This window comes from Citrobacter sp. VF227 (assembly GCF_052950715.1).
Genome location: NZ_JBRFVF010000006.1, coordinates 172117 through 254183 on the forward strand (window position 1 = coordinate 172117; position 82067 = coordinate 254183).

The window sequence follows — 82067 nt, forward strand, 5'->3', positions numbered from 1 at the left end:
AAAAACCGTTAAGTTTGCGATCGCGCGCCCATTCTGCTGGGGTAAAGGCCTTAATCGACACGGCATGAATGCGGTTGTCCGCAATGTACTCCATCAACGGGCCATAGACTGTTTGCTGCTTCTTGACCCGGCTCATGCCTTCAAACATCTCACCCACGGCAATAACCTGAAAGTGACTGCCGTCGCCAGAAACGTGGACTTCCTGGAGGGAGAGTGCATTCATCAGCACGCTCTGAATTTCATTATTTTCCATGGGCTCTTCATTCGTCAGATAGTGAAAACAGCCCAACATCTTAGAGCAAAGTGGCGCTGTCATAAATAAGCAAAAAGCCTCGCTGATAAATCAGACAAGGCTTTAGAGGCAGATCCCTCGCAGAGGGGTTACCGGATGACGGCACAAGCCCTTATCCGGCCTGAAAAAATTAACGCGGAAGAACGTCGTCAGGCAAATTGTAAAGCTGCGCCAGCGTGTACACTTTATCGTTAACGCCAGCGAGCGAAACACTGTTCCCCTGCTGCTTGCCCTGATTAATCAAGTGCAGCAGTAATGCCAGACCACCGGTATCGACCCGGGAAACCTGGTTCAGGTCGATGCAGGATACTCCCTTCATCGCCTCAACTCGTGCATCCCATAATGGATTTAATACGTCCTGATCCAGCTCGCCCACCAGCACCAGCTTGTCGCCTTCACGCGTCCAGGTGAGTGATTGCGTCATTATTTTTTCTCTTCCAGAGTAATTTTCTGCTGAGAAATTGATTTCAACTGAGCAGTCAGGCCATCAATACCTTTCGTACGCAGCAGGTCGCTCCACTCATTTTGTTTGGTGGTGATCATACTTACGCCTTCAGCAATCATGTCATACGCCTGCCAGTTACCGGTCTGAGAATTTTTACGCCACTGGAAATCCAGACGCACCGGAGGACGACCGTTTGGATCGATGATAGTTACGCGGATAGGAACGATAGTCGCATCGCCCAGCGGCTGCTCTGGGGCAATCTGATAGGTCTGGCCATGGTACATCGCCAGCGCCTGACCGTAAGCCTGCTTCAGATATTCACGGAATGCGGCGAAATAGGCGTCACGCTGAGCGGGAGTGGCATCTTTGTAGTAACGGCCCAGTACCAGCGCGCCAGCATATTTAACCTGCACATAAGGCAACAGTTCCTGATCGACAACCTGACGCAGGTAATCCGGGTTGGAACGAATTTTAGGTTGTTCGTTCTTCAGACGGTCAAACGTCTTCTGCGCGGCCTCATTCATCAGTTTATACGGATTCGTCTGGTCCGCTGCGGTTGCCGCGCTAAGTGGGGCAATGACAAGCATAGCCACCATCATCAATCGTTTAAACATACGTCGATTCTCCTGAGATTATTTCGTTGCGCCCGCAGGCGTAGTGGCTTCATTATTGCCTTCAGTTGCGGCTGGCGCATCGCCAGAATTCTTATTGTCGTCACCTTTACTGTTGCTGTTGTAAAGGAACTGACCAATCATATCCTCCAGTACCATCGCAGATTTCGTGTCCTGAATCGTACTGCCATCTTTGAGGATAGACGTTCCCAACTCAGGATCTTCAAAACCCACGTTCAGTGCCAGATACTGCTCGCCCAGCAGACCGGAAGTACGGATGCTCAGAGAACTGGTGTCAGGAATATGGTTAAAACGCGATTCGATTTCCAGCGTCACGCGCGGCAGGTACGTTTTCGGATCTAACGAGATGTCCGCTACGCGTCCAACGACGACCCCGCCAATCCGCACCGGAGAACGCTCTCTCAGGCCGCCGATGTTATCAAAAGTCGCATAAATCGTATAAGTCGGTTCAGTACGCATGGAGGTAACGTTCGCCGCCTTCAGGCAGACAAACAGCGCAGCCAACAGCGCCACCAGCAGGAATAACCCGACCCAAATTTCATTTTTTTTCGTTTGCATGAACTCAATTCCCAAACATCAGTGCGGTCAGCACAAAATCCAGCCCCAAAACGGCAAGAGAGGCGTGCACAACGGTGCGTGTCGTTGCCCGGCTAATCCCGGCAGAGGTCGGGATCGCATCATAACCATTGAACAATGCAATCCATGTGACCGTAATGGCGAACACCACGCTCTTAATCAGACAGTTGACCAGGTCCAGACGCCAGTCGACGGCATTTTGCATAGCCGACCAGAAAAAGCCGGCATCAATACCTTTCCAGCTTACGCCAACCAGTGAACCACCCCAGATCCCCACGGCGACAAATATAATCGTCAGCAGCGGCAATGAAATGACACCGGCCCAAAAACGTGGAGAGATCACCCGGCGCAGTGGATCGACGGCCATCATTTCCAGACTGGAAAGCTGCTCGGTCGCTCGCATCAGACCAATCTCTGCAGTTAAGGCCGAACCGGCCCGCCCAGCGAACAACAGTGCCGCAACCACCGGCCCCAGCTCACGTAGCAATGACAGCGCCACCAGCATACCGAGGCTGGTTTCCGCACTGTAGGTCGTCAGCACCAGGTATCCCTGCAATCCCAGCACCATACCGATGAACACGCCTGAAACAATAATGATCAGCATCGATAAGACGCCGACATTATAGAGCTGGCGTATCAGCAGCGGCGCATGTTTGCGAAACTCCGGTTTGCCGACAACCGCATTGAACAACATTAATCCGGCTCGCCCGAACGTCCTGAGGGTTTTTATTCCCCGATGTCCGAGTGATGCCAGCGCATTTAACAACATGGGTGGCTTAACTCCCTGTTTAGAGTAAATCGATATGGTAGTCACCCGCCGGGTAACGGAACGGAACCGGTCCATCGGCAATGCCGTCGAGGAACTGACGCACTCGCGGATCGGCATTTTCTTGCAGCGCCTGAGCACTACCGTAGGCCACAATTTTTTTGTCCGCCATTATATAGGCGTAATCCGCAATACTCAGCACCTCTGGCACATCATGAGAAACCACCACACAGGTGACGCCCAGTGCGCTGTTCAGTTCTGAAATCAGCTTCACCAGCACGCCCATGGTAATGGGATCCTGGCCAACGAACGGCTCATCAAACATAATGAGGTCAGGCTCCAGCGCGATAGCACGCGCTAACGCAGCGCGACGCGCCATCCCACCGGATAATTCAGAAGGCATTAATTTTGCCGCGCCCCGCAGCCCGACGGCCTCGAGTTTCATCATTACCGTGCTTTTCAACAGCGGCGCAGGTAGCGTTGTATGTTCGCGCAACGGATATGCGACGTTGTCAAACACGTTCATGTCGGTAAACAGCGCACCAGACTGAAACAGCATGCTCATACGCTTACGCACGGTAAATAAACGCGAACGGGACATGGCTGGGACGTTTTCGCCGTCAAACAGGATCTCGCCCTTATTCGGGGAGATTTGTCCGCCAATCAGACGCAGCAGCGTCGTTTTGCCGATGCCTGATGGCCCCATGATCGCCGTCACCTTACCACGCGGCACCGTCAGGGAAATATTATCAAAGATGCAGCGGTCACCTCGGGAAAAGCTGACATCGCGCATATCGACTAGATTCGCCACAGACTGACCCATTGATTCATCCTTTACTATTGCCTCGTTGATCGAAGAGTTTGGCGCTCAATTTAGCCCTGAACCCAACATATTTACAGATTATTGCCTGTCCTGGTTAGCGAAAGCTGGCATTTGTTTTACTTTTTAGCCGCATAAAGTCAAAATTAAGACTTCGTTACGGCTTCCAGAAACCCTTCAAGTGGACCGGCGAGTATACCTGAAGAAAGGACTTTAGATGCTTTTAGCGACGGCGCTGTTAATAATTGGTTTACTTCTGGTGGTCTACGGCGCCGACCGTCTGGTGTTTGCCGCATCCATTTTATGTCGAAACTTCGGTATTCCCCCCATCATTATCGGGATGACCGTGGTCAGCATTGGTACATCGTTACCCGAGATCATCGTCTCCGTTGCCGCGTCAATGAACGGGCAACTCGATTTAGCCGTCGGTACCGCCATTGGCTCTAACATCACCAACATCTTGCTTATTCTTGGCTTGTCGGCGCTGATTCATCCTTTTACCGTGCATTCTGATGTTCTGCGTCGCGAATTACCGCTAATGTTGCTGGTAAGTATTTTAGCCGCATCAGTTCTGTATGACGGGCAGTTGAGCCGCAGTGACGGTTTCTTTCTTCTGCTTCTGGCCGTGCTATGGCTGCTATTCATTGTTAAAATCGCCCGTCTGGCCGAACGACAAGGCAATGACAGCCTGACCCGCGAGCAGGTAGCTGAGCTTCCCCGCGAAGGCGGGCTACCCGTCGCATTTTTGTGGTTGGGTATTGCGCTGATTATTATGCCAATGGCCACGCGTATGGTAGTGGATAACGCTACTGTACTGGCGAACTACTTCGCCATGAGCGAACTCACCATTGGGCTGACGGTAGTCGCCATTGGTACCAGCCTGCCGGAACTGGCAACGGCGATTGCGGGTCTGCGTAAAGGTGAAAACGATATTGCCGTCGGCAACATTATCGGCGCGAACATTTTTAATATTGTTATCGTGCTCGGGCTGCCCGCCTTGATTACACCGGGCGAGGTCAATCCGATGGCCTTCGTCCGTGACTACAGCGTTATGCTGCTGGTGAGCGTTATATTTGCATTACTCTGCTGGCGACGTTCGCGCCAGATTGGTCGCGGTGCGGGTGCGCTGCTGACCAGCGGTTTTATCATATGGCTGGCGATGCTGTATTGGTTATCGCCAATTCTCGTTGGATAACTGGAAACGCATTATGTCGCACTTAGAGTTGCAACCGGGTTTTGACTTTCAGCAAGCAGGCAAGGAAGTCCTGGCAATTGAACGTGAAGGCCTGGCGGAGCTTGATCAGTACATCAACCAAAATTTTACCCTCGCCTGTGAAAAAATATTCAGTTGCCCGGGTAAGGTTGTGGTGATGGGGATGGGGAAATCCGGTCATATCGGGCGGAAAATGGCGGCCACGTTTGCCAGCACCGGCACGCCCTCTTTTTTCGTACACCCTGGCGAAGCCGCACATGGCGATCTGGGCATGGTCTCGCCGCAGGATGTGGTCATCGCCATCTCTAATTCCGGTGAATCCAATGAGATAGCGGCGTTGATCCCTGTGTTAAAACGTCTTCACGTACCGCTTATCTGCATGACCGGTCGTCCGGAAAGCAGCATGGCGCGTGCGGCAGATGTGCATCTGTGTGTTAAAGTGCCTAAAGAAGCCTGCCCGTTAGGTCTGGCACCGACCAGCAGCACGACCGCAACGCTGGTGATGGGCGATGCGCTTGCCGTGGCATTATTAAAAGCGCGTGGCTTTACTGCAGAAGATTTTGCGTTATCTCATCCCGGCGGCGCTCTGGGCCGTAAGCTTTTGCTGCGCGTTAACGATATTATGCATACGGGTGATGAGATCCCGCATGTAAATAAAAGCGCTAGCCTGCGTGACGCTCTGGTTGAAATCACGCGTAAAAATCTCGGCATGACCGTCATTTGCGATGATGCCATGAAGATTGACGGTATTTTTACCGATGGCGATTTACGTCGCGTCTTCGATATGGGCGTTGATGTCCGCCAGTTAGGCATTGCCGATGTGATGACCCCAGGAGGCATTCGCGTGCGTCCGGGCATTCTTGCCGTCGATGCCCTGAACTTAATGCAGTCCCGCCATATCACCTCGGTAATGGTTGCTGATGGCGACCAGTTACTCGGTGTGTTACATATGCATGATCTGCTGCGTGCAGGTGTAGTGTAAGAAACTCAAGGATAAACAAAATGAGTAAAGCAGGTGCGTCGCTTGCGACCTGTTATGGACCCGTCAGCGCAGACGTTATCACCCGGGCAGAAAACATCCGTTTGCTGATCCTGGATGTGGATGGCGTGCTGTCTGATGGTCTGATTTATATGGGTAATAACGGTGAAGAGCTGAAGGCATTTAACGTCCGCGATGGTTACGGCATTCGCTGTGCGCTCACTTCCGGTATTGAGGTTGCCATTATTACCGGACGAAAGGCTAAACTTGTAGAAGATCGCTGTACCACATTGGGGATCACGCACCTGTATCAGGGACAGTCAGATAAACTGGTCGCCTTTAGCGATCTACTGAACAAACTGGCGGTCGCGCCCGAAAATGTCGCCTACGTTGGCGACGATCTGATCGACTGGCCGGTGATGGCACAAGTGGGATTAAGCGTGGCGGTGGCGGATGCTCACCCTTTGCTGATCCCGCGGGCAGATTATGTCACCCGTATTGACGGGGGACGCGGCGCTGTGCGTGAAGTCTGCGATTTATTACTGCTGGCACAGGGCAAACTGGACGAGGCCAAAGGGCAATCGATATGAGCAAAACCAGACGTTGGGTTATCATTCTACTGTCGCTGGCTGTCCTTGTGATGATTGGTATTAATCTGGCAGACAAAGACGACACCACTCAGGCTGTCGTCAATAACAATGAGCCAACCTATAAGAGCGAACATACTGATACCCTCGTGTATAGCCCGGAAGGCGCGCTGAGCTATAACTTGATCGCGCAACACGTTGAATATTATTCAGAACAAGCGGTTTCCTGGTTTACTCAACCGGTATTAACCACGTTTGATAAGGATAAAGTACCGACCTGGTCGATCAAGGCAGATAAAGCCAAATTGACCAACGATCGCATGCTGTATCTGTACGGCCATGTTGAAGTCAACGCTCTGGTGCCTGACTCTCAACTACGCAGAATTACCACCGATAACGCGCAGATTAACCTGGTGACACAAGACGTCACTTCCGATGATCTTGTCACGTTATATGGCACAACATTTAACTCCAGCGGACTGAAGATGCGCGGTAACTTACGCAGCAAGAACGCCGAGCTGATTGAAAAGGTTAGAACCTCATATGAAATTCAAAACAAACAAACTCAGCCTTAACCTTATGCTTGCCAGCACACTTCTGGCCGCCAGCATTCCGGCATTTGCCGTCACCGGCGATACCGAGCAGCCGATCCATATTGAGTCTGACACGCAGTCGCTCGATATGCAGGGCAATGTTGTCACCTTTACTGGCAACGTGGTGATGACTCAGGGCACCATCAAAATTAACGCCGATAAAGTCGTTGTGACCCGCCCTGGTGGCGAACAGGGCAAAGAGATTATTGATGGCTACGGTAATCCCGCAACCTTCTACCAGATGCAGGACAACGGTAAACCGGTTAAAGGTCGCGCCTCACACATGCACTATGAACTGGCGAAGGATCTCGTCATCCTGACCGGTAACGCCTACCTGGAACAACTCGATAGCAACATTACCGGCGATAAGATCACCTATCTGGTAAAAGAGCAGAAAATGCAGGCCTTCAGCGAGAAAGGCAAGCGCGTCACCACTGTTCTGGTTCCGTCGCAGTTGCAGGACAAAAACAAGGCCAAGGCTCCGGCAGAGAAAAAAGGTAACTGATTCGTTATGGCAACATTAACTGCAAAGAACCTTGCAAAAGCCTATAAAGGCCGCCGCGTGGTGGAAGATGTCAGTCTGACCGTCAACTCCGGGGAGATAGTCGGTCTGCTCGGTCCTAACGGCGCGGGCAAGACGACGACCTTTTACATGGTGGTCGGCATTGTCCCGCGCGATGCGGGCAACATTATCATTGATGACGAAGATATCAGCCTGCTGCCTTTGCATGCGCGCGCACGTCGCGGCATTGGCTACTTACCGCAGGAAGCGTCAATTTTTCGCCGCTTGAGCGTGTTTGATAACCTGATGGCGGTGCTGCAGATTCGTGACGATCTGACCAGCGAGCAGCGGGAAGATCGCGCCAACGAACTGATGGAAGAATTCCACATCGAACACCTGCGTGACAGCATGGGACAGTCGCTATCCGGTGGCGAACGACGCCGCGTGGAGATCGCCCGCGCGTTGGCCGCTAATCCGAAATTTATCCTGCTGGATGAACCGTTTGCCGGTGTTGACCCGATTTCGGTTATTGATATCAAACGGATCATCGAACACCTGCGCGACAGCGGGCTTGGCGTGCTGATTACCGACCACAACGTCCGCGAAACGCTGGCAGTGTGTGAGCGCGCCTACATCGTGAGTCAGGGCCACCTGATCGCGCACGGTACGCCAACAGAAATACTGCAGGATGAGCACGTGAAGCGCGTATACCTTGGGGAAGACTTCAGACTCTGATAGGGTAGAAGACTTCACGTCACCGCAGGAGAGAAAAACTCTGAACATGAAGCAAGGTTTGCAACTCAGGCTTAGCCAACAACTGGCGATGACGCCTCAGCTACAACAGGCTATCCGTCTGTTGCAGCTGTCCACGCTGGAACTTCAGCAAGAACTTCAGCAAGCGCTGGAAAGTAACCCACTGCTCGAGCAAACCGATCTTCACGACGAAATTGATACCCAGGAAAAACAGGACAGCGAATCACTCGACACTGCAGATGCTCTTGAACAAAAAGAGATGCCAGAAGAGCTGCCGCTTGACGCCAGCTGGGATGAAATTTACACCGCCGGTACGCCTTCGGGTACCAGCGGGGATTACATCGACGACGAACTGCCTGTGTATCAGGGTGAGACCACGCAATCGCTGCAGGATTACCTGATGTGGCAAGTGGAGCTGACCCCGTTCTCAGATACCGATCGCGCTATTGCGACATCCATTGTTGATGCGGTAGACGAAACCGGTTATCTCACCGTAACTCTGGACGATATTCTCGAAAGCATGGGCGATGACGACATCGGTATGGATGAAATCGAAGCCGTGCTTAAACGCGTTCAGCGTTTTGATCCCGTGGGCGTAGCGGCCAAAGATCTCCGCGACTGCTTACTGATCCAACTTTCACAGTTTGATAAAGCCACGCCGTGGCTGGAAGAAGCGTCCCTGATCATCAGCGATCACCTCGATCTGCTAGCCAACCATGACTTCCGCACGCTAATGCGCGTGACCCGACTGAAAGAAGAGGTGCTGAAAGAGGCCGTTAACCTTATTCAGTCTCTGGACCCAAGACCCGGGCAGTCTATCCAGACCGGTGAGCCAGAGTACGTCATTCCAGATGTACTGGTGCGTAAGCATAACGATCGCTGGGTGGTCGAACTCAACGGTGACAGCATTCCACGGCTGCAGATTAACCAGCACTACGCCGCCATGTGCAACAGCGCGCGCAACGATGCCGACAGCCAGTTTATTCGTAGTAATCTGCAGGATGCGAAGTGGCTGATTAAAAGCCTGGAAAGCCGCAATGATACGCTGCTGCGCGTCAGCCGCTGCATCGTTGAACAGCAGCAAGCCTTCTTTGAGCAAGGCGAAGAGTTTATGAAACCGATGGTGCTGGCGGATATCGCCCAGGCCGTCGAGATGCACGAATCGACCATTTCCCGAGTGACCACGCAAAAGTATCTGCACAGTCCGCGCGGCATTTTTGAATTGAAGTATTTCTTTTCCAGTCACGTTAACACTGAAGGCGGAGGCGAAGCCTCATCCACGGCGATCCGTGCGCTGGTGAAGAAATTAATTGCTGCGGAAAACCCCGCGAAACCGCTGAGCGACAGCAAGTTAACCTCTATGTTGTCAGAACAGGGTATCATGGTGGCACGCCGCACCGTTGCGAAGTACCGAGAGTCTTTATCCATTCCGCCGTCTAACCAGCGCAAACAGCTGGTCTGACCCAACCGATAAGGAAGACACTATGCAGCTCAACATCACTGGAAACAACGTCGAAATCACGGAAGCCCTGCGCGATTTTGTTAATACAAAATTCGCCAAGCTCGAACAATATTTCGACCGGATTAATCAGGTCTATATTGTGTTGAAAGTGGAGAAGGTTACACATATCTCGGACGCAACACTGCATGTGAACGGTGGCGAAATTCATGCCAGTGCGGAAGGTCAGGATATGTACGCCGCCATTGACGGTTTAATTGATAAACTGGCTCGGCAATTAACAAAACATAAAGATAAACTGAAACAGCACTAACTTGTCCGGGCAGTTAGCGGGTGCAGGACGGCCTGTTGTGTAGCACAACAGGCCATTTGTACAGTTAGCGCTTAGGTGAAATTATGACAAATAACGATACGACTCTACAACTGAGCAATGTTCTTAACCAGGAATGTACACGCGCGGCAGTTCACTGCCAAAGCAAGAAACGCGCACTGGAAATCATCAGTGAACTGGCGGCAAAGCAGCTCAGCTTGCCTTCTCAGTTGGTATTTGAAGCTATTTTAACGCGTGAAAAAATGGGTAGTACCGGCATCGGGAATGGTATTGCTATCCCGCACGGAAAGCTCGAAGAAGACACGATGCGCGCAGTGGGCGTGTTTGTGCAACTTGAAACGCCTATCGCTTTTGACGCCATCGATAATCAACCCGTCGATCTGCTTTTCGCTCTGCTGGTACCGGCGGACCAAACCAAGACGCATTTGCATACGTTGTCACTGGTCGCCAAACGTCTGGCAGATAAAACAATCTGCCGTCGCCTGCGCGCCGCACAGAGTGACCAGGAGTTGTATCAAATCATCACGGACACCGAAGGTGGACAGGATGAAGCATAACAGCCCAATGGCATCCTTTTTTGTCGTTGTGAGGAGAAACAGTACATGGTACTGATGATCGTCAGCGGTCGTTCGGGGTCAGGCAAATCTGTCGCCTTGCGTGCGCTGGAAGATATGGGTTTTTACTGCGTGGATAACCTTCCCGTAGTGCTGTTGCCCGATCTGGCTCGTACTCTGGCCGATCGCCAGATTTCTGCAGCCGTCAGCATTGATGTGCGCAACATGCCTGAGTCCCCGGAGATTTTCGAGCAGGCAATGAACAATCTGCCTGAAGGCTTCTCACCACAGCTGCTGTTCCTTGACGCCGATCGGAACACCCTGATTCGTCGCTACAGCGACACGCGTCGCCTGCACCCACTCTCCAGCAAGAACTTATCTCTGGAAAGCGCTATCGATAAGGAAAGCGACCTGCTGGAGCCCTTGCGCTCTCGCGCTGACCTGATCGTTGATACCTCCGAAATGTCCGTGCACGAACTGGCGGAAATGTTGCGTACCCGACTGCTGGGCAAACGCGAACGCGAATTGACGATGGTATTCGAATCCTTTGGTTTCAAACACGGCATTCCCATTGACGCGGATTACGTGTTTGACGTGCGTTTCCTGCCTAACCCACACTGGGATCCGAAGCTGCGCCCGATGACCGGTCTTGACCGACCCGTCGCCGCCTTCCTCGACAGGCACACAGAAGTACACAATTTTATCTACCAGACGCGCAGCTATCTTGAGCTATGGTTACCCATGCTGGAAACCAACAACCGCAGCTACCTCACCGTAGCCATCGGCTGTACCGGCGGGAAACACCGTTCGGTGTATATTGCAGAGCAGCTGGCAGACTATTTCCGCTCACGCGGTAAAAACGTGCAGTCACGCCATCGTACGCTGGAAAAACGTAAATCATGACCGTGAAGCAAACTGTTGAAATCACGAACAAGCTGGGCATGCATGCCCGCCCAGCAATGAAACTGTTTGAACTGATGCAGGGCTTTGAAGCAGAAGTTTTGCTGCGTAATGATGAAGGAACGGAAGCCGAGGCAAACAGCGTTATCGCTCTGCTGATGCTGGATTCCGCTAAAGGGCGTCAGATTGAAGTCGAAGCCACGGGTCCACAGGAAGTTGAAGCCCTGGCAGCAGTAATTGCGCTATTTAATTCAGGGTTTGACGAAGATTAGTCGAGTGCAGAGTTACCGTTTCAGCACCTGGCCAATAGGCCGGATAAGGCGTTTAAGCCCTCTTCCGGCAATAACCCCGTTAATACAGCTTATTTTCCCGCATGAACGACTCACCGCCTAACTGGCGCATTTGGCGCATAATCCACGCCTGACGGCTACGCACATAACCAGAAGGCGCATTCGCCTTAAAACGCAAAGGATTGGGCAATACCGCCGCCAGCAAGGCCGCTTCAGACAGACTCAACCGACTGGCTGGCTTATGGAAATAGCGCTGCGCCGCCGCCTCCACGCCGAAAACCCCATCGCCAAACTCAGCAATGTTCAGGTAAACGGTCAGAATACGTTTCTTGCTCCAGACGGTTTCCATACCCAGCGTAAGCCCGGCTTCGAGGCCTTTACGCACCCAGCTACGCCCATCCCACAGAAAGAGGTTTTTTGCCGTCTGTTGCGATAAGGTCGACGCCCCGCGGATACGGTTTTCATTACGTTCGTTGTGCGCCAGCGCTTTCTCTATGGCGGAGACATCGAATCCCCAGTGCTCGGGAAACTTCTGGTCCTCTGCGGCAATGACAGCCAGTCCCATCCACACAGAGATCTCATCCATGCTCACCCAGTCCGAGTGCGCCACATAACCAAAATCACCGGACAGCCATGCGCCCAGTTGCCGTTCAACCATTACCGCAGAGAAAGGTACAGGCATCACGCTGAAAAGTGCGATGCCCCCGCCCCAGAATACGGCGAGGACAATGACCGCCCGCAGAAAGATACGTCGCAGAAAGGCGGTAACTCCTTTTTTCATTCAGCCAGTACCAGAACACGCGAGACCAGTTTCTCGATACCGCTCGCGGCTTGAGCGATGTCCTGTGCCAGCATATAGGCGGGCGTGGTGACAATTTTGTTGTCTTCATCGACGACAATGTCATCAACCGGACACGGAACATGTTCAGCGCCCATTTCTTCCAGCACCTCTGCCGTATCGATATCAGTACCGATGGTCAGACGCAGCGGGAAGTCAAAAATTTTAGGTAACATGGCGGGCGCAATACACATAAAACCCAGCGGCTTACCCGCCTGATGCATGGCCACCGCCAGCGCGGCTAAGTCGCTATCAACCCGGCAGTCGCTGCCCTGGCTGGCAAAATTGCTCAGATTTTTGGCCGCGCCAAACCCACCTGGCACTATCAACGCGTCCAGTTCCGTTGAGACTGCCTGAGCGAGAGGGCGGATATCACCACGTGTTATACGTGCGGCTTCAATCAGCACATTTCGCGTTTCCTGCATCGGCTCGCCGGTCAGATGATTAATCACATCCGCTTGTTGTTTATCCGGAGCAAAGCAGACGGCTTGTGCGCCGTTGCGGGCAATGGCCAGAAGCGTGAGAACAGTTTCATGGATCTCTGCACCGTCGTACACGCCGCATCCGCTGAGGACTACACCCACTTTTTTCATCGTGATACTCCTTTCTCAACTGGCTGAAACATATTAGTTATTATGATTTAAATGCTACGCTTCACACATTTAACTGATTCATGTAACAAATTATTTAAGATTTGCTATCTTAACTGCGTGCGGCCTGAGAATTAGGGCTGCGCCCTTGTAAACAATGATAATAATTTACGGCGCAGCCACGATTTCCCTGGTGTTGGCGCAGTATTCGCGCACCCCGGTCAAGCCGGGGTCATTTTTTTTCCACGCTCGCCACCCAGGCTTTTAATACTGCCACGTCGTGCTGCCACTCCTGCTTCATCTCTTCAATCCATTCAGCAACGTTATCTTCCCAAGCAGGGAGATCCGGCGACTGGATTTGCTGAGCTAACTGTTGCAAGTGGCGCAGTCCCACTGAACCTGTCGCACCTTTAATTTTATGGCCTTCCTCAACCACGCCTTTTTTGTCACGTGCGGTCAGATTGGATTCCAGCACGCTCAAATATCCCGGCATCATCTTCTCAAACACCGCCAGCCCGTCGGTAATTAACTTCGGTCCCACCAGCTCGAGGTATTGTTCCAACATAGGAATATCTAACAGCGCTTGCGATTTACTGCTCTCTTCAGATGTCACAGTGCTCTCCTCTTTGTTTCGGGTATCCCAGTATTTTTTGATCATGGCGGTTAACGCCGGAACCGACAGCGGCTTACTCAGCACGTCGTCCATTCCCGCGTCCAGATACTCTTTTTTATCTTTCAGGACGTTGGCGGTGAGCGCAACCAGCGGCGGCAGATCCTCACGTGGGTATTTTTGCGTCAGCTCGCGCGAGATATCCAGGCCGGTCATATCCGGTAGCTGAATATCCAGCAACACCAGGTCATATTCGCCCGGCGTGAACATTTCCAGCGCGGCTTTCCCGGTCATGGCGACATCGACACTGTTGCCCAGTTTTTCCAGCACAGAACGCGCGACAATAACGTTCAGTTCAATGTCTTCCACCAGCAGCACATTCAGGGCTGGCAGCGGCATGTCATCGTCTTCAAAGGCGTCTTCTATCTCTTCCGCTACCGCAGGCGCATGCACGGTCAGCGTAAAGATCGAGCCTTTGCCAGCCTGGCTGGAGACCGTAATATCACCGCCCATATTTTTCGCCAGACGCTTCGATACGGCCAGTCCAATCCCGGTTCCCGTTGCCGGTTTGCCACCGTTGCTGTCCTTCACCTGATAATACATGGCGAAGATTTTATCCTGCTCATCCTGCGGAATGCCGATCCCAGAATCTTCAACCTCGAAATGCAGCATATCGCCCTGGTCATAGCGCGCCCTTACGGTCACCTGCCCCTGCTGTGTAAACTTCACGGCGTTGCTTATCAGATTCCACAGAATCTGGCGCAAACGCGTGCCGTCGGTAATGACCTTATGCGGTAGCGGTAACGTTGGCTCAAGTACAAAACGCAGCCCTTTTTGCTGCGCCTGCAGGCCAGAGAGGTTTTCCAGATCCGCCATAAAACTGGTGAAGTCAACAGGTTGGTTATCGAGCTGGACTTTACGTCGTTCCATCTTGTCCATGTCAATGATATCGTTGAAAATATTTCCAAGCGTCACGGCAGAGACATGAATGGTTTTCAGGTATTTTTCCTGCTCAGCAGTCAGGTCCGTATCCAACAGGATCCGGCTTAAGCCGACAATACCGTTAAGCGGAGTGCGCAGCTCGTGGCTGATGGTGGAAATGAAGGTGGTCTTATCACGGCTGGCACGTTCAAGTGCGTCCTGATAACGCTTACGCTCGGTAATATCTCGCCCAAAGCCCATCAGGCCATGTCGCTTACCTACGCGGTCATAGTACGGCACTTTACGAATTTCAAAGCAGGCTTTGCGCCCGTCCGGGTAGTCCAGCCATTGTTCGTAGGTGAGCGAGACGTTATGACGGAATACCTTCTCGTCGGTTTCAATTACCTTTTCAGCCGCCTCAGGGGAGTAAACATCAGCCGGTTTTAAATGCACCAGTTGCTTTTCGCTCTTGCCGGTCAGCAGTTCCATGGCACGGTTACAGCCGGAAAATTCTTTATCTTCATTACGATAAAAAACCAGATCCGGCGAGGCATCAAGGAAAGAGCGTAGAAAGGAAGACTGTTGCTCGAGCTGGATCTGCGCTTCTTCGCGCTCTTTGATTTCAACCTTCAGTTGCTCGAACGTATCCTGGCGCTCCGCTTCGGCTTTTTCGCGCTCAACAATTTCCTGATTGAGCTGGGCAATATTATCTTTCAACTGCACATTGAGCTTGAGATCGCGCTCGCGCATCTCTTCCAGCTTTTGGACCAGTCGTGACAAGCGTTGTCGGGACTCTTCGAGTTGCTCCACCACCACTGACAGGAAGTAGACAGCCCAAGGGGTAATTAACAGACCAAAAAAGATAGAACGGATAACATCAATACTTTCTACCTGACCATGCAGCACCATGGTGACAGCCATCTGCACCACAATTGCCAACACGACCAGAGCCAGCGCTAATAGCAGCGAAAAGCGCACCAGACCCAACTTCATCATCAGGTCGACGTAATATTGCGCCAGCATACGGATTTGCTTCATAGAGGGTTCCTTCACGACAACTTGGCACAATAATACTCAATTCTTGGCGTGACGTTTGAGAATGTGCAAGAAATGCGGGGTTTCCCTCATCACGCTACGCTGTTGGCGGGCTCCAGGGTCGTCCGAGAGCAGATCCCTGGACGCCATGTACATTGAGATAACGATCCAGTTCAACCATCCCGGTCCAGCGATTTTCACACCACAGAGGTGCCAATAGTGTTGGGCGACGCGCGCTGGCGGAAATGCGATGATAAATCACCTCTGGCGGCGTATGGCGGATCATCTCCCCGGCGGTAACCGTATAGTCGTCCAGTTCAATGCCGCTCAGCCGTCCCGCTTCCCAGGCTTTCGCCATCGTACTGCCTTTCACGATATGCAGCGGATGCAGCTTAATACCGTCGACTCCCGTCTCCACCACACGCTCCATGGTTTGCAGACATTCTGCCAGCCCTTCTCCCGGCAGACCCACAATCAGGTGCGAGCACACCTTCAGTCCGCGCTCGCGTGCCAGCCGCGTGGTGTTCTGGTAGCAGGCAAAATCATGGCCGCGGTTAATACGGTGCAGAGTTTTATCATGCGCGGTTTGCAGACCGAGCTCCAGCCATACCTCATAGCCCAGGTCTTTATACTCACAAAGCAGATCGAGTACCGCATCCGGTACACAGTCGGGGCGCGTGCCAACACATAATCCGACGATGCTGGCCTGGCTGACGGCCTGTTGGTACATCGAACGCAGCACCTGTACTTCAGCAAAGGTGCTGGTATAGGCCTGGAAATAGGCCAGATAGCGTCTGGCGCGATTGACCAACTGCGCCTGATGCTCAAGCTGCTCGGCAATGGAATGATGCTGTTGAGCTTCATCAGCAAACGAGGCGACATTACAGAAAGTACATCCGCCACGTCCGATGGTGCCATCACGATTTGGACAGCTAAAGCCGCCGTGCAGCGTGAGTTTATGAACCTTTTGTCCATAACGGCGAGAAAGATCCCCACCAAACATATTGACTAATTTCTGTAACTGCATAATCTGGTAGACCGCGCCTTGAAAAGAGGCCAAAGCCTGCCATTTTTTGCCCCAGTCGGCGATGACCTGGATCAATCGCCCTGGCGAGCCTTTATTTATTGCATAACAAATCAAAATAATTGAAATTCCATTCACTAAAAATCTAATTACTTTTCCTTATATTCAGCGGTTTTTTTTATCTTCTTATACTCTCAGCGTAAAAACAGTATCTTTAAGACGCCGAAACTTTATAAACCAGCATAAAATGCCAGACATCTCGATAAATAAAGGGAGGACGAGGGATATCAGGCCTTTCTGACAGTGAGACAGATCACACTTCCAAGAGTATTCCCCTCGGGTTAAATCAATGTAAAAAAACCTTTTATTTCAACATTTTCATAAAGTTAATTGTCCTATAGCACATTTTTGCATAAATAAGATTGCCATTTGACCTGTGTGTGGATTCCCGATAACTTGGAAATCCGCTGGAAGCTTTCTGGATGAGCAGCCTGCTCATCATATTTATGCAGTTATTGAGATTCCCTCTGAAGCAAGTCCTCAAACTTGTTTGACCTGTGCGAAAAGGATAAAGAGGGCGAATGCGAGGTAAGCGTATGACACGCAAACCCCGTCGCCATACTCTTGGTGTGCCCGTGCGCAACGGTCCAGATGGGGATCCCGCAGAGCCTGGGGAGGTTCACTGATATGTTGTACGATAAATCCCTTGAGAGGGATAACTGTGGTTTCGGCCTGATCGCCCACATAGAAGGCGAACCTAGCCACAAGGTAGTGCGTACCGCCATACACGCACTGGCCCGTATGCAGCACCGTGGCGCAATTCTTGCCGATGGAAAAACCGGCGATGGTTGCGGCCTGCTGTTACAAAAACCTGACCGCTTTTTCCGCATCGTGGCGCAAGAGCGCGGCTGGCGTTTAGCCAAAAACTACGCCGTCGGCATGATCTTTTTAAATAAAGACCCTGAGCTGGCTGCGGCTTCTCGTCGCATTGTTGAAGAAGAATTACAGCAGGAAACCCTGTCGATTGTCGGCTGGCGCGACGTGCCGACCAACGAAGGTGTTCTCGGTGAAATTGCGCTCTCCTCCCTGCCTCGTATCGAGCAAATTTTTGTTAACGCCCCTGCGGGCTGGCGTCCGCGTGATATGGAGCGTCGCCTGTTCATTGCGCGTCGTCGTATCGAAAAACGCCTCCTGCAAGACAAAGACTTCTACGTCTGTAGCTTGTCGAATCTGGTCAATATCTATAAAGGTCTGTGTATGCCGGCGGATCTGCCGCGCTTCTACCTGGACCTCGCAGACCTGCGTCTGGAATCGGCCATCTGCCTGTTCCATCAGCGCTTCTCCACCAACACCGTACCGCGCTGGCCGCTGGCGCAGCCGTTCCGCTATCTGGCGCACAACGGTGAAATCAACACCATCACCGGCAACCGCCAGTGGGCTCGCGCGCGTACCTATAAGTTCCAGACCCCGTTGATCCCGGATTTGCACGACGCCGCGCCGTTTGTTAACGAAACCGGCTCAGACTCCAGTTCGATGGATAACATGCTGGAACTGCTGCTGGCAGGCGGGATGGACATCATCCGTGCCATGCGCTTACTGGTTCCACCGGCATGGCAGAATAATCCGGATATGGACCCGGAGCTGCGTGCGTTCTTTGACTTTAACTCCATGCACATGGAACCGTGGGATGGCCCGGCGGGCATCGTGATGTCCGACGGTCGCTTTGCCGCCTGTAACCTCGACCGTAACGGCCTGCGTCCGGCACGCTACGTCATCACCAAAGACAAGCTGATCACCTGTGCCTCTGAAGTCGGGATCTGGGATTATCAGCCGGATGAAGTGGTAGAGAAAGGCCGCGTCGGCCCCGGCGAACTAATGGTTATCGATACCCGCAGCGGGCGCATTCTGCACTCCGCCGAAACCGATGACGATCTGAAAAGCCGACATCCGTACAAAGAGTGGATGGAGAAAAACGTCCGCCGCCTGGTACCGTTCGAAGACCTGGCTGACGATCAGGTCGGCAGCCGTGAGCTGGACGACGATACGCTTGCCAGCTATCAGAAACAGTTTAACTACAGCGCTGAAGAGCTGGATTCCGTTATCCGCGTGCTCGGCGAAAATGGCCAGGAAGCGGTCGGTTCAATGGGTGACGATACCCCGTTTGCCGTGCTCTCCAGCCAGCCACGCATCATTTATGACTACTTCCGCCAGCAGTTCGCGCAGGTCACCAACCCGCCGATCGACCCGCTGCGTGAAGCGCACGTCATGTCGCTGGCCACCAGCATTGGTCGTGAGATGAACGTCTTCTGCGAAGCTGAAGGTCAGGCACACCGCCTGAGCTTTAAATCGCCGATCCTGCTGTACTCTGATTTCACCCAGCTCACCACCATGAAAGAGGAGCATTATCGCGCTGACCGCCTGGATATCACCTTCGACGTGACCGAAACTACGCTCGAAGAGACCGTCAAAGCATTGTGTGATAAGGCGGAACAGATGGTGCGCAACGGCACGGTACTGCTGGTACTCTCTGACCGCAACATCGCCAAAAACCGCCTGCCGGTTCCGGCGCCAATGGCCGTGGGCGCAGTGCAAACACGTCTGGTAGAACAAAACCTGCGCTGTGACGCTAACATCATCGTGGAAACCGCCAGTGCCCGTGACCCGCACCATTTTGCCGTCCTGCTCGGCTTTGGCGCGACGGCAATCTATCCGTACCTCGCGTATGAAACATTGGGACGTCTGATCGACACTCAGGCGATTGCCAAAGATTACCGGACCGTGATGCTGAACTACCGTAACGGCATCAATAAAGGTCTGTACAAAATCATGTCCAAAATGGGCATCTCGACCATTGCCTCTTATCGCTGCTCGAAGCTGTTTGAAGCCGTTGGTCTGCACGATGATGTGGTTGCGTTGTGCTTCCAGGGCGTGGTTAGCCGCATCAGCGGCGCAGGATTTACCGACTTCCAGCAGGATCTGCTGAACCTCTCCAAACATGCCTGGCTGGCGCGTAAGCCCATCAGCCAGGGAGGATTGCTGAAGTACGTCCACGGCGGCGAATACCACGCCTACAACCCGGACGTGGTGCGCACGCTACAACAGGCGGTGCAAAGCGGCGAGTACAGCGACTATCAGGAGTATGCAAAGCTGGTCAACGAGCGCCCTGCGGCCACGCTGCGCGATTTGCTGGCGATTACACCTGGCGATGAAGCCGTAAGTATTAACGACGTCGAACCTGCGACCGAACTGTTTAAGCGCTTTGATACCGCCGCCATGTCTATCGGCGCATTAAGCCCGGAAGCACACGAAGCGCTGGCCGAAGCGATGAACAGCATCGGCGGTAATTCCAACTCCGGCGAAGGCGGTGAAGACCCGGCGCGCTACGGCACCAACAAAGTGTCGCGGATTAAGCAGGTGGCTTCTGGTCGCTTTGGCGTAACCCCAGCGTACCTGGTCAACGCAGATGTCATTCAGATTAAAGTCGCTCAGGGCGCAAAGCCCGGCGAAGGCGGCCAGTTACCGGGCGACAAAGTCACTCCGTACATCGCCAAACTGCGTTATTCGGTACCGGGCGTGACGCTGATCTCCCCGCCGCCGCACCACGATATCTACTCTATCGAGGACTTAGCGCAGCTGATTTTCGACCTGAAACAGGTCAACCCGAAGGCGATGATCTCGGTGAAGCTGGTTTCCGAACCGGGCGTGGGCACTATTGCCACCGGCGTAGCGAAAGCCTATGCGGATCTGATCACCATCGCCGGCTACGATGGCGGTACCGGCGCAAGCCCGCTGTCATCGGTGAAATACGCCGGTTGCCCGTGGGAACTCGGTCTGGTGGAAACCCAGCAGGCACTGGTGGCTAACGGTCTGCGTCACAAGATTCGTCTGCAGGTCGATGGCGGTTTGAAAACCGGCGTCGATATCATTAAAGCGGCGATTCTGGGTGCAGAGAGCTTCGGTTTTGGTACCGGCCCAATGGTCGCGCTGGGCTGTAAATATCTGCGTATTTGCCATCTGAACAACTGTGCAACCGGCGTGGCAACTCAGGACGACAAACTACGTAAGAATCACTATCACGGCCTGCCGTTCAAAGTGACCAACTACTTTGAATTCATCGCCCGTGAAGTGCGTGAGCTGATGGCTGAACTGGGCGTAACCCGTCTCGTCGACCTGATTGGCCGCACTGATCTGCTCAAAGAGCTGGATGGATTTACCGCCAAACAGCAAAAGCTGGAGCTGTCTCGTCTGCTGGAAACCGCCGAGCCGCATCCGGGTAAAGCGTTGCATTGCACCGAGAACAACCCGCCGTTTGATAACGGCGTGCTGAACGCCCAGCTGTTGCAGCAGGCGAAGCCGTTCGTCGACGAGCGCCAGAGCAAAACCTTCTGGTTCGATATCCGCAACACCGACCGTTCCGTCGGCGCATCGCTGTCGGGCTATATCGCTCAGACGCATGGCGATCAGGGGCTGGCTTCTGATCCGATCAAAGCGCACTTCAGCGGTACTGCAGGCCAGAGCTTTGGCGTGTGGAACGCGGGCGGCGTGGAGCTGTATCTGACCGGCGATGCCAACGACTATGTCGGTAAAGGCATGGCGGGCGGCCTGCTGGCGGTGCGCCCTCCTGTTGGCTCTGCTTTCCGTAGCCATGAGGCGAGTATCATCGGTAACACCTGTCTGTATGGCGCCACCGGTGGCCGCCTGTTTGCTGCGGGTCGTGCGGGTGAGCGCTTTGCGGTGCGTAACTCCGGCGCTATCACCGTGGTTGAAGGTATTGGCGACAACGGCTGTGAATACATGACCGGCGGCATCGTCTGTATTCTCGGCAAAACCGGCGTTAACTTTGGCGCGGGCATGACCGGCGGATTCGCCTACGTGCTCGACGAAGACGGTGAATTCCGCAAACGCGTAAACCCGGAACTGGTCGAAGTGCTGAGCGTGGACTCGCTGGCGATCCACGAAGAGCACCTGCGCGGCCTGATTACCGAGCACGTACAGCATACCGGCTCTTCTCACGGCGAAGAGATCCTGGCGAACTGGCCAGCATTCTCGGCGAAATTCGCGCTGGTAAAACCAAAATCCAGTGATGTGAAAGCACTGTTGGGTCACCGTAGTCGTAGCGCAGCAGAGCTGCGTGTGCAGGCGCAGTAAGGGGTAGCAGCAATGAGTCAGAACGTATACCAATTTATCGACCTGCAGCGTGTTGATCCGCCGAAGAAGCCGCTGAAGATCCGTAAGATCGAATTTATCGAGATCTACGAGCCGTTTTCCGAAGGCCAGGCCAAAGCGCAGGCAGATCGCTGCCTGTCCTGCGGTAACCCGTACTGCGAGTGGAAGTGCCCGGTGCATAACTACATCCCGAACTGGCTGAAGTTGGCGAATGAGGGACGTATTTTTGAAGCGGCAGAATTGTCGCACCAGACCAACACCTTGCCGGAAGTCTGTGGCCGTGTATGCCCGCAGGATCGACTGTGTGAAGGATCCTGTACGCTGAACGATGAGTTTGGCGCAGTAACTATCGGCAATATCGAGCGCTATATCAATGATAAAGCCTTCGAGATGGGCTGGCGTCCGGATATGACCGGCGTTCGCCAGACGGACAAGCGCGTGGCAATTATCGGTGCGGGTCCGGCGGGCCTGGCCTGTGCTGATGTGCTAACCCGCAACGGCGTGAAGGCAGTGGTATTTGACCGTCACCCGGAAATCGGCGGCCTGCTGACCTTTGGTATCCCGGCCTTCAAGCTGGAAAAAGAGGTCATGACCCGGCGCCGTGAAATCTTCACCGGTATGGGCATTGAGTTCAAACTGAACGTGGAAGTGGGCCGCGACGTTCAGCTCAACGACTTGCTGAAGGATTACGACGCCGTGTTCCTTGGTGTCGGTACCTATCAGTCGATGCGCGGCGGGCTGGAAAACGAAGACGCTGATGGCGTGTTTGATGCCCTGCCGTTCCTGATTGCCAATACCAAACAGTTGATGGGCTTTGGCGAAAGCAGCAACGAGCCATACATCAGCATGGAAGGCAAACGTGTCGTCGTGCTCGGCGGTGGCGATACCGCGATGGACTGCGTGCGCACCTCCGTACGTCAGGAAGCATCGCACGTTATCTGCGCCTATCGTCGCGACGAAGAGAACATGCCGGGTTCCAAACGCGAAGTAAAAAATGCGCGTGAAGAAGGCGTCGAGTTCCAGTTCAACGTCCAGCCTTTAGGTGTGGAAGTGAATGCCAACGGGAAAGTGTGCGGCGTGAAAATGGCGCGCACTGAAATGGGCGAACCGGATGCGAAGGGGCGCCGCCGTGCGGAGATCGTCGCTGGATCCGAGCACGTTGTTCCGGCTGATGCGGTGGTCCTGGCGTTTGGTTTCCGCCCACACAGCATGGAGTGGCTGAAAGAGCACAGCGTCGAGCTGGATTCACAGGGCCGCATTATTGCCCCGGAACGTAGCGATAACGCTTTCCAGACCAGCAACCCGAAAATCTTCGCCGGTGGCGACATCGTGCGCGGTTCGGATCTGGTAGTCACCGCGATAGCCGAAGGTCGTAAAGCGGCAGACGGGATTCTGAACTACCTGGAAGTGTAATACTTTTGGCTCCCCTGACGCTGATAGCTGGGGAGCCAATATTCCTCCACTAAATACATGCGGTATCATTTTTCGAAAACCGCTCACAAATACAGCTGTATATTCAGTACATTGAAATTCCGCAGACAGTGTCTGCAGAATCTTACCATTTGGCGTAACACTTAATCTTTTCCACTACCCTGGTCGGCGTTTGTCCGCTTCTTATTGGTTAAAAATGTCGAGCCCAAAAATCAACGCAATCATCAACCTCATGAATAAAAACCATGTAAAGATTATACGTAATCGTTTGCTTTATTCTAAGAACTGTATATTATGCGGCGGATTTTTTGGGCAAAATTCATGGAGGCGTTGTGTCGCAGGACAACAATTATAGCCAGGGCCCCGTCCCTCTGGCGGCGCGGAAAGGCGTGGTTCCACTAACATTTGTCATGTTGGGTCTCACATTTTTTTCCGCCAGTATGTGGACCGGTGGCACACTCGGTACCGGTCTTTCTTATAATGATTTCTTCCTGGCAGTTCTCTTCGGTAATCTTCTCCTCGGTATTTACACTGCATTTCTCGGTTTTATCGGCGCAAAAACAGGGCTCTCAACCCACCTTCTGGCGCGTTACTCATTTGGTGTGAAAGGTTCATGGCTTCCCTCACTGCTGTTAGGCGGTACGCAGGTAGGCTGGTTTGGCGTGGGTGTGGCCATGTTTGCTATCCCGGTGGGCAAAGCGACGGGAATTGACGTCAATATCCTGATTGCAGTTTCCGGTCTGTTGATGACTATGACCATCTTTTTTGGCATCTCGGCGCTGACCGTTTTATCTATTATCGCCGTCCCCGCCATCGTCGTTCTTGGCAGCTACTCCGTCTGGCTGGCGGTGAGTGATGTCGGCGGTTTAGACCATTTAAAAGCGATAGTGCCGCAGACACCGCTGAATTTCTCCACCGCCCTGGCGCTGGTGGTCGGCTCGTTTGTCAGCGCAGGAACATTAACCGCCGACTTCGTTCGCTTTGGTCGCAACGCCAAAGGCGCGGTGCTGATTGCCATGGTGGCGTTTTTCCTTGGTAACTCTCTGATGTTTATCTTCGGCGCGGCGGGTGCCGCCGCTGTTGGACAGGCGGATATCTCCGACGTGATGATTGCCCAGGGACTGCTGCTGCCCGCGATTGTAGTGCTCGGCCTGAATATCTGGACTACCAACGACAATGCGCTGTACGCCTCAGGCCTGGGTTTTGCCAATATTACCGGCCTTTCCAGCCGTTCGCTGTCGGTGGCTAACGGTATTATCGGCACATTGTGCGCGCTATGGCTTTACAATAACTTTGTCGGCTGGCTGACCTTTCTGTCGGCAGCAATTCCTCCCATTGGCGGAGTGATCATCGCCGACTATCTGCTAAACCATCGCCGTTATGCAGACTTCAGCAAAGCGCAATTTATTTCCGTAAACTGGATAGCTATCCTGTCCGTTGCATTGGGCATTGCCGCAGGCCACTATATTCCCGGTATTGTGCCCGTCAACGCCGTACTTGGCGGCGTATTCAGTTATATCCTGCTGAATCCACTTTTTAATCGCAGCCTTGCTAAATCACCAGAGGTCAGCCATGCAGAATAATAACATCACCCTTTGTCAGGCACGTTTACAGGGACGCGAAGGATTGTGGCAGCTCACGATTGAAAACGGGCGCTTCAGCCGGATTGAGCCACAGGACACCGCCACATTGCCGCAGGGAGAAGTACTTGATGCCGAAGGTGGCTTAGCCATTCCACCGTTCGTTGAGCCACATATCCATCTGGACACCACGCAAACCGCAGGCGAGCCGAGCTGGAACCAGTCTGGTACGTTATTTGAAGGCATTGAACGCTGGGCCGAACGTAAGGCAATGCTCACGCACGAAGACGTCAAAGCGCGCGCCATGCAGACCCTGAAGTGGCAGATGGCCAACGGCATCCAGCATGTCCGCACGCACGTTGACGTTTCCGATCCGACGCTGACGGCGCTGAAAGCCATGCTGGAGGTGAAGCAAGAAGTCGCACCGTGGATAGAGCTGCAAATTGTCGCCTTCCCGCAAGAGGGCATTCTTTCTTACTCCAACGGTGAAGCGCTATTAGAGGAAGCCGTGCGTTTGGGTGCCGACGTCATTGGCGCGATCCCCCACTTTGAATTTACGCGTGAATATGGCGTTGAGTCGCTGCACAAAATTTTCGCTCTGGCGCAGAAATATGACCGACTTATCGATGTGCACTGCGACGAAATTGACGATGAGCAGTCACGCTTTGTTGAAACCGTTGCGGCACTGGCCCATCGCGACAATATGGGCGACCGCGTGGCCGCCAGCCATACCACGGCAATGCATTCCTATAACGGCGCCTATGCTTCCCGACTCTTTCGCCTGTTGAAAATGTCCGGCATTAACTTTGTCGCGAATCCACTGGTAAATATTCACCTGCAAGGGCGCTTTGATACGTATCCTAAACGTCGCGGTGTAACGCGCGTCAAAGAGATGCTGGAAGCGGAGATCAACGTCTGCTTCGGCCATGATGACGTCTTCGATCCGTGGTATCCGCTGGGCACCGCGAATATGCTGCAGGTACTGCATATGGGATTACACGTGTGTCAGCTGATGGGATACGGACAGATCAACGATGGTCTGAACCTGGTCACTACCCACAGTGCGAAAACCCTGCACCTGCAGGATTACGGTCTGAACGTGGGGAACTCCGGAAATCTGGTGATTTTAGCGGCAGAAAATGGGTTTGACGCGGTTCGTCGCCAGACGCCTGCACGTTATTCCATTCGTCACGGGCGAGTCATTGCTGAAACGGTGCCAAGCCAGACCACGCTGCATCTGACACAGCCGGAAGCGGTAACGTTTAAGCGCTAGGTTGTTCTATCCAGTGTCGGATGGCGCAAGCCTTGCCATCCGACACGGTCTGTCAGGCTTGTAATAAGCTGGCGTGTACCTTAATCACTACCTTTTTGATTTCCCCCGGCTCCCCCACCATACAGCCTGGTTTATGCGGTTCGCCCGGCATAAAAATCGCAAATCTTCCCGGCTTCAGTACGAGCGCCTGCTCATCGGCAATCTCGCTGCACAGCTGATAGTCATCCTCAACATGCATCTCATCGCACTGGCGAGCAGAATCGGTCATCCCGAACAGAATGCGTTCTTCACCGGACAATAGCACCTGAATATCAATGTACTGCTGATGCAGTTCCGCTTTCTTTTGTTCTGGGCTCTGCGTCGCAAACTGCATGACATTCATAAAAATAGTATCGCCCTGCAAGGCGTAGCTCCCTGGGGTCTTCTTCTGAGGATTCGCCGCAATGGCAAGCGTTAATGCCTGCTGCAAGACCGGATGTAATCCGGCAGAAGGCAGTGAACGCAACTCATCTGACATCATAATCAATCTCCCTGGGCCAACAGCGCGGCCCCCAGTAAACCAGCGTCATGACGGTAATGCGCTGCCAGTAATTCCACGTGATAGACCAAAGGCTCTTGTGCCAGATAATGTTCAACCAGCGCCAGATATCCTTCAGCCAGCCCAACGCTGCCACCAATCACCACAATCTGGCAATCGGTCGTAGCCTTCACATCGGCGACAAGCCTTGCCAAAGTACGCGCTGAACGATGGATCAAGTGTCTTGCCTGCTCATCTCCTTGCCCGGCGCGGCTAAAAATGGTTTTGGCATCGCATCCAGCAAGCGTACCTTCGGCTGCAGCCGCGATCCCTCGACCGGAAGCGATCGCCTCGACACAGCCCACGCGCCCGCAGCCGCATACTGGCCCATGCGGGTCAGCCAGCGTATGTCCGAGATGTCCTGCCAAACCGTTGATTCCGGTCAGCAGTTTTCCCTCGCTCACCACCCCGCCGCCCACGCCGGTGGAGACGGTAATAAACACCATATCGCCGTACTCGCCTCCAAGCGCATGATGTTCAGCCCAGGCCGCCGCTTGCGCATCATTAACCGCCATGGTCGGCAAACCGGTCAGCTCTTTTAAGGTTTGTACCAGCGGGAAGTGCATAAGCCCGCCAAGATTGAGCGGGTTTATCGCCAGTAGTGTGCCCTCGCGGATAATACCGGTGGAGGCAATCGCGACGTGGACAGCCTGCCCCTGTAGCGGCGCAACGAGTGCTTGCAGTGCAGCGCGCAGCGCCTCCGGCGTTTTGCTGGCGGGCGTCGGCAATTCACGCCGCTCGCGAATTTGCAGATTACTGTCTACCAGCGCGGCTGCCAGTTTGGTACCGCCGATATCAATCGCCAACGTAGTCATGACACCGCCTTCTGCATCGCGGTGATACGCTTTTTATCCCGTTGCTCAAATAACGACATACTTCTTCCTTTACGTTAATTGCCCGGTTCAACACCGGGCAATCGGATTAACTTTTGGATTTCATCATGGTGCTTTTGTCACCGCCGAACGGCACAGCCCCGCTAAACGGTCGACCATCAATGGCATCATGCGTACGTATCGCTTCAGGACGTAGCCAGCGCTGTACGCGGGACGGCATATCGAGACCAATCAGCAGGATAACCACAAATGTCAGGCCGAAAGAGAGCGATCCCAGCGCAGTGCCCAGATCCAGACGCTGCGCAATCAGCGCCCCGATGATCGGCGCCAAAGCCCCGCCCAGCGCACCCACGTTGTAGGTGAAGCCCAGACCAGCCGCACGCTGGTCGGTATCGAAATAGCCGCCAATCAGTTTTGGTAAGATCCCGGAGATCCCTTGACCAAGCATTTGCTGGAAAAACAGCAGCAAACCCAGCACCCAGACGTTTGAGCCGCCAATCGCAAATACCGGAATAATCAGCAACTGTGAAGCCAGCAGACTGCAAACGTAGGCCTTGCGCGTGCCCAGCCAGTCACCAAGAAAACCACCGACGCAACAACCGACCGCCGCGCCAAATCCGCTAAAGAACAGGACATTGGCAACCGTGTGCGGATCATAAGCCAGTTCGGTTTTCAGATAGGTTGGCAACAACGCCTGAATAGGCCATGAATAGAGGAAGGCGAACAGCACGACCACCATTAGCATGACGCCTGTCGGCCAGCGCTTCCCGCTGCTTTGCACCATAAAGCTAATGAAAATAAAAGCACATATCAGGCCAAGGACCGCTACGATAGCTGCATTTTGCAGGTTGCCTGCAAAGCAAAACCACAGCGCGGTCGCGGCGGCGAGGGTCATCAGAATATTGATAACCCGATGTTCGCCCCGGTAGAGTACGTCCACCATCGTGCGCACCGGCGCTTTGCCTTCGTGTTTCTCTTTCCAGTCTTCCGCTTCCGGGATATTTTTACGCAGCCAGAGGGCGAAGATAATTGGCAGAATGCCGATGAAGAACAGCGCGCGCCATCCCCAGACCGGAACCACCAGGCTGTAGACCTGCGCGGCGATCACCGCGCCAACGGAGAAACCGGAAATCAGGAAGCCACTGGCTTTATTTCGCAGATGCTTAGGCCAGCTTTCAATAACATAAGTCGCGCTGGAACCGTACTCGCCGGCCATTCCCATACCGATAACCAGGCGGGCGATAAACATAGTGGTGTAGCCCGGTGCGAAGCCACAGGCCAGCGTCCCCACTGAGAACAGAATGATGCTGGTGACCATCGCCAGGCGACGTCCGTAACGGTCACCCATCGCCCCCAGCATTAATCCGCCAAACCAGCGGGAGATAAAGGCGGCGGAGATCAGACTGGCCGCCTGCACCGTCGTCAGTCCGAATTCGCCTTGTACTTCTGTCAGTACAAGGGCGATTAATACAAAATCAAAACCATCAAGCAAATATCCCAGCCAGGCGGCGGAAAATGCCCGCCATTGAGCCCGATTGAGATGGCGATACCACGGGATGCTCTGGGTAGAAGTACTCATTTTACTCTCCCGACGATCTTTGTTGTTGAGCCGGATGGCGGCTTTGCCTTATCCGGCCACGGTCGAAATATTCAGGCCGGGCAAGCGAAGCGCCCCGGCGACCCGCGATTACGCCTTTTCCGCCAGCAGTTGGTTTGCCAGCGCTTTCAGTTCCGGCAAATATTGTTCATCTACCGGGGCAAATGGTTTACGGCACAGCGGAACAGAAACCACGTCCATATAGTGCAGTACCGTTTTCAGGCCGCGGAACACGCCAACTTTAATGAGCAGATCGATAACCTTATTGCACTCGGTTTGCAGCTTTTGTGCCGTCCGGATGTCGCCTTCTTTGAGCGCTTTCACAATTCCCTGGTAACGCCATCCCATGATGTTGTAGGTACTACCGATACCTCCATCTGCACCCGCCAACAGACCAGAAGCGAAGATCTCATCATAGCCGTTGTAAAGCACCAGATCGGGGTGAGCGCGGCGGATCTGTTCCATCTGATAGAGATCGCCTGAGGTTTGCTTCAGCGCACCAACGCCCGGCAACGTCACCAGCGTGTTGATCTGATCCAGCGTCAGTTTTACGCCGCTCAGTGCCGGGATGTTATAGACCACCATCGGTAAGCCATCGGCGGAATCAATAATTGCGCGGTAGTGATCGCAGTGCTCTTCAAAGCTGAACGGATAGTAAAATGGCGTGACAGCCGAAACCGCATCAAACCCGTAGCGATGCGCAGCGCTCGCCAGCTGCTGGCTCTCTTCGGTACTCACTGTGCCGACGTGGGCGATCAGCGTCACCTTGCCTTTTGCTTCTTCGGCAACAATTTCCAGTACCTGCTCTCTTTCAGCGCGGTTTTGGACAAAGGCCTCACCCGTTGAGCCACCGACATACAGCCCATCTATTCCCTGCCCAATATTGAAACGCACCAGACGGCGCAAGCTCTCGATGTCCAGTTTCTGTTGGTTATCGAATGGAGTTAACAACGCTGGCATTACGCCTTTTAAATTTCTTGCCATAACGACCTCTGAGGATGATTAGTGTTATCTGACTACATACCTTTATACCTGTTATACCAGATCAAATAAGCAGCAATACAATACAGAACGCTTATATTGCGATCTACCTCACTAAACACTTCATCCTTCGAGCCGCCTCTGCGTTGGCTGCGTTCGATCACCCCTGTCACATAGTTATCTATGCTCCAGGGTGCTCGCTCTCTTGCCGCATTGATGCAACTTGAATGATTTTGTGTTTAAACGATCGTCGGGATCGCGATCACTTACGCAATTTTTTGTTTTTACTGAGGGCGTGCCAGGTGGCAGAAACGCTGTTGAGATGTTCTTGTAATGCGCGGTCGGCTTCATCAGGATCATGCTGACGAATAGCCTCAACAATAGAAATATGTTGTTGATAACTCACACTATTATGCTCGTACAATTCCCGATCAGGGACGGTCGGACGTGCGGCAATCAGCCAATCCAGCAGCGCGACGTGGATCGCCATAAAGATGGGATTGCCCGGGATCTCCGCCAGTACGCGGTGAAAATCAACGTCCGAGCGAATGAACAACGCATTGTCATCGAGCGACTGACTGTTGATCTCCAGCGCCTTCGCCAGTTTGTCGATTTGCTCGTCCGTCGCATGTTCGGCGGCATATCGTACCAGGCTGGATTCAAAGAACAATCGCAGCTGTTCGAAGTGGGCAATGCCGCCGGGATGCGCGAGGAAATCTTTCGCCATACCAGAGAGCTCGCTGATAATAGTATCAGCAGAAGGACGCGAAACGCGGGCGCGCTCACCGTTGTTGATTTGTACCAGACCTTTGCGCTTTAACGCCGCCAGCGCTTCTCGTACAGAAGGACGGCCCACGTTAAAGAAGGTCATCAGCTCTCGCTCAGACGGCAACTGTTCGCCCTCGCCAAATTCCCGACGACGAATCATCTGCTCCAGTTCTTCTTCAACCATTTCAGACAGTTTTTTACGCGCCAGCGGGCGATTGCGTAAGCTACGGCCAATGGCGGATGGAGAGTCTTCAGCTTGCGAATCAAATGCGTTCATAGGGCCCATTCAGCTAAGTCGTGGTAACAAACAACAGCGGGTTTATCCTATCACAGGATCGAAAGCAGGGTGAAATGATGGTCATTCGGGCTGAACAGCTTATTGGTCATATCTGCAATAAATATATTTTATTCAGTTTAATCATTCTGCATATATTTAATTTAACGGCACTCTATTCACTTTTTGAAATTTATGAATATGAACATGACAAATTATCATAACCATCTATTTTATAACGATAAATAATTTAAAGATCGAATTAAAAACAAGATATCCACTCCATAAAAAACGCTCAAAAAAATATAACATCCGTTTACATAACAGCGTTATTACCGGATTTATCTTCTTCTCTGGCATGGAGTGAAACAATGTTCGGCATCATTATTTCTGTTATCGTTTTATTAACGATGGGTTACCTGATCCTCAAAAACTACAAACCGCAGGTCGTGCTGGCGGCCGCGGGGATATTCCTGATGATCTGCGGTGTCTGGCTGGGCTACGGCGCGCTGGTCGCTGACGACAAGAGCAGCGGCTATCTGCTGATCGATATTTACAACGAAATTCTGCGTATGCTCTCCAATCGGGCGGCCGGACTGGGGTTATCCATCATGGCAGTGGGCGGTTATGCCCGTTATATGGACAGAATGGGAGCCAGCAGAGCGATGGTTAGCCTGTTAAGCCGTCCGCTTAAGCTAATCCGCTCACCCTATGTTGTTCTTGCCGCCACTTATGTGATTGGTCAGATCATGGCGCAGTTCATTACCAGTGCATCCGGGTTAGGTATGCTGCTGATGGTGACGCTGTTCCCAACGCTGGTCAGCCTTGGCGTGAGCCGTTTGTCTGCGGTGGCCGTCATTGCTACCTCAATGTCCATTGAATGGGGCATTCTGGAAACCAACTCGATTTTTGCCGCGCAGGTCGCAGGTATGAAAATCGCCACCTACTTCTTTCATTATCAGTTACCCGTCGCATCGTGCGTCATCATCGCCGTCGCCATTGCGCATTTTTTCGTTCAGCGGCAATTTGATAAAAAAACAGTACCGGACTACAACGGATTCACTGAACAAAAAGCACTGGAAAACGTACCTCCACTCTATTACGCCATTTTACCCGTCATGCCGCTGATCCTGATGCTGGGCTCGCTTGCCCTGGCACAGATGGGGCTAATGAAAGCAGAGCTGAATCTGGTGGTGGTAATGCTGATGAGCATGACGCTCACGATGTTTGTTCAATTCCTGCATAAACATGATCTGCGCGAAACGATGGATGATGTGCAGGCTTTTTTTGACGGTATGGGGACGCAGTTCGCCAACGTTGTCACGCTGGTGGTTGCCGGGGAGATCTTTGCGAAAGGGTTAACGACAATCGGCACTGTCGACGCCGTGATAAAAGGTGCAGAGCATTCCGGCCTTGGCGGCATCGGCGTGATGATCATCATGGCCGTGGTCATCGCCGCCTGCGCGATCGTCATGGGATCAGGCAACGCGCCATTCATGTCTTTTGCCAGCCTGATTCCGGATATTGCCGCCGGGCTGCATATTCCTGCGGTAGTGATGATTATGCCGATGCATTTTGCTACTACGCTCGCCAGAGCGGTGTCACCCATTACCGCGGTCATTGTGGTGACGTCGGGTATTGCCGGCGTGTCGCCCTTTGAGGTGGTAAAACGTACAGCCATCCCAATGGCGGTGGGATTTGTGGTGAATATGATAGTCACCATCGCGCTGTTTTACTGATCCCGAAACCAGAAAACAGAACAGGCCCCAAAGGGCCTGTTTTTTTATTTCACTATTTATTTCACTACGCGCAGCGCTGGACGCCCACCGCGAGGTGGCGGCGGTGTGTCATCTGGTTCATTGTCGTCGCCATTGTCAGGCTTATCGCCATCAATGACCGACATGACCGTTTCACTCTCAAAACCAGACGCGTCGTTGTCGTCATCATTTAAGCTGGCGACATCTTCGTCGTAGGCGGCTTCCGGTTCGAACATCGTACCGGCGCCATTTTCACGAGCATAAATTGCCAGGACGGCAGCCAGCGGCACTGAAACCTGACGCGGCACACCACCAAAGCGCGCGTTAAAGCGCACTTCGTCGTTAGCCAACTCCAGATTGCCCACCGCACGCGGTGCAATGTTCAGAACAATTTGCCCGTCACGTGCATATTCCATCGGAACCTGCACGTCCTGGAGCGTCACATCCACCACCAGATGCGGCGTGAGCTGGTTGTCTAACAACCACTCATAGAATGCGCGCAGCAGATACGGACGGCGTGGTGTTAGCTGTGGCAAATCCATACAGGTTAACCCCGGCCCAGACGCATTTCACGTTCAGGCTCAGTCAGAGAAGCCAGGAAAGAGTCACGTTCAAAGACGCGAGTCATGTACCCTTTCAGTTCTTTCGAACCTGCACCGTTGAATTCAATACCCAGCTGCGGTAAACGCCACAGCAGCGGCGCCAGATAGCAATCTACCAGGCTGAACTCATCGCTCAGGAAGTAAGGTTTCTGACCAAATACCGGCGCAATTGCCAGCAGTTCTTCGCGCAGACGCTTACGCGCGACTTCGGCTTCAGAAGCAGACCCGTTCACGATGACGTTCATCAGCGTGTACCAGTCTTTTTCAATACGCTGCATGTACAGGCGGCTTTCACCACGCGCAACCGGGTAAACCGGCATCAGCGGTGGATGCGGGAAACGCTCATCCAGATATTCCATAATGATGCGAGATTCCCACAGGGTCAGCTCACGATCCACCAGTGTCGGTACGCTCTGATTCGGGTTGAGGTCGATCAGATCCTGAGGTGGATTGTCCTTCTCCACATGCTCAATCTCGAAACTAACACCTTTTTCAGCCAGCACAATGCGGACCTGATGGCTATAGATGTCAGTAGGACCAGAAAACAGCGTCATTACCGAACGTTTGTTGGCAGCGACAGCCATGAAAACCTCCAGGTATATTCAGAATTTTTACTGCTACCAGCCACTCAGTGGCCAGCCAGAAGTGATGTCACCCAGGCTCGGAAAGTCATTGCTGTTCAAAATACAAACAAAAAATGAGCGATACCGGACATTTGGGCAGAAAATTGGATGATAGTTTACCAGATTTTGTGACCGTTGTGGTGAGTCGATTCTTGAAATGGGGAAAAAGAGGTGGCAATTAGCGGATTGCCGTGGTTCTACGGCGAGAAATAACGATAAAAAAACCCGCCGAAGCGGGTTTTTTCGCAAATTGTCGTCTGCCGAAGCAGAATACAATTAACGTTTGGAGAACTGAGGACGACGACGTGCTTTACGCAGACCGACTTTCTTACGTTCAACCTGACGAGCATCACGGGTAACGAAGCCAGCTTTACGCAGTTCGCCACGCAGGGACTCGTCGTACTCCATCAGAGCGCGGGTGATACCGTGACGGATCGCACCAGCCTGACCAGAGATACCACCACCTTTAACAGTGATGTACAGATCCAGTTTCTCAACCATGTCGACCAGTTCCAGCGGCTGACGAACTACCATGCGGGCAGTTTCACGACCGAAGTACTGTTCCAGAGAACGTTGGTTGATTACGATTTTACCACTGCCCGGTTTGATGAAAACGCGAGCTGCGGAACTTTTGCGGCGACCAGTGCCGTAGTATTGATTTTCAGCCATTGCCTATAATCCCGATTAGATGTCAAGAACTTGCGGTTGCTGTGCCGCGTGGTTGTGCTCGTTGCCAGCGTAAACTTTCAGTTTACGGAACATAGCACGACCCAGCGGGCCTTTTGGCAGCATGCCTTTAACCGCGATTTCAAGCACACGCTCAGGACGGCGAGCAATCATCTCTTCAAAGGTCGCTTGTTTGATACCACCGATGTGGCCGGTGTGGTGATAGTACACTTTGTCAGTACGCTTGTTGCCGGTTACAGCAACTTTGTCAGCGTTCAGAACGATGATGTAATCACCGGTATCTACGTGCGGAGTGTATTCCGCTTTGTGCTTACCGCGCAGGCGCAGAGCCAGTTCGGAAGCCAGACGGCCCAGAGTTTTACCGGTCGCGTCAACAACATACCAGTCGCGTTTTACGGTTTCTGGTTTAGCTGTAAAAGTTTTCATTAAAAGCTTACCCAAATAAATAAGTTACACGTTGGTGAACACCCAAACGTTTTGTCAGTTGAGGTTCACACGACATTGTCCAGCAAACCTACCCCTTCGAATAGCCTATGCCGGCGCATAGAAAGTTTTGGGAAAAAAACTCTCTCGTAACGTGGGGTCGCAAGATTATAGAGAAGTCAGGGTCAAAGATCGACCCCTTTATGTGATTTGCGGCAGGTTTAACCGGCTAAATGTTCCCGCTTCAGATACTCTTCGCTTTGCATCTCCTGCAAGCGCGACAAACAGCGCTGAAATTCAAACTTCAGACGCTCGCCCTGATAAATTTCATAGAGTGGCGACGCCGCGCTGACCACCAGCTTGACGTGACGCTCATAGAACTCATCCACCAGCGCGATAAAACGCCGCGCCTCACTCTCCATCAGCGTCGTCATGACCGGTACATCAAACAACAGCACCGTATGAAACAGACGCGACAGCGCAATGTAGTCATGTTGGCTACGCGCATCGACACAGAGCGTAGTGAACGACACCGCCAGCGTTTGGTTTTCGACGGCCAGCGTCTGCATAGGGCGATGATTGATTTCCAGCGTCGGCGCATGCTCGCCTTTCGTTCCCGCCAATGCCAGCCAGAGCTTATCCATCTGCTGGCGGGTTTCCTCATTCAGTGGTGACAACCACAAATGCGCCTGGGTTAAGGTGCGCAGACGATAATCGACGCCAGCATCAACATTCATAATGTCACAATGCTGTTTGATAGCATCAATAGCAGGAAGAAAACGCGTGCGTTGCAAACCGTTGCGATACAGTTCATCTGGCGGAATATTGGAGGTCGCGACCAGCGTAATACCGCGGGCAAATAGTGCCTTCATCAGGCCGCCGAGCAGCATGGCATCGGTGATGTCAGAAACAAAAAATTCGTCAAAGCACAGCACGTCCGTTTCGGCCTTAAAACGGTCGGCAATGATTTCCAGCGGATCGCTCTGCCCCTGCAGGGCGGTAAGCTCCTCATGGACGCGCAACATAAAACGGTGAAAGTGCAAACGCTGTTTACGCCTGCCCGGCAGGCTATGGTAGAACAGATCCATCAGCCAGGTTTTTCCGCGCCCGACGCCGCCCCACATATACAGCCCACGCACCGGCGGGTTAGTCGGCGACTCGCGCTTACCCAGCAATTTGCCAAAACGCGCCATCAGTCCACTCTCCTGTGGCACAGGACGCGCCGGCGTCGAAAGCGCCTGGAAAATGGTTTCCAATCGATTCACGGCTTCTTGTTGTACGTTGTCGGGCTGATGACTGCCATCTTTGAGGGCTTGCTGGTAACGCGATGTCGGAGAAAGGCTTTGCATGATGTTATTGTTATTCCTTGAGAATCGATGTGCCGTCGCTCACGGTTGACGAAAAAAAGGCCGTTCTACATTACGTGATATAAACACGGGATTCCACTTCTACGGAATTAGCGGTTATAGTGGCATAATCAGGCGCAGGCATGGAGCCTAAAGCCAACACCCTACGGAAACACAAGACAACGGGAGATGTTCATGACCTGGGAATATGCGCTAATTGGGTTAGTCGTCGGTATCATTATTGGTGCTGTAGCCATGCGTTTTGGTAATCGTAAATTACGCCAACAGCAGGCATTGCAGTACGAACTGGAAAAAAATAAAGCTGAGCTGGAAGAGTACCGCGAAGAGCTGGTGAGCCACTTTGCCCGCAGCGCTGAATTGCTGGATAACATGGCGGACGATTATCGTCAGATCTACCAGCATATGGCGAAAAGCTCCAGCAACCTGCTGCCGGGTATGTCACCGGAAAACAACCCGTTCCGTAATCGTCTGGCAGAGTCCGAAGCTGGCAACGATCAGGCGCCGGTTCAAATGCCGCGTGACTATTCTGAAGGGGCTTCTGGCCTGCTGCGTAGCGGCGTAAAGCGCGACTAACCGCACATCGTTAAGAAATTTATTGGGCGCAGCAATTGCGCCCTCCGCTTCTCTTCCCGTCCCAGCTATTATTTAGTCGTTAGCCTCATTGTGACCAAACCGAAAATTCAATAACATCAAACTGTTTTGAATCATCTTCCGTTTACTCAAGGTACGAGAGCAGGATCCATGAAAAAACAAACCCAGCTGTTGAGTGCATTAGCGTTAAGTGTCGGGTTAACTCTCTCGGCGCCATTCCCGGCCGTTGCGTCGATTCCCGGCCAGGTTCCCGGTCAGGCTGCGCTCCCCAGTCTCGCCCCGATGCTGGAGAAAGTGTTACCTGCCGTGGTGAGCGTAAGGGTCGAAGGCACCGCCACTCAGGAGCAGAAAGTCCCGGAAGAGTTCAAAAAGTTTTTTGGTGATGAACTTCCCGACCAACCTTCCCAACCTTTTGAAGGGCTGGGTTCCGGGGTTATTATTGATGCCGCCAAAGGCTACGTCCTGACCAATAACCACGTTATTAATCAGGCGCAAAAAATCAGCGTTCAGCTTAATGATGGTCGTGAGTTCGACGCAAAGCTTATTGGCAGCGACGATCAGAGCGATATCGCTCTGCTACAAATTCAGCATCCCAGCAACCTGACGCAAATAGCCATTGCCGATTCCGACAAACTCCGCGTGGGTGATTTCGCGGTAGCCGTGGGTAACCCGTTTGGTTTGGGGCAAACTGCCACCTCAGGCATTGTATCGGCTTTGGGTCGTAGCGGGTTGAACCTCGAAGGTCTGGAAAACTTTATTCAGACGGACGCTTCCATCAACCGGGGTAACTCCGGCGGTGCATTGCTTAACCTCAACGGTGAGCTGATTGGCATTAACACCGCTATTCTGGCTCCCGGTGGCGGTAGCATCGGTATTGGCTTTGCAATTCCGAGCAACATGGCGCGTACGCTGGCGCAGCAGTTGATGCAGTTTGGTGAAATCAAACGTGGCCTGCTGGGGATTAAAGGCACCGAAATGACCGCCGATATCGCCAAAGCGTTCAAACTGGACGTGCAGCGCGGCGCGTTTGTCAGCGAGGTTCTGCCTAACTCCGGTTCCGCAAAAGCGGGAGTGAAGTCTGGCGACGTCATTACCAGCCTCAACGGCAAACCGCTCAACAGCTTCGCCGAACTGCGTTCACGCATTGCGACAACCGAACCTGGCACCAAGGTCAAACTGGGTCTGCTGCGTAACGGTAAACCGCTGGAGGTTGAGGTCACCCTGGACACCAGTACATCATCGTCCGCCAGCGCGGAGATGATTGCGCCTGCGTTGCAAGGTGCTACGCTCAGCGACGGACAGTTAAAAGACGGCACCAAAGGCATTAAAATTGATAACGTCGAAAAAAGCAGCCCAGCCGCGCAGGCCGGCCTGCATAAAGATGACGTTATCATTGGCGTTAACCGCGATCGCGTAAACTCAATCGCTGAAATGCGCAAAGTGCTGGAAGCGAAACCGTCGATTATTGCTCTGCAGGTGGTTCGCGGTAACGAAAGTATTTACCTGCTCCTGCGTTAACGCCTGTAACCGGACATCAGCCCCCCGTGTGATGTCCGGTAAACTCGTGATATGCTGCTGCCGTTCCCTTTATTAATGACGCCGCCATCATGTTTGTGAAGCTTTTACGTTCGGTCGCGATTGGTTTAATCGTCGGCGCTATTCTGCTGGCCGCGATGCCCTCGTTGCGCAAAATTAATACGCTTACCGCACCGCAGTTCGACAGTGCAGATGAAACACCCGCCAGTTATAACCCGGCTGTTCGCCGCGCAGCGCCTGCCGTCGTTAACGTTTATAACCGCAGTATGAACAGCACAGCGCATAACCAGCTTGAGATCCGCACGCTCGGCTCAGGCGTTATCATGGATCAGCGCGGCTATATCATTACCAACAAGCACGTCATTAATGATGCTGACCAAATCATCGTCGCATTGCAGGATGGCCGTGTATTTGAAGCGCTACTTGTGGGTTCTGATACGTTAACCGACCTTGCGGTGCTGAAAATCAACGCGACTGGCGGACTGCCGACAATTCCGATTAATAACAAACGCGTACCGCACATCGGCGATGTGGTTCTCGCCATTGGTAACCCTTACAACCTCGGGCAAACCATCACTCAGGGGATTATCAGCGCCACCGGTCGTATTGGCCTGAACCCGACGGGGCGGCAAAACTTCCTGCAAACCGATGCCTCCATCAACCACGGCAACTCCGGTGGTGCGCTGGTTAACTCGTTGGGTGAGTTGATGGGTATTAACACCCTGTCATTTGATAAAAGCAACGATGGCGAAACCCCGGAAGGGATCGGTTTTGCTATTCCTTTTCAACTGGCAACCAAAATCATGGATAAGCTGATTCGTGACGGACGCGTGATTCGCGGCTACATCGGCATCAGCGGTCGCGAAATAGCGCCACTGCACGCCCAGGGCGGCGGCATGGATCAAATTCAGGGAATTGTGGTTAACGAAGTGTCCCCGGATGGTCCGGCAGCGCGGGCTGGCATACAGGTTAACGATCTGATTATTTCGGTCAATAATAAGCCAGCGGTGTCAGCGCTGGAAACAATGGATCAGGTGGCAGAGATTCGCCCAGGCTCGGTTATCTCCGTGGTCGTGATGCGCGATGATAAGCAGTTGACGCTGCAGGTCACGATTCAGGAATATCCGGCAACCAACTAACGCGGATATAAAAAAACCGGAGCCAGTGCTCCGGTTTTTTACTTTCTGGCAGTTCGTTATTTAACGAACTCTTCGCCCAGAGTGATATCTTTCTTCAGCGTATCCAGCATACCTTCCAGCGCAGCTTGCTCAAACGCGCTCAGCTTGCCGATAGACTGACGTTCTTCTACGCCGTTTTTGCCCAGCAGCAGCGGCTGAGAGAAGAAGCGAGCATACTGGCCGTCGCCTTCAACGTAAGCACATTCAACCACACCTTTTTCGCCGCTCAGTGCGCGAACCAGTGACAGGCCAAAACGTGCTGCAGCCTGACCCATAGACAGGGTTGCAGATCCGCCACCAGCTTTAGCTTCCACAACTTCAGTACCCGCATTCTGGATACGTTTGGTCAGGTCAGCCGCTTCTTGCTCGGTGAAGCTTACGCCAGGAATTTGTGACAGCAGCGGCAGAATGGTCACGCCAGAGTGGCCGCCAATAACCGGGACTTCAACGTCGCCTGGCTGCTTGCCTTTCAGTTCCGCCACAAAGGTGTTGGAGCGGATAATGTCCAGCGTGGTCACGCCAAACAGTTTGTTCTTATCGTATACGCCTGCTTTTTTCAGTACTTCTGCAGCGATAGCAACCGTCGTGTTAACCGGGTTGGTGATGATACCGATACACGCTTTCGGACAGGTTTTAGCAACCTGCTGCACCAGGTTCTTCACAATACCGGCGTTAACGTTGAACAGGTCGGAACGATCCATACCCGGTTTACGTGCGACGCCAGCGGAGATCAGCACCACATCAGCACCTTCCAGTGCAGGGGTAGCGTCTTCGCCGCTAAAGCCTTTGATTTTCACAGCAGTAGGGATATGGCTCAAATCAACGGCCACACCAGGCGTTACTGGAGCGATGTCGTACAGGGAGAGTTCTGAACCTGAAGGCAGTTGGGTTTTTAACAGTAATGCTAGCGCCTGACCGATACCACCAGCAGCGCCGAGGACTGCAACTTTCATCCTAAACTCCTTATTATATTGATAAGCAAAGTGTCTATTGCTCCGCGGCGGCGACCTTAATTCACAAATCCAACGAATACAACAACCACGCGTCAAGAATGCGTAGTCACGCAAATTTGGCTTTTATGCATTTAACTTACGTAAAATAAAACCTAAGTTACGTAATTCAAAACCACCCGCACAGTAGAGCAACTTTCCAACAGGTGCTGACAATATACCCTACCCACCTCTCAAAACAACATCAATTTGATAACATTTAATTTACTTTTAACCTTATTTGCGAGCCGTGACACAGGCATGTTTCTTGATAACGAAATTTGATAAAATTCCGCTCTTTCATAACATTATTTCAGCCTTGAACAAGGCAGACCGTTTGCATAAAAATTCATCTGTATGCACAATAATGTTGTTTCTACTGCCATATTACGGGTGACTTATGCGAAGCTCGGCAAAACAAGAAGAATTAGTCAAGGCGTTTAAAGCGCTGCTTAAAGAAGAAAAGTTCAGCTCTCAGGGCGAAATTGTCCTGGCGTTGCAGGATCAGGGCTTTGATAATATCAATCAGTCCAAGGTTTCTCGCATGCTGACCAAGTTCGGCGCCGTGCGTACACGCAATGCGAAAATGGAAATGGTTTACTGCCTGCCAGCAGAGTTAGGGGTACCGACAACCTCCAGCCCGCTAAAAAATCTGGTACTGGATATAGACTACAACGATGCGGTCGTGGTTATTCATACCAGCCCCGGCGCTGCTCAGTTGATTGCACGTCTGCTGGACTCATTGGGGAAAGCGGAAGGTATTCTGGGTACGATTGCCGGTGACGATACTATCTTCACCACCCCAGCGAAGGGATTTACGGTAAAAGATTTGTACGAAGCCATTCTGGAACTGTTCGAACAAGAACTATAGTGCCTCCTCCCCGTCGCCTCGCGACGGGGAAAAAACTCTGTTTTCTCCCTCTTCCCTCTATTTTCCACTACAACTCGTTTAACAAATGGTGCGTTTAACCATCAAAAACCATTCACGTAGTGAATACGAATACTTTAAAACGCACATTTTGCAAAAATTCATATCATTATGATTTGATTGAATTTATTTATTTAAAGATGTCAAAAACACTCTTTTTAATTCCATTTGATTATAAAAAAACCATTTCTTAACACCAAATACCAGCAGAAACAATTAGCGTGGTATTAATTTATCAGGTTATTAGTGTATACTTGATTTTGTGATGAGGGTCACGAAACGCAGACCCCTATAAAAGAATTCGACGAGGTAAAAATCATGAAAATCAAAACGACTATTGCAACCTTAAGCCTTCTTTCTGTTCTCTCTTTCGGTGCAAGCGCCGCGGTTACTCAGGTGAACTCACAAGAAGCACAGAACCTGCAATCCATGGGTAGCATCTCCGTATCTCAGATCGGTAGCTCACCAATGGATATGCGTCAGGCCATCGCTGCTAAAGCTGAAAAAGCAGGTGCCAGCAGCTATCGCGTTACCGAGCTCCGTGAAGGCGCTCACTGGCATGCTACTGCAGAACTCTACAAATAAACCCTCGTCGTCTCAGTCCGACGACTTGCCCCCGCCTGCCGGGGGCTTTTTTATGCCTTATATTGAATGCCGAACATTAAAGCGCAACTGCCCTTCCAGCTCTTCTTCCGCTTCATCGAACAGTAAAATCAGCGCACCATATCGTCTGCGTAGCTTGTCCGGCAAATGAACAAATTCAATCTCCAGCGGCAACGGTAAGACTTCCCCGATAACCACCTCCCACAAAGAATCTAAATCAACCACCTTTTCCCTGGCGAGACCGAACGTGCGCGTAAACTCGCGATAGAAATCACCCTGGTCTTCTATCTCGTCAAAATCAAATGTATAGATGTTCATCTATAGCCACCATCCCGACGCCAGTCACTGTCACTCTACGAACCAATAATATGCAGAGACTTCCTGCATTTTCAGGTAAGTATAGCCATAAAAAAACCGACGTTTTTATCGTCGGTTTCTCACATTCAATTGCTGGTCAGCGCATGTTGATACTTATGTAGCATCCCACTGAGTCGTTTTACCGGCTCGGTAACCTGCGGTGGTGCTTGCCAAATGATTAATTTCTCCTGGTAGATCTCAAGCTCTTCCAGCAACTGACTAAAGTAACGTCGCCGCTTGTCGTCGTTTCCTGCAGAAATCACGTGATCGGCAGTGCGGCGAAGCTGGCGATGGAATGCGGAGAGATCCTCGTTTACCGGTACCGGCGCATCGCGCAGGCGCTGATGCGCGATGATCATGGTCAGCGCCAGGCGAAACTTCGCCAGGTCGCCGGGAAATTTGTTCATTAGCAAAAACAGCTGCTGATAAAGCGCCGGAAGATGGTTTTCTTTTCGACGAACCACGTTGGTGGTCATCGCAGAAACCGCCGCCGAGACAAACTGGTTGAGCAACACGCGGCCCGTTCTGTCACGAGAGTTATCACGCACCAACATAATGACGATAAATGCCAGTACACAACCAACAATCTGCCCCAGAGCACTGTCAAGAAACTGGCTAAAGTGGAACGTCATCGGGTTATCCAGCACGATGATATTAATCGTGCTGGCCAGCGCCCCCATCGATCCCAATCGTCTTTTCTGTACCTCGATCCCCAGAAAGAAACCCAGCACCGCCAGGCTCAGACACAGCAACAACATACTTTGCTGGGTATTAGGGATAATCACCAGGAAATAGAGTGCCCCGAGCGGTAACGCCGCCAATGTGCCGTATATAAAGTCTATCGCCACCATACGCGGGTTAGGCAAACGCATTGCCAGCGAGGTAACAACCGCAATCATCACCATTGCACCGCTGCCGGATGTCCAACCGGTCCACAGCCAGAATAAGGTTCCCAGCACACATGAAAGTGTGGTGCGCCAGAAATTAACCATCGCATGGTGACGCTCGGCAGATTCCACTTTCACCACCGGTTCACCTTGCAGGATCTCTTCTTCGATAGCGCTAATTTTGGTGTTGCTGACAACTCCACGTTTAAGTAACAAATAGCGTGTTGCCGCCCCAGCCCAGGTGTAAATTGTGACAGGTGTGTCACGTTCTCCGGTCCAGGCAATCACCCTACGCATCCGCTTCAACTGTTTATGGACATCCTGTACCGTTTCAACCGGCGTATCGAACAACTCACGGAAGGTATCGGTGATCAATTCTGGTCGGGTGTTCTGAATTAGATAGGTTTCGCAGGACTGCGTGATGAGCGTGAGCGACAACGTATTCAATGCCTTGAGTCTGCGGTTAGCCCGCACCCAGCGCGAGGACTCCATATTCAGGTTACTACGCATCCCTTCCAGCGCCGCCGTTCGCCTGACTAAATCTCCCCAGGCTTTGTCCACTTCCTCACTGTCGCCATGCTTAATGCACAGCTGCATAAGCTGATATTGCGCTACCAGCAGGCTATCCAGTTCGACATCAATTTCCTGTTTCACCGAACGGGGCGAAAAGAGCAGGTCAGCAACAATGGCACAGACAATGCCCATCACAATTTCACTACAGCGTTCGAGCGCAAATTGCGGCGTCAGCAGCGGTTCAGCCTGAATAGTAATGACGATGATCAGCGCCGTATAGCCTGAAAGCCCCCAGGCATAGGAGTTTTCGATCTTCACTAACGATGAGATCCAGGTACAAAAACCGGCCCAAACACAACACACCAGGATCATCAATAGCGGGGCGCGGATCATGCTGATGATAATGATCAGTGCGGCAATACAGCCGATAAATGTCCCGACAATACGCAGCATGCCGCGATAGCGGATAGCACCTGAATAAGGTTCTCCACCAGCGGCAAAGGCCGGACCTGCCGCCACAATGGCCGCGGTCAGCACCGCCCAGCGCGGGGTCTCAAGCTGGAAATGAAAGCCAACGAACAGCGCCAGTACAATCGCGCAGGCCAGTTTTACCGCAAAGCGGATATGCTGATTGGCAATGGAGAAAATACCCATCGCGATTAACCAAATTCGCGCAGGCGGTGCGCCATTTTACGGAAGAAAGATTCCTGACTGGCATCGCGATCCTGCTTGCCGGTAATGACGACGGTCGCGGTCGTCCCGGCAGGCCACAAGGTTCCCTGCTGCTCATCAAGGCGAATTCGCACCGGCACACGCTGCGCCAGACGCACCCATTCAAGATTGGAATCAATGGTCGCCATACCCTTGGCGTCCCGCGTGCTGCTGGCATTCGTTACGCCAGCCGCCACACTATCAACAGTCCCCTTCAGCACATTATTACTGCCAAGCGGGGTGATTTCAGCGCGATACCCAGGACGAACGCCTTCCAGTTTGGTTTCTTCCATATACGCCAGCACATAGAAAGAATGCTGTTTGACTAACGCCACCGCCGTGGACCCGCGCGTAATAAATTCGCCGCTATAGACGTTCAGGTTAGTCACCCAGCCATCTGCTGGCGCGCGGATAACGGTACGCTCCAGATCTAATTTCGCCAGGTCGCGGGTCGCTTGTGCCTTCGCAAGCTGGTGTAATACGGTTTGCAGGACGTTGTTTGACTGATCGATCTCTTCACGAGACATGGCCTGCACGCCAAGTCGGTTACGACGACCAGCCTCCTGGCGTTTTTCCTGCGCCAGAACTTGATAATAAGCGACATCAGCTTCAGCCTGTTCAAGGGCTTTCTTATAGCGTGGCTGATCGATGGTGAACAGGATCTGATCCTTTTTCACCAGTTGGTTATCATGGATGTTAACGTTGGTAATAAGGCCCGCAACATCCGGCGCAATGGCGACAACATCGGCGCTGAAACGGGCATCACGCGTCCACGGCGACTCGGTGTAGAACACCCATGCGCGGAAAATGGCGATGAAGGCCAGAATGACCAGTATCACGGTAATGGCCGTGCGGGAGAGTTTTCTTGTTAGTGTTTTCACTTCAACCTCAAACGAACAGGCGCGTTGTTAAGTAGAACAGACAGCAATACAGCGCGGTGTTAAACAGAGCCGGATGCCAGACAAAATCATAGATACCAGTCGGAACCAGCACCCGACGCACCAGCCAGAAAATCGCCAGTGACAAAAGTAATTCGAAAAAAATCGGTGGGAAGGACAAACCAAACACCACGATAACGGGAAACAGACTCATGTTGACCTTGGTAACGTAAGAGAGTGCAGATGATAGTTTTTCTAGCGTATGTCACCGCAGAGAAGGGCGAGGATGAGCCAGGCGAGAGCGACATAGCCGTTATTTGAATAATAATATATTAACGTAACTGTTATGCTGTTATCTATATTATGTGATCTAAATCACTTTTAAGTCAGAGTGAACAATGGAACGATTAAAACGTATGTCGGTGTTCGCCAAAGTTGTCGAACTGGGCTCCTTCACCGCCGCCGCAAGACAGCTACAAATGAGCGTTTCATCAATAAGCCAGACGGTCTCCAAACTGGAAGATGAGTTACAGGTCAAGCTGCTAAACCGCAGTACGCGCAGCATTGGGCTAACTGAAGCCGGTAAAATTTATTATCAGGGCTGCCGCCGGATGCTGCACGAAGCACAGGATGTTCACGAGCAACTTTATGCCTTTAACAACACGCCTATCGGTACCCTGCGCATTGGCTGCTCTTCAACTATGGCACAAAATGTCCTCGCCGGGTTGACCGCCACGATGCTGAAAGAGTATCCGGGATTGACGGTAAATCTGGTAACCGGCATTCCGGCCCCGGATTTAATCGCGGATGGCCTGGACGTAGTTATCCGCGTCGGCGCGTTGCAGGACTCCAGCCTGTTTTCACGCCGTTTGGGAGCTATGCCGATGGTGGTCTGCGCCGCGAAAAGCTATCTCGCGCAGTTTGGCGCCCCGGAGAAACCCGCCGATCTCAGCAACCACTCGTGGCTGGAATACAGCGTGCGCCCGGATAATGAATTCGAGCTTATCGCTCCGGAGGGCATCTCCACCCGCCTGATCCCAGAGGGGCGCTTCGTGACTAACGATCCGATGACGCTGGTACGCTGGCTGGCCGCAGGCACGGGCATTGCCTATGTACCGCTGATGTGGGTGATCAATGAGATCAATCGTGGCGAAGTGGAGATCCTGCTTCCCCGCTACCAGTCGGATCCGCGTCCGGTCTACGCGCTGTATACCGAAAAAGACAAATTGCCACTCAAGGTGCAGGTAGTGATTAACTATCTGACAGACTATTTTGTCGATGTGGCGAAGCTATTCCAGGGAATGTACGGTCGGGGAAAAGAGAAGTGATGATATGCCCGATAGCGCTAGCGCTTATCGGGCAAAAATACCCTTTAAATTACAGTTTCTCAGGCAGTACCGCCCACGGTCAGGTTATCCACCTTCAGCGTCGGCTGACCCACGCCCACAGGCAGACTCTGTCCTTCTTTACCGCAAACGCCAACTCCGTTATCCAGTCTCAGGTCGTTACCCACCATCGAAATCTGCTGCATCGCTTCGATACCGGAGCCAATTAACGTTGCGCCTTTCACCGGTTTGGTCACTTTACCGTTCTCAATCAGATACGCTTCGGACGTCGAGAATACAAATTTCCCGGAGGTGATATCCACCTGGCCGCCGCCGAAGTTAGGTGCATAAATACCGTATTCAACGGATTCGATGATTTCCTGCGGCGTGGATTTCCCCGGCAGCATATAGGTGTTAGTCATACGCGGCATCGGCAGGTGCGCGTAAGATTCACGGCGACCATTACCCGTTGGCGCGACTCCCATCAGGCGCGCATTGAGTTTGTCCTGCATATAGCCTTTCAGAATGCCATTTTCGATCAGCACGTTGTACTGACCCGGCGTACCTTCGTCATCGATAGCCACGGAACCACGACGGTCCGCCATTGTGCCGTCATCCACCACGGTACACAATTCTGACGCCACCAGTTCACCCATGTGACCGCTGAATACTGATGTGCCACGGCGGTTAAAGTCACCTTCCAGACCATGACCGACCGCTTCATGCAGCAGGACGCCAGGCCAGCCAGCGCCGAGCACCACCGGCAACGTACCGGCAGGCGCGGCCACCGCAGAGAGGTTAACCAACGCCATGCGTACGGCCTCTTTCGCCCATGCGTCAGCACGGACTTCGCCATCGAGATCGGCAAGGAAATAGTCATAGCCAAAACGCCCGCCGCCACCGCTGGCGCCGCGTTCACGCTTGCCATCCTCTTCAACCTGTACGCTTACCGACAAACGCACCAACGGACGGACGTCAGCGGCCAGCGTACCGTCGGTCGCCGCCACCAGAATCAGTTCATAAACACCAGTCAGACTGGCGGTCACTTCCTGAACGCGCTTGTCTGCGGCACGCGCCACGTTGTCTACGCGGCGCAGAATATCCAGCTTCTCTTCACGGCTCATGCTCTGCAGGGGATCAACTGAGGTATAAAGCGCCTGGTGCTCCACCGCCCCCAGCGTTTTTACTTTGCCATCACCGTTGTCACGCACGATGGTACGAGCGGCATGAGCACTTTGTTCCAGCGCCAGCAGGCTAATCTGGTCTGCATAGGCAAACCCTGTTTTTTCGCCGCTGATGGCTCGCACGCCAACGCCCTGATCGATATTGTAAGAACCATCTTTAATGATGCGGTCTTCTAAAACCCAGGATTCGTGATAGCTCGACTGAAAATAGAGATCGCCGTAATCAAGGCGGCGTTCGGCCAGTTGGCCCAGGATGGCAAACAGATCCTGATGTTTCAGGCCATTCGCCGCTAGCAATTGTTCACTTACCAGGTTCAGACTCATCGTTTTGCTACTCATTAGTTACTGCGGTAGAAGATCTATGTAGTGAGATTGGGGCAATTACTCGCCCCCGTCAAATCATTGCTGGCTTTCTTTGCGCGGCTGACGCAGAACTTCGTTGATCTGTGGCTTATCGATCGGACCAGTGATGCGATAGCGCAGAATCGACACTTTGCTCCACAGCGGTCCCAATACCTTACTGGCAGCAAACACCGCCGCACCAACAATCGGGTTGACGGCAAACGCAGCGGCAACCCCTACGGTGGCAGAAATCTCTGGCGCGACCACCGCTTCCATATTCAACTCCCGGCGTACCAGGTTCACCGAGCCTTTCATCGCAATATCGGCTTCCAGACCGTCCACCAGCGTATCATCAGTATGCATCACGCCATCTTTGATCCACGCCGTGCTGCGAATCGAGTCGAAATAGAAGCCTTCGCTGAAGGTATCGCTGAAATCAAAGCGCAGTTTACGCAGCAACGCATCAAAGCTTAACAGGCGTAACAGTTGTCCCGCATGACCGGTACTGAGTTCTGTAAGCTCACCTTTGCCCAGGCGGGTACGCAAAATACCATTCAGCGAAGCTAAATCTGGATCCCACGGCGGGTTACGCCAGTGCAGATCGTACTCAACGTTGAACGAAGAGTTGCGAATCGGGGTCGATACGCCAAAGAAGTTGGCCGCGGAGTCAATTTTATTGCCACTCAGTTTACCCTTCAGCGACGTCCGCTCCTTGCCCGGCGCATTCACCCACACGCCGTCGGTGGTCAGTCTGGCAAAACCGGTATCCAACAGGCCGTTACTCAAGGTGAGCGTGTCGCCTTTAATCGCGACATCGGCGTCAATGCGACCGTATTTCTGTCCCCACATCCAGCACTCGGCACAGCGTAGTTGAAGATCCGGCCAGCCACGGAAGCTGACGTTGTCGATGGTGGAAAACGGCGAAGCGGGCGTACTATTCGGTGACGGTTTTGCCGCACTTGGGTTGTAATAAAGATACTTAATATTGGCCAGCCACGGCGCGTTATTGCGCATCGCCAGCGTGGCGTTAATTTCGCGGCCCTGCGCCTGCACGGTGGAGCCATTGATTGACGGCTCAGACACAATACTTAAATTATTCCACTGCTGGCCACCCAGGGATAACGCTGGCGTACGTACCGTGATGCGCTGAGGGAAGTTGGCGTTGGTCCCAACGTTATCCGCAGCACCTTTCTGGAACAAAGCCAGCCATTGCGCCCCATCCATAGGGGGAAGATTAAGCTCAATGCCTTGTTGATCGGGTAACGCGGGCACGGTACGGCTTTCCGACGTCCAGATTGCGCGGTCAAGCGTCAGTTTCTGATTCAGCAACCAGCGGCTGTTAAAGTGATTCTTACTGCCCGCGTTGCCGGTCAGATCAAAACTGCGCAGATTGCCGTTGGCCTTAACGTTAACCGGCAACGCCTCACCGGCAGCCTTGTTCAGGGGAGAAGGTAAGTGACTACTTACATTCTTCAGGTCGCCTTTTATCTCTATGTCGTAAGTCGGCCCCGCATGATACGGGAGATCGATACCTACCTTGCCATTCCACGCCATGCTGCCGCTTAACGCATCGTTGACCTGCGCCGGTAAAATCCCCATACGGGTTGGCTGCCAGTCACCTTGCAGATTCACGGCTACCTGATAGGCTTTCGCCCCTTCGGTCGTGGAAAAGTCGACGTTCAGCGGTTGATTAAACCAGTTCGCCGTCATCGGCTCGCTCTTTAAATCGCCATTGATAAAGCTGAATTTACCGTTCAAATTCTTCAGCGTGCTGTCGAGCGGTTTAATAAACAGGCTGTTATTACGCAGGTTGACATCACCTTTCGCGGTAACCAGCGAGCCGTCTAGCGGAATATCCAGATGTAAGCGAGCATTCACATCGCCGTCAATCTGCAACTGCTCTAGCGTGGCGCCGAGGGAATCCTTCAGCGGCGTCTCATCAAAATAAGGTCCGACCGCCTTGCCTGGTCCGTTAATATCGGCATCAATCAGCAGTTTTTCTTTGGCATAGTCGGGGATATTGGCCGTCAGATTACTGGCCTTCACGCCGCCCAGATTAACGCTATCCGTCTTCATCCACAGACCGTCGTTAATGAAATTCAGTTCAATATTGAGGTCAGTAAGCGCAGGCCAGTCGGGCTGGAAAGCAAATTTCGCGTTGCGTAGCGGCACCAGGACCTGAAATTGCCCCTCATTATGCAGATACGGGAACAGATGCGGGTTACCGCCATACACCAGCGTGGCGTTATCCGCTTCGCCGCCCTGAATAGCGCCACTGAGGTAGTCAACCAGGTCTTTGCCCATCAGATTTTCCGGGAAGTAGCGCCAGGCTTGGGAGCCGTCGTCGGTGCTGATGCCAGCCAGAATACCTAACCACGGTTCATCTCCAGTGGGTTGCAGATAGCGAAAACCACCGCGCGCACGTACCGCTTTCGCTTTCACATCAATGTTGCGCCCGTCTAACTGAAAGCCTTTCTCATTCTTCAGCCAGCTTAGCGTCGCCACGCCGTTCTCTATTTCCAGCGGTGCGCGGAAAACGGTTTCGTACGGCATTTTAGCTTGCTTCATCGAAGCGGTGAGTGCACCATTTTCAACGCTGCCCGCAAGCGTACCGGAGAAATGCTCAGCCCCCGGTAGCAGCTTCCACTGTTTCCAGGCCAGATTGCTCCACGAGGACTGGAAGCGAGTTTTTTCTGTCGCCTGCAGTGGGATATCCAACGCCAGCACATCTATCTTTCCGCTCGGCTGCGTGGCCCGCCAGATATCACCCAGTGCAGGCGATATCCTGGCCGCCATCGGGCGCAGCCCCTCCAACCCAGCCAATTCCAGGTTACTGGCACGAATGCGTAACTCATCGCTGCGTTTATGATTCTCACCACCGACTTCCTGCTCAGGGACCCAGGCCAGCGTTAATGCCCCGCTCGGCCAGGGTTTATCGTCCATGGTGATACGGGTGTCAGGGATCGAGAATTGCCAGCCCGGTCCTTCATGGGTAATGTGCGCCGTCAGGTTATCGACAGAGAGCGTGTGAGTATGCTCATCACCCAGCCAACTTGCCCCGCCTTTTTTCAGCCAGACATCACCGCCGGAAACGACCCCTTTGCTAATCGTCATCCAGGCTTCCAGGCTGAAACGCGCAGTTTGCAGCGCAACATTATCCTGCATCCATTTACTCAGCCACGGTTTGACGTCGATGTCATCGGCTTGCAGCCAGACCCGACCGTTATTCAACAGCCCGTCATCGTCGCGCAAATCCATACGCACCTGCATAACACCGTGCTGCCCGGTCAGACTGGAGAGACTGACCAGGCCCTCTGCACGATGGCGGTTTTTACCGTTCAGCCAGGTAAGCTGTGGGATCGCCAGTTCTGCACGCTGGCCAGAGAGGGTTAAGAAACTAATCTGGCTGTCACGCAGATCGAAATGATCAAACTGACGCAGAAAGAGATCGCTGAGGTGGCCGGCTTCAATTCCGTCACCGCTTTCACTGTGCTGGATGGGGGTATTGATGCGCAGTTGCAATTGCCAAAAGGTGAGGTCGCGGAACTGCCAGCGCATGTGCAGTAAGCTTTGCCAGACATCCAACGCTAACGTGACGCGCTTTACCGAAAATTCGCCACCGTCTTTTAGCTGCGCATGGATATCGCGCGCTTCAAGCGTAGGACCGAAATTTTGCCAACTTGCGGAAAGCTCACTGGCGGAAACCGGCAGACCGGTGGCGGATTCAATCTTGCCAAGGATGACAGGCCGCCAACTGTCAAGATGAGGTAGCGCCAGGCGCAGCCCACTGACCAGCAGCGCTGCGATGACAACGAATGCGGCTCCAGTGAGCAGTAATATCCCCGGCAATCGCCTCACGCGCCTCTCCTTGTCTACCAAAAAATGTGACTCACAAAACCGTGTTGCCGGATGGCGGCGTGAACGCCTGCTCCCACCTGCAAGGTATCGCCATCAGGCGTTTACCAGGCCAGATTACATCATGACGACGTCGAACTGCTCCTGGTTATACAGCGGTTCAATTTGAACTTTGACCTGCTTGCCGACAAAGATTTCAACTTCCGCCAACGCATGAGACTCCTCCCCCTTCAGGGCTTCAGCCACCGCCGGAGAGGCATATACCAGGAAACGATCGGATTCATATGCATGGTGAACGCGCACAATTTCACGCATGATTTCATAGCACACGGTTTCCACCGTTTTCACCGTGCCGCGCCCATGGCAGGTCGGACACTCGTTGCACAACACATGTTCCACGCTTTCGCGCGTGCGTTTGCGCGTCATCTCTACCAGACCCAGCTGTGAAAAACCGTTGATGCTGGTTTTTACGCGATCCTTGCTCAGAGCCTGCTCCAGAGAGTGCAGCACTCGGCGACGGTGGTCTTCATTATTCATGTCGATAAAATCGATAATAATAATGCCGCCGAGGTTACGCAGACGCAGCTGACGGGCAATAGCCTGCGTTGCTTCAATATTAGTATTAAAGATAGTGTCGTCGAGATTACGATGCCCAACAAACGCGCCGGTATTAATATCGACGGTGGTCATCGCTTCAGTCTGGTCGATAACCAGATAACCACCTGACTTGAGTTCAACTTTACGCTCCAGCGCACGTTGGATTTCATTCTCAACGTCAAACAGATCAAAGATAGGCTGGCGACCGCTGTAATGCTCAAGCTTACTGGTCATTTCAGGCATATATTCAGCCGTGAATTCCATTAACGCTTCGTACGTCAGGCGGGAGTCGACGCGGATCCGATCAAGCTGGGCGTCAGCAAAATCGCGCAACACGCGCTGCGCGAGCGCCAGCTCACCGTACATTTGATAGCGCGTTTGCGGGCGTTTCTTACGTTCCATGACTTTCGTCCAGACACGCTTCAGGTAGGCAGCATCCGAAGCCAGATCTTCTTCGCAGACGCCTTCTGCCGCCGTACGAATAATGAATCCGCCCTGCTCATCGCAGTAATCCGCCACCACTTTTTTCAGGCGTTCGCGTTCAATTTCGCTTTCGATACGTTGGGAAACGCCAACGTGCGACGCCCCCGGCATAAAGACGAGATAACGGGAAGGCAGCGTGATATCCGTGGTAAGACGGGCGCCTTTAGTACCCAACGGATCTTTTACTACCTGCACCATCAGGTCCTGACCCTGGCGCACCAGTTCAGAGATGTCGCGCACGGTGAACTGTTTTTGTTCTTCACCCGCCACGCATTCGGTGTGCGGCATGATGTCCGAAGCGTGAAGAAATGCAGCTTTATCAAGCCCAATATCTACAAAAGCCGCCTGCATACCCGGAAGTACACGACTTACACGACCTTTGTAGATATTGCCTACGATTCCGCGTCGCGCCTCACGTTCAATATGAATTTCCTGCAGAATACCACCATCAATGTAAGCCACCCGTGTTTCCGATGGCGTTACGTTTACCAACAATTCAGCCGTCATGTTTATCCCTTTTATCACGCAGTGCGTTAAAATTGGTCAGCAACTCATACGTTTCTACCAGCGGTAAGCCGACTACGGCGTGATAGCTGCCATTAATCTTCCTGACAAAACAGCCACCCAACCCTTGAATACCGTATGCACCTGCTTTATCCATTGGTTCACCGCTGGCAACATAACCCGCGATGTCCTCATCGGTTAGTGCTCTGAACGTCACTTCCGTCATCACCAGACAGTCCAGACTGTGCTGGCGGTCGGCCAATGCTACGGCGGTCATGACCTGATGCGTTTTGCCCGACAGTTTACGCAGCATTGCAGCGGCATGGTCGGCGTCATGTGGTTTTTCCAGCACCTCGCCATTAAGGATAACAATGGTATCCGCCCCCAATACCGGCAAATCGCGCGCGGCCAGCGCCACGCCAGCCTGCGCTTTTTCGCGCGCCAGACGCGAAACATACTGCTGCGCACTCTCCTGCGGGTGGCGCTGTTCTTCAATTCCAGGAACCAGCCGTTCAAACGTAACACCAAGCTGAGCAAGCAACTCCTGACGACGTGGAGAACCTGAAGCAAGATACAGAGTATTCATATCAACCTTTATTGCACCGCAAACTGCTGACGGACCTTACGCATCAGTAAGAATAGCCATGGCCAAAGCACACCATTCACTACACTACTCCAGAACACTTCGGGTCTGAAAGAGACATTGATCACTAAAAACTCGGCCCAGAAAACAATAATATCCACGACCAGTGATAACAACATGACTACCAGCGCCTGTTGCCAGAGTGCGAGGTTGCGGAATAGCTGGAATTTCAGCGCGACCAGATAAGCAATGATACTCATCGACAGTGCACGCACGCCAAGGGTGGAACCGCTGATGAGATCCAGTATGGCACCCATCACAAATCCTGTGCCTACATTTACGCGATGCGGCAGCGCAAGGATCCAGTACAACAAGATAAGCAGCACCCAGTTCGGCCGGAAAACCAGAATGTCGTCCGGCCAGGGCATGACTTGCAGCAACAGTGCAATAAGGAACGAGAGCCAAATCACCCAACGTCCCTGGCTACGATAGCTTGCCACTTACTGTCCTCCCGGCTTACGCGGAGCAGGCTGTGGCGATGTGGTATCCGCAGGCGCAGGAGTCACGCCTGTTGCTGGAGCTGGCATGGGCGCAGGCGGTCCCATTGCTTCAGGTGCAGGCAGAACTTGCGGCATCATTTGCATCAGACGTTCATTGGCAACACGGTGCACTTCTTCTGGCGTCATCGGATTTGCGCCATTGCGATCGGCGCCCCACAACAGCAGCAGATAGCGCAGACGCTGCAGACCGGCGGTCGGGCGCGCCTGAATCACGGTATATGCGCGCTGCGTGTCCAGCTTAACCGATGAAACGACACCGACCGGATAACCTTCAGGGAAACGTCCGCCCAGGCCCGAGGTAACCAGCACATCGCCAACGCGAATGTCGGTATTGGCCGGCAGATGTTCGAGCTGAAGATCGTCGGTGCAGCCGTTACCCGCAGCGATCACGCGAATATCATTACGCAGGACCTGGATCGGTAGTGCATGCGTCGCGTCGCAAATCAGCAGCACGCGGCTGGTCAGTTTAGCCACAGCAACGACCTGACCCACAACGCCTTTGTCGCTAATAACCGGCTGACCTTCATAGACGCCGTTAACGCTCCCTTTGTCGATCACGACCTGATCGCTGTAAGGGTCATTAACCGTTGAGATGACCTGCGTCACCATCTTTTGTTCGTCCTGACGTAGCGGCGATCCCAGCAGCTCGCGCAATCGCGCGTTCTCCTGTTTATATTGCCCCAACATCAGCAGCTCGCTGTTTTTCAGCAGCAGTTCCTGACGCAACGCCCGGTTTTCAAGTTCGAGTTGATCGCGCGAAGCCAGCGTTTGTGAAACGCCGTCGAGTAATTCACGGGGAGCATTTGAGATAAAGTAGAAAGGACTGACGGCGGTATCCATGTACGTTCGGATTTGACTAAACGTACCCAGGCGGCTGTCGGCAATAATAACGCCGAGCGCCACCAGCACCGCCAGAATAAGGCGAATCTGTAGCGACGGGCCACGGCTAAAAATTGGCTTCATAGTCTATGCGTATTCTCGTATCAGAGCGGAAGGGCAACCCGCGGGCTACCCAGCCTGCATCCGATTACTCTTCGCTGAACAGGTCGCCGCCGTGCATATCGATCATTTCCAGCGCCTTGCCACCACCGCGCGCCACGCAGGTCAGCGGATCTTCAGCAACAACAACTGGAATACCGGTTTCTTCCATTAACAGACGGTCAAGGTTACGCAGCAGCGCGCCACCACCGGTCAGCACCATGCCGCGTTCAGAGATATCAGACGCCAGCTCTGGCGGGCACTGTTCCAGTGCAACCATTACCGCGCTTACGATACCGGTCAGAGGTTCCTGCAGGGCTTCCAGAATCTCGTTGGAGTTCAGGGTAAAGCCGCGTGGAACACCTTCTGCCAGGTTACGACCGCGAACTTCGATCTCGCGGACTTCGTCGCCCGGATAGGCGGAACCGATTTCGTGTTTAATACGTTCTGCGGTGGCTTCACCGATCAAAGAACCGTAGTTACGACGAACATAATTAATGATGGCTTCATCAAAGCGGTCACCACCAATACGAACAGAAGAGGAGTAAACCACGCCGTTCAGGGAGATAACGGCAACTTCAGTCGTACCACCACCGATATCCACAACCATAGAACCGGTTGCTTCAGAAACTGGCAGACCGGCACCGATCGCAGCCGCCATCGGCTCTTCGATCAGAAAGACTTCACGGGCACCAGCGCCCTGTGCGGATTCACGGATCGCACGGCGTTCAACCTGCGTTGCTCCAACCGGTACACACACCAGTACGCGCGGGCTTGGGCGCATGAAGCTATTGCTGTGCACTTGTTTGATAAAGTGCTGGAGCATTTTTTCAGTCACGAAGAAATCAGCGATAACGCCGTCTTTCATTGGGCGAATTGCAGCAATATTGCCCGGCGTACGACCCAGCATCTGCTTCGCATCATGACCTACTGCAGCCACGCTTTTCGGCGAACCGGCACGATCCTGACGAATGGCCACAACAGAAGGCTCATTCAATACGATGCCTTGTCCTTTTACATAAATAAGGGTATTCGCGGTACCCAGGTCAATGGACAGGTCATTGGAAAACATGCCACGAAATTTTTTCAACATACTAAGGGATAATCCTGAAAGCTGGGGCGGAAAACAAAATCCGCTTACTTTACCAACCACACGCAGCAGCGACAAGGCGCAAAAATCATCTGCTACGGTGAAAATTAGTGCAGTTCGTTTCCTTTGTTACAAAACCGGCCTGAGTCCATCAGGGCTGAATAAATCAGCAGCACTCCTCGCTTTTGTTTGCAACCTGTCAAAGGTCATTCACCTGCATGTTTGCTGTTACAATCTGGCGAGCAGACAAGCACACCCCCAGAAGGCACAGCGCGCGTTATTCTACGTGAAAACAAATTAAACGGCAGGTTAAACCGAGTATCTTTGCGAATATTTTTTCACGTTAGTGTCAAGTGGCTGTGATGCGGCAAAAAAATCCCCTTGCCCACCAGCAACTCCGCGTTCCGTCAGCGTGTGCCACTCACTACGCGAACGAACGCCCGTGGCGTAAACCTGCGTTGGTGTTCCTGAACAGGCCTCTACCAGGCTTTGAACCAGCAGCTGGTTTTCCGTTCGTTTATCAATATTCCTCACCAGGCTTGGATGTAGCTTCAATAACTCAACGTTAAGCTCCTTGATCCAACTGGTACTCACCAGCGTTAAGCCCGCCTGCGTCACAGCGATTCGCACACCCAGCGCCCCCATCAATCTGATGACGGGTTGTAACCGGCTGATATGTTGACAGACATCTGCCTCCGCAAGTTCAATAATTATGCGTTTGCGTAATGATTTTTCGCACTGCATCAGCGTATCACGTAGCCAGCGCTGAAAACGCGGGCGAATGAGTGATTCAACCGTTGTCTGCATCGCCAGACTTTCCTGCGGCCAGTACCCCAACAGCAGGATCAAACGGCTGATTTGCAGACGGTCATACTCTTCAGCCAGGCCAAACTGCAGCACCATCGGCATATATTCCGCCGAAATAACCTCTTCGCTGCCATCAAAAATACGGCACATCAGCTCCCGATGATGTACTCGTCCTTCACGCGTTACCGCAGGCTTTTGATAAATTCTCGGCCCGCCCCGACTGAGCATCTGTTCGATTAGCGTTCGCCAGCGTACGTTGCCCCGACCTTTTTCCGGCAGTGAATCATCATAGACCGACCAGCTGTTCCCACCCTGTAATACCGAATTCCGCGTGGCGGCTTCGGCATGATCCATCACTTGTTCTGTCGACTGCCCGCTGCGACAAACACAAATGCCGATATGAATCATATCGGCACGATCGATCATTTTATTAGCCGGAAGCGCGTCCACCGCTTTTAATAATTGCCCCGCGATGCTTTCCGCCTCTTTCAACGTGCGGTGCGGCAGCAGGATGGCAAAATCGCTACGGTGGTAGCGCGCCAGCAACGCGCCTGGATAGCGCGTCATAAAAGTCGACAATAAATTGATGAGCATTGAAATTTGTTCTTCCGCGAGGGTAATTCCCCAGCTATCGCGCAGCAGCGTAAAGTCTGGAAGGCGCACCATCATCACGACGCCATGCGATCCCACTTTTTCCTGATCTTCAAGTAGCGTTGCCAGTTGGTTATCAAAGAACAAGCGGTTACTCAGCCCGGTTTTTGTATCCTGCGCCACATAGGAACGAATCAGCGTATCGAGGCGACTGCGTTGTTCGCGAGCATTTTGAATCTCGGCCAGGAGCATATCGAGCGCGCTACTGGTACGTGCTGGCCATTCATAGACCGTTCCCCGCACGTTCGGTCCACGTTCACCATTCAGAATGCGCGTTGAACGAATCTCCAGCAGCTCTTGCCCTGAAAGCTGACGCTGAAGCCAGCGCACCGACAAAAAGAGCATAAGTATAATGAAAGCAATCGCCAGCGTGAGCGGTGCGGTGGTCAGCAGCGAATGGAAATAGTTACCCATCGGATCCTGATAAACCAGACGCAGCGACATACCCGGGTTCTTGATCAACGGGACGGTGATATCGCGATAGAGATTATTTGTCCCCGCCGGGCGATAGCTGCTGGTGCGGGAGTGCTCATACACCACGTGCTCGCCCTGCATCAGTTGTATACGCACGATATCAACCGAAACCATCAGTTCATCGATTTGCGGGGTTAACGCAACGACATCGCGGGAGACAAGTTGAGTATCAATCGCCGTCGCCACCCCCTGAACACGGGTGGTGAACTTATATTGAACTGCGTTGTAGAAACTCAGCGAGCAGCCGATGAGAGTTACGAAAATCGTTAACCCAGTAAGCAGCGTGACAAAAGCTGAAAATTTCGTCGTTAATCGCATCCTTGTGTTAACTCCGACAGTTATGAAACAGGTATGAAAGTGATAAAGCGACGCGCAAATGCAAAGCTGAACGCAAAATCCGTCCATTTATACAAACAGTGTGGGCATACTACCAAATCAGGTATATCTGGCAATTTATTGCGCAGAATCGGCATCATGTTTTGATTAGCGAGTATAGTCTTCATAATTAATTTTCCAATCCACCAGACGAATTGAGGACAGGTTATGCAGGCTTTGATCTTAGAACAGCAGGACGGAAAAACCCTCGCATCCGTTCAACCCCTCGACGAAAATCAGCTACCGGAAGGCGATGTGACGGTGGATATCCACTGGTCAAGCCTGAACTACAAAGACGCCCTGGCTATCACTGGCAAGGGTAAAATCATTCGTAATTTTCCGATGATTCCTGGTATCGATTTCGCCGGTACCGTTCGCGCAAGCGAAGATCCCCGTTTTCATGCAGGTCAGGAAGTTTTGCTGACCGGCTGGGGCGTGGGTGAAAATCATTGGGGTGGACTGGCAGAACGCGCACGCGTGAAAGGCGACTGGCTGGTTGCGCTGCCAAAAGGGCTGGACGGACGTAAAGCCATGGTCATCGGTACCGCCGGTTTTACCGCCATGCTGTGCGTCATGGCGCTGGAAGATGCCGGCATCCGCCCGCAAGACGGTGAGATTGTTGTCACCGGCGCAAGTGGCGGCGTGGGCAGCACGGCCATTGCGTTACTGCATAAGCTGGGTTATCAGGTTGCGGCGGTTTCGGGTCGCGAAAGCACCCACGACTACCTGAAGAGCCTGGGCGCTAGCCGTATTCTTGGTCGCGATGAGTTTGCAGAATCACGCCCGCTGGAAAAACAACTGTGGGCTGGTGCAGTTGATACGGTTGGTGACAAAGTCCTGGCGAAAGTACTGGCACAGATGAACTACGGCGGCTGCGTTGCCGCCTGTGGCCTGGCAGGCGGTTTTACTCTGCCGACTACGGTGATGCCGTTCATTCTGCGTAACGTTCGTTTGCAAGGGGTAGACTCAGTGATGACTCCTCCGGAACGGCGTGCACAAGCCTGGGCGCGACTGGTGAAGGATTTGCCGGAATCGTTCTATGCTCAGGCCGCCACGGAAATTACGCTGGCAGATGCACCGAAGTTCGCCGATGCCATCATCAATAACCAGGTGCAAGGCCGTACGCTGGTGAAAGTGAAGTAATAGACCGTGGCGCAGAAATTTACACTTAATTAACCAAATTTCACGGCATATCTTCAGACTCCCTGCCATATTAACTACGCGTCCCCTGTCAGTTATGACGCGTAAGCCGGGAGTCTGTTATGAAGAAATTACGTCCATTTACAGAAGCCGACGTCACTGACGAGTCGGCTTTTTTTATGCAGCGCCGCCAGGTTCTGAAAGCATTAGGGATCAGCGCTGCCGCGTTGTCTTTGCCCCTCTCTGCGCAGGCCGATCTTCTTAGCTGGTTTAAGGGCAACGATCGCCCTCCAGCACCCGCAGGTAAGCCGCTTGATTACAGTAAGCCCGCCGTCTGGCAAAATTCGCTTCCTTTAACGCCTGCGGATAAGGTTTCTGGCTACAACAACTTCTACGAGTTCGGTCTCGATAAGGCGGATCCGGCAGCCAATGCAGGCAGCCTGAAAACCGATCCGTGGACGTTGCAAATCAGTGGCGAGGTGGCAAAACCACTCACCCTCGATCACGATGCACTAACCGCCCGTTTCCCGCTGGAAGAACGGATTTATCGGATGCGCTGCGTGGAAGCCTGGTCAATGGTCGTGCCGTGGATTGGGTTTCCGTTACATAAACTGCTGGCACAGGTTGAACCGACCAGCAACGCAAAGTATGTTGCGTTCGAAACGCGCTACGCGCCGGATGAAATGCCAGGACAAAAGGATCGCTTTATTGGCGGCGGGCTGAAGTATCCCTATGTTGAAGGGCTGCGTCTGGATGAAGCGATGCATCCACTCACACTGCTCACCGTAGGGGTTTATGGTAAGGCCCTTCCCCCACAAAATGGCGCGCCCATCCGCCTGATTGTGCCGTGGAAATACGGATTTAAAGGCATTAAGTCGATCGTGAGTATTAAACTCACCCGCGAACGTCCCCCGACCACCTGGAACCTGGCTGCCCCCAACGAATACGGGTTTTATGCCAACGTTAATCCGCATGTCGATCATCCCCGCTGGTCCCAGGCCACAGAGCGTTTTATTGGCGCAGGCGGTATTCTGGACGTTCAGCGCCAGCCCACGCTGCTGTTTAACGGTTACGCCGACGAAGTCGCTTCGCTGTATCGAGGACTTAATCTGCAGGAGAATTTTTAAGTGCGCCTGACTGCAAAGCACATTACCGGGCTGAAAGTTTGCCTGCATCTTGCAGGCTTTTTACCGTTTGTCTGGCTATTTTGGGCGGTAAACCACGGTGGACTGAGCGCCGACCCGGTCAAAGATATCCAGCACTTTACCGGTAGGACAGCTCTGAAATTCTTGTTGGCGACCTTGCTGGTCTCTCCACTCGCGCGCTACGCTAAACAGCCATTATTGATACGCACGCGTCGCCTGTTAGGGCTATGGTGTTTCGCCTGGGCGACATTGCATTTAACCAGCTATGCGCTCCTGGAGTTGGGTATTAATAATCTGACGTTGTTAGGGCGGGAGTTAATCACGCGACCTTACTTGATGCTGGGCATTGTCAGTTGGGTGATCTTATTCACCCTCACCTTAACGTCCACGCAGGCGGCACAGCGAAAGCTGGGGAAAAAATGGCAGTATCTGCACAACTTCGTCTATCTTGTGGCGATTCTGGCACCCATACATTATCTGTGGTCGGTAAAAATTATCTCCCCTCAACCGATTATTTATGCCGCACTCGCGGCGGTGCTGTTAGCCTGCCGCTACAAGAAGTTTCGCCAGTGGTGGCGGTAGTTTCACGATATGTGCAGTACGTTGCAAAATGCGGACGATCCGATTTTCTTTACATGTTAACGGTTGATTATCTTCCCTGATAAGACCAGTATTTAGCTGCCAATTGCTACGAAATAGTTATAATGTGCGACTTTGCTATCCCCGGTAGCGTTTTTACGGCGTGGAAAGGGTGACATTCGCATATTGAAGGTATATTTTGTCTTTTACCCGAAAATGGCAGAAGATAGCCGCACAATGACTAACAAGTCTGGCAATCTCATATAATGGCCGCAGCACCCAGTGCAACGCCTGAGATGCGTGGCATCTTGTCACTCACTGTTATAAAAATGCTATACAGACGGCGGTAAAACGCTTGTCACAATCTCACTAAACAAAGAGTACGGAACCCACTCATGGATATTCGTAAGATTAAAAAACTGATCGAGCTGGTTGAAGAATCAGGCATCTCCGAACTGGAAATTTCTGAAGGCGAAGAGTCTGTACGCATCAGCCGTGCAGCGCCAGCTGCAAGTTTTCCAATGATGCAACAAGCTTATGCTGCACCAGTGATGCAGCAGCCAGCTCTGTCTAACGCTGTCGCACAAACTGCCTCTCCAAGTATGGAAGCTCCGGCAGCAGCGGAAATCAGTGGTCACATCGTACGCTCCCCAATGGTTGGTACGTTCTACCGCACCCCGAGCCCGGATGCTAAAGCGTTCATCGAGATCGGCCAGAAAGTGAATGCGGGCGATACCCTGTGCATCGTTGAAGCCATGAAAATGATGAACCAGATCGAAGCCGACAAATCCGGCGTAGTTAAAGCGATTCTGGTAGAAAGCGGTCAACCGGTAGAATTTGACGAGCCGCTGGTCGTCATCGAATAACGAGGCGAACATGTTGGATAAAATTGTTATCGCCAACCGCGGCGAGATTGCCTTGCGTATTCTTCGTGCCTGTAAAGAACTGGGCATCAAGACTGTCGCGGTGCATTCAAGCGCGGATCGCGATTTAAAACACGTATTGCTGGCGGATGAGACGGTCTGTATTGGCCCGGCTGCGTCCGTAAAAAGCTATCTGAACATTCCGGCTATCATTAGCGCTGCTGAAATCACTGGCGCGGTGGCAATTCACCCGGGTTATGGCTTCCTCTCTGAGAACGCCAACTTTGCTGAGCAGGTAGAACGTTCCGGCTTTATCTTCATCGGTCCGAAAGCCGACACAATCCGCCTGATGGGCGACAAAGTGTCTGCGATCACCGCCATGAAGAAAGCTGGCGTACCGACAGTACCAGGCTCTGATGGCCCGCTGGGCGATGACATGGACGCTAACCGCGCTCATGCTAAACGCATCGGTTATCCGGTTATCATCAAAGCCTCCGGCGGCGGCGGCGGTCGCGGTATGCGCGTCGTACGTAGCGATGCCGAACTGGCACAATCCATCTCCATGACCAAAGCGGAAGCGAAAGCGGCTTTCAACAACGATATGGTTTACATGGAGAAGTACCTGGAAAACCCACGCCATATCGAAATCCAGGTGCTGGCAGACGGTCAGGGTAACGCGATTTATCTGGCTGAGCGTGACTGTTCCATGCAGCGTCGTCACCAGAAAGTCGTCGAAGAAGCACCAGCACCGGGCATTACCCCGGAACTGCGTCGCTACATCGGTGAGCGTTGCGCCAAAGCGTGTGTTGATATCGGCTATCGTGGCGCGGGTACTTTCGAGTTTCTGTTCGAAAACGGTGAGTTCTACTTCATTGAGATGAACACCCGTATTCAGGTTGAACACCCGGTTACCGAAATGATCACCGGCGTTGACCTGATCAAAGAGCAGCTGCGTATCGCTGCGGGACAACCGCTGTCCATCAAGCAGGATGAAGTTGTGGTTAAAGGCCATGCGGTTGAATGCCGTATCAACGCCGAAGACCCGAACACCTTCCTGCCAAGCCCGGGTAAAATCACGCGTTTCCACGCGCCGGGCGGATTTGGTGTGCGCTGGGAGTCTCATATTTACGCAGGCTACACAGTACCTCCGTACTATGACTCAATGATCGGGAAGCTCATTTGCTACGGTGAAAACCGCGACGTAGCAATCGCCCGTATGAAAAACGCATTGCAGGAACTGATCATCGACGGTATCAAAACCAACGTTGATCTGCAGATCCGCATCATGAATGACGAGCACTTCCAGCATGGTGGAACCAATATCCACTATCTGGAGAAAAAACTCGGACTCCAGGAAAAGTAAGCATGCGTTAACCGAAAAGGCCGGAAATTCCGGCCTTTTGTTTTTCTCCCCTCCCGTACGCGCCATAAGGTACAATCCCCGCTTTCTTTATCTACAAGGGACAAAAAATGGACGCTCGTTTTGTTCAGGCCCATAAAGAGGCGCGCTGGGCGCTGTGGCTGACCCTTTTATATCTTGCCACATGGTTAGTGGCCGCTTACTTACCAGATTCCACGCTCGGCTTTACCGGCTTACCGCACTGGTTCGAAATGGCCTGCCTGCTAACGCCGCTGGTTTTCATCGTACTGTGCTGGGCGATGGTGAAGTTTATCTATCGCGACATTCCGTTGGAGGATGACGATGCAGCTTGAAGTTATTTTGCCGCTGGTCGCCTATCTGTTGGTGGTCTTCGGTCTCTCTGTTTACGCCATGCGTAAGAGAGCGACCGGTACTTTCCTGAACGAATATTTCCTCGGCAGCCGCTCGATGGGTGGGGTCGTGTTAGCCATGACGCTAACGGCAACCTACATTAGCGCCAGTTCGTTTATTGGCGGCCCTGGCGCGGCTTACAAATACGGATTGGGATGGGTGCTGTTGGCAATGATCCAGTTGCCTGCCGTGTGGCTCTCTTTGGGGATTCTCGGGAAGAAATTCGCCATTCTGGCGCGCCGCTATAATGCCGTTACCCTTAACGACATGCTGTTTGCCCGCTACCAGAGTCATCTACTGGTGTGGCTGGCAAGCCTGAGCCTGCTGGTCGCGTTTGTTGGAGCAATGACCGTACAGTTTATTGGCGGCGCACGATTGCTGGAAACCGCAGCGGGCATTCCTTACGAAACCGGTCTGCTGATCTTTGGCGTCAGTATCGCATTGTATACTGCGTTCGGCGGATTTCGTGCCAGCGTACTGAACGATACCATGCAAGGCATGGTAATGCTGATTGGTACTATCGTGCTGCTGATCGGCGTCGTTCATGCCGCCGGTGGCCTTAGCAATGCAGTGGTAACCCTACAGACCATCGACCCGAAACTGGTCTCACCGCAGGGTGCGGATGACATTCTGTCACCCACGTTTATGACCTCATTTTGGGTATTGGTGTGTTTTGGCGTAATTGGCCTGCCACATACGGCAGTACGCTGTATCTCCTATAAAGACAGCAAAGCGGTCCACCGCGGAATTATCATCGGCACCATCGTAGTGGCGATCCTGATGTTTGGTATGCATCTGGCAGGTGCATTAGGACGGGCGGTAATCCCTGATCTGACGGTACCGGATCTGGTTATCCCGACCCTGATGGTAAAAGTGTTGCCACCGGTAGCTGCCGGGATCTTCCTTGCGGCTCCCATGGCCGCGATCATGTCGACGATCAATGCCCAATTGCTGCAAAGTTCCGCTACGATCATTAAGGATCTGTACCTGAACCTTCGTCCGGAACAGCTTAAAAATGAAACCCGGCTGAAGCGCATGTCGGCCGTGATTACCCTGCTGCTCGGCGCGTTACTGCTGCTGGCTGCCTGGAAACCGCCAGAGATGATTATCTGGCTTAACCTGCTGGCGTTTGGCGGGTTGGAAGCCGTCTTCCTGTGGCCGCTGGTGCTGGGCCTGTACTGGGAACGAGCAAATGCTGCTGGCGCATTGAGTGCGATGATTGTCGGCGGCGTGCTTTATGCCGTACTCGCGACCTTTAACGTTCAGTACCTGGGCTTTCATCCGATTGTGCCTTCGTTACTGATAAGCTTGCTGGCTTTCCTGATCGGTAACCGTTTCGGTTCCACCGTCCCGCAAGCTGCCATATTGACTACTGATAAATAAAGAGTTTTGCCATGCCATGGATCCAACTAAAACTGAACACGACCGGTGCCAACGCTGAAGAGTTAAGCGATGCGCTGATGGAAGCGGGCTCCGTTTCCATTACTTTCCAGGATACGCATGATACGCCGGTATTTGAGCCTCTGCCGGGCGAAACTCGCCTGTGGGGTGATACCGATGTTATCGGCTTGTTCGACGCAGAAACCGACATGAAAGAAGTCGTTGCCATCCTGGAACAGCATCCGCTGCTGGGTGAAGGCTTCGCGCATAAAATCGAACAGCTTGAAGATAAAGACTGGGAACGCGAATGGATGGATAACTTCCACCCGATGCGTTTTGGTGAACGCTTGTGGATTTGCCCGAGCTGGCGCGATGTCCCGGATGAGAATGCCGTCAACGTAATGCTGGACCCGGGTCTGGCGTTTGGTACAGGTACTCATCCAACCACTTCGCTGTGCCTGCAATGGCTGGACGGTCTCGATCTAAACGGCAAAACGGTTATCGACTTTGGTTGCGGCTCAGGCATTCTAGCGATTGCGGCCCTGAAGCTGGGCGCAGCGAAAGCCATCGGTGTCGATATCGATCCGCAAGCAATTCAGGCCAGCCGTGATAACGCTCAACGGAATGGTGTTTCTGAGCGTCTTGAGCTTTATCTACCGAAAGACCAGCCAGAAGCGATGAAAGCCGACGTGGTGGTCGCTAACATCCTCGCGGGTCCATTACGTGAACTGGCGCCGTTAATCAGCGTACTGCCCGTTGAGGGCGGTTTACTGGGGCTTTCTGGCATTCTTGCCAGTCAGGCGGAAAGCGTCTGTGAGGCCTATGCCGATCTCTTTACACTCGATCCGGTTATCGAGAAAGAAGAATGGTGCCGCATTACCGGTAAGAAAAAATAATCCCTTCCGGCGTGGTTATCTGACCACGCCATTTTCAGACAATTGACCAGCACAGCGATACCTCTCCTCGATATACAATATTTAATTGATTTTGTTAATTTTTATATTGTTTTCGTTGAGTGTACGTATGCATTTCTATCGTTTTACAACAACTTTACTAACAGCATGCTTGATGCCCCTGACAACGCTTGCCGCATCATGGGGATATATCGGAGAGACCGGCCCTGCACGGTGGGGAGAAATTAGCAGTGAGTATGCAACGTGCCAAACTGGAATAAATCAATCACCCATTGATATCCAGACCGCCACAACCAATAAACTCAGCCTTCCTGCGCTCAACATACAATACGTCGATGGCCCGACAAGATTTCGTAGCATCAACCATACGCTACAGGGAACAATGAGTCCCTATACTTCAAACTCTATTAATGTTGATGAAAAAATTTATTATCTGAAACAATTAGATTTTCACGCACCGAGCGAACATACCCTCAACGGAAAAAACTATCCTCTGGAGCTGCAGTTAGTCCACAAAAACCAACACGGAGACATCGCCATCGTAGCGGTCATGTTTGATGTCGATGAACCTAACCAGGCGATTCAAAATCTGTGGGAATCCTTTCCAACCATGAAGGACAATAGCATGCCCATTTTTTCGCCAGTCAATATCAACCACCTTTTACCCGATGATAAATCCTACTGGCGTTATAGCGGTTCGCTAACTACTCCTCCCTGCACTGAAGGCGTGACCTGGACTGTACTGAAAACGCCAGTTACCCTTTCCGCCGACCAGTTGGATAAATTTCACTACATTGTTGGGTCTGCGAATAATCGCCCACCGCAGCCGCTGAATGAACGCAAAATTGAGGAAAGCAATTCCGGGGATACCGAGATCCTGTACTAAAATGAGGTAGCGATCACACAATGGTGAGGTTATTTGCTGATTAATTCAGCAGAATATCTTGTCAGTACCTTCTGCCGCTGAAGAAAAAATGAGAAGTTACGCAAAATTATATGTGTATATAAAATCGGCACTTTTTTATAACACTATGATTTACATAATCAAATATTTTAATGCGCTCATATTTACGGCAATTCATTGATCCACCTCAGTGGATTGGTCAAAGTTTGGCCTTTCATCTCGTGCGAAAAATGCGTAATATACGCCGCCTTGCAGTCACAGTATGGTCATTTCTTAACTCATGCGCATCGGACAATACCAGCTCAGAAATCGCCTGATCGCAGCACCTATGGCTGGCATCACTGACAGACCATTCAGGACGCTGTGCTATGAGATGGGAGCCGGGTTGACGGTATCCGAGATGATGTCATCTAACCCGCAGGTTTGGGAAAGTGACAAGTCTCGTTTACGGATGGTGCACGTTGATGAGCCAGGAATTCGCACGGTGCAAATTGCCGGTAGCGACCCTGTTGAGATGGCCGATGCCGCACGAATTAACGTGGAAAGCGGCGCCCAGATTATTGATATCAATATGGGGTGTCCGGCTAAAAAAGTGAATCGTAAGCTCGCAGGTTCAGCCCTTTTGCAGTACCCGGATCTAGTGAAATCAATACTAACCGAGGTCGTCAATGCAGTGGACGTTCCTGTCACGCTCAAGATTCGCACCGGCTGGGCTCCGGAACACCGTAACTGCGTAGAGATTGCCCAACTGGCTGAAGACTGTGGCATTCAGGCTCTGACCATTCATGGACGCACCCGCGCCTGTTTGTTCAATGGAGATGCTGAGTACGACAGTATTCGGGCAGTTAAGCAGAAAGTTTCCATTCCGATTATCGCGAATGGCGACATTACTGACCCGCATAAAGCCAGAGCTGTACTCGACTATACAGGGGCGGATGCCCTTATGATAGGACGTGCAGCTCAGGGAAGACCCTGGATCTTTCGGGAAATCCAGCATTATCTGGACACTGGGGAGCTGCTGCCCCCGCTGCCTCTGGCAGAGGTTAAGCGCTTGCTTTGTGCGCACGTTCGGGAACTGCACGACTTTTATGGTCAGGCAAAAGGGTACCGAATTGCGCGTAAACACGTATCCTGGTATCTCCAGGAACACGCTCCGGATGACCAGTTTCGGCGCACATTCAACGCCATTGAAGATTCCAGCGAACAGCTGGCGGCGTTGGAGGCATACTTCGAAAATTTTGCGTAAACAGAAATAAAGAGCTGACAGAACTATGTTCGAACAACGCGTAAATTCTGACGTACTGACCGTTTCTACCGTTAACTCTCAGGACCAGGTAACTCAAAAACCCCTGCGTGACTCGGTTAAACAGGCACTGAAGAACTATTTTGCTCAATTGAATGGTCAGGATGTTAACGATCTCTATGAGCTGGTACTGGCTGAAGTAGAACAGCCCCTGTTGGACATGGTGATGCAATACACCCGCGGCAACCAGACCCGTGCTGCCCTGATGATGGGCATCAACCGTGGTACGCTGCGTAAAAAACTGAAAAAATACGGCATGAACTGATACTAATCAGTTAAATGTTTGTTTTAAAAGGCGCTACTCGGCATGGGGAAGCGCCTTTTTTATTGACGTCATACGGGAGGCTTTGGCGATGAACGCGAGATGTGAACCTGTCTATTTTGGCGATGAATCTAAAAAGATAATCCTGGGTGATGCGCTGACCGAACTGAAAAAGCTGCCGTCTGAAAGCGTCGAGCTCATTTTTGCCGACCCACCTTATAATATCGGTAAAAACTTTGACGGAATGGTGGAATCCTGGGACGAACAGAGCTTTTTGACATGGCTGTTTGAATGCATTGACGAATGCCATCGTATTCTCAAACCGCATGGCACCATGTACATCATGAACAGTACGGAGAACATGCCATACATCGACCTCAAATGCCGCCAGCTTTTTACCATCAAGAGCCGCATCGTGTGGTCATATGATAGCTCTGGGGTGCAGGCCAAAAAGTACTTTGGTTCGATGTATGAACCGATCCTGATGATGGTAAAAGATCAGAAAAACTATACGTTTAATCGCGATGATATTCTGGTGGAAGCCAAAACGGGCGCTAAACGCGCGCTGATAGATTACAGAAAGAATCCACCCCAGCCATATAATCAGAAAAAAGTGCCTGGCAATGTCTGGGCGTTTCCCCGCGTTCGCTATCTGATGGACGAATACGAAAATCACCCCACGCAGAAACCCAAAGCTTTACTGGAGCGCATCATTCTGGCTTCCTCCAACCCAGATGACAAAGTGCTGGATCCGTTTGCCGGTAGCTTCACGACCGGCGCCACCGCCGTGGAGTTAGGTCGCAAGTTTGTCGGGATTGAAATCAATACTGAATACGTGAAAATGGGGCTCAGAAGACTGAGTATTGGTTCTCATTTTTCAGAAATTGAACTTGCAAAGGTGAAAAAGCGTAAGACAAAAAACATGTCTAAAAAGAGCCATTTGACGGCAAAGTGTGGCGATCGTTCAGCAAAGTAAAGGCATTGTAAGTCCGCTTTTCAGCGTGCAGATTTCGTGTATATTCCCTGCACGCTTGGGCATGAATACACAGGGTTTGGTAATGATACGCAAGTATTGGTGGCTGGTTATTTTTGCGGTCTTCGTTTTTCTTTTTGATGCGCTGCTTATTCAGTGGATAGAGCTGATGACAACAGAGCACGACAAGTGTCGGAACATGAACTCGGTGAATCCCCTTAAGCTGGTCAACTGCGTCGATCTCGAATAGTGCCGCCCACCCCACTTCAGCAGCCGTCAGGCCTGGCGGCTAAAACTACCCTACCTGACTCTCACTCTGCGTTAATTGCCTTACGATACCATCTGGGCTTAACATTTTTAATACATTATCAACTAATACTGGCGCTTGTTTATAAAGATCATAACTCATTGGATTAATGAGCCAGTTTTTAACGATGCCACTAAAACTGCCATGAAGAATAATTATTATAACGTCTAAATCAAGGCCGGTTGCGACAAGCCCTTCGTCCATACATTGTTGCAAGGCAATGCGCATATCCAGATGATTGATACCAATTTTTTCACGAATAGCCTGTTCCGATATCATATCATTATGGAATTCACATTTATGATATAAAATCTGCATTAATGCCTGCTGTCGAGGATTCTCAGCAATATATTGCAAACCCACGACTAATCTTTCTTGTAACCGCTGTAATGGGTTATCTCCCCAACGCCCAACGAGCTGCTCCTGAATAAGATCACGCAAGGGTGGTTGCTGTAACCAAAGCTCATTAAAAAGCTGCGTTTTATTTTCGAAATGCCAATAGAGTGCCCCTCGCGTAACGTTGGCCGCATCCGCAATGTCGTTGAGCGTCGTATTACTCACGCCACGCGCGGCGAACTGCACAATCGCTGTTTCAATCAGGTGCTGTCGCGTTTTGAGGGCATCAGCTTTTGTTCTTCTGGCCATGATCCCGACTGTCCGGAGTAGAGTGGAGAATGATTAACTTTCTTATCTAATATTTGCTGAACGGAATAAATGTATCACTTAGCGTATATTTAGACGAGGCCTAAAAGCGTTAATTGCTGACATTGCACACGAATAAATAAAACATATAAAAAACTTAAATATATTCACCAATCAAATGCTTATTTCGACATGTATTTATGCGCATCATAGTATTGCTATTAACACCATAATGAAACATCAGAAGATTAATCCTTTTTTGTTTTTATGTGCCGTGTGTCGCGTCCATAAATAAGTATTACTTACATCGCAGGCTAATAATTTGTAGGATAGCCAACTATTATTTTTCTTGTGCGCGTTATCACCTCTGCGTTACCCGGTTAATAACGAGCGTTCGGTTTTTTAAGGAATAGAAATGACGAAAAATGCCAGGTTTTCACTCCTGCCCTCATTCATCATCATCTCCGCTGCATTACTCGCCGGTTGTAACGATCAGGGAGAAACACAAGCTCATCCCGCAGAGCCGCAGGTGACTGTCCATGTCGTCGAAAAGGCCCCCTTAGCCGTGACGACCGAATTACCCGGGCGTACAACGGCATTTCGTATTGCAGAAGTCCGTCCTCAGGTTAGCGGGATTGTACTTAAACGGAATTTCACTGAGGGAAGCGATGTTGAAGCCGGTCAGTCGCTTTATCAGATCGACCCCGCGACTTACCAGGCTGACTATGACAGCGCCAAAGGCGAACTGGCAAAGAGTGAAGCGGCGGCAGCTATCGCGCATTTAACGGTAAAACGTTATGTTCCGCTGGTTGGCACTAAGTACATCAGCCAGCAAGAGTACGATCAGGCCATTGCTGATGCCCGCCAGGCCGATGCATCCGTAATCGCAGCAAAAGCCGCGGTCGAAAGCGCACGTATTAACCTGGCCTACACCAAAGTGACATCGCCCATTAGCGGACGTATCGGTAAATCTAACGTCACTGAAGGCGCATTAGTCACGAATGGCCAGGCGACTGAGCTTGCTACCGTTCAACAGCTTGATCCTATTTACGTCGATGTAACGCAGTCCAGCAATGACTTTATGCGCCTCAAACAATCTATTGAGCAAGGGAGCCTGCATAAGGACGATGCCAGCAGTACTGTAGAACTGGTAATGGAAAATGGTCAGTCGTACCCGCTGAAAGGCACTTTGCAATTTTCTGACGTGACGGTTGATGAAAGTACCGGATCCATCACCCTCAGGGCCGTCTTCCCTAACCCGCAGCACACATTGCTGCCGGGCATGTTTGTGCGCGCGCGCGTTGATGAAGGTGTTCAGCCAAATGCGATTCTCGTTCCGCAGCAAGGGGTAACGCGTACGCCTCGCGGCGATGCCACCGTGATGGTCGTTAACGACAAGAGCCAGGTTGAGTCTCGCACTGTTGTTGCTACACAAGCCATTGGCGACAAGTGGCTCATCAGTGAAGGTCTGCAACCGGGTGACAAAGTTATCGTGAGCGGCTTACAGAAAGCACGCCCTGGCGTCCAGGTTAAAGCAACTGCCGACACCGAAACCTCTGCCACGAAAGCCCAATAAGGTACCGGATATGGCTAACTTCTTTATCAGGCGTCCTATTTTTGCCTGGGTACTGGCCATCATTCTGATGATGGCGGGAGCTCTGGCAATCATGCAGCTTCCCGTAGCGCAGTACCCGACCATTGCACCTCCTGCGGTCGCAATCACCGCAACCTATCCAGGCGCGGATGCACAGACGGTGCAAGATACTGTTACGCAGGTTATCGAACAGAATATGAACGGTATCGATAACCTGATGTATATGTCCTCCACCAGCGATTCCGCCGGGAGTGTGACCATCACACTGACTTTCCAGTCCGGTACCGACCCCGATATCGCCCAGGTTCAGGTGCAAAACAAATTGCAGCTCGCCACACCGTTACTGCCGCAGGAAGTCCAGCAGCAGGGGATCGGCGTTGAGAAATCCAGCAGCAGCTTTTTAATGGTCGCGGGGTTTGTTTCTGATAACCCGCAAACCACGCAGGATGATATTTCCGACTACGTCGCCTCAAACGTTAAAGACTCAATCAGTCGTCTGAATGGCGTAGGCGACGTACAACTGTTTGGCGCGCAGTACGCTATGCGTATTTGGCTGGATGCGAACTTGTTGAACAAGTACCAGCTTACGCCGGTTGATGTGATCAATCAGTTAAAGGTCCAGAACGATCAAATTGCCGCGGGTCAGTTAGGGGGGACGCCTGCATTACCTAACCAGCAGCTTAACGCTTCTATCATTGCGCAAACGCGACTGAAAGACCCTGAAGAGTTCGGCAAAGTCACTTTACGCGTGAACAGCGATGGTTCGGTAGTTCATCTGAAAGACGTCGCGCGGATCGAACTGGGTGGTGAGAACTACAACGTCGTTGCGCGTATTAACGGTAAGCCTGCATCCGGTCTCGGTATTAAATTGGCTACCGGGGCAAACGCGCTGGATACCGCTAACGCAATCAAAGCCAAACTGGCTGAGTTACAACCGTTCTTCCCGCAGGGAATGAAGGTGGTCTATCCGTACGACACCACGCCATTTGTGACTATCTCCATCCACGAAGTGGTAAAAACGCTGTTTGAGGCGATCGTGCTGGTGTTCCTGGTCATGTATTTGTTCCTGCAGAACATCCGGGCAACGCTCATTCCAACCATCGCTGTACCCGTCGTATTATTAGGCACATTCGCCGTACTTGCCGCGTTTGGCTACTCGATAAACACCCTGACGATGTTCGGGATGGTGCTCGCCATCGGTCTATTGGTCGATGATGCAATAGTGGTGGTGGAAAACGTCGAACGTGTGATGATGGAAGATAATCTGCCGCCTAAAGAGGCGACGGAAAAATCTATGTCACAAATTCAGGGAGCACTGGTCGGTATCGCCATGGTGCTGTCTGCGGTTTTTATCCCAATGGCCTTTTTTGGTGGGTCGACAGGTGCTATCTACCGGCAGTTCTCCATCACCATTGTTTCCGCCATGGCGCTTTCTGTATTGGTCGCGCTGATCCTGACTCCCGCGCTTTGCGCAACGCTGCTGAAGCCGGTATTGGCTGAACATCACGAGAAAAAAAGCGGTTTCTTTGGCTGGTTTAATGCCAAATTCGATAACAGCGTCAACCACTACACCAATAGCGTCAGCGGTATTGTGCGTAAAACCGGGCGTTACCTGGTTGTCTACCTGATCATCGTGATCGGAATGGCAGTGCTGTTTATGCGTCTACCGACTTCCTTCCTGCCGGAAGAAGATCAGGGCGTATTTATGACCATGATTCAGCTCCCGGCGGGCGCAACACAAGAGCGCACCCAGAAAGTGCTGGATCAGGTTACTCAGTATTATCTGAACAATGAGAAAGCTAACGTCGAAAGCGTCTTCACGGTTAACGGCTTTAGCTTCAGCGGCCAGGGGCAAAACTCCGGTCTGGCGTTCGTCAGCCTCAAGCCCTGGGATGAGCGTAGTGGAGAAGAAAACAGCGCTGAAGCTGTCATTGCACGCGCCACTTACGCCTTCAGCCGGATTCGCGATGGCCTGGTCTTCCCCTTCAACATGCCAGCGATAGTTGAATTGGGTACCGCAACCGGCTTCGATTTCGAGCTGATCGATCAAGGCGGTTTGGGACATACGGCGTTAACGCAAGCACGTAACCAACTGCTGGGTATGGTGGCTAAACACCCAGATTTGTTAGTCCGCGTACGCCCGAACGGCCTGGAAGATACCCCTCAATTCAAACTGGATGTCGATCAGGAGAAAGCACAAGCACTGGGCGTTTCGCTGTCGGACATTAACGAGACGATCTCTGCATCGTTGGGCGGCTATTACGTCAATGACTTTATTGACCGCGGTCGTGTGAAAAAAGTTTACGTTCAGGCGGATGCTAAATACCGCATGCTGCCAACGGACATCAGTAATCTGTATATCCGCAGTGCCAATGGCGAAATGGTTCCGTTCTCTGCGTTCAGCGCATCGCATTGGGTTTACGGCTCACCGCGCCTGGAGCGTTACAACGGTATGCCATCGATGGAAATACTGGGGGAAGCCGCGCCTGGTCGAAGTACGGGAGAAGCAATGGCATTAATGGAAAGCCTCGCAGAAAAGCTGCCAAACGGTATTGGTCATGACTGGACAGGTATGTCTTATCAGGAACGACTGTCGGGTAACCAGGCGCCTGCACTTTATGCCATCTCGCTAATCGTCGTCTTCCTTTGCCTGGCCGCATTGTATGAGAGCTGGTCAATTCCCTTCTCCGTCATGCTGGTTGTACCACTCGGCGTGGTAGGCGCATTGTTAGCTGCATCGCTGCGTGGGATGAATAACGACGTCTACTTCCAGGTCGGTCTGCTAACCACTATTGGCCTCTCGGCTAAAAACGCCATCCTGATCGTCGAATTTGCCAAAGACCTGATGGATAAAGAGGGTAAAGGGTTGATAGAAGCCACTCTGGAGGCGTCGCGCATGCGTCTTCGTCCAATCCTGATGACATCTCTGGCGTTTATTCTGGGGGTTATGCCTCTGGTTATCAGCCACGGAGCGGGTAGCGGCGCGCAGAATGCGGTCGGTACGGGCGTAATGGGGGGAATGTTGACCGCGACGTTGTTGGCAATCTTCTTCGTCCCTGTCTTCTTTGTTGTCGTCAGACGGCGTTTTAGTCGACACAACGACTAATTTGTAAAAAAAGGCGTCTTCGGACGCCTTTTTCATCGATGGTGTCCCTCTTTATTTATTAATAAGATAGCCATTAATTTCTTTTTAATCTTTCCTGAAAATTCGCCCGTCGCCTTTCTTTTTATTCATTATTTTTACAATCCACATGAATTGAGATTATTCCTCATGTCAGTATTTTTTTAAGAAGTGGTAAAATAGCCTCCAGGTTCGCAGATGGCTTAGCGTTTGTCTTTGCCCGATTAGCGAAACGCTTATTTTTGAGGTAACACCATGAAAAGATTAATCTCCGTTGCATTGCTAACCGCATTTCTGGCCGGCTGTGCACACGATTCTCCTTGCGTACCTGTATACGACGATCAGGGACGCCTGGTTCATACCAATACATGTATGAAAGGCACCACGCAGGATAACTGGGAAACCGCCGGAGCCATCGCCGGTGGTGCCGCAGCCGTTGCCGGACTGACGTTAGGGATCGTTGCCTTAACCAAATAATTCCTCTTAAAAGCGCGGTTGTTACCGCGCTTTTAGTTATAAAAATAAAATATATATAAGACAAAGCGTTGGTATAAAGCACCTAACGTATAATAAAATTATTATAGATTTCTCTCACATCTCCACGATTTGAAATTAGCATTTTTCCTTTTCTTAGTAACACCACGTTTTCTTTCCATTATTCTCACGTGATCAATATTAACGCACGAAATCGTTATCACGCGTCCAGTCTGATTTTTGAATTTTTTGCGCCGAAATGTGGCTTACGTTTCAATTTTGCACCACTTCAGGGCGCTGCATTTATTTTTTCCTGTCTACACTCTGCATATTGCGTCGAATAATCGTGCGCAAAAACCTGGCACTACCTTTGCTTAAAAGAGTATGGCCAAAGCCACAGACAGGTAAAAGACGTTTTCAGAACGTTTCCATAACAATAATTCCTCCACACAGGATGCTCTATGAAAAAGATGATAATAGCCAGCCTGGCTGCGGCCGGCGTGCTGCTTGCGGTTGCAAATCAGGCACATGCCGGCGCAACACTGGATGCAGTAAAGAAAAAAGGTTTTGTGCAGTGTGGGATCAGTGACGGGTTGCCTGGCTTTTCTTACGCCGATGCAAGCGGTAAGTTTTCAGGTATTGATGTCGACGTATGTCGTGGCGTTGCCTCCGCCGTATTTGGCGATGATAGCAAAGTAAAATATACCCCGCTTACCGCCAAGGAACGTTTCACCGCGCTACAATCGGGTGAAGTTGACATGCTTTCTCGTAATACTACCTGGACCTCCTCTCGCGATGCAGGAATGGGAATGTCTTTCACTGGCGTAACGTATTACGACGGCATTGGTTTTCTTACCCACAATAAAGCAGGTCTGAAGAGTGCTAAAGAGCTGGATGGCGCAACGGTTTGTATCCAGGCAGGAACTGATACCGAACTGAACGTGGCCGACTATTTTAAAGCCAACAATATGAAGTACACCCCCGTCACTTTCGACCGCTCGGATGAATCCGCTAAAGCTCTCGAATCTGGGCGCTGCGATACGCTAGCTTCCGACCAGTCTCAGCTGTACGCCCTGCGAATCAAGCTGAGTAATCCTGCGGAGTGGATTGTCCTGCCAGAAGTTATTTCTAAAGAACCGCTGGGACCTGTCGTACGTCGTGGCGACGATGAGTGGTTCTCCATTGTTCGCTGGACGCTGTTCGCCATGCTGAATGCGGAAGAAATGGGGGTTAACTCGAAAAACGTCGATGAAAAAGCGGCTAATCCTGCTACGCCGGATATGGCGCACCTGTTAGGCAAGGAAGGGGATTATGGTAAGGACCTGAAGCTTGATAACAAGTGGGCTTACAACATAATCAAGCAGGTAGGTAACTACTCGGAGATCTTTGAGCGTAACGTTGGATCGGAAAGTCCACTGAAGATCAAACGTGGACAGAACAATCTCTGGAATAACGGCGGCATTCAATATGCACCACCGGTGCGCTAATGCGTAGTGATGTAACGGGCGCCGCGACTGCGGCGCTCAGTCCAGGGTCATCGTTACCGAGGTTTTCTTATGTTCCATCGCCGCTCAACCGTAAAAGGATCGTTATCCTTTTCTAACCCTGCGGTCCGCGCCTGGTTATTTCAAATACTTACCGTCATTGCAGTCATCAGCATTGCGGTCTATCTCATTCATAACACAATAAATAACCTGAACAATAGCGGTATTACCTCGGGATTCTCTTTTCTCGATCGCAGCGCCGGATTTGGTATTGTCCAGCATCTTATTGATTACGAGCAAGGCGATACGTATGGCCGTGTCTTTGTAGTCGGTCTGCTCAATACGCTATTAGTCTCTGCGTTGTGTATTGTTTTCGCTTCTGTTCTCGGTTTCTTTCTCGGCCTAGCACGCCTTTCAGATAACTGGTTATTGCGAAAGCTCTCAACGATCTACATCGAAACGTTCCGCAATATACCGCCGCTGCTGCAGATCTTTTTCTGGTATTTCGCCGTATTACGTAACCTGCCCGGCCCACGTCAGGCCATTAACGCGTTGGATTTACTGTTTCTGAGTAACCGGGGATTGTATATTCCGGCACCGCAAATGGGAGAAGGTTTTTTTGCGTTATGTATCGCTGTCATTATCGCTATCGCCGTCGCCATCGGGCTATTTCGCTACAACAGAATGCACCAGACTAAAACAGGTCAGTTACGCCGGACCTGGCCAACGGCTTTGGCGCTGATCGTGCTTTTACCGGTGATTTCACAGTGGCTGTTTGGCGCGGCGCTTCACTGGGACATCCCCGCGCTTCGCGGTTTTAACTTCCGTGGAGGTATGGTGCTTATTCCCGAACTGGCTGCCCTGACCCTGGCGCTTTCCGTGTATACCTCGGCGTTTATTGCAGAAATTATTCGGGCGGGAATTCAGGCTGTTCCTTATGGCCAACATGAAGCCGCACGCTCACTGGGCCTACCAAATCCAGTAACGCTGCGCCAGGTAATCATCCCACAGGCGCTGCGCGTCATCATTCCCCCATTGACCAGCCAGTATCTGAACATCGTCAAAAACTCCTCCCTTGCGGCCGCCATTGGCTACCCGGATATGGTTTCACTGTTTGCCGGTACGGTGCTCAACCAAACAGGGCAAGCCATTGAAACTATCGCCATCACCATGTCGGTGTACCTAATCATCAGCCTGAGCATTTCTCTGCTGATGAATATTTATAACCGCCGTATCGCACTGATTGAGCGCTAAGGAGCCATGATGACAAAAGCACTGCTGTCTCCCCCCTCGCGCCAGAGCAGTAACCCGGCTGGCCGCAGTCTACTCTGGGTGCGTAAAAACCTGTTCTCCAGCTGGTCAAATAGCCTGCTCACGCTGCTATGCGTATGGCTGATTTGGTCATTTCTTCCACCACTGCTGAACTGGGTATTCTTTCAGGCCAACTGGGTCGGTTCGACCCGAGCAGACTGTACCAAAGCCGGAGCCTGCTGGGTGTTCATTCATGAACGCTTTGGGCAATTCATGTATGGACTTTATCCCCACGATCAGCGCTGGCGCGTAAATCTGGCCTTGATAATTGGCCTGGTTTCTATCATCCCCATGTTCTGGAAATTTATCCCCCATCGTGGCCGCTATATTACCGTCTGGGCCATTGTGTATCCGGTGGTGGTCTGGTGGTTGATGTACGGTGGTTTTTTCGGACTTGAGCGCGTAGAAACCCGACAGTGGGGAGGATTAACACTGACACTTATCATCGCATCCGTAGGGATTGCGGGCGCGCTTCCGTGGGGTATTTTATTGGCACTGGGGCGTCGTTCCCATATGCCAATAGTGCGGATTTTATCTGTCATTTTCATTGAGTTCTGGCGCGGTGTGCCGTTGATAACCGTCCTGTTTATGTCCTCAGTTATGCTCCCTCTGTTTATGTCCGAAGGAACCAGTATCGACAAACTTATCCGGGCGCTGGTCGGCGTTATTCTTTTCCAGTCGGCTTATGTCGCAGAAGTGGTTCGCGGAGGACTACAAGCCCTGCCAAAAGGTCAGTATGAAGCCGCTGAATCACTGGCGCTAGGGTACTGGAAAACACAAGGGCTGGTCATTCTTCCGCAAGCCCTTAAGCTGGTTATTCCCGGTCTGGTTAACACAATTATCGCTCTGTTCAAGGATACCAGCCTGGTCATCATTATCGGTCTGTTTGATCTCTTCAGCAGCGTGCAGCAGGCAACTGTGGACCCCGCGTGGTTGGGTATGTCGACGGAAGGATATGTTTTTGCCGCTCTGATTTACTGGATCTTCTGTTTCAGCATGTCACGTTACAGCCAACATCTGGAAAAACGTTTTAACACCGGGCGTACACCGCACTGAGGAATTTATGAGCCAATTATTAATGCCGTCTACCGACGCGATGATTACGCTGGAAAACGTCAACAAATGGTACGGACAATTTCACGTCCTGAAAAACATCAACCTGAAGGTAAAGCAGGGAGAACGTATCGTATTGTGCGGGCCTTCCGGCTCAGGTAAATCGACAACCATCCGCTGTATTAACCACCTGGAAGAGCATCAGCAAGGACGTATTGTGGTGGATGGAATTGAACTCAATGAGGACATCCGAAATATTGAGCGCGTCAGGCAAGAAGTCGGCATGGTCTTTCAGCACTTTAATCTCTTTCCCCATTTAACGGTTCTGCAGAACTGCACGCTGGCACCTGTATGGGTGCAAAAAATGCCGAAAAAAGAGGCGGAAACTCTGGCAATGCACTACCTTGAGCGAGTTCGCATTGCTGAACATGCGCATAAATATCCCGGACAAATCTCTGGTGGGCAGCAACAGCGCGTGGCCATTGCACGCTCGCTGTGCATGAAACCCAAAATCATGTTGTTTGATGAACCCACATCAGCATTGGATCCTGAAATGGTAAAAGAAGTGCTGGATACCATGATAGGTCTGGCGCAATCGGGCATGACCATGTTATGTGTTACCCATGAAATGGGCTTTGCCCGCACAGTGGCCGACCGGGTGATCTTTATGGATCTTGGTGAGATTGTTGAACAGGCGCCACCGGACGAGTTTTTTGCTCATCCAAAATCTGAACGCACACGCGCCTTTTTGTCGCAGGTTATTCATTAAATAGATATGGCGGATACCGTTCTGGATTTTTTCGCTTATAAACGCAAAAAGGCCATCCTGACGGATGGCCTTTTTGCTTATTTGATGTCTGGCAGTTCCCTACTCTCGCATGGGGAGACCCCACACTACCATCGGCGCTACGGCGTTTCACTTCTGAGTTCGGCATGGGGTCAGGTGGGACCACCGCGCTACAGCCGCCAGACAAATTCTTTTCTAAGTGCCGAACTTAAACCGAAAAACTGGTGCTGATACCCAGAGTCGAACTGGGGACCTCACCCTTACCAAGGGTGCGCTCTACCAACTGAGCCATATCAGCACACTAAATTTGATGCCTGGCAGTTCCCTACTCTCGCATGGGGAGACCCCACACTACCATCGGCGCTACGGCGTTTCACTTCTGAGTTCGGCATGGGGTCAGGTGGGACCACCGCGCTACAGCCGCCAGGCAAA

At 52.1% G+C, this 82067-nt stretch carries 76 protein-coding genes, 1 tRNA gene and 2 rRNA genes (1 of these 79 running past the window's edge); 42 read left to right on the forward strand and 37 right to left on the reverse strand.

The genetic code is table 11. From position 1 onward, the window contains the following. The 6 genes from ibaG to mlaF all read right to left on the reverse strand — a co-directional run. Positions 1-253: the 5' portion of a BolA family iron metabolism protein IbaG gene (gene ibaG / locus ACU8YC_RS18570; protein WP_151217864.1), read on the reverse strand. The gene continues 2 nt to the left of window position 1, outside the view; 253 of the gene's 255 nt are visible here — the first part of the coding sequence; its start codon is at positions 251-253; its stop codon straddles the left edge of the window (only 1 of its three bases is visible, at position 1). Between the two features lie 169 nt (positions 254-422). Then, positions 423-716 carry a lipid asymmetry maintenance protein MlaB gene (mlaB, locus tag ACU8YC_RS18575; protein ID WP_005121315.1) on the reverse strand — a complete coding sequence of 98 codons (294 nt, stop codon included), beginning with the start codon at positions 714-716 and terminating at the stop codon, positions 423-425. Next, positions 716-1351 (reverse strand): phospholipid-binding protein MlaC, encoded by a 636-nt coding sequence (gene mlaC, locus ACU8YC_RS18580; protein ID WP_043017796.1) that lies wholly within the window; start codon positions 1349-1351, stop codon positions 716-718. Before mlaC ends, mlaB begins: the two co-directional genes overlap by 1 nt. Before the next feature lie 18 nt (positions 1352-1369). Continuing rightward, on the reverse strand, positions 1370-1927 hold the full coding sequence (gene mlaD, locus ACU8YC_RS18585) for an outer membrane lipid asymmetry maintenance protein MlaD (protein ID WP_151217865.1): 558 nt from the start codon (positions 1925-1927) through the stop codon (positions 1370-1372). 4 nt (positions 1928-1931) lie between these two features. Next, entirely contained in the window at positions 1932-2714 is a 783-nt protein-coding gene (gene mlaE / locus ACU8YC_RS18590) for a lipid asymmetry maintenance ABC transporter permease subunit MlaE (protein ID WP_003025053.1), read from the reverse strand. Positions 2715-2733: 19 nt separating this feature from the next. Continuing rightward, positions 2734-3534 (reverse strand): phospholipid ABC transporter ATP-binding protein MlaF, encoded by an 801-nt coding sequence (mlaF, locus tag ACU8YC_RS18595; protein ID WP_187253327.1) that lies wholly within the window; start codon positions 3532-3534, stop codon positions 2734-2736. 214 nt (positions 3535-3748) lie between these two features. Between mlaF and ACU8YC_RS18600 the strand changes: the two genes are divergently transcribed. The 11 genes from ACU8YC_RS18600 to npr all read left to right on the forward strand — a co-directional run bounded on the left by ACU8YC_RS18600 (position 3749) and on the right by npr (position 11674). Continuing rightward, positions 3749-4726 carry a calcium/sodium antiporter gene (locus ACU8YC_RS18600; RefSeq protein WP_187253328.1) on the forward strand — a complete coding sequence of 326 codons (978 nt, stop codon included), beginning with the start codon at positions 3749-3751 and terminating at the stop codon, positions 4724-4726. 13 nt (positions 4727-4739) lie between these two features. Beyond that, positions 4740-5726 carry an arabinose-5-phosphate isomerase KdsD gene (gene kdsD, locus ACU8YC_RS18605; RefSeq protein ID WP_151224428.1) on the forward strand — a complete coding sequence of 329 codons (987 nt, stop codon included), beginning with the start codon at positions 4740-4742 and terminating at the stop codon, positions 5724-5726. Between the two features lie 20 nt (positions 5727-5746). Further along, positions 5747-6313: a 3-deoxy-manno-octulosonate-8-phosphatase KdsC gene (gene kdsC / locus ACU8YC_RS18610; RefSeq protein ID WP_151217867.1), complete on the forward strand. Its 567-nt coding sequence runs from the start codon at positions 5747-5749 to the stop codon at positions 6311-6313. Beyond that, positions 6310-6885: an LPS export ABC transporter periplasmic protein LptC gene (gene lptC, locus ACU8YC_RS18615; RefSeq protein ID WP_151217868.1), complete on the forward strand. Its 576-nt coding sequence runs from the start codon at positions 6310-6312 to the stop codon at positions 6883-6885. Before kdsC ends, lptC begins: the two co-directional genes overlap by 4 nt. After that, a complete protein-coding gene (lptA, locus tag ACU8YC_RS18620) occupies positions 6854-7408 on the forward strand; it encodes a lipopolysaccharide ABC transporter substrate-binding protein LptA (RefSeq protein ID WP_151217869.1) in 555 nt (184 codons plus the stop codon). Before lptC ends, lptA begins: the two co-directional genes overlap by 32 nt. Positions 7409-7414: 6 nt before the next feature. Beyond that, positions 7415-8140: an LPS export ABC transporter ATP-binding protein gene (lptB, locus tag ACU8YC_RS18625; protein WP_003025073.1), complete on the forward strand. Its 726-nt coding sequence runs from the start codon at positions 7415-7417 to the stop codon at positions 8138-8140. 46 nt (positions 8141-8186) lie between these two features. Further along, positions 8187-9620, forward strand: a complete 1434-nt coding sequence (gene rpoN / locus ACU8YC_RS18630) for an RNA polymerase factor sigma-54 (RefSeq protein ID WP_151217870.1) — start codon at positions 8187-8189, stop codon at positions 9618-9620. Between the two features lie 22 nt (positions 9621-9642). After that, entirely contained in the window at positions 9643-9930 is a 288-nt protein-coding gene (hpf, locus tag ACU8YC_RS18635; protein WP_003025078.1) for a ribosome hibernation promoting factor, read from the forward strand. Between the two features lie 83 nt (positions 9931-10013). Next, positions 10014-10505: a PTS IIA-like nitrogen regulatory protein PtsN gene (ptsN, locus tag ACU8YC_RS18640; RefSeq protein ID WP_151217871.1), complete on the forward strand. Its 492-nt coding sequence runs from the start codon at positions 10014-10016 to the stop codon at positions 10503-10505. Between the two features lie 45 nt (positions 10506-10550). After that, positions 10551-11405 carry an RNase adapter RapZ gene (gene rapZ, locus ACU8YC_RS18645; RefSeq protein ID WP_003025085.1) on the forward strand — a complete coding sequence of 285 codons (855 nt, stop codon included), beginning with the start codon at positions 10551-10553 and terminating at the stop codon, positions 11403-11405. Further along, positions 11402-11674 carry a PTS phosphocarrier protein NPr gene (npr, locus tag ACU8YC_RS18650; protein WP_003828770.1) on the forward strand — a complete coding sequence of 91 codons (273 nt, stop codon included), beginning with the start codon at positions 11402-11404 and terminating at the stop codon, positions 11672-11674. The genes rapZ and npr overlap by 4 nt, the downstream gene beginning before the upstream one ends. 79 nt (positions 11675-11753) lie before the next feature. Here npr and mtgA read toward each other — a convergent pair whose 3' ends face one another. The 4 genes from mtgA to ACU8YC_RS18670 all read right to left on the reverse strand — a co-directional run bounded on the left by mtgA (position 11754) and on the right by ACU8YC_RS18670 (position 16713). Then, on the reverse strand, positions 11754-12473 hold the full coding sequence (gene mtgA / locus ACU8YC_RS18655; RefSeq protein WP_151217872.1) for a monofunctional biosynthetic peptidoglycan transglycosylase: 720 nt from the start codon (positions 12471-12473) through the stop codon (positions 11754-11756). Continuing rightward, positions 12470-13123, reverse strand: coding sequence for an isoprenoid biosynthesis glyoxalase ElbB (gene elbB / locus ACU8YC_RS18660; protein WP_151217873.1), 654 nt, complete (start codon positions 13121-13123; stop codon positions 12470-12472). Before elbB ends, mtgA begins: the two co-directional genes overlap by 4 nt. A gap of 229 nt (positions 13124-13352) precedes the next feature. Further along, the gene (arcB, locus tag ACU8YC_RS18665) at positions 13353-15689 is read right to left on the reverse strand and encodes an aerobic respiration two-component sensor histidine kinase ArcB (RefSeq protein WP_446895640.1); all 2337 of its coding nucleotides are present in this window, start codon (positions 15687-15689) and stop codon (positions 13353-13355) included. A gap of 94 nt (positions 15690-15783) precedes the next feature. After that, entirely contained in the window at positions 15784-16713 is a 930-nt protein-coding gene (locus ACU8YC_RS18670; protein WP_286543488.1) for a TIGR01212 family radical SAM protein, read from the reverse strand. A gap of 684 nt (positions 16714-17397) precedes the next feature. On the opposite strand from ACU8YC_RS18670, the gene gltB reads away from it, so the two are divergent. The 4 genes from gltB to ACU8YC_RS18690 all read left to right on the forward strand — a co-directional run bounded on the left by gltB (position 17398) and on the right by ACU8YC_RS18690 (position 26160). After that, positions 17398-21858 carry a glutamate synthase large subunit gene (gene gltB / locus ACU8YC_RS18675; RefSeq protein ID WP_187253331.1) on the forward strand — a complete coding sequence of 1487 codons (4461 nt, stop codon included), beginning with the start codon at positions 17398-17400 and terminating at the stop codon, positions 21856-21858. Positions 21859-21870: 12 nt separating this feature from the next. Continuing rightward, positions 21871-23289: a glutamate synthase small subunit gene (locus ACU8YC_RS18680; protein ID WP_003025096.1), complete on the forward strand. Its 1419-nt coding sequence runs from the start codon at positions 21871-21873 to the stop codon at positions 23287-23289. A 350-nt stretch (positions 23290-23639) separates the two neighbouring features. Further along, entirely contained in the window at positions 23640-24890 is a 1251-nt protein-coding gene (codB, locus tag ACU8YC_RS18685; RefSeq protein WP_187253332.1) for a cytosine permease, read from the forward strand. Then, the gene (locus ACU8YC_RS18690; protein WP_446895641.1) at positions 24880-26160 is read left to right on the forward strand and encodes a cytosine deaminase; all 1281 of its coding nucleotides are present in this window, start codon (positions 24880-24882) and stop codon (positions 26158-26160) included. Before codB ends, ACU8YC_RS18690 begins: the two co-directional genes overlap by 11 nt. 52 nt (positions 26161-26212) lie before the next feature. Here ACU8YC_RS18690 and nanQ read toward each other — a convergent pair whose 3' ends face one another. The 5 genes from nanQ to nanR form a co-directional block, all read right to left on the reverse strand. Then, positions 26213-26680: an N-acetylneuraminate anomerase gene (gene nanQ / locus ACU8YC_RS18695; RefSeq protein WP_446895642.1), complete on the reverse strand. Its 468-nt coding sequence runs from the start codon at positions 26678-26680 to the stop codon at positions 26213-26215. A gap of 2 nt (positions 26681-26682) precedes the next feature. Then, positions 26683-27552 carry an N-acetylmannosamine kinase gene (nanK, locus tag ACU8YC_RS18700; protein ID WP_252838709.1) on the reverse strand — a complete coding sequence of 290 codons (870 nt, stop codon included), beginning with the start codon at positions 27550-27552 and terminating at the stop codon, positions 26683-26685. A gap of 106 nt (positions 27553-27658) precedes the next feature. Next, positions 27659-29149, reverse strand: a complete 1491-nt coding sequence (gene nanT / locus ACU8YC_RS18705) for a sialic acid transporter NanT (RefSeq protein WP_446895643.1) — start codon at positions 29147-29149, stop codon at positions 27659-27661. A gap of 108 nt (positions 29150-29257) precedes the next feature. Continuing rightward, the gene (gene nanA / locus ACU8YC_RS18710) at positions 29258-30151 is read right to left on the reverse strand and encodes an N-acetylneuraminate lyase (protein ID WP_121585117.1); all 894 of its coding nucleotides are present in this window, start codon (positions 30149-30151) and stop codon (positions 29258-29260) included. A gap of 259 nt (positions 30152-30410) precedes the next feature. Then, entirely contained in the window at positions 30411-31202 is a 792-nt protein-coding gene (nanR, locus tag ACU8YC_RS18715; protein ID WP_151217881.1) for a transcriptional regulator NanR, read from the reverse strand. A 359-nt stretch (positions 31203-31561) separates the two neighbouring features. Between nanR and dcuC the strand changes: the two genes are divergently transcribed. Next, positions 31562-32929 (forward strand): anaerobic C4-dicarboxylate transporter DcuC, encoded by a 1368-nt coding sequence (dcuC, locus tag ACU8YC_RS18720; protein WP_187253334.1) that lies wholly within the window; start codon positions 31562-31564, stop codon positions 32927-32929. 56 nt (positions 32930-32985) lie between these two features. Here dcuC and sspB read toward each other — a convergent pair whose 3' ends face one another. From sspB to zapE, 5 genes are all read right to left on the reverse strand, one after another. Continuing rightward, positions 32986-33489 (reverse strand): ClpXP protease specificity-enhancing factor, encoded by a 504-nt coding sequence (sspB, locus tag ACU8YC_RS18725; protein ID WP_151217882.1) that lies wholly within the window; start codon positions 33487-33489, stop codon positions 32986-32988. A gap of 5 nt (positions 33490-33494) precedes the next feature. Further along, positions 33495-34133, reverse strand: a complete 639-nt coding sequence (gene sspA, locus ACU8YC_RS18730) for a stringent starvation protein SspA (protein WP_003025132.1) — start codon at positions 34131-34133, stop codon at positions 33495-33497. A gap of 315 nt (positions 34134-34448) precedes the next feature. Further along, positions 34449-34841, reverse strand: coding sequence for a 30S ribosomal protein S9 (gene rpsI / locus ACU8YC_RS18735; protein ID WP_003025138.1), 393 nt, complete (start codon positions 34839-34841; stop codon positions 34449-34451). A 15-nt stretch (positions 34842-34856) separates the two neighbouring features. Further along, positions 34857-35285 (reverse strand): 50S ribosomal protein L13, encoded by a 429-nt coding sequence (gene rplM / locus ACU8YC_RS18740; protein WP_003025141.1) that lies wholly within the window; start codon positions 35283-35285, stop codon positions 34857-34859. A 218-nt stretch (positions 35286-35503) separates the two neighbouring features. Beyond that, a complete protein-coding gene (gene zapE / locus ACU8YC_RS18745) occupies positions 35504-36631 on the reverse strand; it encodes a cell division protein ZapE (RefSeq protein ID WP_151217883.1) in 1128 nt (375 codons plus the stop codon). Between the two features lie 192 nt (positions 36632-36823). On the opposite strand from zapE, the gene zapG reads away from it, so the two are divergent. The 3 genes from zapG to degS all read left to right on the forward strand — a co-directional run bounded on the left by zapG (position 36824) and on the right by degS (position 39915). After that, complete coding sequence (zapG, locus tag ACU8YC_RS18750; RefSeq protein WP_151217884.1) at positions 36824-37222, forward strand: Z-ring associated protein ZapG; 399 nt, start codon at positions 36824-36826, stop codon at positions 37220-37222. Between the two features lie 168 nt (positions 37223-37390). Beyond that, the gene (gene degQ, locus ACU8YC_RS18755; protein WP_278238587.1) at positions 37391-38758 is read left to right on the forward strand and encodes a serine endoprotease DegQ; all 1368 of its coding nucleotides are present in this window, start codon (positions 37391-37393) and stop codon (positions 38756-38758) included. Positions 38759-38847: 89 nt separating this feature from the next. Further along, positions 38848-39915, forward strand: a complete 1068-nt coding sequence (degS, locus tag ACU8YC_RS18760; protein WP_151217885.1) for an outer membrane-stress sensor serine endopeptidase DegS — start codon at positions 38848-38850, stop codon at positions 39913-39915. Between the two features lie 56 nt (positions 39916-39971). Here the strand turns inward: degS and mdh are convergent, their stop codons facing one another. Further along, complete coding sequence (gene mdh, locus ACU8YC_RS18765; RefSeq protein WP_003025158.1) at positions 39972-40907, reverse strand: malate dehydrogenase; 936 nt, start codon at positions 40905-40907, stop codon at positions 39972-39974. Between the two features lie 436 nt (positions 40908-41343). On the opposite strand from mdh, the gene argR reads away from it, so the two are divergent. Further along, positions 41344-41814 (forward strand): transcriptional regulator ArgR, encoded by a 471-nt coding sequence (argR, locus tag ACU8YC_RS18770; protein ID WP_003025162.1) that lies wholly within the window; start codon positions 41344-41346, stop codon positions 41812-41814. 375 nt (positions 41815-42189) lie between these two features. Beyond that, positions 42190-42456, forward strand: a complete 267-nt coding sequence (gene yhcN, locus ACU8YC_RS18775; protein WP_003025165.1) for a peroxide/acid stress response protein YhcN — start codon at positions 42190-42192, stop codon at positions 42454-42456. 57 nt (positions 42457-42513) lie between these two features. Here yhcN and ACU8YC_RS18780 read toward each other — a convergent pair whose 3' ends face one another. From ACU8YC_RS18780 to aaeX, 4 genes are all read right to left on the reverse strand, one after another. Then, positions 42514-42792 (reverse strand): barstar family protein, encoded by a 279-nt coding sequence (locus ACU8YC_RS18780; protein WP_151217886.1) that lies wholly within the window; start codon positions 42790-42792, stop codon positions 42514-42516. A 125-nt stretch (positions 42793-42917) separates the two neighbouring features. Then, positions 42918-44885, reverse strand: coding sequence for a p-hydroxybenzoic acid efflux pump subunit AaeB (gene aaeB, locus ACU8YC_RS18785; protein WP_151217887.1), 1968 nt, complete (start codon positions 44883-44885; stop codon positions 42918-42920). Positions 44886-44890: 5 nt separating this feature from the next. Next, the gene (gene aaeA, locus ACU8YC_RS18790) at positions 44891-45823 is read right to left on the reverse strand and encodes a p-hydroxybenzoic acid efflux pump subunit AaeA (RefSeq protein ID WP_003025174.1); all 933 of its coding nucleotides are present in this window, start codon (positions 45821-45823) and stop codon (positions 44891-44893) included. 7 nt (positions 45824-45830) lie between these two features. After that, positions 45831-46034: a p-hydroxybenzoic acid efflux pump operon protein AaeX gene (gene aaeX / locus ACU8YC_RS18795; protein WP_151217888.1), complete on the reverse strand. Its 204-nt coding sequence runs from the start codon at positions 46032-46034 to the stop codon at positions 45831-45833. Positions 46035-46218: 184 nt separating this feature from the next. On the opposite strand from aaeX, the gene aaeR reads away from it, so the two are divergent. Beyond that, positions 46219-47148: an HTH-type transcriptional activator AaeR gene (aaeR, locus tag ACU8YC_RS18800; protein WP_151217889.1), complete on the forward strand. Its 930-nt coding sequence runs from the start codon at positions 46219-46221 to the stop codon at positions 47146-47148. Positions 47149-47207: 59 nt separating this feature from the next. Here aaeR and tldD read toward each other — a convergent pair whose 3' ends face one another. From tldD to csrD, 8 genes are all read right to left on the reverse strand, one after another. Beyond that, positions 47208-48653: a metalloprotease TldD gene (gene tldD, locus ACU8YC_RS18805; RefSeq protein WP_187253355.1), complete on the reverse strand. Its 1446-nt coding sequence runs from the start codon at positions 48651-48653 to the stop codon at positions 47208-47210. A 75-nt stretch (positions 48654-48728) separates the two neighbouring features. Beyond that, on the reverse strand, positions 48729-52529 hold the full coding sequence (yhdP, locus tag ACU8YC_RS18810) for an AsmA2 domain-containing protein YhdP (protein WP_151217890.1): 3801 nt from the start codon (positions 52527-52529) through the stop codon (positions 48729-48731). Between the two features lie 114 nt (positions 52530-52643). Further along, positions 52644-54113, reverse strand: a complete 1470-nt coding sequence (gene rng / locus ACU8YC_RS18815) for a ribonuclease G (protein ID WP_187253338.1) — start codon at positions 54111-54113, stop codon at positions 52644-52646. Further along, positions 54103-54696 (reverse strand): Maf family protein, encoded by a 594-nt coding sequence (locus ACU8YC_RS18820; protein WP_151217891.1) that lies wholly within the window; start codon positions 54694-54696, stop codon positions 54103-54105. Before ACU8YC_RS18820 ends, rng begins: the two co-directional genes overlap by 11 nt. 8 nt (positions 54697-54704) lie before the next feature. Continuing rightward, on the reverse strand, positions 54705-55193 hold the full coding sequence (gene mreD, locus ACU8YC_RS18825) for a rod shape-determining protein MreD (RefSeq protein ID WP_151217892.1): 489 nt from the start codon (positions 55191-55193) through the stop codon (positions 54705-54707). After that, positions 55194-56216, reverse strand: coding sequence for a rod shape-determining protein MreC (gene mreC, locus ACU8YC_RS18830; RefSeq protein ID WP_151217893.1), 1023 nt, complete (start codon positions 56214-56216; stop codon positions 55194-55196). Positions 56217-56280: 64 nt separating this feature from the next. Continuing rightward, on the reverse strand, positions 56281-57324 hold the full coding sequence (gene mreB / locus ACU8YC_RS18835; protein ID WP_000913396.1) for a rod shape-determining protein MreB: 1044 nt from the start codon (positions 57322-57324) through the stop codon (positions 56281-56283). A gap of 306 nt (positions 57325-57630) precedes the next feature. Then, positions 57631-59571, reverse strand: a complete 1941-nt coding sequence (csrD, locus tag ACU8YC_RS18840) for an RNase E specificity factor CsrD (RefSeq protein WP_151224438.1) — start codon at positions 59569-59571, stop codon at positions 57631-57633. A 225-nt stretch (positions 59572-59796) separates the two neighbouring features. Between csrD and acuI the strand changes: the two genes are divergently transcribed. The 13 genes from acuI to ACU8YC_RS18905 all read left to right on the forward strand — a co-directional run bounded on the left by acuI (position 59797) and on the right by ACU8YC_RS18905 (position 71112). Continuing rightward, a complete protein-coding gene (gene acuI, locus ACU8YC_RS18845) occupies positions 59797-60771 on the forward strand; it encodes an acrylyl-CoA reductase (NADPH) (protein ID WP_151217894.1) in 975 nt (324 codons plus the stop codon). Between the two features lie 119 nt (positions 60772-60890). After that, on the forward strand, positions 60891-61895 hold the full coding sequence (msrP, locus tag ACU8YC_RS18850; RefSeq protein WP_187253340.1) for a protein-methionine-sulfoxide reductase catalytic subunit MsrP: 1005 nt from the start codon (positions 60891-60893) through the stop codon (positions 61893-61895). Continuing rightward, positions 61896-62495 carry a protein-methionine-sulfoxide reductase heme-binding subunit MsrQ gene (gene msrQ, locus ACU8YC_RS18855; protein ID WP_151224439.1) on the forward strand — a complete coding sequence of 200 codons (600 nt, stop codon included), beginning with the start codon at positions 61896-61898 and terminating at the stop codon, positions 62493-62495. Between the two features lie 392 nt (positions 62496-62887). Continuing rightward, a complete protein-coding gene (accB, locus tag ACU8YC_RS18860; RefSeq protein ID WP_003025210.1) occupies positions 62888-63358 on the forward strand; it encodes an acetyl-CoA carboxylase biotin carboxyl carrier protein in 471 nt (156 codons plus the stop codon). Between the two features lie 10 nt (positions 63359-63368). Next, positions 63369-64718 (forward strand): acetyl-CoA carboxylase biotin carboxylase subunit, encoded by a 1350-nt coding sequence (gene accC / locus ACU8YC_RS18865; protein WP_003025213.1) that lies wholly within the window; start codon positions 63369-63371, stop codon positions 64716-64718. A gap of 107 nt (positions 64719-64825) precedes the next feature. Then, positions 64826-65068, forward strand: coding sequence for a YhdT family protein (locus ACU8YC_RS18870; RefSeq protein WP_016154721.1), 243 nt, complete (start codon positions 64826-64828; stop codon positions 65066-65068). After that, the gene (panF, locus tag ACU8YC_RS18875; protein WP_446895644.1) at positions 65058-66509 is read left to right on the forward strand and encodes a sodium/pantothenate symporter; all 1452 of its coding nucleotides are present in this window, start codon (positions 65058-65060) and stop codon (positions 66507-66509) included. Before ACU8YC_RS18870 ends, panF begins: the two co-directional genes overlap by 11 nt. A gap of 11 nt (positions 66510-66520) precedes the next feature. Continuing rightward, entirely contained in the window at positions 66521-67402 is an 882-nt protein-coding gene (gene prmA / locus ACU8YC_RS18880; RefSeq protein WP_151217898.1) for a 50S ribosomal protein L11 methyltransferase, read from the forward strand. A gap of 127 nt (positions 67403-67529) precedes the next feature. Beyond that, positions 67530-68306, forward strand: coding sequence for a carbonic anhydrase (locus tag ACU8YC_RS18885; RefSeq protein WP_210905447.1), 777 nt, complete (start codon positions 67530-67532; stop codon positions 68304-68306). A gap of 298 nt (positions 68307-68604) precedes the next feature. Further along, entirely contained in the window at positions 68605-69570 is a 966-nt protein-coding gene (gene dusB, locus ACU8YC_RS18890) for a tRNA dihydrouridine synthase DusB (protein ID WP_003025224.1), read from the forward strand. Between the two features lie 25 nt (positions 69571-69595). Continuing rightward, a complete protein-coding gene (gene fis / locus ACU8YC_RS18895) occupies positions 69596-69892 on the forward strand; it encodes a DNA-binding transcriptional regulator Fis (protein ID WP_000462905.1) in 297 nt (98 codons plus the stop codon). A gap of 88 nt (positions 69893-69980) precedes the next feature. Continuing rightward, positions 69981-70865: an adenine-specific DNA-methyltransferase gene (gene yhdJ / locus ACU8YC_RS18900; RefSeq protein WP_151217900.1), complete on the forward strand. Its 885-nt coding sequence runs from the start codon at positions 69981-69983 to the stop codon at positions 70863-70865. Positions 70866-70947: 82 nt separating this feature from the next. Further along, positions 70948-71112: a DUF2556 family protein gene (locus ACU8YC_RS18905; RefSeq protein ID WP_151217901.1), complete on the forward strand. Its 165-nt coding sequence runs from the start codon at positions 70948-70950 to the stop codon at positions 71110-71112. A gap of 45 nt (positions 71113-71157) precedes the next feature. On the opposite strand, the gene envR is transcribed toward ACU8YC_RS18905, so the two are convergent. Then, positions 71158-71814, reverse strand: a complete 657-nt coding sequence (envR, locus tag ACU8YC_RS18910; protein ID WP_151217902.1) for an acrEF/envCD operon transcriptional regulator — start codon at positions 71812-71814, stop codon at positions 71158-71160. Positions 71815-72226: 412 nt separating this feature from the next. On the opposite strand from envR, the gene ACU8YC_RS18915 reads away from it, so the two are divergent. The 7 genes from ACU8YC_RS18915 to ACU8YC_RS18945 all read left to right on the forward strand — a co-directional run bounded on the left by ACU8YC_RS18915 (position 72227) and on the right by ACU8YC_RS18945 (position 81617). Next, a complete protein-coding gene (locus ACU8YC_RS18915; protein WP_187253344.1) occupies positions 72227-73387 on the forward strand; it encodes an efflux RND transporter periplasmic adaptor subunit in 1161 nt (386 codons plus the stop codon). 10 nt (positions 73388-73397) lie between these two features. Then, positions 73398-76511 (forward strand): efflux RND transporter permease subunit, encoded by a 3114-nt coding sequence (locus ACU8YC_RS18920; RefSeq protein ID WP_151217904.1) that lies wholly within the window; start codon positions 73398-73400, stop codon positions 76509-76511. Between the two features lie 270 nt (positions 76512-76781). Then, positions 76782-77003, forward strand: coding sequence for a lipoprotein (locus tag ACU8YC_RS18925; protein WP_003025292.1), 222 nt, complete (start codon positions 76782-76784; stop codon positions 77001-77003). Positions 77004-77461: 458 nt separating this feature from the next. Beyond that, positions 77462-78487: an amino acid ABC transporter substrate-binding protein gene (locus ACU8YC_RS18930; protein WP_003025295.1), complete on the forward strand. Its 1026-nt coding sequence runs from the start codon at positions 77462-77464 to the stop codon at positions 78485-78487. Positions 78488-78556: 69 nt separating this feature from the next. Next, positions 78557-79738, forward strand: coding sequence for an amino acid ABC transporter permease (locus ACU8YC_RS18935; RefSeq protein ID WP_151217905.1), 1182 nt, complete (start codon positions 78557-78559; stop codon positions 79736-79738). Between the two features lie 9 nt (positions 79739-79747). Further along, the gene (locus tag ACU8YC_RS18940; protein ID WP_187260090.1) at positions 79748-80851 is read left to right on the forward strand and encodes an amino acid ABC transporter permease; all 1104 of its coding nucleotides are present in this window, start codon (positions 79748-79750) and stop codon (positions 80849-80851) included. Between the two features lie 7 nt (positions 80852-80858). Further along, a complete protein-coding gene (locus tag ACU8YC_RS18945; RefSeq protein ID WP_151217906.1) occupies positions 80859-81617 on the forward strand; it encodes an amino acid ABC transporter ATP-binding protein in 759 nt (252 codons plus the stop codon). An 86-nt stretch (positions 81618-81703) separates the two neighbouring features. Here ACU8YC_RS18945 and rrf (ACU8YC_RS18950) read toward each other — a convergent pair. From rrf (ACU8YC_RS18950) to rrf (ACU8YC_RS18960), 3 genes are all read right to left on the reverse strand, one after another. Beyond that, positions 81704-81819 (reverse strand): 5S ribosomal RNA (gene rrf / locus ACU8YC_RS18950). Positions 81820-81857: 38 nt separating this feature from the next. Next, a tRNA-Thr gene (locus ACU8YC_RS18955) sits at positions 81858-81933 on the reverse strand. Positions 81934-81947: 14 nt separating this feature from the next. Beyond that, positions 81948-82063, reverse strand: a 5S ribosomal RNA gene (rrf, locus tag ACU8YC_RS18960). Positions 82064-82067: the final 4 nt, after the last annotated feature.

Excerpts from the sequence above, each read along its gene's own strand:
- mlaB (WP_005121315.1), bottom strand. The coding sequence starts at position 716 with ATGACGCAATCACTCACCTGGACGCGTGAAGGCGACAAGCTGGTGCTG.
- mlaC (WP_043017796.1), bottom strand. The coding sequence starts at position 1,351 with ATGTTTAAACGATTGATGATGGTGGCTATGCTTGTCATTGCCCCACTT.
- mlaD (WP_151217865.1), bottom strand. The coding sequence starts at position 1,927 with ATGCAAACGAAAAAAAATGAAATTTGGGTCGGGTTATTCCTGCTGGTG.
- mlaE (WP_003025053.1), bottom strand. The coding sequence starts at position 2,714 with ATGTTGTTAAATGCGCTGGCATCACTCGGACATCGGGGAATAAAAACC.
- mlaF (WP_187253327.1), bottom strand. The coding sequence starts at position 3,534 with ATGGGTCAGTCTGTGGCGAATCTAGTCGATATGCGCGATGTCAGCTTT.
- ACU8YC_RS18600 (WP_187253328.1), top strand. The coding sequence starts at position 3,749 with ATGCTTTTAGCGACGGCGCTGTTAATAATTGGTTTACTTCTGGTGGTC.
- kdsD (WP_151224428.1), top strand. The coding sequence starts at position 4,740 with ATGTCGCACTTAGAGTTGCAACCGGGTTTTGACTTTCAGCAAGCAGGC.
- kdsC (WP_151217867.1), top strand. The coding sequence starts at position 5,747 with ATGAGTAAAGCAGGTGCGTCGCTTGCGACCTGTTATGGACCCGTCAGC.
- lptC (WP_151217868.1), top strand. The coding sequence starts at position 6,310 with ATGAGCAAAACCAGACGTTGGGTTATCATTCTACTGTCGCTGGCTGTC.
- lptA (WP_151217869.1), top strand. The coding sequence starts at position 6,854 with ATGAAATTCAAAACAAACAAACTCAGCCTTAACCTTATGCTTGCCAGC.
- lptB (WP_003025073.1), top strand. The coding sequence starts at position 7,415 with ATGGCAACATTAACTGCAAAGAACCTTGCAAAAGCCTATAAAGGCCGC.
- rpoN (WP_151217870.1), top strand. The coding sequence starts at position 8,187 with ATGAAGCAAGGTTTGCAACTCAGGCTTAGCCAACAACTGGCGATGACG.
- hpf (WP_003025078.1), top strand. The coding sequence starts at position 9,643 with ATGCAGCTCAACATCACTGGAAACAACGTCGAAATCACGGAAGCCCTG.
- ptsN (WP_151217871.1), top strand. The coding sequence starts at position 10,014 with ATGACAAATAACGATACGACTCTACAACTGAGCAATGTTCTTAACCAG.
- rapZ (WP_003025085.1), top strand. The coding sequence starts at position 10,551 with ATGGTACTGATGATCGTCAGCGGTCGTTCGGGGTCAGGCAAATCTGTC.
- npr (WP_003828770.1), top strand. The coding sequence starts at position 11,402 with ATGACCGTGAAGCAAACTGTTGAAATCACGAACAAGCTGGGCATGCAT.
- mtgA (WP_151217872.1), bottom strand. The coding sequence starts at position 12,473 with ATGAAAAAAGGAGTTACCGCCTTTCTGCGACGTATCTTTCTGCGGGCG.
- elbB (WP_151217873.1), bottom strand. The coding sequence starts at position 13,123 with ATGAAAAAAGTGGGTGTAGTCCTCAGCGGATGCGGCGTGTACGACGGT.
- arcB (WP_446895640.1), bottom strand. The coding sequence starts at position 15,689 with ATGAAGCAAATCCGTATGCTGGCGCAATATTACGTCGACCTGATGATG.
- ACU8YC_RS18670 (WP_286543488.1), bottom strand. The coding sequence starts at position 16,713 with ATGCAGTTACAGAAATTAGTCAATATGTTTGGTGGGGATCTTTCTCGC.
- gltB (WP_187253331.1), top strand. The coding sequence starts at position 17,398 with ATGTTGTACGATAAATCCCTTGAGAGGGATAACTGTGGTTTCGGCCTG.
- ACU8YC_RS18680 (WP_003025096.1), top strand. The coding sequence starts at position 21,871 with ATGAGTCAGAACGTATACCAATTTATCGACCTGCAGCGTGTTGATCCG.
- ACU8YC_RS18690 (WP_446895641.1), top strand. The coding sequence starts at position 24,880 with ATGCAGAATAATAACATCACCCTTTGTCAGGCACGTTTACAGGGACGC.
- nanQ (WP_446895642.1), bottom strand. The coding sequence starts at position 26,680 with ATGATGTCAGATGAGTTGCGTTCACTGCCTTCTGCCGGATTACATCCG.
- nanK (WP_252838709.1), bottom strand. The coding sequence starts at position 27,552 with ATGACTACGTTGGCGATTGATATCGGCGGTACCAAACTGGCAGCCGCG.
- nanT (WP_446895643.1), bottom strand. The coding sequence starts at position 29,149 with ATGAGTACTTCTACCCAGAGCATCCCGTGGTATCGCCATCTCAATCGG.
- nanA (WP_121585117.1), bottom strand. The coding sequence starts at position 30,151 with ATGGCAAGAAATTTAAAAGGCGTAATGCCAGCGTTGTTAACTCCATTC.
- nanR (WP_151217881.1), bottom strand. The coding sequence starts at position 31,202 with ATGGGCCCTATGAACGCATTTGATTCGCAAGCTGAAGACTCTCCATCC.
- dcuC (WP_187253334.1), top strand. The coding sequence starts at position 31,562 with ATGTTCGGCATCATTATTTCTGTTATCGTTTTATTAACGATGGGTTAC.
- sspB (WP_151217882.1), bottom strand. The coding sequence starts at position 33,489 with ATGGATTTGCCACAGCTAACACCACGCCGTCCGTATCTGCTGCGCGCA.
- sspA (WP_003025132.1), bottom strand. The coding sequence starts at position 34,133 with ATGGCTGTCGCTGCCAACAAACGTTCGGTAATGACGCTGTTTTCTGGT.
- rpsI (WP_003025138.1), bottom strand. The coding sequence starts at position 34,841 with ATGGCTGAAAATCAATACTACGGCACTGGTCGCCGCAAAAGTTCCGCA.
- rplM (WP_003025141.1), bottom strand. The coding sequence starts at position 35,285 with ATGAAAACTTTTACAGCTAAACCAGAAACCGTAAAACGCGACTGGTAT.
- zapE (WP_151217883.1), bottom strand. The coding sequence starts at position 36,631 with ATGCAAAGCCTTTCTCCGACATCGCGTTACCAGCAAGCCCTCAAAGAT.
- zapG (WP_151217884.1), top strand. The coding sequence starts at position 36,824 with ATGACCTGGGAATATGCGCTAATTGGGTTAGTCGTCGGTATCATTATT.
- degQ (WP_278238587.1), top strand. The coding sequence starts at position 37,391 with ATGAAAAAACAAACCCAGCTGTTGAGTGCATTAGCGTTAAGTGTCGGG.
- degS (WP_151217885.1), top strand. The coding sequence starts at position 38,848 with ATGTTTGTGAAGCTTTTACGTTCGGTCGCGATTGGTTTAATCGTCGGC.
- mdh (WP_003025158.1), bottom strand. The coding sequence starts at position 40,907 with ATGAAAGTTGCAGTCCTCGGCGCTGCTGGTGGTATCGGTCAGGCGCTA.
- argR (WP_003025162.1), top strand. The coding sequence starts at position 41,344 with ATGCGAAGCTCGGCAAAACAAGAAGAATTAGTCAAGGCGTTTAAAGCG.
- yhcN (WP_003025165.1), top strand. The coding sequence starts at position 42,190 with ATGAAAATCAAAACGACTATTGCAACCTTAAGCCTTCTTTCTGTTCTC.
- ACU8YC_RS18780 (WP_151217886.1), bottom strand. The coding sequence starts at position 42,792 with ATGAACATCTATACATTTGATTTTGACGAGATAGAAGACCAGGGTGAT.
- aaeB (WP_151217887.1), bottom strand. The coding sequence starts at position 44,885 with ATGGGTATTTTCTCCATTGCCAATCAGCATATCCGCTTTGCGGTAAAA.
- aaeX (WP_151217888.1), bottom strand. The coding sequence starts at position 46,034 with ATGAGTCTGTTTCCCGTTATCGTGGTGTTTGGTTTGTCCTTCCCACCG.
- aaeR (WP_151217889.1), top strand. The coding sequence starts at position 46,219 with ATGGAACGATTAAAACGTATGTCGGTGTTCGCCAAAGTTGTCGAACTG.
- tldD (WP_187253355.1), bottom strand. The coding sequence starts at position 48,653 with ATGAGTCTGAACCTGGTAAGTGAACAATTGCTAGCGGCGAATGGCCTG.
- rng (WP_187253338.1), bottom strand. The coding sequence starts at position 54,113 with ATGACGGCTGAATTGTTGGTAAACGTAACGCCATCGGAAACACGGGTG.
- ACU8YC_RS18820 (WP_151217891.1), bottom strand. The coding sequence starts at position 54,696 with ATGAATACTCTGTATCTTGCTTCAGGTTCTCCACGTCGTCAGGAGTTG.
- mreC (WP_151217893.1), bottom strand. The coding sequence starts at position 56,216 with ATGAAGCCAATTTTTAGCCGTGGCCCGTCGCTACAGATTCGCCTTATT.
- mreB (WP_000913396.1), bottom strand. The coding sequence starts at position 57,324 with ATGTTGAAAAAATTTCGTGGCATGTTTTCCAATGACCTGTCCATTGAC.
- csrD (WP_151224438.1), bottom strand. The coding sequence starts at position 59,571 with ATGCGATTAACGACGAAATTTTCAGCTTTTGTCACGCTGCTTACTGGG.
- acuI (WP_151217894.1), top strand. The coding sequence starts at position 59,797 with ATGCAGGCTTTGATCTTAGAACAGCAGGACGGAAAAACCCTCGCATCC.
- msrP (WP_187253340.1), top strand. The coding sequence starts at position 60,891 with ATGAAGAAATTACGTCCATTTACAGAAGCCGACGTCACTGACGAGTCG.
- accB (WP_003025210.1), top strand. The coding sequence starts at position 62,888 with ATGGATATTCGTAAGATTAAAAAACTGATCGAGCTGGTTGAAGAATCA.
- accC (WP_003025213.1), top strand. The coding sequence starts at position 63,369 with ATGTTGGATAAAATTGTTATCGCCAACCGCGGCGAGATTGCCTTGCGT.
- ACU8YC_RS18870 (WP_016154721.1), top strand. The coding sequence starts at position 64,826 with ATGGACGCTCGTTTTGTTCAGGCCCATAAAGAGGCGCGCTGGGCGCTG.
- panF (WP_446895644.1), top strand. The coding sequence starts at position 65,058 with ATGCAGCTTGAAGTTATTTTGCCGCTGGTCGCCTATCTGTTGGTGGTC.
- prmA (WP_151217898.1), top strand. The coding sequence starts at position 66,521 with ATGCCATGGATCCAACTAAAACTGAACACGACCGGTGCCAACGCTGAA.
- ACU8YC_RS18885 (WP_210905447.1), top strand. The coding sequence starts at position 67,530 with ATGCATTTCTATCGTTTTACAACAACTTTACTAACAGCATGCTTGATG.
- dusB (WP_003025224.1), top strand. The coding sequence starts at position 68,605 with ATGCGCATCGGACAATACCAGCTCAGAAATCGCCTGATCGCAGCACCT.
- fis (WP_000462905.1), top strand. The coding sequence starts at position 69,596 with ATGTTCGAACAACGCGTAAATTCTGACGTACTGACCGTTTCTACCGTT.
- yhdJ (WP_151217900.1), top strand. The coding sequence starts at position 69,981 with ATGAACGCGAGATGTGAACCTGTCTATTTTGGCGATGAATCTAAAAAG.
- ACU8YC_RS18905 (WP_151217901.1), top strand. The coding sequence starts at position 70,948 with ATGATACGCAAGTATTGGTGGCTGGTTATTTTTGCGGTCTTCGTTTTT.
- envR (WP_151217902.1), bottom strand. The coding sequence starts at position 71,814 with ATGGCCAGAAGAACAAAAGCTGATGCCCTCAAAACGCGACAGCACCTG.
- ACU8YC_RS18915 (WP_187253344.1), top strand. The coding sequence starts at position 72,227 with ATGACGAAAAATGCCAGGTTTTCACTCCTGCCCTCATTCATCATCATC.
- ACU8YC_RS18920 (WP_151217904.1), top strand. The coding sequence starts at position 73,398 with ATGGCTAACTTCTTTATCAGGCGTCCTATTTTTGCCTGGGTACTGGCC.
- ACU8YC_RS18925 (WP_003025292.1), top strand. The coding sequence starts at position 76,782 with ATGAAAAGATTAATCTCCGTTGCATTGCTAACCGCATTTCTGGCCGGC.
- ACU8YC_RS18930 (WP_003025295.1), top strand. The coding sequence starts at position 77,462 with ATGAAAAAGATGATAATAGCCAGCCTGGCTGCGGCCGGCGTGCTGCTT.
- ACU8YC_RS18935 (WP_151217905.1), top strand. The coding sequence starts at position 78,557 with ATGTTCCATCGCCGCTCAACCGTAAAAGGATCGTTATCCTTTTCTAAC.
- ACU8YC_RS18940 (WP_187260090.1), top strand. The coding sequence starts at position 79,748 with ATGACAAAAGCACTGCTGTCTCCCCCCTCGCGCCAGAGCAGTAACCCG.
- ACU8YC_RS18945 (WP_151217906.1), top strand. The coding sequence starts at position 80,859 with ATGAGCCAATTATTAATGCCGTCTACCGACGCGATGATTACGCTGGAA.